This is a genomic window from Erythrobacter sp. S43, from assembly GCF_057364955.1.
Genome location: NZ_CP200285.1, coordinates 790795 through 903605, shown reverse-complemented (window position 1 = coordinate 903605; position 112811 = coordinate 790795). Strand labels below are relative to the sequence as shown.

The window sequence follows — 112811 nt, the reverse complement described above, 5'->3', positions numbered from 1 at the left end:
TGCGCCCTTGGCACCTTCGGCCAGCTGCGGGCGGGTGCCCGGCATTTCGGCGCGGCGGTCACCGGTCTTCAGATAGGTGTCGAACCACTCCATCATGCGCAGGTTGAAGTCATAGCGACCCGCGGCCAAGCGGTTGCCGTGGCCTTCACCCGGATAGAAAACCATGCGCGCGGGCACGTCCGGCTTGCGCACTTTTAGCGAACGATACAGCTCAAGGCTCTGGCCCGGATCAACGCGGGTGTCTTCCTCACCATGCATGATCAGGATCGGCGTGTTGGCTTTGTCGACATGATAGATCGGCGAGACCTTGAGCATCGCGGTCCAATCATCCCACGGCCATTTGCGGCTGTGCACGTTGAACATCTCGTAAGGGATATCGCCGGTGCCGAACTTGCTGACCTGGTTCGAGATACCGACCGACATGACGGCCGCCGCGTATTCGTCTGAATAGAACGTCGCGCCCCATGCCGAAGCGTAGCCGCCGTAAGATCCGCCAGTGATGCCGGTGCGGTCACCATCGGTGATGCCAGCGGCCACCAGAGCCTTCTTCGCGTCGACGATGTCACGGAATTCAGGATCGGTGTAGCGGCCTTGGTGCGCTTTGGAGAAGGCCGTGCCGTAAGCGGTTGAGCCACGATAGTTGGGCAGGAACACGGCATAGCCCTGTCCAGCAGCGACCTGACCGGGCTTCGAATACGCGGTACTCCAGCCATTGCTGTCATGCGCTTCGGGGCCACCATGGACGTTCATGATCGTCGGCGCGCCGCCTTCGGGAACGCCGCCCACCGGCAGGATCAGGACGCCTTCGACTTCCTGACCGTCAGTGGCGGTGAAGCGGAAGGTCTTCTGCTCGCCAAAGTCGATCTCCGCCAGCCACGGATTGTGCGAAGTCCAGCGTTCGAATTTGTCACCTTTCAGCACGAACAGCTCGGTCGGGTGCTTGGGCGAGTTGGCGGCTACCGCAATCGTGTCACCTGATGCGTCGATACGCGTCAGGATCAGATCACCCGGATCAATCTCGCGGCGCACCGTGCCGTCGGCGTTGTAGATACGCAGAAGCGACTGTGCGCCGACATGGATGATTGCGGCAAGGCGGCCATTGGCGAGCCATTCCGCATCGCGCGCGGCTTCTTTTGCACCGGCGTTTAGAGCGCGGAACTCACCGGTCTTGGCGTCGACCAAGTGCAACGTCGTTGCCGCAGGGTCGTTCATATCGACGCCCGCGATCAGCGAGAGCTGTTTGCCATCCGGCGAGATTTCGACATCGCCGATCTTCCCGGGCGTTTTGACTTCGGCGGTGACATTGCCGGTCGTCATGTCGAGGATGTTTACGCGCTTACTGGTGTAGCTGTCATCGACCAGCGGCGTAGGTGCGGTTTCGACAATACCGATTTTGCCTTGTGGGCCGACATCCATTGCGCTGACAAAACCGGGCAGTGCCATTTCGGCAGGCTCTTCGTCTACTTCCGAGCCAGCCTTGGCCGCGAACAGACGCGTCGGCTTGAACTCTTCTTCGTAAACGCGCGCATTGAAGCCCGCTTTGCGTTGTTTGGTGCGCTGCTTGTCCTCATCCGGACCCACGAGCATATAGATCGTGCTGCCATCCGGGCTGAAGCGGTAAGAGCGCACATCCGCGCCATCAACCGCGGCGAGCTTCATGTAGGTACCGCCATCGACCGGAAGGCCCCATACGGCGCGGTCTTCTTTGTCTTTTGACCATGCGAAGGTGATCATCTTGCCATCAGGCGAAAATGCCACGCCGCCAACGCTCATATCGTCGGGCAGATAGGCGCGCGCTTCATTCGGGCCAGTGGCGACTTTCAGTTCCGATTGGAAGCTGCCGTTCTTCTCGCCTTCGGTCACATCGGGCAAGCTGGACGTTGTGAAGGCGATGCTCTCACCATCGGGCGACACAACCATTGTGCCCACGCTTTCCAGCTTGGCCACATCTTCGGGCGTCATCGGACGCGCCTGCGCCGTCGCGGCAAGCGATGCGGTGGCGAGAAGCGTTGCAGCAATGGCGGAGGTTTTCGCAAATGTGCGGGTCATGGAGGTTCGTGTCCCTGTTTGATTCAAATGTTGCGCGCGGACTCATAACGGTCGCGCGGCTTAACGCAAACGTTACCATCCCGGCTTTGCTCTCCAATGAACCTTGCGCGGTGACAGAGGAGGCTGCATCACAGTGACAAAGGAGAGATACGGAATGAAATTGCTTTCGAAACTGGCCGCAGGTGCAGCGGCGATTGCAGCTTTGGTGGCCACACCAGCCATGGCGGAAGTGGTGTATGTAAAAGCGGGCGCCGTCATCACAGATGCGAACGAGGTGCCGTCCGGTCCCACTTTGATTGTGATCGAAGATGGCAAGATCGCCGATCTGCTCCCAGTCGAAAGCGCAGAGGCGCAGGCAATTGTCGCGGGACTTGTCGCTGAGAATGCGATGACGCGCTACACCGATCTCTCCGACAAAACCGTGCTCCCCGGACTGATCGACCTGCACACGCACCTCTCGGGCGACCCATCGGGTGAGTTCTGGCGCGCAGCAACCACACCGCCGGAATATTACACGCTGATCGGAGCCAAGAATGCGCGCATCACCGCGCTCGCCGGCTTCACCACGGTGCGTGACCTTGGCAGCCGCACCGATCAAGTGACGCAGATGCTGCGCCGCGCGACTGCCGAGGGCCTGACGGCCGGACCGCGCATCATCACAAGCGCGCGCACCATCGCGATTGTCGGCGGGCATGGCGATACCAACGGTTTCACCAAACACGTGAACGACGCGATCACTTCGGACTTTGCTTGCACTGGCCCGGTTGAATGTTCGGAGAAGGTGCGGCTAGCCTCCAAATACGGCGCGGACCTGATCAAGATCACTGCGACCGGCGGAGTTCTTTCGCAGCAAGGACGCGGCCTTGAAGAGCACTTCACTGCCGAGGAAATGAAAGCGATTGTCGACACCGCCAAGCTTCTCGGCCTGAAAGTCGCGGCCCATGCTCACGGTGCGCGCGGCATCGAGGCGGCGGCCAAAGCGGGCGTCCACACGATTGAGCATGGCACGTACATTGACGATGCGGCTGCCAAGGCGATGAATGCCAGCGGCACGACGCTCATCCCCACGCTGATGGCGTTTGAAGGGATCAAAAAGAACCTTGGCAAAGGCTTCTATACCCCGGTCGTCGAAGAGAAGATCCGCGCCGTCAGCCTGATCGCCGATACGATTGTTGAGCGCGCGCGTGCCAATGGCGTGAAGATCGCATTTGGAACCGATGCTGGCGTGTTCCCGCACGGCGAGAATGCGGGCGAGTTCGCGCTGATGGTGAAAGGCGGCATGTCGAACCGCGAAGCACTGGCATCAGCGACCACCGTCGCCGCAGAAATTGTCGGCATGGAAAACGAGATCGGCAAGCTGGCACCGGGCTATTCCGCAGATCTGATCGCGGTGGATGGCAATCCGCTGGCGGATGTCACGGTGCTGGAGGACGTGAAGTTCGTCATGGTTCGCGGGCGGATTATCGAGTGAGCTTGCTTGCGTTCGCGGCTGCGGCTGCGTTTTCCACGTCACCAGCGCTGTGCGAGCGAGAGCTAGTTGTGCTTGGCGCAGGGCAGGATGCAGGCGCACCGCAGATCGGGAACACGAAGGATATCGAGCAACCGTTGTGGCCGAGTTCATTGGCTTTGATCGACCGCAAACGCGCGGCGAGATATCTTTTCGACGCGACGCCCGACATCACGTTTCAGCTGTGGGCTCTCAGTCTCTTTGAGCCTGCCAAGGAAGGGCTGGGCATTGACGGCATCTTCCTGACCCACGCGCATATGGGTCATTATCTCGGCCTTGCCTATCTGGGCGTCGAGGCTGCCAACGCCGACAAGGTGCCCGTCTTCGCAATGCCGCGCATGGCGAAGTTTCTGCGCGAGAACGGGCCTTGGAGCCAGCTGGTCGAGAAGCAAAACATCGTCATCACTGAAATGGAGGACGACAATTTCACCGTGCTGTCAGACGATTTTGGCGTTTTGCCGATCCGTGTTCCGCATCGCGATGAATACTCCGAAACGGTCGGCTTCCTGATCATGACGCCGGACAAGCGTGCTATTTATATGCCCGATCTGGATAGCTGGGATGAACTCGCCGAAATGGGGCCGAATTCGCTCGAAAGCCTCGTCGCTGGCGCAGACTTCCTGTTCATCGACGCGACGTTTTGGGACGATAACGAGCTTGGTGGGCGCGACATGTCAAAGATCCCTCACCCGCGCGTGAAGGCGACAATGGAACGCCTGAAAGACCTGCCCGCCAAAGAGCGCGCGAAGGTCCACTTCATCCATTACAATCACACCAACCCGATCCGCGATCCCGAAAGCGATGAAAGCAAAGCGGTCAAAGCGGCTGGCTTTAACGTGGCGCGCGAAGCGGATTCTGTTTGTCTTTCCGACTAGGTGGGGGCGACGCCTTCGACGTCGCCCTTCCTCTGATCAGAACCCGAGCGCGAAGCCTGCTTGGGCGACCACATCGCCGTCGCCGCTGTTTCCGGCGACACCTGCGGTGAAGGCGAGGTTGTCGGTCGCCCGGCCGGTGAATGTGATCGCATAGCCTTGCTCACCGCCATAGGTGGCGACGTTGCCCGCGATCACAAAGTCCTTGTCCGGCATGGCGATGGCGCTGCCCAACGCGGCCGCTGCTGCAATGCCTCCGGTCAGACGTTGATCGACATTGTTGAGATCGAACTCGAGGTTCGACAGGCGGCTGTCCAAGGCCATGACGTTGTTCGACAGCGAGTTGAACTGCGCCTCAGACACTTGCGCCAGCGCGTTCATTGAGACGCGGACATTGGCCACTGAGGCGGCGGTTGCAACGGCGGTCGTGCCAAGTACGCCGTCACCATCAACCGTGACAGCTTCGACCGGACCCGACTGTGCAGCGGTGGAAGCCGCAATGTCACCGATCCGCACAGAGCTGCCTGAACCGCCGATGGTGACCTGGTTTGCAGCCGTTGTGGTTGCACCTGCACCAATGGCTGTCAGAATCCGTTTGTGCGGCAACCGCTCCAAACCCGACCGAGGTTGACTGCGATCCCGTGGCCTGTGCACCATTCCCCACCGAAGTGGCAAAGGCACCCGCTTCAGCCTGTGAGCCCACAGAGGTCCCGCGCGTGCCAGTCGTTAGAGCATTGGCGCCCACCGCTGTACCCGAGTTACCGGTCACGCGTGCGCTGGAGCCGAAGGCCGATCCGTTCTGGTTCAGCACCCTTGCGTTCACGCCTGCGGCAAAGCCGTTATTGGCCTGCACGTTGGCATTACGCCCGATGGCCATGCCGTTTGTGGCAGTAGACGATGCGTTCACCCCAAAGGCCACCGCGTCCTGCTCTTCGGCACTTGAGCCATCGCCAATGGCGACAGCGCGAACGCCAGAAGCATTGGTGTCTGTGCCGAGGGCAACGGCGCTTTGACCGGTCGCTTGGGCTCCGTTAAAATCGCCATCTGATCCATCTCCGCCAATCGCGATAGCGCCCTGCGCTGTAGCATCGGTTTCATTCCCCAAAGCTATACTCTCCCTACCGGTCGCATTGGCGAAAGCTGCCCCCGCGAAGCTGTAGGTACCTGAAGAATTAGCTCTGTTGCCAATCGCAGCACTTCTGATACCAGTGGCCGTTGCGAATTTTCCAATTGCGGTGCCGAGTATGCCCGCTTCGCTGTCCTTTCCTATCGCGGTCCCGTCGTCTCCGGCATTTGCGCGCTCACCAAAGGCGCTGCCGCCCGTTCCACTTTGTGAATTGACGCCAACCGCCGTCGCGGACTGTCCTGTGGCCAGAGCATTGGTCCCAAACGCCAACGCGTCAGTGTCATTGGCAAGTGCGTCTGCGCCGATTGCTATGCTCCCGGTGCCCGTTGCTTGGGCACCGTCAGTGCCAGCATCCGATCCGTCACCACCAATGGCAATGGCATTAGTCTGAGTGGCGTCCGATCCCTGACCTATGGCAACTGACAGGTTGCCACCGGAATTCGCTTCCAGACCAAGTGCCACCGAGGACGCCCCTGCGGCGGATGCGCTGTTGCCGACAGCGGTTGCACCTGCGCCACTTGCCGAGGTTATGACCCCGATTGAAACCGTGTTGTCAGCTGTTGCGGTTGCTCCCACACCAACGGCCGTCGAAAAGTTTCCGTTGGCGATTGTCCCGCTGCCCAAGCCGGTTGAAAAGGTCCCGCCGGCGAGCGAGATCCGTGCCTATTGCAACGTTGCCGTCGGACGTTGCCAGCGCTCCGAGCGTGTTGCCGTCCGACCCATCGCCGCCAATGGCGATGGCTCCAATGGCGACTGCTTGGCTTTCATTACCCAGCGCTATCGCGCTATCGCCCGTTGCCAAGGTCAGCCGCCCTAACGCCAAGGCACCTGTGGCCGTGGCCTGGGCGCTGGTGCCGAGCGCAGTCGAGCTGTCTCCGCTGCCCGATGCGCTGGACCCGATTGCGACAGATCTGGCACCCCCTGCATTAGCCGTTTGCCCCACTGCAACACTTCCGAACGAACCAGTGGCAGTCGCTCCTGCACCGACGACTGTCGCATCGTTTTTCGTGGCCACGGCGTCGGCACCAATTGCAATCGAGCGCCGTCCTTCGGCCTGCGCGCCTGCGCCATCGGCGTCTGCGCCGTCGGCACCGATTGCAATCGCGTCTTCCAGTTCGGCATCTGATCCGGAACCGATTGCAATGGTCCCTTCATCGGCTGCGTCAGCGAAGTATCCCAGCGCGACTGCGCCCTCTCCGGTTGCGTCTGTTTGAGCGCCCACGGCCGTTGCGTTTGTGCCGGTGGCATCCGCCCCGACACCGCAGGCCAGAGCCGTGTCCTGATCGTTGGAATTGGCCCCGCCATCATCATCGGTAGGCCCGGTGTCGACATCGCCATCATCATCTCGGTCGAGCAGACAATCATCCGCCCGCACTTCCTCCACAGGCATCGCCAGCGATGCAACAACACCCAGCGTGAGTGCAGTTGAAATCAGCAGTGCATTCTTCATCGTTTTCCCCTTTTCGAAACAAAAAGGGGGAGCCGGATGCGACCCGACCAAACGGCTAAGCGCCGATCTGTGGTGATGTGTTGACTCCCCCATGCAAACTCGGTCTGAAACCAGATTCTGCGTCTAACACTTTCTGCGTATCACACTCTAATCCCTGCGCGAAACAGTCAACTTAAGGGGATCTATCGAGCTATCTCGCGCAGGTCGCGCGTTGGCGCTCCGATCAGAAGCCGCGCTCTGTCCCACCCGCCATGAAGCCAGGTTTGCCATGCGCCGTTTTCGCTGGGTAAGATTACTGGCATTGCGGTGCAGCCCAGTTCTTTCGGCTTGCCATGGGCCTCGCGGGTAAGGAGCGCAAAAGCAGGCACCTCCTCGTCCTTCCAAACGCCAGCGAGCGCGAAGACACCACCACCCTCTGGTGCGAACCAGTGCTTTAGCCTTCGCCCTTCGTAGTCGGTGCCGCTGCCCCAAAGCATGAAGGCGGTGGCCGGGATCAGGCAGCGATACTCGCTGTTGCGTAAGTTTCCGATCCAGAACGGGCTATCGACATTGCGCACGCTGGTCATGCGGCGCATCGGATCATTGGCTGATGGGGGAGGGGCAACACCCCAGAGGCGCGGTGTGATACGCGGCTCAAGGCTCTTCCCGGCTGGACGCGGCCCCGCAATGTATTCGCGCCCTGCCGTCACCACTGGGGCAAACTTCATTGGCGCAACATAGCCGCCCGCCCACGGATCATCGCCCATGCGCGCGCCGAACTTCTCCGCAATATCAGCGGCGGAGCAATCGAGGCGGTAGAGTTGGGTCAAGAAACGGGTGAAGCCCTCTGCGCGCGGTGTAACCAAGTTGGTCTGCTTCGCGTATAGGAGGCAACATAAACAGATGAACAGGGGTTCAATCGCAATGGAATTCACATTCACCCGCAACGCGAAGATTGTCGCGATCCTACTGCTAATCGCTGCCGCCACTCAGGCGGTTTACACGGGGCTATACGTCGCAAAGATGGATGTGCCGCGCCAATTGCTGTGGGGCGGTGAGGGCATTCTTTTCACGATCATGGCCGCGTTCGCAGGGGCTGCGATGGTTCAATCCAAGACCAATCAGCTCGGCTGGGCAGCCATTGCCGCCGCTTCGATCCTGAATGTTGTGCAGGTCGGCGTGGGACTAACCCTGTTTGGCCCGTTCAGCGAAGTCGCGAAAGCTGTGCCTGACGCGGCTCCATTAGCAGGCGGGATCGTCGCCTATTCCTTCATGGTCTATAACGCGGCGAAGGTTCTTCTGGCGCTCGCAGCGATTGTGTTCGGCTTTGCAAAACTGGGCCAGGGGGCAAAGGCTCTGGGCGGCCTGACCGCAGTGATCGGCGCAATTGCTCTGGTCTCCAACGCGCTGTCTTCGGCTATGGGTCGCGGTTTCTCAGGCGAGCTACCGATCGCAGGCGGCACGGGCGTTTTGGCGACGTTGCTGCTGGCGGTGTGTCTGCTGACGGCGAAGTCGGACGACTGACCCAGCAAATTCGCCACATCGGCCGCGCTAACTTACCGTGCAATCGAACGACAAAGTAGCGCTTTCACCATTGCCGAGCATGCCCAAAACGATGCCGCCACCGGTCAAATCCGCCAATGTGAAGCTGCCAGTTGGCACCCCGTTGCCCGTAATTGTCACAGGGTTCGTGCCTGTGCACGTCAATCCAGCTCCAGGCGCGTCGGAGACGATCGCTCCCGACACGCTGTCAGGTCCGTTGTTGGTTACGATCAGTGTGTAGGTGACGGTCGAGCCCAAGATCACAGTATCATCGGCTTGATCGACTTCGCCATTCACGCCGGGCGTGTTCGTTTTGGTGACGGACAAGTCCACAGTCGGAGTGATCGTGACGGTAACAGTCGCCACGGCGCAGTTGGTGGGGTTGATGACTTCGCAGATCCTGTAGGCGATGGAATAGTCCCCTGCTGGCGTGTTCGCAGGCACCGCAATAACGCCGGTTGCCGTGTCGATACTGGGAACTGGCGCACCGGGAGATACTGGAGTCGCCGGGCTTGTTATCTGCACTGCGACATCTGCGGCAGCTGCAGTGGTTCGGTTCAGTAGATCATTGTCCAGGATGTTTCCGATATCCGGATTGCCTGTCACGCCGGTTAGAGGCGCTGGCGAGATCGTCGTCCGCGCTTATCGCTGCGGCGACAACTTCCACGGTGATCGTTGTAGTGTCGCAGTTTGAAGGGTTGCTCGCTTCGCACAGATCATAGTCGAAGCTGTAATTGCCAGCTGGCGTGCCGGGTGAAACATCAACATCGCCGTTCGACGTGTTGAACACCAGTCGGGTTGGAACGGCAGAACCAGACGAAACTGCCAGAGTGGTGTTGGCCGAGGTTGCGGCCCCTCCGTCCAGAGTGTCTCCGGTAAAGGCATTGAGAACCGCATTCGCACCGCTCGCGCCCACGATACCGAAGGCTTCATCGTTGACCGCATCAATCGGGGTGGCGATCACGGTGACAGTGGCGGTCGCTATGTCGCAGTTGGTCAGATTGGCGGTCTCACAAATCTGGTAATCAAAGGAGTAGACACCCGGCATAGTCCCGGGGTCGACGCCAACCACTCCGGTCGCCGTATCAAAGGTTACGCCGGTGGGAAGCGATGAACCCGACGCGATCGAAAGCGTTGTGTTGCCCGCATTGGCTGGATTGCCCTGCAAGGTGTCTCCATCGAAGACGTTAAGCGCGTTGGCCTGGCCGGTCCCGCTCACAATGTCGGCAGAACTGTCGTCATTGGCGACCAAGGTGAGTGGGAATATGACCAATGACTCGCCAAGGTCGTTGCCGCTGTCGGTCGGATCCGATTGGTCTCCCACCGCCATGGTCGTTGTATTTTCCAGCCGTTGCCCGCCTTGACCTGCGTCAATGGTGCCTTCGATTGTCAGGCTTTCGGTGGCGCCTCTGGCGATCGTACCAAGAGACCATAGGCCGCTTCCCGGACTGTACGTGCCCGTTGTGACATTGCCGTTATTGGCGGTGGGGGTGAGGCCAGATGGGATAAGGTCGGTCAGCGAAACGCCCGTGGCGGGCGCGGGTCCATTATTTGTCACTTCGATCTGGAATGTCACCGTATCGTTCACTTCAGGGTTGGTGTCACCGGAAGCGAGTGTTTTGCGCGTGACCAGATCGATCGGCGGCGCCGGTACATCGATTGTTACCGTCGCGGTGTCAGTCAGTCCCGTAATGTCTGAAATACGATAGACGAAGCTGTCAGTGCCGTAGAATTGCGCATTGGGCGTATATGTCATCGAGCCATTGGCGGAAATCGACACCGTGCCATTCGACGGACCGGAAACAGGCGTTGTCTGCACGGTGACCGCCGTTCCTTCTGGATCGAAATCCGGGCCATTGCCATTGTCGATCAGGATGTTGCGAGTCAGCGGGGTCTCGAATGGCGTCGTAAAGTCATCGTCTTGCGCGACGGGCGGCAAGTTGGGGAAGGGTGCGTTGGGGCAGGAAAAACCGTCATTGCTGTTGCTGGGATCTCCTTGCCCGACCAAAGTCGCACTGGGCGTGGCTGTGAAAAGGTCAAAGAACTCGTAAATCTGACCCGTGGTGTTGTTGAATGCAAAAACTCTGCCGTTCAAATCGGTCCAACTCGCGCCGTAGCTGCCGCCCGGCAGGCCAGAGATCGACCGTCGTACCGACGAATTGGTGTCGAGGTTGATGATGCCGATACGCGTTGCCGAGATCGCAATCAGATAGGGCACGCCGCCCCGCCGGACAAAAACGATGTCCGCTGCGCCGACCGTTTGGCCGCTGATATCGACGGTTGTAACTGAGCCATCGGCGAGATTGACACGGCTATACTGCGATGCAGAACGGCGCAGGTAGAGGCCATTGCTGTCATCGACATCGCCCGCGAAACTGTTGAACCCGACATTGAAAATGGTCTGGATTGTGCCGTCACCAGCGATGCGGATGACACGATTGCCCTGTGAGCCATAGGCGAAATTGTCCAGCGTGTTGAAACCCGTGGCGTTGTAACCGTTATTGGCAGAGCCGACGTCGACATAGGTCGAAGAGATGGGATCGAAGATGCGCAGTTGGCCGGACTGCACCTGATAGATATCGCCCGAACAGGTGAATGCTTGAGCGAAAGCTGGCGTCGCTGACACCAAAGCCCCCAACACGCCTAGCGATGTCAAAGCGCGCTGAGCGGTAGTCCGAATATCGCAACCAAGTTTGCGGCTCATGAAGAATGTCCCTCTTCTGAAATCCGGGCAAATTTAGTTGAGTTATGGTTAATTACCCCCGACCAGGTCCCTACGTAGTATTGTTATCATTGAGCTTTTTGCAGCTCTCACACTTGGACAGGCCGATTGGTCTTTTCGCAAAGACTGGACTCGCAATGGCGCCGCGCCTAGGCCCTTCCCATCCCCGGGGAGCGAGCTTTCGCTGAGAGGGACGGGTAAGCGCCGTCCGACCCGTTGAACCTGAACCTGTTAACACAGGCGGAGGGAGTGGGCGGCTTTGCAGCAATCGACCCGCACTCCGTCTTTAGGAGAGAGCACTCATGGCCGACATCAATTCCCCTGTAGAAATCGGCGTTACCACCGGCCCCATTCGCGGCAGCCGCAAGATCCATGTCGGCGCGCGCACAGGCTCTGGCGTGCGTGTTGCCATGCGAGAGATCGACCTTGAGGGAGGCGAGGCTCCGGTTCGGGTGTACGACACCTCCGGCCCCTACACCGATCCCGAAGCCAGTATCGAAATCAACGCGGGCCTCCCTGGCTTGCGCAGCGACTGGATTGCGGCGCGCGGCGATGTTGAGGAATATGACGCGCGTGAAGTGAAGCCGGAAGACAACGGCCAGCTCGGCCCGGACCGCTCCGGCGGCGTCCCGCAATTCCCCAATGTTGTGAAGCGCCCCCTGCGCGCCAAAGCAGGCCAAAACGTCAGCCAAATGCACTATGCCCGCAAAGGCATCATCACGCCGGAGATGGAATATGTCGCCGAGCGTGAGAATCTCGGCCGCGAGATCGCCAAGGACTTTGTGCGCGACGGGCAGGATTGGGGTGCAAGCATCCCTGATGTCATCACCCCCGAATTCGTCCGCGATGAGGTTGCCCGTGGCCGCGCCATTATCCCGAACAACATCAACCACCCCGAAACCGAGCCGATGGCAATCGGACGCAATTTCCTCGTCAAGATCAACGCCAATATCGGCAACTCCGCCGTTGCATCGGACGTCGCGACCGAAGTCGACAAGATGGTGTGGGCCACCCGCTGGGGCGCGGACACGATCATGGACCTCTCCACCGGTCGCAATATCCACGACACCCGCGAATGGATCATCCGCAACTCCGCCGTGCCGGTGGGCACCGTGCCGATCTACCAAGCGCTCGAGAAAGTCGGCGGCATCGCCGAAGAGCTGACGTGGGATATCTTCCGCGACACGCTGATCGAGCAGGCCGAGCAGGGCGTTGATTACTTCACCATCCACGCCGGCGTGCGCCTGCCTTACGTCCCGCTCGCCGCCAACCGCGTCACCGGCATCGTCAGCCGCGGGGGATCGATCATGGCGAAATGGTGCCTCGCGCACCACAAGGAGAGCTTTCTCTACGAGCACTTCGACGAGATCACCGAGATCATGAAGGCCTATGACATCGCCTATTCGCTGGGCGACGGCCTGCGCCCCGGCTCCATCGCCGACGCTAATGACGAAGCGCAATTCGCCGAGCTTTACACGCTGGGCGAGCTGACCAAGCGCGCGTGGGAGCACGACGTGCAGGTGATGATCGAAGGGCCGGGCCACGTGCCAATGCACAAGATCAAGGAAAACATGGAGAAGCAGCTGGAGGCGTGCGGCGAGGCTCCGTTCTACACGCTCGGCCCGCTCGTCACCGATATCGCGCCGGGATACGACCACATCACCAGCGGCATCGGCGCAGCGCAGATCGGTTGGTACGGCACCGCGATGCTTTGCTACGTGACGCCGAAAGAGCACCTCGGCCTGCCCGACCGCGACGATGTGAAGGTGGGCGTGGTGACGTACAAACTCGCCGCCCACGCCGCTGACCTTGCCAAGGGCCACCCGGCAGCAAAGGTGCGCGACGACGCGCTGTCAAAAGCACGCTTTGAATTCCGCTGGCGCGACCAGTTCAACCTCTCGCTCGATCCTGACACCGCCGAGCAATATCACGACCAGACTTTGCCAGCCGAGGGCGCAAAGACGGCGCACTTCTGCTCCATGTGCGGACCAAAGTTCTGCTCGATGAAGATTTCGCAGGAAGTGCGCGAGTTCGCGGCGAAGCAGAATTCGGACCCCGACAGCTTCCTCGCTGCAACGCAGCCGGTTGAGGACGCGGAGGAAGGCATGGCCCAAATGAGCCGCGTCTTTAAGGAGAAGGGGCAGGAGCTTTATTTGCCGGAGGAGTGACTGAGGGGCTAGATTACTCCTCAGCCTTGCTCCAGCTAGCTATCAAACAAGTCTCCCTGCGCTGGCGGAACATCGGGGAATTTCTTGCCGGTCATCACTTCTGAGACACGTCCCTGATTGATGCCAAAAATTGAGGCAATCTGGTGGTTGTAAAGACCTTCCTTGAGTTTGAGGTAGCGAATCTTTGCCGCCATTTCAGCGGTTACAGGGGGAGGATTTAGCTTTCATCGTTAGACTTTCACTTGCTGATGCAAACCATTTGCACCATCATATGCGCGTGTCGTCTTTGATGCTCCGTGCCTTTGCGGGGTTCGTCAAGAATTGTCTCCTAGCTCTTCATATTCTTCTTTGGCGGGATGTGCGCAGTTGATGCGATCGCGGGAAGAATTGGCAGGTCGAGGTTTCCTTCGGAAGACATTCTGGAAACGAACGCCCGAAAATATGGGTAGGCTGCGAACATGCCAACATTTCGACAGAACCCTTTGGCACCTTCTTCAGAAGCACCGTCAGGCGTCTTGTAAAAAACGATATATTCGGCCGAGCATTTCGCCGCATTCTTGCGTCCATCTTTCGCAATAAAATGGTATCGGAAAACGCCTGCAACGCTCTGACGCTCTTCGTCAAAAGCGCAGGTGATAAGCTTGCGTCCATGCTCGAGCTTCCAATTTCTGCGATTCATCAAGCACTCTGACTTGACGTCGAATTCACTTCTTTGGAGGACTATCCCCTCCAAAACTGCCTTCGTCGCAACATGATTGTACTCTGCACCAGAAAAGCCTCCTGATGGGGCATGTGCAGCGATCTCTTTAGAAATGTCACTCATTATGCGGCCGCTTCAAATCTAGCATTCGTATCTCGCATGAGAGAAAGCCCTTGGAATACGTTGTCGTTTGCATGGTGTGAATCTAAACTCGCGTCCTGCGACTGGAGTTCTTGCCACTGACCGAGTGTGTCGAGCGAGGCGCGCTCGTTCGTTTCAAAGCGCCCTGCAAAAAAGTGATCAAGGCATTCGTCAGCGCCCGAATAAGACACAACGGCCTCTTCGCCGAGCGCAAAAAGAGCACGGGCCCACAGCCTGAGCGTAAAGTTCTTGCACTCGTCCGAAAAAATCTGGGTCACGCGAGCTCGTGTAACACCCATCGCACGCGCCAAGTCTGCGCGAGACATTCCTTTTTCATCAAGAAGTTGTTGTAGCAGGCTCTGAGCATCTACAATCAGAGCTTCTTCGGCGAAGATCAGCCGTTCATTCTGCTTGCTGTTGTGAGCCATATCTATTCCTTTTCCATTCTAATCAAACCATCTATCGCGTCATCAACGCGTTTTCTCGCACGTTCCAAAATCGGCCCTGCTTTCGTTTGCTTTTTGGCCACATCGGCATCCACAATGAAAAAAGTTCGCTTGCCGTATATTTCTCGCACAAAGCCATAAAGCCGCACACGCCGAACTTTGAAGGCTTGGACCATTTCTTTATGTTTCGAAGTCCGGCCCTCATTTGGGTTTATCATCTCCTCTGTGAGCGATTGGCCCTTGCACCATCTTTGAAACACACGCTTTAGACGACCCTTCGACTGGACATCCAATCCACGATACTCCTTCATAGCTCGCTTCGTGATGACAATCCGTGCATGGCCACTCACTTCGACATCCTCGAAGCCTAGTGCAGGAGCAGAATCGATATCATCACGAGCCATACCTGAGTTGTGTTAATAGAAAACTTAACACATGCAAGCGATATCTCCCGTAGTATGCAGTCTGGGAGCGAGTAGGAAAGGCCTTTAGGGGCTCCTTTCCTACTCCCCCGAAATCTGCCTTAGCGTGCCCGATGACCCAGCACTCCGACACGCCGCGCGCCCGCACTGCCACCACCGCGCCCACCCGCAAATCTGGGCAGCGCCACGACGGCTGGACCCTCACCAAACAGGCTGCGTTCCTGCGCCAGCTTTCCGCCACGCACTCCGTCTCCGAGGCGGCCAAGACCGTCGGGATGTCGCGGCAATCGGCTTATCGTTTGCGGTCAAAGCTCAAAGGTAAGCCGTTTGATCTCGCGTGGGAGGTGGCGTTTCATCATTCCTATGATGTGCTGGCCCATGCGGCGCTGGAACGCGCGCTCAACGGGGTGGAGGTGCCGGTCTATTATCAGGGGGAGCAGGTGGGGCATTATCGCCGCTTTGACGAGCGGTTGACCGTCGCGCTGCTGAACAAGATGACGCATGGCGGCAATCCGGTGTTCGGGCGCATCGCCAACAGCGCGGAAAAGCATGCGCGCGATTTCGAGGCTTTGCTGGGTCAGCTGGAACATGGCGAGGATGTGCCGACCGGCGCCCTTGCGGTGAGCGATCCGGGAGAGCTGGAAGGGGTGCGGGGCACGGCAGGCTCTTTCGATGCGGTCTCCGGCACGTTCTCGTGTTCGCACTGTGTCTCTGATGCGGAAATTATGGCCGCTTTACAGGATTTTGAGGCCGGAGAGCAAAAGTGACACGGTGTCACCTTTGTCACCTTTGTCACTTTCGAAGCTGGTTCAGCACCCGGTCCAGCGCCTGCAGGAAACGCGAGCGATCCGCCTTGCTAAACGGCGGTGGGCCTCCACCGATCCCGTCCATTCCCGCACGCAGGTCTTCCATAATCGCGCGGGTGGCAATCGCGCTGCCGATGCTGGCGGAATCAAACGGCTTGCCATTGTGCGCCAGGACCTGTGCGCCCGCTTTCAGGCAACGTTCGGCCAGCAGGATATCGGCAGTGATCACCACGCAATGCGCGTCGGCATTGTCTGCGATCCAGTCATCGGCGGCGTCGAAGCCATCGTTGACCACCACGCGCTTCACACGCTCGCTCACCGGCACGCGGAACGGGCTGTTGCTGACCACGCGAACAAGGGCCTTGTAGCGGCCGGCCACGCGGTAGACCTCGTCTTTGACTGGGCAAGCGTCGGCGTCGACTAGGATGGTGATGGGTGCGCTCATGCAGCGGCCATTAGGCGTTTCGCGCCCCGCGTGCTACACATACAGCGCTGACGTCGGAATTTGCGACGGAACTTGAAATTTGACGACCGCCGCTTGCCTTTTGGCCCCGGCGTAAACCGGACGACGACTTCCCTTCATCTGAACGAATTGACGCACAACCCGTGGGCATATCGCTCGCGGGCAACTCACGTTCTTGAAAGGAACGACTTATGGCCAAGACTGGCTCCGTAAAATTCTTCAACACCGACAAGGGCTATGGCTTTATCGCGCCCGACGACGGCTCGGCCGACAGCTTTGTGCATATCAGCGCTGTTCAGGCTGCTGGGATGCAAACTCTCGATAAGGAACAACGTCTCAATTATGACGTCGAGGTCGGCCGCAATGGCAAGGAAAGCGCCGTAAACCTTTCGGCTGCTGACTGACCGGACAAACGGGGCGCGGCGCCTGTGCGTCGTGCATGTGCGGTGCGCCCCATTTTGTTTCTCGGACCGCAACGCAAAGGAGCCCGATCATGGCCCAGACTTATGAATTCTACAAAGACCGCGCCGACGAAGCAAAGGCGCGTGCCGATGAGGCAACCCTTGATAATGTGCGGGATCGCGAGCTGCGCGCGGAAAAAAGCTGGCGCGGGCTTGCCGATCAGGCACGCCAAGGCGTGATCGCTCGCGAAAAAGCCGATGCGGAACGAATGGCGAAACGCGCAGCTGAGGCTGCAGCACAGGCAGAGGCCGGCGCCATCGGCTAACGGCACAGGGCAAGTTGTGCTTCTCTTCAATCTGTCGTGCGTCTTGGATGTGGGGGACATGTTGGGAAAGGTGTCGCCGTGCTGTGCAAGGCCTTCCTTTCAATGTTGACTTGGGTGCAACGCACGCTACGCCTCGCAACCATCTGAAGGGGGAGCATAATTTGAACTACTCACAAAACATGACGCGCGCGGCTCTGGCTGGCACTTTGGCCATTGCGCTTGCGGGTTGCGATGCCGCGGACAGCGTGATGAGCGCGGTGGGCGGAACCGACATGGGTACGTCGCCAGACGCTTGTTTCAACGCTGCGGTCGAAAAGCTGGGCGCAGATGCCAAGGTCTCTGACATCAGCACAATCTTCAGCGCAGGCCCCGATGTGGACGCCAGCGCGACCGATCCGGCTGGCACGGTGATCAGCTGCTTGATCTACTACCAAAACCCGGAAGACCCGAAGAAGCTGCTGGGCATCACCTATGCCGGTGCCGTGGGCAGTTTCAGCGAACCCGCGCCGGTTGAAGTGACCGTCAGCGGCGATGCGGCCGAGTTCAATCTTGAAGACAACATCGTTGCGCTGTCCGATGTGAACGCCGCTGGCGTGGCCGAGTACCTGAAAGCCAATCAGGAGAAGCTGGACGAGCGTTACAGCAATCACGCTGTGACCATGGTTCAGCTGATGCCTCCGGGCCGGGCGAGCGATGAGTTCTCGATCCGCGTGCAGGTTGATGGCCGCCTGAAGTCGAACGACGTCAAAGATGACGGATTTGCGATCCTGGCGCTGGACGGCACGACGGCGAAGATTGATCAGCTGATCGACTAACGCCTGCAAGATGTGGGCTATCGGCGGGGTGACCTTCTCACCCTCGGCCGGCAAAAAAGGGGAGCGGCTCGGATGATGAGCCGCTCCCCTTTTGCGTTTTCTTATCGTGCTGGCATTGCGCTAGCCAGTGCCCGTCTCACCGCTGCTGCGTTAAGCGCACGAGGCTCCAGTCATAGCCCAGTTCACGCACACGCGCCTCGAGCTTGGCGGTGAGTTCGGGTGAAGGTTTGGCCTCGCGGGTAAGCATCCAGAGGTATCGCCCTGAAGGCTCGCCGACGATGGACCATGGATATTGCCCGTCCGGGCCCGGTTCTCCACGGTCGAGCACCCAGTAATCGCCGAAGAAAGGACCGAAGAAGCTGACCTTCAATTGCGCGCCGCCGGTGCCCTCGACCACTTTGGCGCGGCCCTTGGCTTCGGAGTATTTGCCGTCAAGCGAACCTTTGTAGCAGGCGTTGATCACGCGAATCTTGGACGCGCCGGTGGTATCCCTCAACGAGTATTTCGCGGTGACGCCTTCGCAGTCTTTCTGGAACGGAGCCTCATAGCGGCCATATTCGTACCACGTGCCGAGATAGGCGGTGAGCTCAACCGGTTTAGCTGGCTGCGGGACGGCGGTGTTGCCGATCGGACCGGGCGAGCCGACGCAAGCATTCAGCGATACGACAAGCGCAAATGCCAGCGCCGCGCGTGCGGAAACACGGCGGCGCCGGGAGTAGGTTTGGATGGTCAAGGCCTACTCGGAGATCACGATCTCGACGCGGCGTGCCTCGGCAGCGCTCATCTCGGTCGTGGTCGTATCGTCTGGTTTGACCAATTCGGTGCGGCCTTCGTCCACACCGCCAGCAACCAGAGCAGCCTGAACATTCTCAGCGCGCTCTTTGGAAAGGCGGGCGTTGATCTCGGCATTGCCGCTGGGGTCGTTATAGCCTGAAATCGTAGCTGTGGCGTCCTGATTGTCGGTGAGAAATTTGAGAGCTTCAGCCGATGTGTCTGCGAACTCCGGCGAGACCGCCGAACTGCCGCTGTCGAAATAAACAGTCAGCATCGGTTTGCCGTCACGTTCCGATGCGGTGACGCCGGCGCCATCGGGCACTTCGGGTGTGGCGGCTTCGGTTGGCTCGGGCGCAGGAGCCGGTTCAGCAGGCGCTGCGGAGGCTGTTTCTTCAACCGGATCGGGCGTCAGGGCGGTGTTCTTGACCCAGACCGATGTGATGGCAGCAAACATGATCGCGCCGAACATGACCGCACCGGCAAGTGCAGCGATGCCCCAGATGCCATCGTCGCCATCGTCTTCTTCCTGAATAGCAGAACGGCCACCGCTTCCGGAGCCGCCACCAGACGACATGGCTGTCGCAACGGGTGTCGGGCTGGTTGCAGCAGGCGCCGAGCTAGCAGCGGTTGCGCCTGTGGACGCGGCGGCTGCGGTGGTCGCTGCTGCCGCCGCCTTGGTCGGGGCTGGGGCCGGAGCCGGGGCTTTGGCCTTCTTCGGTGCGGCTTTCTTTGATACAGCCTTCTTTGGTGTAGTCTTCTTCGCACCCTTGGGTGGTTTGTTGAATATCTCGAGCAGGCCGAAATGCTTGGTCAGGAGATAATAGACGCTGACACGGTTGCGCTCTCCGCCACCCATGGCCGAGCCAACCGTCTGGATCGCCGCATCAAGGGTCGCGTCGTCATCTGTCAGGGCGAGCTTCTTCTTGAGAAACTTGTCACGAACGCGGTCGGTCTCTTCTTTGTCTTCAAACGTGACCTTGGATGCATTTTCTGAGCGCAGGGCTATCCCGCAATAGCGGACGATGCCGCCCACGATGTTCTCATCGGCACCCGCGTCATATTTGCGGACATCCGCCAACCAATCTTGATCCATGACGAAATTCCCCTCTCGTCCAGAACAGCGCGATGGATTGTGTGTCCCAAATGCCAAGTCCCGCGCCGATCAAAGGACTCGCACCAATCGCGCCGGAGTGTAGCCAGAATCGCCGCAATGACAAGTTGGCATTACAAGTGAAATGTAACGCGAAATAGACATACCGATTTCACTGGACGGTCAGCTTTGCGTCCCCATATTGATAGTTGGAGAAAAAATAAGGAGACACAGCCATGCAGTTTCAGTTCAATTCGGACAGCTCCGTTATGGGAACCGACAATGTCGCCGAGCGGATTGAGGCGGCTGTGCGATCGAAGCTTGCTCGTTTCGAAGAGCGGCTGACCCGGGTTGAAGTGCATGTGCGCGATGTCAACGGATCGAAGCACGGCGCCGATGACAAGGAATGCATGATCGAGGCGCGCCCCCGCGGCGGCAAACCGATTGGCGTGCATGGAAAGGCCGACAAGGTTGATGATGCTGCGCGCAAAGCGGCCAACACCTTGGTTCAGCGTCTTGAGCGCATTTTCGGCAAGGAAGAAAAGCACAAGCATGATGCCCGGCCTGACAAGGTGATGTGACTTAGGCTTGTTTGCGCCCGAACACTTTGGCCCTCAGCCCCCTGCCTGAAACACTTGGCATTCCGGGATTGCTTGGGCTTGGCGAGATAACCTTTGGCGGCGTTTCTGGCGGAGGCAGTGCTTCTCCGTCTGGACCTTGGGCACGCACTTCAAACGTTCCGCCGATGCCTTCGGCCAGTTTGCGGCTTTCGCGCCACTCATTGGCGAGCTCGGATTTTTCCTCTTGATCGCCGGGCATGTTCACACCCGCAAAGGTGCGATCGTCGATCACGTTTTCGTCCGGCACATGCTCAGGGTCGAGGAAGTTGTAATCCGTGTGTTTGAGCGGTTTGAGCTCGTAAAGCGGAACTCCGCCTTCTTCCGCTGAAAGGTCATCCGGTGTGTCGCCGGGTTCGCGGTAGGTTACACGAGTCGAGGTCTTGCGATCTTCTGGTCCAAACGTGTCGCCATCGGGGATGACGTAGCCGTCCTGCGTTGTCGCGATGCGAAGGAAGGCGAGGATCGTTTCGAAGTTGGCCGCCCAAGGAATTTCGTTGGGCTGGATCAGGATTTCACGGCCCAGCCAGTGGCGTGCGCCGTAGGTTCGGATGCCTGCTTTATCCGGCTCACCCGGCTTGGGGCGCGGGCCAAACAGGAATGGATGGATATGCAGCGGGCTGGGCGCTTCTAAAGCGGCGAAGGCATCAAACTTCTCGCCGTCGATCAATAAGTCGGACTGGGTCCAGTGCACGGCAAGCGGTTCGGCATGATCGGTCATCACTCGGCTCATCAAAGCCAGAATGTCGAGGCGGCGGTGAAACTGCTCCTGTGTCGCGCCATCAGGCTCGCGACCGATATCGTTCAGGAAACCGGCGATTTCCCGGTTTTCCGCAACACCGCCAAGAACACCATGCGAGACCTCGAGCAAAACATGGCTTCCTGTGCGGGCAATCCGTTCGCGGATATCGGGCGTTAGAAGGCCAACTATGGGCGAAGAAAGCGCTCCCCGAAATGCGGCTTCGTTCGCAGGGCCTTCGATATATTCGAAGGTCAGCATCAACTCTTCATCGCCGTTAAACAGGCGGTAAAAGTGGCCGGGATTGGTCTCGGGCACGTTGAAAGTGGCACCCGACTTCATCTCTTCAATCCTGGCAAAATCGCGCACAGCCGCTTCGAGAGCGTCAAACCGCCCTTCGAACAGCATCGCCACTTGCAAGCGATTGGGGAATTTCATGGTCTACGCCTCTTTGATCTCAAGCGCTTGGGGCTATCAAAAGAGGGTAAGGGTTGGGTTAACCAGACCTTGTTCGCTTACGCGAAAGGGTCAGGCGAACGGCAATTCCGATTGCGGCATACCAATGGATAGATCGCGGAGGATGCCGTCGATCTTCTTCTTCACGCCAAAGAAACCAGCGCGCGCATGCGGCCATGTGGCCCGACTGAGATCGTCGAGCAAGACGGTCACCCGGTTGTTATCAATCAATGCGGCGAGCTCTGGCATGAGGCTATCGCGGGTCCAGCCTGTCGGGAGATAGGGCAGGGCGACTTGGTCGATACCGGCATCAGAGAGAATATCGGCCAGACGCTCGCCATCTGCCCAATTGCGCAGCTCGCAGTCATACTCCTCTGCTGCCGCGCTGGCTCCTTTGGTCACTGCATCCCTCGCAAAGTTGCTTGCGAGCGGGTCGACATCACGGGGTGAGCGCGCATTGGCGCGCGCGGCTCCGATAACCAGCGCAGGAGGGTGAGAAAGATCAAACGGAACATGGCTCGCCGCTTCATCATGCAGGATCAGGGCATAACGCCGGTCCAGAGCCTCTGCCGCGACCGGTCCGGGCAATTCCAGCTTCTGCCGCTGGTGCTCGATCGCTTCCTCCAGGGTGGGCGCGTCATCGGCAATTCCTTGCGCAGCAAGCGGTCCATCGGGCTGGTTGGCTGTGTAGCGGGCGATATTGTCCTTGCGCGCCAGATAGGTCTTGCCCTTGGTGTGCAGCCCGCCGACCCACCGCCAACTGAGCGTGTTTGATGCCGCATCGCCATCGATCAGGTGGCGCAAGAAGAAGTCCGCTCCAAGCTGCCAATCCAGTTTCAGGGTGAAAATCCAGATGCTCGCGAACCACATCCGGGCGTGGTTGTGGAGGTAGCCGGTTTCGACCAGTTCGTGTGCCCAGTGGTCGAACGCTTCGATACCCGTTCGCCCCTCGACAGCTTCGGTGTAGGCGGTGCGCAGGCCGGCATTGCTTTCCATCGCGTCAAACGCGGCATCGCGGTTTTCGCAATAGGAGCGCCAAACAGTCGGGCGCTGTTCAAGATACCCTTTGAAATAGACGCGCCAGAATACTTCGGCGATGAACTTCTCTGCGGCGCTCGCGCTGTGGCGCTCCAACACTGCATCAACGACTTCGCTTTCGCTGATCACGCCTACATGGAGCCACGGTGACAATTGCGACACGTTGCGCCGCCCCATGCCATCATCGTGGTTGCGATTGTTGGCATAGGCTCGGCCTGCATCGGGCAGAAATCCGGCGAGGTGAGACAGCGCTGCGTCGCGTGTGGGTATCCATTGCATGAAGGGTGGAACAATGGCGACCGCGAGCGGTTCCGATCCATGCAATCTTCGCAAGTCCCTACATCCGGAATGCGTCTGGTTGCGTAGTTAGGTGCAGCGCAGCTCCCGGCCGCGCTCGATTGAAATCGTAATTGAGAACTAAGGATTCCCCTACTCATGAAAATGTTGAAACTAACCCTCGCATCGGTTGCCGCGCTCTCGCTGGCGGCCTGTGACACGGCCACGGACGAAGCCGCTGAAGCCGAAGCCACTGCAGCTGCCGAAGCAGAAGCTGGAACCGTCGTTGAAGTTGCAAGCGCTGACGAGAACTTCTCGACACTCGTCGCAGCTGTCACTGCTGCCAAGCTTGGTGAAACGCTGTCGAGCGAAGGTCCGTTCACTGTATTTGCGCCAACCAACGCCGCGTTCGAGAAAATCGACGCAGCCGCGCTTGAAGAGCTGACTACCACGGACACAGAGACCCTTGGTGCCATCCTTCAGTATCACGTGGTCTCAGGCACTGTGAATGCAGCTGGACTGACTGGCGCAATCGAGCAGGCCGGTGACGAACCTTACACCATTACCACTGTGGGCGGCGGCACCTTCACCGCGGCTGTGGTTGATGGCGCGGTTGTGCTGACCGACGCTGCTGGCAACACCTCGACCGTGACCGCAACCGACGTCGAAGCATCGAACGGCATCATCCACGTTATCGATACGGTTCTGACGCCGGGTTAATAGGTTCAGACTGAAGTCAAATGCGAAGGCGGGTCCGATTGGGCCCGCCTTTTGCTTTGGTGGATTGGCGCGGAAAGCGTATGCATGGCGCACCGAAATTGGAGAAATTTCATGCGCAAAGCACTGCAAATGGTCACCGCGTTGAGTGCGCCCGTCTTGCTTGCTGCCTGCGGGCAGGATGACGATATCAGCACCAATGCCGAGCCTTATGATGGCATTTCGGAAAGCGAAAAGCTCACCTTGTTGGGCAATGAGCCTTTCTGGAACATCGCGATAGACGATGGAACAGCGACCTATTCATCGCCAGAGAATATCGACGGCACGGAATTCACCGTCACCCGGTTTGCTGGGAACAATGGTTTGGGCTTTTCCGGAGAGCTTGATGGCGCATCCATGCAGATCGCCGTCACGCCGGGCATGTGCAGTGACGGGATGAGTGACCGTGACTATCCCTTCACGGTCACGGTTAGCTGGGGTGATCGCTCGCTTGAGGGCTGCGCCTATACGGACCAGCAGCTGTTCACTGGCGAAGAAGCGCCGTAGCGATGTTGTGACAGGCGGGGCGCCTTAAGCACCCCGCCAGATCAGAGACTAGAACAGTCCCGGAATTTCGAACTGAGCCGCGCTCGGCTTTTCAGGCTGGAGCGGTTCACGACGGTTCACGCTCTGCGTGGTTTGTTGGCCGGGAACACCCGTAATTGGCGCTGCGCAAGAACGCCCAGCCAAAAGTCGAGCGCTGCTGCGGTCGAGGCCTCGTTGGCGTCACCCATCGGCGTGAATATGTCATCATCGGCCCGGCAAGTATTCGGCACCTCGCTGGCGAGGCCGTTGTAGTAGCCACCTTGATCATCCGCGTTGTTCGTCTGGAACGTCACGGCCCGGACACGAAGGTCGCAATCATCGAGGTCGAAACCGAATTGGCCGACCGGCTTGCCAAATGTGTCGGCTCCGATCAGCGCCACGTTGTTGCCTAGATAAGGCAGCATTGAGTTGATCACGAGCTCACTGGCTGAAGCGGTTCCGCCGCGCCCGATAAAGGCGACTTTAGTCGGAGAGAGCGCATTCACCTCGCTCTGGAACAATTCGGTTGAGTTCTCGCTCGACTTGGAATCGCGCAAGACGGTCCGGCTCCACACCTGACCAACACGGCCTTCGCCCATCAGATCGCCAAACGTATCGGCTAGGCTGACGAGGCCGCCGCCATTGTAGCGGAAATCGATAATTAGCTCGGTGACATTGTTCTGGTTGAACAGAGCAAATGCATCACGCAGCTGATCACCGGCACCAGATGGGAAGAAGGTGCGGAAGTTGAGGTAACCGACATTCTTGCCGGCATCGTTGATGATCTGCGCGCCGAAGACGTCGGAAACGGGATCGATTTCGAAATCCGTTTTGGTAACCGTGGCTTCAGTGGCGGCACCGCCGGCCCCTACGGGAACGAAGCGTAACACGCGCGATACGCCCGGATCGGATGGGCCGAGTGCATTGACTACAGCTTGTGGTCCACCCGATGCCATGAGCGAAGATACAGTCTCAATGTTGCTCGAGTTTGTACCGATGCCCGTCAGCTCCGTTCCGCGATCAAGACCGGCGGCGAAACCGTTGGCTGTTTCATAGGCATCGATGATGAAGACGCGGTTGTTCACCGTGTCATAGATCAGACGGATGCCGAAACCCGCGCTGGAACCGGAATTGATAAGAGCGTTTTCTTCGGCGATCGACGTCGCGAATGTGAAACCTCGATCGATCCCTTGCGCACGGGCAGGGGCAACGCGCGCGTCCAGATAATCCTGAACGCTGGAGAAGCCGGTCGTGCTGACCGTATTGTCAAGAAGATCAGGGAACAGATACCATTCATCCAAGACCGCATTCGCAAACGTAATCTGCTCGGAAACGGAGCAACCCGTACTTGTCGGGGGTGTGGGGGTTGGTGAACCGCCTCCTGTTGGCGGAACTGGGCTGTCACCTCCACACGCGACGAGGGCGAAGGCAAGGGTTGCAGATATTGCAGTACGACCAAACTTCATTTTGGGGGCGACTCCGGTATTTTTCGACTTAAGTTTTTTACAAATTGATGCAGATCACAATGCATGCACCAAGCGGCTTCGGCAAGAATTTGAACGTTTCCGCATGTGAAATTGTTGCCGAAAATGCTGAATCTGCCCGATTTTGATGAGTTTTCCGCAGAATCTGGGCTTAACTCGGGGGCGCTCCCTCGTTTCTCTCCCTCGGAGGGACTACCGTCTCCTGGTAATGAAGAAACAGAATCATGACTGATTTGCCCGATTGGCTTGCCACAAAGTTGCCCGCTGGTGCGCGGCATTCAGGGCTTGCGATTGCATCCCTGGGCGATGCTCGCACCTTTGAGCGTGGCGGCTTCAAGCTGTGGAGCCCGGCTTTCGAGGCCGGTGAAGAGCTTGATCCGTGTTTTACTGCGAAGGAAGAGGACGCCGTTGCGCCGCCTCTGGAGTGGACCGCGCCGCCGCCAGGTTCGCAAGAGCTGATTGTGATCGTTGAGGATGCGACCAGTGATGGCGCCAACCCTGCCGCACAATGGCTGGTATGGGGACTGCCCGGACAAAAAGGCAAACTGCTTGAAGGCGAGGTTCCGCCACGCGCAGGCAAGAACGCGCTCGGCAATTCCGAATGGCTTTTGCCTGATCCGCCTGAAGGCGAAACGCGCCACTACGTATTTCAGATATTCGCAACCGAGCTTCCGCTGACGCTGATGCCGGGTGCGAGCCGCGAGGACCTGATCGCTTCGATCAAAGGCTTCGTGACCGCTTGCGCCGTTCTGACCGCTCCGTTCACGGGCACTGCCGATGACGAAGGCGATTGGGACGACGAAGAATTCGAATAAACTGCCATTACACAAGGGAGACTACCAATGGCTAACGCACTGCAAAAACCAGTGAACCTTTCGGGTGACCTCGAAGCGGTTGTCGGCAAAGGCCCGATGACCCGCGCTCAGGTGACTTCGAAAGTCTGGGAATACATCAAGGCGAACAGCCTTCAGGATTCGAAGGACAAGCGTCAGATCAATCCAGATGCCAAGCTCGGCGCTGTGATCGGCAATGACCAGATCTCGATGTTCAAGATGACGGCTGCTGTTTCGAAGCACCTCACCTAATTCTCAATCGCGAGGCGAGCGGCGTGCGATGCGATAAGCTCCACGCCGCTGGCTAAGCGGTTCACCTTTCCAAGACAGTGAGACTAAGCCCTCGCTGTTCAAGGCGTCGACCGCAGTGTGTATGTCCACCATGCGGGTCCGCCAATTCTCCTCCCCTACCACCAAAGCCTTCGCTGCCTCACTTGGGCAAATCGTCTTATCCGGCCCGCGTCCTTCGAGCAGGTCGAGGATCGCTGAGCGTGCGGTTGTCATTCGGTATCGCCGGGTGCCCAACCGGGTGGAGCGAGCTCAAAACCGGCAAAGTCAAACCCCGGCGTGACGATGCAGGACACCAAAGAATAGCCAGCTGCCTCTTCTGCAGGCCGCGCCGCTTGCCACGCATGCGGCAGCACCAACCCCTGAAGCCGTTGGCCACCGGCGGGATTGCCGCCCAGAGTGATGGTCACCGTCGGACCCTGATCGGTCAAAGCGATCCGCAATTCCAGCGGATCACCGCCCTGCCAAATCCACAGCTCATCGGCGTCCACGCGGTGCCAATGTGAAGCTTCGCCCGACTTCAAAAGGAAATTGATCGCGGTCCAGCGGGCTCTGCCATCAGGGCCAGGATCGGCACGGTGCGTTTCGCGATACCAACCACCTTCAGGGTGAGGTTGCAGAGATAATTGTTCGATCAGGTTGTCCGCGCTATCCATGGCGTGCATTCTATCTGGAGGACCGCCCCATGCAACATATCGCGCTTTCGCTGGCCGCACTGGCAACCGCTTTGGCCGCTCCCGTATACGCTCAGGTAGAGGCCGCTGCGGACGAGGCGCCTGTCGTCGAGGAGGTGGATCAGGACCTCGAAACCGCGAAGGCCATTCTGGATATCGCCCCGGTTTTTGACGGGCATAATGATGTCCCGATTCAACTGCGCGCTCGCTTCAGCAATCAGATCAACGCATTCGATTTTGCCGACACGAGCGGGACAGGAGAGACCCATCCGGCAGGCCGCGTGATGCACACCGATCTTGCGCGGTTGAATGCAGGCAAGGTCGGCGCACAATATTGGTCAGTATATGTGCCCGCTAGTCTGGATGAGCCCGAGGCGGTGCAGATGACCATCGAGCAGATCGATGTGATGAAGCGCCTGATCGCGCGTTATCCCGATGCGTTGCGCTATGCTGAAACTGCCGACGATGTTGAGAGCGCGATAGCAGAAGGCAAAGTCGCGTCGCTGCTGGGCATGGAGGGTGGCCACTCAATCGGTTCAAGCCTCGCTGTCCTGCGCCAGATGTACGCGATGGGGGCGCGCTATATGACGATCACGCACTCCCGCAACACGCCATGGGCGGACAGCGCGACCGATGATCCGGAGCACGATGGCCTGACCGATTTCGGCAAGGATGTGATCCGTGAAATGAACCGGATCGGCATGCTGGTGGATCTCAGCCATGTCAGTGAGAAGTCGATGCACGATGCGCTCGATGTCGCGAAGGCTCCGGTGATCTTCAGCCATTCCGGCGTGTCAGCGGTGAACGGCCATGCGCGCAATGTGCCGGACAGTGTGCTGCAGCGTCTGCCTGTAAATGGCGGGATTGTGATGGTGGTGGCGCTTCCTGCGTTTCTCAATGAACAACGCCGCACCTGGTATTCGCAGTGGCAGGCGGAAGAAGCGCGCCTCAAATCGCTCCATCAGGGCAAACCTGACATGGTGAAAGCCGAATTGGATGAGTGGGAAGCGTTGAACCCGGAACCGCAAACGATGATCAGCCACATGGCCGACCATGTCGATCATATCAAACAGCTGGTCGGGGTCGAGTATATCGGAATTGGCGCCGATTTTGATGGCATGCCAACTGGTCCAATCGGGTTCGAGGATGTGGGCGGCTATCCGGAGTTCTTCGCAGAGCTTGTCCGCCGCGGATATTCTCAGACCGAGATCGAGCTAATTTCAAACCGCAATGCATTGCGCGTTCTGCGCGAGGCGGAACGTTATGCGGCGAGCGTGTCGGATCAGGCCCCGATTGAAAGCCTGATCCCGAAGGAAGAGTAATCAGCCCCAGAGAGCTGGGACAATCCAGACCGCGCTCATAAGAACAATGGCGAGCAGCAGGCTGATCCCGAGGACATAGCGAACGATGCCCGGCGTGCTTGCACCGCGTGCGTCATCATCTTCGATGTGGATGGCTTCGTCTTTGTCGGTCATTGTCCCTCCGGAATGGCTACTTCAACAATGCAACGAGATTGTTGGTCACCTGTTCCGAAAAGTCAAAGAGACTGACGGGACTAATCGCGAAGCAGTTCGTTGATGCCGGTCTTTGAACGTGTTTGTGCGTCGACCGTTTTCACGATGACCGCGCAGTAGAGAGACGGGCCGGGCGATCCATCAGGCAAAGGCTTGCCCGGCATGGTTCCCGGAACAACCACAGCAAAAGGCGGCACCTCGCCCATGTGAACTTCGCCCGTCGCGCGGTCGACGATCTTGGTCGATGCGCCGAGATAGACGCCCATAGACAAGACCGCGCCTTCGCCTACGCGCACGCCCTCGGCGACTTCACTGCGTGCGCCGATGAATGCGCCATCGCCGATGATCACCGGCTCGGCCTGAAGCGGCTCGAGAACGCCGCCAATACCTGCGCCTCCAGAGATATGGACGTTCTTACCGATCTGGGCGCAAGAGCCGACTGTGGCCCAAGTGTCGACCATGGTGCCTTCATCGACATAGGCGCCGATATTCACGAAGCTCGGCATAAGCACCACGCCTTTGCCGATAAAGCTGCCGCGGCGTGCCACAGCGCCTGGCACGACCCGGAAACCCGCTTCGCTGAAGCGGTTGTCGCCCCAACCGGCAAACTTGGTCGGCACCTTGTCAAACGCTGCTTCCCCGGCTGAACCATAGTCCATCACCCGGTTATCGTTGAGCCGGAATGACAGCAGCACTGCTTTCTTCAGCCACTGATTGACGTGCCATCCGCCATTGCCATCTGGCTCGGCTACGCGCGCCTCACCCTTATCGAGCATCGCCAGCGCATCGTTAACGGCATGGCGGACCCCGTGACCGGGTTTTACCTCAGCGCGTGCGTCCCATGCCGCTTCGATCTGCTCGATGATGTTCTCAGCCATAAATGCTCCGGTAGAATGTTTGGGATGCAACGCAGTTGTCAGGGCGCTGGTTCCTTTGGGGCAAGCTGCTAGCGCCCGGCATTCGGTGCGGCAAGTGTGCAATGGCGGTTAAGCATTTCTGGTATGGCGCAATTATACAAAAACTTGTCATCCCATCTCCGTTATGCGTAGAACCAGAGGGTCTGGGGGTTACAGTTTGAGGAATATAGCGTGCCGGTGATCCCCGAGGCGAAAAGCCCTGTTTCAATTAAAACTGAATCTATCAAGCCCGACCCCAAAGCGCCTATCGCTTGGAAAGTGGTCGCTGCCGCTGTTGCGTGTGCCGCATTGACGGCATGTGGCGGCGCGGGTGGTGGACCAATTTCGGTTGCACCACCGCCACCTCCGCCACCACCTCCACCGCCGCCGCCCCCTCCTCCACCGCCTCCGCCGCCGACGAACTTCAACACGGCGGAATTCCGGCGCTCTGATGGCCCCGCTTTCCATAACGCTGACACGGCATGGCAAGACGGTTTCACCGGCGCTGGAGAGGTTATTGCGATTGTCGATACTGGGATTGATAGCGACAGCCCCGAATTTGCCGGGCGGGTCCATCCCAACTCGGCCGATGTAGCCGGAAACCGCGGTGTCGATCCTGAGGATGACCACGGCACCAACGTGGCTCTGATCGCTGCTGCGGCACGCAACAATGAAGGCGTTTTAGGCATTGCGTTTGAGGCGCAGGTTCTCGCCGCGCGCGCCGATACGCCGGGCTCGTGTGGGCCGGACACGCCGCAAGATTCCTCGCTGGGCTGCACCTTTGCCGATGGCAATATCGCTCAAGGCATTGATCTCGCGATCGCCAACAACGCTGCGGTGGTCAACCTCAGCTTGGGTGGCGGCCGTGCAGGACAATCCGTTCTCAACGCGATCGCGCGCGCAGCAAATGCAGGGCTCGTAGTTATTGTTGCTGCGGGCAATGGTGGCGATGGATCAGAACCAGGCATTGACCCCGATCAGCCCGATCCGTTTGCCTCTTCAATTTTGCAGGCGGGCAATGGTAACGTCATCATCGTCGGATCGGTCAATGATCAAAGCGAGATTTCCGACTTCAGCAACCGCGCTGGCGATTTCGCAGACTCCTATCTTGTCGCCCGTGGCGAGCGTGTGTGCTGCGTCTATGACAATGGCGAGCTGTTCATCGAAGAGATCGACGGTCAGAACTTTGTGACTGTCTTTTCAGGCACCAGCTTTGCCGCGCCTCAAGTGGCCGGTGCGGTTGCCATTCTGGCGCAGGCGTTTCCGAACCTGAGCGCGCAGGAAATCGTGACGATCCTTCTGGACACGACCCGCGACGTTGGTGATGCGGGCGCAGATGCGATCTTTGGCACCGGCGTTTTGGACATTGCCGCAGCGATTGCACCGCAAGGCACAACCACACTGGCGGGCACCAACACCGCGCTGGCACTGGCAGACGACTTCGCATTGGGCTCTGCCGCCATGGGCGATGCGCTGACTGGCGCTTCGCTGGGCACAGTGATCCTCGACAAATATGATCGTGCTTACAATTACGAGCTTGGCAACAACGCCCGGAACGCTGCGCAGGTGCAGCGCCTTCGCAATGCGGTGCAGTCGGGCGGTATCCATCGCTCGGTCGCCGGCAATGGTATGTCATTGGCATTCACTGTTGGCGAAGGGCAACGGGGCGGTGGCCTTGACTGGTCATCCAACCTGCAACTGACCCCGGATGAAACCGATGCCGCGCGCGTTCTCGCCGCTCGAGTGGCGGCCCGCATTTCGCCGGAGCTGCAGCTGGGCTTCGGCATCGCGCAAGGATCAAAGGGACTGGTTGGCCAGCTTCAAGGTGCTAACCGACCCGCTTTCTCTATCGCGCCGCGCGCTGGATCGGATGCCGGATTCCTCGACACCAGTGAAGTGTCCTTTGCCGCGCGCCGGACCTTCGGCGATTGGGGTGTAACTGTTTCGGCAGAACAAGGGCGGGCCTGGCTTGCAGACAATCGCCGAGCCAGCGACGTGGTCTTTGGTCAGCGGGAGCGCCGACCAACGCAAAGCTTTAGCATCGCGTCCGACAAATCATTTGGCGGTCTCGACACCGTGCTCAGCGCCAGCTGGCTTTCGGAAGAGAACACGCTGCTTGGAGCGCACCTCAATTCTGCGCTCGGCATCAACGGAGCCGATAGTGTTTTCGTCGATGGTGAGCTGTCGCAGTCGATTGGGCGCAGTTGGCGCATTGGTGCTGCCGGGCGATTTGGTGTCACACGGCCGCGCGGAGGATCGTTGATCGGGGACGGTTCGCAGCTGCTCAGCGATGCGTGGTCGCTCGACGTCACGCGCTATGGGACTTTCACCGAAGGCGATAGCATCGGTTTCCGCATCAGCCAGCCCTTGCGGGTCAGCGCAGGTTCGCTCGCCTTTGATCTGCCGGTGGCCTATGACTATGCGACCGAAAGCCCGATCCTCGGGCGGCAGACGCTGACGCTCTCTCCCGAAGGACGTGAGGTCATGGGCGAATTCGCCTGGGGATCACCGTTCCTGTTCGGCTATGCTTCGGCCAGCGCGTTTTACCGCCGTCAACCGGGGCACTTCGCGGATACTCCATCAGACATCGGCGCGCTGATCCACTTCAACGCTTCGTTCTAGCGTCTTCAGGGATGCTCTATTCGGGCATTCCGGCATCACGCGCGAACATGTAAGCCCGGTCTACCAGCGGTGCGACACGCTCGCTCATTGATTTGGCATGAGCCGACGAAGCGGTGCCATCGATCACGCGCTTCTTGATGCCCTGCATGATGCCAGCGAGCCGGAACAGGTTGTAAGCGAAGTACCAGTCCATCGGCGGCACAGGGTATCCGGTGCGCGCAACATAGCGGTCAACGGCTTCTTGCACGGTGGGAATGCCCAGCTCTTCAAGGTTTAGCCCCAACAGTCCTGCGCGCCCATCAGCAGGCTGGAACCAGTTGAGCATCAGATAGCTGAAATCGGCAATTGGATCGCCCAGCGTCGACAGCTCCCAATCGAGCACAGCGATCACGCGGTTCTCGGTCTTATGGAAGATCACGTTGTCGAGCCGGTAGTCGCCGTGAACCACGCTGCTCTCATGCTGCGGGGGGATCGTCTCAGGCAGCCATTCGATCAGCCGCTCCATCTGCGGCATGTGCTCGGTTTCGGAGAGTTTATACTGCTTTGACCAACGCGCGATCTGGCGCGCGCAATAGTCGGTGGGCTTGCCATAGCTGCCAAGGCCGATTTCGTCGGGCTTGTTGAGGTGCAGTTCGGCCATCGTGTCGATCAGCGAGTTGTAGAGCTCGCGGCGCTGGTCCGGCTCAACACCGGGTAGCGCGCCGTTCCAAAGCGAACGACCATCGGCCATCGACATGACGAAGAACTTGGAGCCAAGCACTTCGGGATCTTCACACAGGCCATAGGTCTTGGGCACCGGAAAACCGGTCGGGTGAAGTCCCGTCATCGCCGCATATTCGCGGTCCACCGCGTGCGCGCTGGGAAGCAGCTTTCCAAACGGCTGGCGGCGCAGGACGTAGTTGGTGGAGGGCGTTTCAAGCTTATAGGTCGGGTTCGACTGTCCGCCCTTGAACTTGGTGTAGCTGATCGGGCCTTCGAACCCCTCAACATTGGCTTCACACCAAGCGGTCAGCTTATCGAGGTCAAGCTTGTCGCGCTCCTCGACTTCAACGGTGCCGACCATTTCCTTGTCGAAATCGATCTCGCTCATTCTGCCTCTTCCCGCATGTCTTGCGTGCGCCCGGTGTTACACCAACGCGCGTTTTAGAATGTGTGACTTTCCGGCTGAAGCCCGCAGATTTCTGCGGTATTTGCAGCATCTCGGAATGTCGATCTGTGACTTTCCATATTCCTCGCGTCAACCGATCCTATTGATTGTCCTGACGCTAACCGAATTGCGATGTGTAGGACAGATCAGTCAAACACCACCACGCTGCGCGCGTGGCTTCCAGCGCGCATCTTGTCGAAGCCTGCGTTCACATCTTCCAGCCCAATCCGCTCCGAAATGATCGTGTCGAGATCGAGCAGGCCGCGCATGTAGAAGTCCACGAGGCGCGGAAGGTCTACGGGGAAGTGGTTCATCCCCATGATCGCACCCATCAACTTCTTGCCACCCAGCAGGTCCATCGCGCCGAGCCCGACTTTGCAATCGAGCGGCATCATGCCGAGGATCACGGCTGTGCCGCCACGGCGCAGGGCCGCCACGGCGAGGTCGGCCGAAGCCTGACGGCCAACCGCCTCGATCCCCCAATCGACCCCGCCGTTCGAAATCGCGAGGATCTGTTTGACGGCATCGTCTGCCAACGCATCCACCGTGTGCGTTGCGCCGAGTGTTTCGGCCAATGCGCGCTTTTCGGGCAGTGGATCGGCGGCAATCACCTTGCCAGCGCCGGCGATTTTGGCCGCGTTGATCGTCGCAAGACCAACTCCGCCGCATCCTACCACCAGCACCGTCTCCCCCGGTGTCACGTTGCACGCGTTGAAGATGGTGCCAGCGCCTGTCGTCACCGCGCAGCCGATTACTGCGGCACGATCGAGCGGCATGTCCTTGTCAATCGAGACGCATGCGTTTTCGTGGATCAACATCTGTTCGGACAGGGCCGACAGGTTGAGCATCTGGTTCACAGCTTCGCCGCCATTGCGGGTCATGCGCGGCGCGTCGGTTTTGCCGCGACGGGTTGCCCCGCCAAGGCACAGAGCCATGCGACCAGTTACGCAGAATTCGCAGGTTCCGCAGAATGCGCTGAGACACGAGACAACGTGATCCCCCGGATTCACCGTGCGCACTTCCGAACCAACCGCGCGCACCACACCCGCCGCCTCGTGTCCCGGGACACAGGGCAGGGCGTGCGGATACGATCCGTCGATGAAATGCAGATCGGAGTGACACAGGCCACACGCCTTTGTGTCGATCAGCACTTCGTGCGGAGCGGGATCGGAATACTCGACCTCGCCGATGGTCAACCCTTCGCCGGGTTGCTCAAGAATTGCTGCTTTTGCCATCTATTCTCTCCCAGTCCCCCCTTTTGCGGGAGGGCAATAGATGATTACCGTGCGACACCGATATCGCCCGAGCTCATGCCGCCATCATTGGCAGGCGAGCCGGGGCCATTGCGCAGGGCATTGGCAGTCGGGCCTTCATTGGGCGCGTGCTTGCCGATTTCCATGCGAGCGATCGAACGGGCGTGCACCTCGTCCGGGCCATCGGCCAGACGAAGGGTGCGCTGATGCGCGTAAGCCTGAGCGAGTCCATAGTCTTCGGACACACCGCCGCCGCCATGGGCCTGGATTGCATCGTCAATGATCTGCAGGGCCATGTTCGGCGCCTGAACCTTGATCATCGCAATTTCCTGCTTGGCTGACTTGTTGCCGACCTTGTCCATCATGTCTGCGGCTTTCAGGCACAGCAGGCGGGTCATGTCGATATCGATACGGGCACGCGCGATGCGCTCTTCCCAGACCGAGTGCTTGTAGACCGGCTTACCGAAAGCCTCACGTTCCTGCAGGCGGCGACACATCTTCGCCAGCGCTTCTTCGGCAACGCCGATAGTGCGCATGCAGTGGTGGATACGGCCCGGGCCAAGGCGCCCTTGCGCGATCTCGAAACCACGACCTTCACCCAGCAGCATGTTGCTGGCCGGAATACGAACGTCTTTCAGTTCGATTTCCATGTGGCCGTGCGGCGCGTCGTCATAACCGAAGACCGGCAGGTGACGCAGAATGTTCACACCCGGCGCATCGAGATCCATCAGAACCATGCTCTGCTGCGCGTGACGCTTGGCTTCAAAATCGGTCTTGCCCATCACGATGGCGACCTTGCAGCGCGGATCGCCCGCGCCCGATGACCACCACTTGCGGCCATTGATGACATACTCGTCACCATCGCGCTCGATACGGGTTTCGATGTTGGTTGCGTCAGACGAAGCCGTGAACGGCTCCGTCATCAGAAAGGCACTGCGAATTTCACCGTTCATCAGCGGCTGGAGATATTTCTCCTTCTGCTCGCGAGTGCCATAGCGGTGGAACACTTCCATGTTACCCGTGTCGGGCGCGGAGCAGTTGAACACTTCCGATGCCCAGCCGATGCGGCCCATTTCCTCAGCGCACATGGCGTATTCAAGGTTGGTGAGGCCCGGGCCGTCAAATTCGAACGTGTCATCCACGTGATGGTGGCTGTCATTGCGCGGCGGCATGAACAGGTTCCAGATGCCCGCTTCTTTGGCGAGCTTCTTCTTGTCTTCGATGATCTGGATTACTTTCCAGCGATCGCCCTCGGCATCCTGCGCCTTATAGGTGTCCATGTTCGGACGAACGTGCTGCTCGATGAAATCGCGCACGCGGTCGCGCCAATAGGCCTGGCGTTCGGTGGGTTCAAAATCCATGGGGGTGATCCTCTCTCGTCCTGATCTGTTCGTCGAATCTAATGGCGCAACCGTGGCAGAGCCGCAGCCCCGCGCCAAGGTTTTCTTTTGCTACTATTCGTGCGCGTCACTCAAAAGCGCGGGCGTCCGGAGACGTGGTCTGGGAAGCCTTCATCGCGGCAACGCGCGCTTCGTGCTGTTCGCGAGTGATCGGGAATCGGCCAAGCCAGAAAGCTGCGATCAAGGCGAGCACGATAGACGCGCCACCGTAGAGCAGAATGATTTCGTTGATCACGCCTTGCTGCACCTGCGCCGGGTCCGCGTTGTTGGAAAGCTGCGATGCGGCGATGATCTGACCGGTCAGGAATATGCCGACGCCGGTCGCGCATTTCTGGACCAGCCAGTTGCCGGAATAGAATGCCCCTTCGGCGCGTTTGCCGGTGCGCTCGAGATAGGCTTCGACAATTTCCGCAATCATGGATGAGGCAGAGATCATCACGACCACGCCCAGACAATTGCCGAAGATCAGAAGCACATAGAGCAACAGCGCTGATGCCAGCGAAGGCACCGGAGGCCACCATCCCAGCAGATAAAACGAATAGGGGATCAACGTCACGAGAAGCGCGCCCAATGCGCCGATCACCGCGCTCTTTGGCTTGCCGAACCTTTTGTGCATCGGGCTCACAATAACGAACATCAAGATGACCGAAACGAACAGCACCAGCGGGTACGCGGTGAGGGCTGTGAACCCGCTGCCTTCTCCGAACAGCTCGGTCTGGTCGAGCCTCCACACGAACACGTTGAGGTAGTTCGAAATCGAGAAGGTCATGCCCTGGCTGATGTAAGCCGCTAGCCCGCCGAAGGCGAAGATCAGGAAGGCTCGCTCGCTGAAGGCCTGAACAATCTCGCTAAAGGCGCCCTTGATGCTGAAAGGTTCGGGCTTGGTCTCCGGCAAATGGGCAACAAGACTATGCTGACCAATTGCCGAGCCAAGGACCGAGATCGCCATAAGGATCGCGCCAAAGATGCCAAAGCTGCGATAACCATCGGCGTTGAGCAGCCCGTTCTCGCCGCCCATGAACACAGAATAGCCAAGGAACAGCATCAAGATGCCTCCAACCCAGCCGGAGAGGTATCGATACCGGAACATGGTGGTCCGTTCGTCATAATCATCTGTAATTTCGGGTAGAAGCGATACGGAGGGAACTTCGCATGCGGACAGCAAGACCCGAACCACCACGGCTATTCCCAATAAACCAAGGAACGTGGGCGCTTCTCCGCCTGGCGGAGACCACAACAACACCCATGCAAAGGCCAGCGGCACAGGCGCGGCATAGAGCCACGGCAAGCGTCTGCCCCACCGCGTGTAAGTCCGGTCAGACAAGTTGCCGAGGATCGGATCGACCACCGCATCGAAAAGCAAAGCGATCAGCAGCGCCGCGCTGACTAACCCCGCATCCATTCCCAACGCTTGGTTGTAATAGATCAGCAGGAAGAAGCTAAAGCCGGTGTCCTTCACCCCGAAGGCGACAGCGCCAAATCCGTGGATCAGCTTCAGTCGCAGCGGAAGCTTTCCTTCAACAAAGCTCATTGAGCGTAAGCCTGCGGGCAACCGCCGATTGCGGACGGATTCTGTAATGAACGGCAAAGAAGCTCTCCCAAACTCTTGACCCCAACCGTAGCCTAGCGGGGCAATCCGTCAATCCATGGCGAAATGAAACTTGATTGACGTTACGGCACACAGACAATCGCATTTCTGTGCTTGCAGGGCGGGGGCAAGTGCCCATAACGTAAGCGTCAAGTGAGAGATCAATTCAGAGGAGAGTCGGCAGCTATGTCCGATCTAGACGCCTTCCGCGAAGAAACCCGTGCCTGGCTTGAGGCCAACTGCCCGCCAGAGATGCGCCAGCCTGTGCGCGACGATAGCGATGTGTATTGGGGCGGTCGCAACGCGACATTCAAGAGCGATGCGCAAAAGGCTTGGTTCGAGGCCGCGCGGGACAAAGGCTACACCGTTCCAAGCTGGCCGAAGGAATATGGCGGCGCGGGTCTGAACCCTGCCGAAGCCAAAATCCTGCGTCAGGAAATGAGCCGGATCGGCGCGCGCCCACCTCTTTCAAGCTTCGGCATCTGGATGCTTGGCCCGGCACTTCTGCATTTCGGCACCGAAGGCCAGAAGCAGCGTTTCCTCAATGAAATCGCCCGCGGCGAAATCCGCTGGTGTCAGGGATATTCGGAGCCGGGCAGCGGCTCCGACCTCGTCTCGCTTCAGACATATGGTGACGACACGGGCGATCACTGGGTGGTCAATGGCCAGAAGGTCTGGACCTCCTATGCTGACAAAGCTGACTGGATTTTCTGCCTCGTCCGCACCGACAAGGAAAACAAATATCAGGGTATCAGTTTCATCCTGATCGACATGGCGACCGAGGGTTGTTCAACCAAACCGATCAAGCTGATCAGCGGCAACTCGCCTTTCTGCGAGACCTTCCTCGAAGATGTGAAGGTGCCCAAATCCTATGGCGAAGACATCCCTGCGCAGGTGGGTGAGGTCAATCGCGGATGGGACGTCGCGAAATACCTGCTCGGCCATGAGCGTGAGATGATCTCCGGCATGGGCGGTGGCGAACGCACCGCAGCCATTGGCACGGCGATGAAGCGCCATGCAGGCAAAACCGGTGACGAGCTTGATCCGATCCTGCGCAGCGAACTTGCACTTTTCGATGTCGATGCACTGGCTTTCACCGCGATGGCCGAACGCTTCATGGACGAAATGAAAGCGGGCAAAGGCCACCCGGCGCAACCGAACATGATGAAATATGTCGGCACCGAGCTTAACAAGCGTCGTCACGAATTGATGATGAGCGCAGGCGGTTCGCGCAGCCTTGAATGGGAAAGCGAAGAGACGCGCGGCGGCAAGGCTCCGCGTGACTGGCTCCGTACCAAGGCGAACTCGATCGAGGGCGGCACCAGCGAGGTCATGCTCAACGTGATCTCGAAACGCATTCTCGATCTGCCGGGCGCGTAAGACAAACAATAACGTCATCCCGGCAAGAGCTGGGATCTCGGGCGACAAAGCACTGCGCTTACGGCCCTAGACCCCGGCTTCCGCTGGGGTGACGACGGGAGGAAAAACTAAATGCCCCTATTTCATAATGAAGATCAGGCCATGCTGGCCGACAGTGCCAGCGGCTTCATGGCCGAAGAAGGCAATATCCAGAAACAGCTGCGCCATTGGCGTGACCGCGATTGCCCCGATGGCTTCGGGCACGCGCTATGGAAGCAAATGGCCGAAATGGGCTTCACCGGCATGCTCGTCGCCGAAGATGACGGCGGGCTTGGCATGGGCCATGTCGAGGCCGGCATCGTGCTGGAAGAGATCGGTCGCAATCTGACGCCGTCTCCGTTTCTGACCTCCTCGGTTTTGGCCGCAACCGCGCTGGGCCACGGCAGCAAAGATATCAAAGGCCGCTATCTTCCCGGCCTGATCGAAGGTGAGAGCGTGTTTGCCGTGGCGATTGATGAAACCGCCAAACACCGCCCCGGCCGCATCACCACCCGCGCCGAGAAATCTGGCAACGGCTTCAAGCTAACCGGCTCCAAGAGCTTCGTCATTCAGGGCGCAAGCTCGGACATGATCGTGGTGGCCGCGCGCACCAGCGGCGACGACAATGATGATGAGGGCATCACTCTGTTTGCCGTGCCGAAAGACGCCGCGAATATGACGCAGGATCCGGTTCGACTGGTCGACAGCTCGATGGCCTCGCATATCAAATTTGACGGGGTAGAGCTCGATGGCGATGCCGTGATCGGCGAAGTTGATGGCGGTCGCGAAATTTTGAACGCCATGCTCACCGCTGGGCGCATTGGCGCGGCTGCCGAGGGTGTCGGTGTGGCGCGCGGTGCGATGGACATGACCGTCGATTATCTCAAGCAGCGCAAGCAATTCGGCAAACTGATCGGCGAGTTTCAGGGTCTCCAGCACCGCGCCAGCCACCTCTATTCCGAAGTGGAAGTCGCCCGTTCTGTTGTGATCAAGGCGCAGCAATTGCTGGACGGCGGCAGCGAAACCGCAGAGCTGATGAGTTCGGTCGCAAAGGCCAAGGTTGCCAAAGCGGCCGGGCTTGCAGTGAAGGAAGGCGTGCAGATGCACGGCGGCATCGGCATGACCGACGAGTACGATATCGGCTTCTACATGAAGCGCGATCGCGCGCTGCAGGAGTTTCTGGGCGATGCCTATTTCCACGCGAACCGCGTTGCAGATCTTAGCGGGTATTAAGAGGTTCGGCCCGGCAAGGCCGGGTCGCAAGGCCGACCGGCCGGCGGCCGGTTAGGCCGCCCCTCGGAGGCAAACGCCGCAGGCGTTTTTGCCGTGAGAGAAAAGGAAGAAATAATGGATATTCAATCACTTTTTGGCCTTGATGGTCGTATTGCTCTCGTCACTGGCGGTTCGCGCGGAATCGGCAAAATGTTCGTCGAAGGCTTGCTCGCCGCAGGCTGCGAGCGGGTCTATATTTCGGCGCGCAAGGTCGAGCAGATGGACGAAACCATCGCTGAATTCGGCGAAGACAAGGTGATCGGTATCCCCGCTGATCTTTCGCAAATGGACGGCATCCAAACACTGGCTGACGAGATGGCGAAGCGAGAGGACAAGCTTGATATCCTGATCAACAATGCTGGCGCGGCGTGGGGTCAGGATTACCTCGAATTCAGTGAGGCAGGTTGGCACCGCACCATGGACCTGAACGTGAAGACACCGTTCTTCCTGACACAGAAGTTGCACGACCTGCTGGTCGCAGGCGGCAAAAGCGGTCACATGGCCAAAGTGATCCATGTTTCCTCGATCGATGGCCTGCGCATCAACCCATGGGAAACCTACCCGTATCAGGCATCCAAAGCCGCGGTCATCCAGCTGACCCGCCGGATGGCCGCACGCCTGATCCGCGACAATATCGTGGTGACCTCTATCGCACCGGGCGCTTTTGCATCCGAGATGAACAAAGCGGCGAAGAACGCGCCCGATGCTTCGGCAGCGATGATCCCGTCAAAGCGGATTGGCACGCCCGAAGACATGGCGGCGGCGGCAATCTATCTGTGCGGTCGCGGCGGGGATTACGTCGTCGGCGACACGATTGCAGTCGATGGCGGCATCGTAAACGCCTCTCTGCCGGGCATGTTCAACGATCCGGCGGGCTGAGCTTAACCACACGCGTTTAGGGCGCGAGATCCCGCGCAGAGACAGGCGGGAGCGCCCGAAAACCGCCGAATCGGTTGATTTTTGGCTGCATTGCTGCACTCTCATCTCTCCTCAATGGGGAGAGGAGCAGCCAATGGAAGAACTTCGCAGAGACACCTTGTTCGTCGCGCTTACGCGGCCGCAGATGTTTGCGGGTGTCACGTACACCTTCTTCATTATCAATACGCTGATCGCGGTTGAGCTGTTTTTGATCTTTCGCGCATGGTGGGTTTTGCTGATCGCGGCGGCGATCCACGGCATCGGAGTGCTCGCCTGCCTGCATGAACCGCGCATCTTCGATCTGTGGCTGACGCGGGTGCAGCGCTGCCCCAGAGTGAAGAATTATGGATTGTGGAAATGCAATTCCTACCGCCCCTAAGCCGTGATCCCAAAGCCGCGAGCAAGGAGGCACCCGCCGGGGTGCACTTGCCCTATGCGCGCCATCTGGATGATGTGACAATCGAAACACGCGACGGCTTGCTGATGCAGGTGATCCGCGTCGATGGCTTGCTGTTTGAGACAGCGGATAGCGATGAGCTGAATTATCGGGCGGGGCTGCGCGATGCGATGCTGCGTTCATTGGGCTCTTCGCGTTTCGCGATCTATCATCATGTGGTCCGCAGACGAGCAGAAGCGTCGCTTAGCCGCGTAACAGCGGACGAGTTTTCCGCACGGTTGGATGAGCAGTGGCAGGACCGGCTGGGTTCGAAGCAGCTGTTCGTGAATGACCTATTCATCACCATTGTGCGCCGCCCGCTGCAAGGGCGCGTGGGGATGGTTGACCGTGTGCGCGGCTGGTTTGCACGGCAATCGGGATCGAAGGCCAATCACCTCGCATCTGAGAAACATGCGCTGAATCGCGCGCGTGAGGCTTTGATGGCGTCGCTCAGCTCGTATGCGCCGCAATTGCTCGGCACCTATGAGACGAAGCATGGCGAGCGTTCCGAGCTGCTCGAATTCGTGTCTTGCCTGTTCAACGCGGATATGTCGCCTGTCGCTGTGCCGCATGGCGATCTGGGTCATTACATCCCCAAACGCCGGATCAGCTTTGGTCAGGACTGCATCGAGTTCGGGCCGACCGGTCAGCTGCCGCGTCGCTTTGCCGCGCTGGTTTCGATCAAGGATTATCCCGGCGCGACATTCCCTGGCATGTTTGACGAGCTGTACCGTCTGCCATTCGAACTGCACGTGACACAGAGCTTTGCGATGGTGGAACGCGGGCAAGCGCTGGGTCAAATGAACCTTGCGCTGCGGCGGATGAAATCGGTCGAGGATGAGGCCGTCTCACTGCGCGACGAATTGTCGGTGGCGAAGGACGAAGTTGCCGCAGGCCGCGCCGGTTTTGGCGAGCATCACACCACTATCGCCATTCATGCCGAAGACCTGTCAGAGCTCGAGGATCACGTCGCCGAGGTTATCGCGATTCTTGCCGATATCGGCATCAACGCGGTGCGCGAAGACATTGCGCTGGAAACGACATTCTGGGCGCAGTTCCCGGGCAATTTCCGCTACATCTCGCGAAGCGGACTGGTGTCGACGACCAACTTTGCCGGGCTTGCCAGCCTGCACAATTTCCCCGTTGGCAAGGCGCAGGGCAACCATTGGGGCGACGCGGTCACTCTGTTCGAGACGACGGCGGCAGGCCCGTATTTCTTCAATTTCCATCAGCAGGATCTGGGCAACTTCACTGTAATTGGCCCGTCGGGCTCAGGCAAAACCGTGGTTCTCAACTTCCTTCTGGCACAGGCGCGCCGGTTTGATCCGCGCATCATCTTCTTTGACAAGGACCGCGGGGCAGAGCTGTTTATCCGTGCGATTGGCGGCCAGTATGATCGCCTGCGCCCAGGCAAAGGATCGGGTCTCAACCCGCTCCAGTTGGAAGACACCCCAGAGAACCGCCAGTTCCTCACCGATTGGCTGCAACTCCTAGCAGGCGATGCGCAACCTGGTGATGCCGATTTGATCCACGATGCGATCGAGACCAATTTCCAGCAGCCCAAGTCGAAACGGCGGTTGCGTTTTCTGGTCGAGCTGTTTCGGGGCGGGGCGCGGCCCAGCGCGGATGATCTCTACGCGCGGCTCAAACCATGGTGGGGCGATGGTGACCGCGCGTGGTTGTTCGACAACGCCAAGGATCTGACCGACCTTTCCGCCGAGACGGTTGGCTTCGATATGACAGCTATTCTGGACGATCCCGAAGCGCGCACGCCAGCCATGTTCTATTTCTTCCACCGCGTCGAGCAGCGGCTCGACGGTACGCCGTCGTTGATTGTGATCGACGAGGGATGGAAGGCACTCGACGATGAAGTCTTTGTGCGCCGGATCAAGGATTGGGAAAAGACAATCCGGAAACGCAACGGCGTGGTCGGTTTTGCAACCCAAAGCGCGCAAGATGCGCTGGATAGCCAGATTTCCAGCGCGATTATCGAGCAAGCCGCGACGCAGATCTTTATGATCAATCCCAAGGCGCGGGCAGAAGACTACATCAACGGATTTGGCCTATCGCGCCACGAATTCGAGCTGGTGCGTACGCTCCCTGACACCTCGCATTGCTTCCTGATCAAACATGGCCGGGACAGCGTGGTCGCGCGGCTCGACCTTTCAGGCGAAACCGAGCTGCTCACGATCCTTTCGGGCCGCGAAAGCACCGTGCGCATCTTTGATGAGTTGATCGAGACGATGGGCGATGATCCGGCGGTGTGGCTGCCGGTTCTGTTGGAAAGGGCTGCTTGATGTCTGCCTGCCCCCCGATTGTAACAGGAAACGACTTTCTTGAGCGTGCGCTGACACACATCGATTGTCAGGCGCAGGTAATCGGCTCGTACGGCTACGTGGCACTGGGGCAGCCGGGTTCGGTCGCGTCCATGGTCGTGACGGGGCTGCTGACTTTGTTCGTGGCATTTTTCGGCATTCGCCTGTTGTTCGGCCCGCCTCCGGGCGCGCGCGATGTTGTGTTCGATGTGCTGAAGATCGGCATCGTTTTGGCACTGGCGTTCTCATGGCCTGCGTTCCGCACGGTCATTTACGAGGTCACATTGAAGGGCCCCGCTGAGGTCGCAAGTGTGATCCAGACGAGCAGCGCGAATGGCGCACCTGCCGATTTCACAGAACGTTTGCAGAAGGTCGATGCCGATCTGTTGCAGCTGACCGAGCTGGGTGCCGGTCGCAATGAAGAGCAATTCGTTGGCGGGCAGAACCCTTCGGTCAATCTGGCCGGGACAAGCCTGCAGGATGAAAATGCGTTTGGATCGGCGCGCTTGTTCTACCTCTCCAGCGTGATGGGCAGCCTTGCACTGCTGCGGATTGCCGCAGGCCTGCTGCTGGCGCTCGCGCCAATTGTGGCGGGCCTCTACTTCTTCAACCAGTCGCGCGGGATATTCGCCGGATGGCTGAAAGGTCTGGTCCTGACCATAGCTGGCTCCATAGGGGCCACGATCATTTTGACCGTGCAATTGGCGGTGGTGGAACCTTGGCTCGCCGATGCGATAAGATTGCGCGGGTCTGACTTCGCGCTCCCTTCGGCGCCCACCGAGATTTTCGCCATCATGCTCGCCTTCGCCATCGTGCAGATCGCGATGCTGTGGCTGCTGGCCAAAGTGGTTTTTTATCGTGGCTGGCTGACATTGCCGGATATGCCGCAATTGCGCCCCGCCAGCGCATTCGGGCAGCCCGCCTTGGTAGGCCCTTCCGAACGTTCGAGCGAGACGGTGGTGCGCGCCGAGCGGGTCAGCAATTCCATCGAGAACTCGATCCGGCGCGAGCAGGTCAATGTCAGCAGTCAGATCGACAACAGAACATCAAATATTCACACCAACACGTCTTCGCCCACGGCACAGCAGGCTAGTGAGCCGCCGCGTCTTGGCTCCACATATCGCCGCACCGCGCTGCGCACATCGCGGGTCGCCAGGCTTCGGGATAGAATGTCATGAATTACGAACCCGATCAGGATTTCGAACTGGACGAACGTCCCGTGTCCTCAAGCTGGCACCAAAGTGTGACCAGCGATCTGGAGCAGTCAAACAAACGCGCATGGATGGTGGCTGCGGCCGCCGGTGTGATCGCGGTGTTGCTCGCGATTGCGCTGGTTATCCTGTTGCCGCTGAAAGAGCGCGAGCCCTACACCCTGCTCGTCGACAGGCAGACGGGCAATGTCGAAGCGCTTTCGCCCACCGGCACCAGCGAGGTCACGCCGGATGAATCGCTCGTCCGCTCGTTCCTCGTCCAATACGTGAACGCGCGGGAGAGCTACGCCACGGCGAATGTGCAGGACGATTACCGCAAAGTATCGCTCTTCTCCGCTCCGGACGTTCGCAAGGAATACGCGGCGCAGATGGACGCGGATAATCCGTCAAGTCCGGTCTCCCGACTGCCACGCGGAGCGGTGGTGCGGACCGAGGTGAAGAGCGTCTCGCCGCTGGATGATAACGAGGCTTTGGTGCGTTTCACAACCATGCGCACCAACGGCGGTTTCTTCGGCTCCACGCCGCAGCATTGGGTGGCAGTTATCAGTTACGACTTCACCAATGCCGAGATGAGCGAGGCGGACCGCTTCATCAATCCACTCGGATTTCAAGTGACAAGCTATCGCCGCGATGCAGAGACCCTGCCGGGTGACACCGTGACCGACACGATTGGCGATGCACCACCGATTATGGAGGTGCCACCGGCGATCACCTCTGGCCCGCCGGAGACTACGCCGAGCGAAACCCCGCAGGAGGGGGACGAAGACGGCGATACGACTGAAACTCCGCCAGCTCCGGAGATGCAATGATCCGTCTGGCCGCCTTTGCCTTTGTCCTAGGATGCGCGGTGCCTGCGCTGGCGCAGGTTACGCCTGTGCCCTCACCTGAGACACCGCGGGTCCAGACCGCGCAATGGGTCGATAATCAGCCGATCAAACTGATGGCTTTGCCTGAAACGGCGATCACCGTGATGCTGGAACCGGGCGAAAAGATCACGCGGGCGACCATAACGGGCAGCGCCCTGTGGGATGTCAAAGTCTCTCGCGAGGATGATACGTTCCAGATATCTCCGCGTGCCGGAGCCCAGCCGTCCAACCTCTACGTCGAAACCGACAAGCGCTCATACGATTTTGATCTGGAAGTCGGGGAAGGGCTGATGGCGGCCTATCTCGTGCGGCTGGAATACGGAGCGAATGCGCCAGTCGCAGTAGCACCGCAGCCCAAACCCGAGCAGGAGACCTTCGCCAATCTCGATTGGTCATATCGCTTGAAAGGGGACCGCACGGTTCGCCCTCTTTCGATCCGCGACAATGGCACCAAAACCGTGATCACTTACGCACCCGAACAGCCGTTGCCTGCGGTGTTCGCGATAGGTGCGACGGGCGATGAAGAGGTCGTCGATGGCTACATGCGCGGTGACGCTTTCGTGATTGACCGCGTGCATGCCGAGCTGGTTTTCCGCATCGACAAGGAAAAGGCGACCGCGCGCCGCAACAAACAGCGCGATGTTCCGGCAGGAGGTGCGCGATGAGCGACACATCTGATCCGCTCGATCTCGGCATGGATGAGGTTAAGGACGTGCGCCCTGTTGTGCCGACTGGCGGCAACAGCAACTGGACGCTCTACGCCTTTGTCGGCCTGCTGATCGTGGGCGGGGCGGTGCTGTTTAGCGCACTCAATTCCGCGCGTGAGGCGCAGGAAGGGTCCGGGCTGACCCGGGGCGCAGGCGGAGCTGGGGAGCGTATCGTCTCACCAGAGCCGTTGGACATTCCCGGAGGTGGCTTTGGTGGTTCGCCGTTTATCGCGCCTGAAGCGCGCGGCATCGGACGGGCAAGCACGGTGCCTGCATTCCCATTGCCCACGGTCCAGGATCAGCCGCCAGTGCGCGTGGCCCGGACGCAGACCATACCGTCTGAAATACCAATAACCCTGCCTCCACCGCCAACACCGCAATTCCTTCCACCACCTCCCATGCCTCAACCTCCGGTGCCCGAGCCAACGCGCGAGCCAGCACGCGCGCAAGTTGTGTACGAAAACCGCACAGAAGACACGGGCGCGGACGCGATCCTTGAAGCTCTGGACAAAGGCGAGCGTGCCCCGCGTGTGCAGGCAGGCCGCTTAGAGAACCCTACGCTTACCATTCCACAAGGGACGGTTATTCCGGCGGTTCTGGAAACCGCGCTTGATTCCACACAAGGCGGCGGAGTGAGGGCGCTCGTTCAGCGCAGCATTCGGGGATTTGATGGGAAGCAAATCCTGATCCCGCGCGGAAGCCGCCTTTACGGTGAGTACAAGGCCGATCTGAAACGCGGGCAGAACCGTGCGCTGGTGCAGTGGACTCGGCTGATCCGTCCTGATGGCGTGACGGTCGCACTCAACTCTCCGTCTTCCGACCCGCTCGGCCGTGCAGGGGTGAAGGGCAAAGTTGATAGCAAGTTCTTCCAGCGCTTCGGCAACGCTCTGCTGCAATCTGTGCTGGATGTCGGCGTGGGCCTGGCAGTGAATTCGGCCAGCGATGGCGTGGTTGTCGCGCTCCCTACCGGAACCCAAAGCGTCCAGATCACCGATCAGAACGCGATCCTTCCGACGCTCAAAGTCAAGCACGGCACCAGCGTTTCGGTTTTCGTCGCGCGAGATCTTGATTTCTCGAGCGTCGACGGATGAGCACCGCGCCCGTCGGATACTATCTCGACAGCTTTCTGGCGCCGCTAGCGCCCGTTCTGGCGCGCGAGGATGTGACCGATATCTGGATCAACCGCCCGGGCGAGCTTTGGATTGAGGCGCTGGGTGGCGGGATTGAGCGGGTGGCCGAGCCGAGCCTTGATGAAAAGCTTCTTGAGCGGCTCGCCAAACAGATCGCCGCGCATTCCTCGCAAGGGGTGAGCCGTGAACAGCCACTCTTGGCCGCTACATTGCCTGACGGCTCGCGCGTCCAAGTGGTCGCTCCGCCAGCGACACGCGGTGGCCATGCTTTTGCCATTCGCAAGCACGTATCGGCCAAGCTCTCGCTCGGGGATTGGGAAGATGCGGACGCTTTTGAACATGCCGACACGGAAGCGCATATTCACCACGGAGAGCGCGAATATCGCTCGCTGAAAGGGCGCGAGGCGGCTCAGTATTTGCGGAGCGCCGTGAAGGAGCGCCGAAACATTCTGGTTTCCGGCGGTACATCGACCGGCAAGACGACCTTCCTCAATTCGTTGCTGGCAGAAGTGCCGTTGGATGAACGCCTGATCCTGATCGAGGATACCGCCGAGCTGCAACTTGAGCACGAAAACGCTGTCGGGTTGATCGCCGCGCGGGGCGATTTGAGTGAGGCGTTGCTTACGGCAGAGGATCTGCTTATCGCTGCCCTGCGCATGCGGCCCGACAGGATAATTCTGGGCGAACTGCGCGGCGTCGAGGCCTTCACCTTCTTGCGCGCGGTCAACACCGGCCACCCCGGCTCGATGACCACGATCCACGCTGACACGCCGCAGCGTGCGATCGAGCAATTGGCGCTGCTAGTGCTGCAAGCAGGCTCCAAACTCGCTCGCGACGACGTGCGCCATTATGTGCGCGAGAGCGTGGATGTGTTCGTCCAACTGGAACGCCGTGCCGGCAAACGCCGCGTCGCGCAAGTGCTGGTGGCCGAGTAATGGGCTATCAACGCGACTTGTTCCAACCCTCACCTGCGAAGCCAATAGAGTCCTCCGTTGGCTGGATGGAGAATGTGCTGTTCGGGCAAGTGGCGCTCACTCTTTGCGTGCTCGCTGTGGCCTTTATCGGCGCTTTGATGCTCACAGGCAGATTGCCCGTAAAGCGCGGTTTGATGGTGGTGATCGGGTGCTTCGTCCTGCTAGGCGCGCCCTTGATCGCAGCAGGAGTGATGCGAGCGGCGACGGGGTAGGGATTGCTGATGCGCCTACGAAGAAACTAGGCTGGGATCACATTCCTAATGGAGCCCTTTTTCCCCTGCCGCGAACGCCGTCACCGACAAACATAGGCGGATCATCGGTGCTTCCAGCAAGGTATCCGAGCCATTGGCGGTTCCAGAGTACGCTGCTGACGAAAGGGTCTTCGTCAAGCTGTTCGGGATAATGGTGTGAGATTGAGATTGGATAATAGACCTTGCGGCAATCCATTGCTTCGCGCCGCAATCCATTGGGATCGAGTGGACACCACGCCTCTTCCTCTTCATTCGCCACCCACGTTACGCCGTTGTGGAAGCAGGACAGGGCGCGGTACTGCGCAGGGATCACAACTTCTCCGTTTTCGTTTCGCAGACCCCAAAGGTCGTTTTCACTGAAAAACTCCAGGCCGCCTGAGCAATTGAGGTCATGGCGAAACCAGCTTGGCTGTTCATCGGCCTCCTCGATACCATTCCCAAAGGCGTCAATCACGCGAGCTTCGCGCCCGCTTCCAATCCGGAATTGGTCTTTCCCTGATGAACCAATCCCTTCGCTCTGCAGCTTGAATGTGAACTCGCCTTGGCGATTGATAATGCCCCATTTCCCATCCAGCCGAACCGCAGTGTGATCACCTTCGAATAATAGCGTATTTTCGAAGCCGTCGGGATCGCCGATGACTTTGCCATTGGACATAACGAAGAAGTAACGGCCTTCGCGGCGCGCCGAGAAGACCTCCGGGCATTGATCAGCTTTATAGTAGAGTTTGTCGAAAAGGCCTGAGGATTGCCCGTCGGGTCCGACAAATTCGACCTTGTCGCCCTGGAGCAGGAGCGTCAGTCCTCCCGCGCATCGAGCGATCACTTCGCCTTCTCGCTGGTCAGGGATTAAGCGACCGTCGGCATCGACGCTGAACCACTTTTCGCCATCTTTGACGCGGGGCAGCTGGCCATCGGATGGTCGTTCCACGTCGTCAAAGAAGCGACCGGCGAGCAATTCGCCATTCCCCCTGACCAGTCCTGTCCTCGGGTCCAGTTTTTGGCCGGTCGCGCTGTACGGTTTGGTTTCAAACGCGACACCGTATTCTCCATGCCATGAAGATAGATGGAAGAAGCGGGCTGGCACGACGAGGCGTCCATCCCGATCAACCGCTCCACGCCTCTTTGCGTCAAACCGCTGTTCGGGCGGGATGGTATCATCTGGCAGCGTCTCTACGATTGCCCGTCCATCGGACAGCCTCTGCACATGGCCATAGCGCGGAGTGACCTGCCAAGTGCCGTCTGACCGCAAAAGGCCCCATGTGTCGCGACGCTTCTCATCAGGTTGGCTGGCCCAGACCAAGCCGCGCCTGGGATCATCGAACATGGAAAATCTGAAATTCTGGTCGGTCAGCCAGCCAGCTTCGCGGTGAAATACACCCAAAGAGGCGCCGAACGGGAACGAGAGTGGGCCAAGTGCTTGGAGGTTCACATCGGGGCCAATGATCGATGGACGATCTTGTCCTTGCGGGATCGCGATGAAACTATCGCCAGAGAACAGAAAAATCCGATCAAATTTGGCAGGGATTACTAGGCTACCGGTTCGGTCAATTATGCCCGATGCGCCATTGATCCGCACCTCGGCATAGGCTCCGCTGAAAGGACCGGCATTCTCAAAGGTGGGCGCGATCACGGTCTTTCCGGTTGCATCGATGTAGCCATACAGGCCGTCGATCCGGACAGCGGCGAGACCTTCGCTGAAAGCTCTCGCGACTTCGAAACGACGCTCGATGGCGACTTCTTTGCTCTCGACATCGACGTAGCCGCAAAGGCGGAAGGGGCCAGAACAGGAAGGACGAAGCGTGGGGTCATCCTCACTCGCCAGCGCGAGCGTGTTCCATCCCAAGAGCAGGATAAGGCAAGCAATGATCCGAGAGGCTATGAGCTTTCGCATTTACCCAGTTTGGGCATAGGTCGCCTCAAATTACCAGCGCATGAATTGTGCGGGCTCACCCCATCAATTCCCGCACAAACGGGATCAGGCCGGTCTGCCGCGTGCGTTTCATCCGTTCGGCGTGAAGGATCTCGCGGACTTTTGAAAAGCACTCATCCACGTCGTCATTGACCACGACATAGTCATATTCGGCCCAGTGGCTGATCTCGGCGCGGGCGCGGTCCATGCGATCATCGATAACATCGGCGCTGTCCTGCGCGCGGCTTTCCAAACGGCGACGAAGCTCGGTCAGACTGGGCGGCAGGATGAAGACGCTGACCGCGTCCTGCTGGTCCTTTTGATAAAGCTGCTGCGTCCCCTGCCAATCAATGTCGAACAGGAAATCACGGCCCTCTTTCAAGCCCTGCCGAATATATCCCTTAGGCGTACCATAGAGGTTTCCGAACACCTCGGCCCACTCGTAAAACTGGTCCCGATCGACCATGGCGCGGAACTTCTCTTCGCTGATGAAGTGATAGTCGATCCCGTCGACTTCGCCGGCGCGTGGGGGGCGAGTGGTCGCAGAGACGGACAGCTCGATCTCGTCATCGGCGGTCAACAGACGGCGTGAAATGGTCGTCTTGCCCGCGCCCGAGGGCGAGGAAAGGATGAACAGCATCCCGCGCCGTGCGAGTTTGTCGAGTGAGGTGTCTTGGTCGCCCATATGCCCCGTTGCCGCAAAGCCCGTTAAGAAATCAAGGGGCGGTGTGCCGAATTCTACCCAGCTTCATCCTCAGCTTCGGCCAATTGCCGCGCCTTGCCGCGATCATACAGCGCCTTGAGAACCAAGCCGCCAGCGACCACGGCCAGTCCGGCGGTGGAGCGCGCCGCCAGCTTGCTTGCGCCATAGAGCGCGACGCTGGTCAAAACGGTACGGCCATCCATGGACTCGCGCGCTTTATCGGGATCGTATTTTGATACGACCATCCGTTTGTGCAGCGTATCGTGGAACAGCTGGCCCGCATTGCGCAGAACAATATCGCCCAGTATCCGCTTCGGGTCGGCCTTCGCGTGCGTTTCGTCTTTGGTGTTGCTCATGCAGTCACCCGCTGGGACGGCGCCCGGATTACTTTTTGCGACCGAAATCGACCGTTACGACGTTGGAGCCGTCGCTGGTGTCTTCTGCGACCTCTTCGCCGCCTTCGCTAGCGTCATTTTCGGCATCTTCATGCTCTTCGGGTTGCATTTCATCAGATGACGCCTGGAATTGCAGGCCGAAATCGACCGCGGGATCAACGAATGCCGTGATCGCAGCGAAAGGAATGACCAGCTTTGCCGGAATGCCATTGAACGAAAGCCCGACCGAAAATCCGTCTTCTTCGACCTCAAGGTCCCAGAACTTGTTCTGGAGCACAATGGTCATTTCATCCGGAAAACGCTCGGTCAGATGCGCGGGGATCGAAACGCCCTGCGCACCGGTTTTGAAGGTGATGTAGAAGTGATGATTGCCCGGCAGCTCGCTGCCGCCTTGCTGGATTTCTCCGAGCACCCGGCCGACCACAGCGCGAAGCGCTTCCTGAACGATCTCGTCATACGGGATCAGGCTATCGGGGGTATCTTCACTCATGGCGTTTAAACGGTGACGAGGTGTGCGGCGCGGGTCAAGCCTTTCATGCACTTGGTGCGATTGAAGCTGGGGAGATGCTTGCACCTTCGCTCGGGGCGCTTATAGCGCGAAGCCATGACTGACACTGCCCCCACCACGGCGCGGACCGGCTCGGTCCAGCGCAAAACCGCCGAGACGCAGATTGACATCGCCGTCAATCTCGATGGCACCGGCGCCTATGAGGTTTCTACCGGCATCGGTTTTCTCGATCATATGGTGGAGCAGTTTTCGAAGCATTCGCTGATTGACGTGCAAATGAAGGTCGTGGGCGACCTGCATGTGGACCAGCACCACACGACGGAAGATTCCGCGATTGCGCTGGGTCAGGCTCTGTCTGAAGCGCTGGGTGATAAGGCGGGCATTGGCCGCTATGGCAGCGCGTACTCGCCGATGGACGAGACGCTGAGCCGCGTGGCGCTTGATATATCGGGCCGCCCTTATTGCGTCTGGAAGGCCGCTTTCACTCAGGAGAAGCTGGGTGAGTGGGACACAGAGCTGATCCGCCACTGGTTTGAGTCCGTGGCGCAGTCTGCGGGACTGACGCTGCATATCGAGCTGCTTTACGGCGAGAACAACCACCACATTTGCGAGAGCATTTACAAGGGCTTCGCCCGTGCGATGCGAATTGCGGTGGAGCGTGATCCCCGCAAGGGTAGCGCCATTCCGAGCACGAAAGGGCAGCTCGGTGGGTGAAGTGGTGGCCCTCGTCGATTACGGCGCGGGCAATCTGCATTCGGTTCACAATGCGTTGAAGGCGGTCGGGGCGAATGTCTCGGTGACCGCTGACCCCAATGTCGTGCGCGCGGCGGACAGGATTGTCCTGCCCGGCGTGGGTTCGTTCAAGGCCTGTGCCGAAGGGCTGAACGCGATTCCCGGCATGGTCGAGGCCATGACCGAGCGCGTGCATGTCGGCGGCGCACCCTTCTTGGGCATTTGTGTGGGTATGCAGCTTCTTGCCACGCGCGGTTTGGAGCACGGCGAAACGCCGGGGCTCGATTGGATTGAAGGCGAAGTGCGGCTGATCCAACCAAGCGATCCGGCGATCAAAGTGCCGCATATGGGCTGGAACGATGTCGCCATGATGCCGCATGCGAAAGATCATGCCGTAATTGAGACGGGTGAGGCATACTTCCTCCATTCGTACCACTTCGCAGCGGAGAACCCGGCTGATGTCGCCGCGATGACCGATCATGGAGAAGGTCTTGTTGCGGCGGTTGCGCGGAACAATGTCGTGGGTGTTCAGTATCACCCTGAGAAAAGCCAGGCCTATGGCTTGGCGACCCTTGAACGCTTTCTGGAGTGGGCGCCCTAATGTCTGGATGTGCCAAGCCACCCGCGCCCTCCACCCTTGCACCCGGAGCCTACCGGGAGACCATCCGGGTGGAAGGGTGGAGGGCGCGGGTGGCCGGGCCTATGGAGCAAGACACATGATCGTATTTCCGGCAATTGACCTCAAGAACGGGGAAGTCGTGCGGCTAGCCGAGGGCGATATGGACCGCGCCACCGTCTATGGTGACAACCCGGCCGAACAGGCGATGATCTTCGCCGAGGCTGGCGCACAGCACCTGCATGTCGTCGATCTCGATGGCAGCTTTGCAGGTGAAGGCCGCAACGCCGAAGCGGTCAAAGCGATCATCGAACGTTTCCCCGGCTATGTGCAGCTTGGCGGCGGAATCCGCGACGCGAAGACGGTCGAAAACTGGTTCAACCTGGGCGTGGCGCGCGTGGTGATGGGATCAGCAGCGCTGAAAGACCCTGAATTCGTCAAAGACATGGCCCGCGAATGGGAAGGCGGCATTGTCGTTGCCGTTGATGCGAAGGACGGCATGGTGGCGACCGAGGGCTGGGCCGAAGTGTCCGATGTGCCCGTGGTCGACCTCGCCCGCCGTTTCGAGGATGCCGGTGTCGCGTCGCTGCTGTTCACCGATATTGGCCGCGATGGCTTGCTCAAAGGCGTGAATATCGATGCGACGGTCGAACTTGCTCAGCGTGTCGACATCCCCGTCATCGCCAGCGGCGGCGTGAAGGGCATCGCCGACATCCACATCCTCTCGATCCGCGCGCATGAGGGCATCGAAGGCGTGATCACCGGTCGTGCGCTCTATGAGGGCAAGCTGGACCTGGCCGCTGCCATTGAAATGGCGACGCGGGAATAGCTCGATGGTTCGCCTCATCGGTTTCCTATTCCTTGGCCTCGCATTCTTGGCGGGCATCACCCTTGGCTCGCTTGAAATCGCGCTGGTGAATGTCGTTGTCTTTCTTCTCCTCGCCCTCATGCTCGTAAAAGTGCTGGAGCCGCGCTTTGGCAATGCGGGGCTGGTATACGGCATGGCAGGCGCGTTCTTTGTGAGTGTGACGTGGCCGGTCGTTCTGCTGATCCTGCATGGTGGGCCTGAATGCGAGGGTGCCGACTGTGAAGTCACAGTTACCTTTTTTCGGAGCCGCAAACATGACCGTCCGTATCCGTGTCATCCCCTGTCTGGACGTCGCCGATGGGCGCGTGGTGAAGGGCGTCAACTTCGTCGATCTCAAGGATGCTGGCGATCCGGTTGAGCAGGCGCGGGCCTATGATGCTGCGGGGGCAGATGAGCTTTGCTTCCTCGACATCTCCGCTACGCATGAAGGGCGCGGGACGCTGCTCGATATCGTCAAGCGCACCGCCGAAGTGTGCTTCATGCCGCTGACTGTGGGTGGCGGGGTCGCGAGCGTCGAAGATGCGCGCGCGCTGTTGCTGGCGGGCGCGGACAAGGTCGCGGTCAACAGCGCGGCGGTGAAGCGGCCCGAAGTGGTGCGCGAGATCGCCGAGAAATTTGGCAGCCAGTGCATTGTCGCCAGCGTCGATGCGCGGCGCACCGAGGCCGGGAATTGGGAAATCTTCACCCATGGCGGTCGCAAGCCGACAGGGATCGACGCGCTCGAACACGCGAAGAAGCTCGCCGATCTGGGCGCAGGCGAATTGCTGGTCACCAGCATGGATGGCGACGGGACCAAAGCGGGATACGATCTGGAACTCACCCGTGCGATTGCCGACGCGGTGAATATTCCGGTTGTCGCGAGCGGCGGTGTAGGCACGCTTGATCACCTTGTCGAAGGCGTAACCGAGGGGCACGCGAGCGCGGTTCTGGCCGCATCCATCTTCCACTTCGGCGAGCACACTATTGCGGAGGCGCACAAGGCCCTCCGAGACGCGGGCTTGCCTGCGCGCGGGGTTTGAGCGAAACCGCGCGCATGACCACGCTTGAACGCCTCGAACAGACCATCGCCGCACGCCGCGCGGCCTCTCCAGACACGTCCTATGTCGCGAAATTGAACGCCAAGGGCTTACCCAAGATCGCGCAGAAAGTGGGCGAAGAGGCAACCGAGGCGGTGATCGCGGCGGTTTCGGGAAGCAATGAGGAGTTGGTGGGCGAGAGTGCTGACTTGCTGTTCCACCTGCTCGTCCTGCTCAACGCGAAAGGCGTGAGCCTTGACCATGTGCTCGCCGAGCTGGACCGGCGAGAGGGGCTCTCCGGGCTCGAAGAGAAAGCATCACGAACGGAGTAAACTCATGCCGATCGATCCGACGCTTCCCTATGACGACAACAACATCTTCGCGAAGATCCTGCGCGGGGAAATCCCGTCTAACAAAGTCTACGAGGACGAATGGGCCTACGCCTTTGAAGACATCAATCCGCAGGCCGAGATTCACACGCTGGTGATCCCCAAGGGCAAATATGTCAGCTGGGATGATTTCAGCGCCAAGGCATCGGATGAAGAAATCGGCGGATTTGTGCGGGCGGTGGGTGAAGTCGCGCGGATGAAAGGGCTGGTGGAGCCCGGATACCGCCTGATGGCCAATATCGGCGCGCATGGCGGGCAGGAAGTGCCGCATCTGCACGTCCATATCTTCGGCGGACAACCTCTCGGCCCGATGATTATGCGGCGCTAAACACCATCCACCGCGCACCGGACTCGTTCCACCGCCATTCAGGCTGAAATCGCAAATGCTGCTGGAATGCCTGATTCCGCTGCGCTAATCACACTTCCGATGGTTAAGCCCAACACCCCCGGCGGCGTTTTCGATGGCTCGCGGCACCTCTATGCGGTGCGCGTCTATTACGAGGACACCGACCTTTCCGGCATCACCTACCACGCCAATTACCTGCGCTGGTTTGAGCGGGCGCGCAGCGATCTGTTGCGCATGCTCGACATTGATCAACGCGCCGCCATCGAGAGCGGCGAGGGCGCTTATGCGCTGTCTGAGGTGAACCTGAAGTATCTGCGCCCGGCCAAACTGGACGATGATGTGGTGATCGAAACCACTTGCATCGAGATTGGCGCGGCCTCGTGCCGGATGCATCAGATCGCGCGCCGTGATGAAGAGATATTGTGCGAAGCTAGTCTGCGGGTCGGCTTTATCAGCCTAGACGGCCGTCCGCGTCGCCAACCCCAAGAATGGCGCACCGCTTTCAGAACTTTCATGGACAATGAGAACGCATGACTTTCCCGATTGAATTGATGGCCGCCGCCGCCGCCGCCCCGACACGGCTCGACCCCCTCGAGCTGTTTCTGGATGCCGATATCGTTGTGCAGCTGGTGATGATCGGTCTGGTGCTCGCCAGCATCTGGACCTGGACGATCATTGTGTCCTTCGCGCTGCGCGTGGGCGGTTTGGACAAGAAATCACGCTCTTACGAAAGCGAGTTTTGGCAGACCAAGGACCGCGAGGGGATGCTGACCAAGGAAGTGCGCGGCGGCGTGCCCTCCGCGCGGGTCGCTGGCGCTGGTATCGACGAATGGAAGCGTTCCAAGGCGGGCTCCAAGATTGACAAGGACGCCGCGCGTCAGCGGATCGCGGCAGCGATGGAAAGCCAAGTCGCGTACGAGGCTGATGAGCTAGCCGACCGACTGGGCTTTCTCGCTACGACTGGCTCTGTCGCTCCGTTTGTGGGCCTGTTCGGCACCGTTTGGGGCATCATGAACAGCTTCTTCCAGATCGGTGCGCAGGAAAGCTCTTCGCTTGCTGTGGTCGCTCCGGGTATCTCGGAGGCGCTGTTCGCGACCGCCATCGGTCTGTTTGCGGCTATCCCAGCAGTGATCGCGTACAACCGCTTTTCGGGCCGCGTGAACCGGTACGAGGCCAAGTTGCAGCGCTTCGCCGACAAGGTGCACGCAGGCCTAAGCCGCGAGTTGGACAAGGCCTGATGGGGGCGCAATTGGCCTCTGGTTCCCGTCGAAAGGGCCGTGGATCGCGCCGCGCGCCAATGGCGGAGATCAACGTCACGCCGTTTGTGGACGTGATGCTGGTGTTGTTGATCATCTTCATGGTCACCGCACCGTTGCTCGCCGTGGGTGTGCCAATTGAACTGCCCGAAAGCCGCGCCGAACCGGTCAATCAGGAGCCGGATCAGGTCACAATATCGCTCAACGCAGATGGGGTGATCTTTATCGACAACACGCAGGTGCCCGTGGGCGGTTTTCCTGCCGCATTGGCCGAAATCGACTGCGCAGGCGCTGTTGACCAACCACTGATCACGTTTCGCGGTGACAAGGCGGTGGACTACGGCAGGACGATGGCTGTTCTCGGTGAATTGAACCGCGCAGGCTGCACCTCGATCTCGCTGGTCACCAGCGGTTCAGTTTCCGAGCAATAGCTCCGGTGGTGTAATGGGAGAAGCGACTGCATTTCGTGGTTCTGACCAAGCCGGCCTCGCGGTGGCGATTGTGCTGCACGCGGCCTTGGCGGGGCTGCTGGTGATGCAGATCAACTGGGGCGGAGACCGTCCCGTGGCGGATAGCGGCGCGATGACCGTCAGTCTTGCCAGCGAAGTCAGCCTTGAATCCACTGCGCCTGACCCCGTGGCAGAAGCGCGCGCTGCCACCGCGTCAACACTTGGCGAGGAGCCGCCTGAAGAAACCAGCGAACGAGAGCCGGACACGCGTCAGGACGAACCGGTCACGCCGACGCCGCGCTCTACCCGCGCGCCGAACACGCGCGAGACGCCGACACCGCGCACTCCGCCAAGTTCAGCACCATCACGCACACCGCCGAGCAATCCGGGCGGCCAACGGTTTGATGATGCTTTTCCCGGTCCGGGCAACAGCCCTACGAGCCAGGACACCCGCATCCCAGCAAGCCAGATCGGTGCGAGCGCGCGCGCCTCCATCCAATCTCAGATGATTAGAGAATTGCGGCCACACTGGCGCGGCAAAGCGCCAACTGGCGCCGATGCAGATCAGCTTGTTACAGTCGTGTCGTTCAGGCTGAACCCCGATGGCTCGTTGAATGGCAGCCCAAGGGTGGTGCGCCAGACTGGTGTGACTGCCGCGAATGAATCACAAAAGGGGCGCCATGCGGAGATTGCCCTGCGCGCAGTGCGCCTCGCTGCTCCGTTTGACCTACCTGAAGAGTATTACAACGCTTGGCGCTCGGTTCGCGCGCTCAGTTTTGATAGGAACCTAGGACGATGAGAACGATCCCGTTTGTACTGGCCCTTTTTGCGGTGCCCGCGGCGGCGCAAAACCAGGATCTCGGCGAGGCGCAATCACAAGGCGCTGATGTCGAAACCACCGAAATTGCGGGCGCAAATGACGAAGACGAGGACGGCGGTCTTGTCTTCACCGTTACCGATGACGTTGACTATTCCGATGTTGGCATCGCAATCCCGGCCTTTGCCACTGATGCAAATCGTCCCACGCCGGCCAATGCCAATGGGACCACAGCACTCGGCGGAGAGATCGCACGGGTGATTACTGCGAACCTTCGCAATAATGGCCTCTTCAAACCGGTTGGCCCGGACAGTCTGCCGAAGCCCGCTTTTGCTCAAATTCCTAGTCCTACCTATTCCACATGGAGCGGGCGCGGGGCGGAGATGCTGGTGCAGGGCTATGTCCGCGCCCGGGGAGACGGCAAGCTGGTCGTAGGCTGCTACCTTTATGACGTCGCACTTCAAAGCCAACTCATAAAGGAAGGCTGGGTAGTCCAGGCGAAGGACTGGCGTCGCTCGGCGCACAAATGCTCTGACCTGATCTATGCGCGCCTGACTGGTGAGAACCCGTTCTTCGACAGCCGCATTGCGTATATCGCCGAGACAGGGCCGAAGGATAAGCGGGTCAAACGTCTTGCCATTATGGACAGCGATGGGGCGAACCACCGCTTTATCACATTGGGCAGCGCCACGGCACTTACGCCGCGTTATTCGCCCGATTACAAGGACATCCTGTACCTGTCCTATGTCGATGGGAACCCGCGCATTTACGTCTATAACATCGATAGCGGGCGTCAGACGTTGGTAACCGAAAACCGCAATCCGACCCTCGCGCCGCGCTGGTCACCTGACGGCCGATACATCCTCTATTCGATGTCGGTTGCAGGGAATACGGACATTTACCGCGTGCGCGCGACCGGCGGACAAAGCGAAAAGCTGACTTCGACACCGGGGATCGACATCGCCGGTTCTTACTCGCCTGATGGCTCCAAGATCGTGTTCGAAAGCGACCGGTCGGGTTCGCAGCAATGCTATGTGATGAATGCTGACGGCAGCAACCAGCGCCGCATCAGCTTCTTCGGAGGACGCTGCGCCACGCCGGAATGGAGCCCTCGCGGGGACCAGATCGCCTTCACGCGCATTGCCGGCAACTTCAATATTGCCGTCATGACGCCATCGGGAGGGAACCTGCGCGTGCTGACCGGTGGCTGGCAGGATGAAGCCCCGACTTGGGCCCCAAACGGCCGGATCATCCAATTCTTCCGCACGGCCCGCAATTCGGGCAAATCGAACCTGTGGCAGGTCGATCTGACCGGTCGCAACGAACGCCGCCTGCCTACGCCGGTTGACGCATCAGACCCCGCCTGGGGCCCGATCCGTGACTAACCCTGTCAAACAGACTACGCTTGCCCCCGTATGAAAGGATGAGGATTATGAACAAGTCAGTTGCAACGATCCTGCTGCTCGCTTCAACCGCGACGATCGCCGCCTGCGCGAAGAAGGCTCCGCCAGAGCTTCCGCCCGCACCGACCGGTCCGATCGACACATCCGGAACGCCCACTCCGACACCGGCGCCCACATCAACGGTTCCACAGCCGGGATCGCAGCGCCACTTCGAAGGAGCTGTGGGCAGCGCGACGACGATCTACTTCGACACCGATCGCTTCAATATCGACAGCGCCGATGCCGCCGCGCTTCAGGCACAGGCGACATATTTCGCACGCTATCCGCAGCTGACCTTCACCGTTGAAGGCCACGCCGATGAACGCGGGACGCGTGAATACAACCTTGCACTGGGTGAACGCCGCGCCAACGCTGCGAAAAACTATCTTGTGGGGCTGGGTGTGTCAGCCGAGCGCATTCGCGTGATAAGCTATGGTAAGGAGCGCCCGGTAGAGCTCGCTTCGAACGAGGCGGCATGGTCAAAGAACCGCCGCGCCGCCAGCGTGATGATCAATCCGTAAGGCTTGCTGATAGAGCGTTCAGGCCGGGCAGCGTCTCGGCCTGAGCAGCTACTGCGTCTGATGAAGCGGATAACTCCGCCGCATAGTCGCGCACACTCAGCGTCAGGCACAGACTCACCATCGCAAGCGCTGAAAACAGGCTGGAAATTTGCAGCTGGCGGCTCATCGACTTTGCTTTCTTGCTCTCGTTGGTCACGCGCCACTAGCGCGGATTTCTAAATGATCTGTTGCAATGCAACATTTCACAATGAAACTTGTTCCCACATCGTTGCATTCACTGCCAGCGTGCGTAGATTAGCCGCACAATGCCCTCGACCAACAACATGACACCCGATGCCTAAGGCGCGCCGCTCCGATGATTGGGGCTTTCCGCGTTGGCGGCCCTATGGTTCTTCGCGCGAAACCACCACTGTGCGCATCTGCGACCGGCATGGTTGCGATGAGCCAGGTGATTGCCCCGCGCCCAAATCCCCCAACAGCCCGGACCGCTGGTATTTCTGTCAGGCGCATGCCGCCGAATACAACAAGGGCTGGGATTACTTCGAAGGGCTCGACAAAGAGCAGAAGGAAGAGCGGGCCAAGGCCGAGCGGCAGGAAAGCGCCGGATACGCCGAGGCCTCGCATTATGGCTGGTCCGGATCAGGCGACGGATCGCGCAGCGCCGATGAGATGCGCGCGCTGGAGGTGCTGGAGCTAGAGGCCGATGCGGACTTCACCGCGATCAAGAGAGCTTACCGTGCGAAGGCCAAGGTGGTTCACCCCGACGTGAAACCCGGCGACGAAGAAGCCGCACAGGAGTTCCAGAAGCTGCAATTGGCCTATGATGTGCTGCGGACGGCAGAGGAACAGCGCGAGTGGCGGGGGTAAAGGGCGACCCTTTATTGGGATGAACTTGCGAAGCCAGACACGAAGGCGAAGCTCTTGACGGCGTTCCCGACTTTATCGAGCGCAGGATAAAAACGAGCGTTCTTAATCGCTCTTTCACACGCATACGCCTCGAAGTCGCTGCCTCTATGCTCGTCTAGCAGAACGCAGCTATCGACCTCGCCGTCCTGGTTGACGATCAATCTCATATCAAACGTCCGTAGTTTGCTGCCTGACGATATGCTGGCCAGTCGGCGGAGGATCGGACGCATGAATCCGTATGACTTCGGCTCGGTGATCTTTCGGCTGAGGGAACGTTGAACATCTGGATCGAGGCCCCAAGATTCTATCAGCGCGCTCATACAGTCATTCAGGACAGCCATTGGCTCTTCGAGGTCCAATGGAATTTGGAAATCGGATTTGAATGCATGAGAAACGGTTAGCGGGACTATTCCTTTACCGCCGTTAGAAAGCTTGAAGTAATCGTTCGGTACCGTCGACCGAAATCCTTTCCAATCGCCATTGCTGATGTTGAATGATGAGGTGTGTCGCATCTTTTCACCTCCTGACCCGAATTGAGTTACAGGAGGCGAAGACGTGAACTTCAGTCGATCGGAGATCAGGCTGATTTCGAAATGGTGTTCCGGGGCATTTTGTCGCAGCTCGAAAACCAATGTCCCGTCGGCCACGCTATAGTGTCGCTGAAGTATGCAAGCTTCTTCAGCAAGCGAAGCTCTCCAAGGAGATTGTTGTTCAGCAATAAGCAGCTCTTCGGCGGCGAGCACACCCGACTGCGGAGTAAGGGCCAACGCAACTGACGTGAAAAGAGCTTGCTTCCAACGCTTCATATCACTCTTTTTTATCACGAAACCCCGGTTCTGACGAGCTCGTATTGATCGCAACCGGCGGATTGTCGTTCCACCATGGCGTGTCGGTCCATGGGCGCACATCGACCTCGAAACTCCAGCAGCTGCGCGGTTGGTGGGCGAGGTGCCAGTAAGTCTCGGCAATCGCGGCTGGATCGAGCACGCCGTCTTCGCCCTTTGATGCCTTGTACGCCTCGAACTTGTCACCCAGCAGCTTGCCAAGAGTGTCGGGCGCGTCGACCGGGCCATCGACCACGATATGTGCCACGTGGATACCTTGCGGAGCGAATTCGGCGTTGAGCGTTTGGCAAAGCATGCGCCGCCCACCGATGGCTGCAGCGTGGCTGTGCTGACCTGCATTACCGCGCATGGCGGAAGTGGCTGAAGTCACCAGCAAGGTGCCGTGCCCGCGCTCGACCATCGCCGGAAGCATCGCTTGCGCAAGCCGGAAAAGGGCAAAGCTGGTCATCCGCCAGCCAAGCTCGAACGCCTTGTGCGGAGTGTCAAAAAACTTGCGATTGCCGATCTGCGCGCCGAGGTTGAACAGACAGACTTCAATCGGGCCGACATCACGTTCAACCTGCTCGACCAGTTCCTCGATCGTGCCGTCCTGAACCGCGTCGATCAGCGTTCCGGTGGCGGTGCCGCCTTCAGCCTCGATCTCGGCGATCATGCGAGCGAGGCCCTCTTCATCAGAGCGCCGCGCCAGCACCGTGTGGTAGCCGCCCTTCGCAAAGCGCTTGGCGGTGTTGCCACCGATCCCTGCGCCTGCACCCAGCACGAGGCATACGGGTTTGCGTTCACTCATTGCTTTCTCCCTCGGCACAGGTTTAGCTCGCGCCAAGGGGAAGGCAATGCTTCAAACGTGCTCCAATGCCTGCGCAAAGTCGGCGATCAGGTCGTCCGGGTCTTCGATCCCGATGCTGATGCGCACGAGGTTGTCGGTGATGCCGAGCGCGTCCTTGCGCTCTTGAGGCACAGACAGGTGCGTCATCGCCGCCGGGTGGCTGGCAAGCGTCTCCGTGCCGCCAAGGCTGACCGCGAGCTTCGCGATCTTGAGGTTGTCGAGGAAGCGGAAGCACTCCTCTTCGCCGCCCTTAATGAAGACGCTGAAGGTCGAGCCTGCGCCAAGGCAGTGGCGGTCATAAATATCCTGCTGACGCGCATCATCGATCATGCCGAGATAGCCGAGGCCCTCGACCTTGGGATGGCTCTTGAGGAATTCGCACACTTTGGCCGCGTTCTCGCCCGCGCGCTGCATGCGCAGCTCCACGGTTTCGAGCGAGCGGAGCAGCATCCATGCGGTGTTCGGATCGGCGATGCCGCCCATCGTGTTGCGCAACGCACGAATGGCGTCGATGAAGCGCTTCTTGCCCGCAACGCTCCCCGCGACGAGGTCAGAGTGGCCGCCGACATACTTTGTGAGTGAGTAAACGACGAGGTCTGCGCCGTGCTCCAGCGGACGCTGCCACAGGGGGCCGAGGAAGGTGTTGTCGATAGCGATGGGGCAGCGGTCTGCATTGAAGTGCTTGTCGCGCGCTGCAGCCACAGCTTCCACATCGACCAAAGCGTTGGTCGGGTTGCCGGGGCTTTCGAGATAAATCAGCGGCACTTCGCCGCCTTGCGCTTCGGCCTGCGCCTTCGCTTTGACCATCACCGCGTCGAGCTCTTCGGGCGTCGCGCCGGCAGGGAAATCGATATAGGTCACGCCATACTTCGCCATAGTCTTGGCGACGAAGCCTTCCGAAGCCGCATAAAGCGGGCCGGAGTGGACGATCACGTCACCTGCCTTGCACGCGGCGAGCATCAGGATGGCGATGGCGGTCATGCCGCTCGAGAAGCTCAGTGCTTCTTCAGCGCCGTCCCAGATTGCGAGGCGGTCTTCGAGGATTTCCTGGTTGGGCGCGTTGAAGCGCGAATAGACGAGGCCTTCCGCGCCACCCGGACGCTTGCCGGTGATGCCTTCAAAGTGGCGCTTGCCATCGGCCGCGCTGGGGAAGGCGAAGGTAGAGGTGAGGAAGATCGGTGCCTTGAGTGAGCCCTCGGACAGTTCTGGATCATAGCCATGGCCCATCATCAGCGTGGAGGGCTTCAGCGGGCGACCGTCAATCGTGGTCGTCTTTGGCTTGGGCTTGCGGCGCGGGGTCGGGGTGGTGGTGGCGTCAGCAGGGATGTCCGTCATCGCGGCGGTCCTTCCTTTAAGTACGCTCCCAGGAAGGCAGGAGCCGATTGGAGAGCCGGAACGGGCACCCGCTTCTAACCTCCGCAGAAGCGCATCTCCCCCTCGGTCATGCAATGCCTGTCAATTACCGCTAACTGGTATCAGTTGCAACCGGTTCGGTAGGCCATCCACCATCGCGCGAAGGGCGGGGAAAATCGCTTCACCATTGCGGTGTCGCTGTGCCATAAGTGATGCAAAGCCAGCACAGGACATGCCGTGGACCCCAAAGCCGTTACGAAGATTTATCTCGATGCCAACGAGCTGCTCGAGCTGTCCTTTGCGCTCGCCAACCAAGTGGTCGAATCCGGCTTTGTCCCGACGCACATCGTCGGCATCTGGAGGGGCGGGGCGCCCATCGGGATCGCGGTTCAAGAGCTGCTCGAACGGCGCGGTTATGACTGCGACCATATCGCCATCCGCACATCGTCCTATACCGGCATCAATCAGCAGGCGCGGTTGGTGAAGGTCTATGCACTGGGATATCTGATCGACACACTCAATGCTGAGGACTCGCTGCTGATCGTCGATGATGTGTTCGACACCGGCAAATCGGTTGAGGCGTTTATCAACGAGCTGACCAAACGCTGTCGCCGCAACACGCCAGGCACGATCAAGATCGCCACCGTGTTTTACAAGCCGAGCAAGAACCAGACCGAGCTGACCCCTGATTTCTTCATCCGCCAAACCGAGGATTGGCTGATCTTTCCGCATGAGCTGGACGGGCTTACCGATGATGAAATCCGGGCGAACAAGCCCGCCGCGGACGAAATTCTAAGACTGAGTGGAAAGAACCAATGACTGATACCCGCCATGCCTTGATCGACGCGATCCCCAAGGCCGAACTGCACCTGCATATCGAAGGCTCGCTAGAGCCGGAGATGATGTTCGCGCTCGCCAAGCGCAACGGTGTGACGCTGCCATATGCCAGTGTCGAGGAGGTGGCGGCGGCCTACAATTTCTCCAACCTTCAGGAGTTTCTCGACCTCTATTACCTGGGCATGGGCGCGCTGGTCGAGGAGCAAGACTTCTACGATCTGACGATGGCCTATTTGGAGCGGGTCAACGCAGACAATGTGCGTCACGTCGAGATCTTCTTTGATCCGCAAGGTCACACCGAACGCGGTGTTCCGTTTGAAAAGGCCATTGGCGGTATCCTGCGCGCGCTGGATGACGGGCAGGACAAGTTCGGCATCACGCATAAGCTCATCATGTGCTTCCTGAGGCATCTCTCCGAAGAGGAAGCCTTTGCGACGCTGGAAGAGGCGACACCATGGCTCGACCGGATTGAAGGGGTGGGACTGGATTCCTCCGAAGTCGGCCATCCGCCGGAGAAGTTTGCGCGTGTTTTTGCGAAGGCGCGTGAGCTTGGCTTGAAACTGGTCGCACATGCTGGCGAGGAGGGACCACCCGAATATGTGTGGCAGGCGCTCGACACGCTTCAGATCGACCGCATTGACCACGGTAACCGCGCACTGGAAGACAGCAAACTGGTCGAACGGATTGTGGACGATGGGCAGACGCTGACTGTGTGCCCGCTCTCCAATCTCAAACTGTGCGTGATCGACGATATTGCCGACAGTCCGGTCAAAAGCATGCTGGAGCGCGGGATCAAGGCGACCGTCAACTCCGACGATCCTTCTTATTTCGGCGGCTACATCAACGACAATTATCGCGCGATCACCGATGCACTCGACCTCAGCGCCCAGGATATCACCGCGCTGGCGGTCAACTCCTTCGAGGGATCATTCCTGAGCGACGAAGAGAAGGCCGAGCATATAGCTAAGGTGCGCGCAGTCGCCGCCGGGGCTTGAGAAAAAAGGAAGTAGTCAGTTGAACCGCTTTCCTGTCTGATACGATCATAAGAAAACCGGTCGCATTCTGAGTATTCGGTCTGCCCTGTATGGGCGGACAGGGGAGAGGCTTATGACAAACGACCCGTTCCAGATGCAGCGCGAGCTGCGTTACGGCGCGCCCGTCTGCGATCAAATCCTGACCGGGCGGCATTTCACCATCGGCTATTCATGGTACTTCCGGCAGGCCAAGTGGACGCTGGAAATCATCAATCGTGACCGCGAATTGGTCAATGATTTGGATGGTGTTGAACGCAAGGATGCATTTCGCGCCGACACCCGTATTCCCAAGAGATTCCGTGCCGGTCTGAAAGCCTATGTCGGCAGTGGATTCGATCGTGGTCATCTGGTGGCGAGTGCCAATCAGGATCTGCAGGAAATCCAAAACTCGGAGACCTTCCTGCTGTCAAATATGTCGCCGCAAGCGCCGCGTTTCAATCAGGGGATTTGGCGCGATCTCGAGCATGAAATTCGGGAGCTTGATAAGCGTCCCAGCACAGCGGAAACTTATGTGCTGACTTGTCCGGTTTTCTATTTTGGCGAGAAGGTGGAGCGGATCGGTAAGGAGCAGGAAGACTTCGGGATCAGCGTTCCCGTGCCACATGCCTTTATCAAAAGCGTTCTGGTGGAGAACAAGCGGGGCCGGTTCCGGCTATGGACGTTTGAAATTCCGAACAAGAAGCAGACCGAGCCGCTCGAAAGCTTCCTCGTCAAGACATATGATGCCGAACAGATCGTAGGCGGACGGTTTTGGGACCGAATTTCAGGCGGTGATCTGCACAACTATAAAAAGCGCGCTGGCAAGATGTGGTGAGGGGCCTCAGGCGAAGGTCGCAATCGCGAAGACCACGCCAACGATCAGGAAAATCCCGACAAGATCGAGCACCAGCCCTGCGCCCACCATCCGTTCTATCCGGATGCGGCCCGTCGACCATGCAATGGCATTCGGGCCTGTCCCAGCGGGCAGCATAAATCCCCAGCTGGCCGCAAGCGCGGCTGGCATAGCGAGCAGGATTGGGTCCGCACCCAACGCCACCACAAGAGCGGCTACTACGGGTATGATCCCGCTCGCGGTCGCGACATTGCTGGCGAACTCGGTGATTACGACGATCATCCCCACCACCGCAATCGCGACGGCAATCAATGGCCAGTTTTCGAGCGGCAAGAGCGCCTGACCCAGCCAATCGGCGAGCCCCGACTTCTGCATGCCAGCCGCGAGCGCGAGGCCTCCGCCAAACATCATGATCACGCCCCACGGCGCACGGTCGGCCTCTTTCCAGATCAGCAGCGGTCGCCCCGTGCCGTCCGGCAGTAGGAACAGCGCGAAGCTGGCAATCACCGCGATGGTGCCATTGGTCCATGATCCGGCGGGCATCCAGTCTTTCACCCACGGCACCGTCATCCATGCGAGAAAGGTAAGGAAGACGACCGGGATCAGCCGTTTTTCCGCCAAACTCCAACCCGCATGCGTGTCTATCGCCGCGCGGGCTGCGCTGACATCAAACGGATGGTCCGCGACGTGCTGGAATTTGGCGATGATAAACGCCGCTAATGGCACGCCAAGAATGACGATTGGCAAGCCGTACATCGACCATTGGATAAAGCTGATCTCGACCCCGATGCTTGTGTCGAGCAACCCGACAGCGATGGCATTGGTGGGTGAGCCAACCAGCGTGCCAAGCCCACCGATGCTGGCAGCGAAAGCGATACCCATAGGCAGGGCGCCTGATAGGCCTTCACGATCATCTTCCAGCATGCCGCCGCCTGCCAAAACGGCCAGCGCCATCGGCATCATAATGAGAGAGGTCGACGTGTTGGAAATCAGCATCGAGAGCAGCGCTGCGCTGATCATGAAGGCAAGCAGCAATTGCGTCTGTCCGCCCTTGCTGCCGATCGCTTTCAAGATCGAGAGGCTAAGCCGTTTGTGCAGCCCCGTGCGTTCGATTGCGAGGGCGATAAACGCTCCGCCCAGAAGCAGGAAAAGGATTGGTGAGTAGTAGGTGCTCGCTGTTTCGCGTGCATTCGAAATGCCGCCGAACGGGAGAACTACGAATGGCAGCAATGCCGTCGCGGTCAGCGGCACTGCCTCTGTCATCCACCAACTGGCCATCCAAACGACCAATCCGGCAACCAGCCACGCTTCCGCGCTCATCCCTGCAGGTGGGGCAGTGAATGCGGTGATAGCGAAGATGAGCGGTCCAAAGACCAGTCCGATCCGGCGGGCTGTCAAAGTTGGTGCTCCTGCAAATACCATCGCCAAGTTCGTCTTGTGTCCATCGGTGACGTCGAGCGCTCCGTCAACCGCCCCAGAAAAATTGGCGGACCGGCGGCTCATCCGGTACTGTCGTATCTATGAGCGAAGACCGCACGATATCTCCTGTCGAGGGCCAACCAAACGAACGACAGATCGCGCAAACTTTGGCGCAGGCCTTTCAGGATGATCCCGCGCTTGCTTGGATACTGCCTGATCCTGATGTTCGCTTCAGAGTTCTGCCTCGCTTCTTCAACGTGATGATCGAGCAGTCGCTGCGGCACGGTAATGCCTACACCTCGTCAGCAAGCGAGGCAGCCGCGCTGTGGTATCCGCCCGGTGTGGTTAGGGATCAAATGCGTGTGCGTTTGTGGGATGATCTGCGGCTGGCTGGAGTGTTTAAGACGGCGCTGCCACGCGGCTTGAAAGTTGCCGAGGCCATGTACGCACGGCACCCCGATCCGCAGCCTTACCACTACTTGCGCTATGTAGGTGTTGCGCCGGATTCTCAGGGGAAGGGATGGGGCGGCACCATCGTGCGCGACGGGATAGCCCGCGCCGCAGCAGACGGATGCGGTGTGCTGCTGGAAACCGCGACTGAGAGTAATGTCGCGATTTACACCCGGCTCGGGTTCACCATCACCGATGAATGGTCAGTGCCTGGAGGCGGGCCCAAATTTTGGACCATGGTGCACCCGGCACCCTGACCTTTACTGAACCTCTTTAGGAGGAGCGCTGGGATCGTAGTCACCAACCGTGACCGTGCCAGTGCGTATGCCTTTGCGATAAGCGCGGTTCAGCTTCTGTGCGCGCTCAAACATCAATCGTTGCGCGGCACGGTCCACAACCACCTTCTCGGCAGCGCATAGACCTTCCGGGTTCGCACCATTGGTCGGAATTCCGCCACCAGTGCGCCCTTGCAGGCAGACATTCGTAAGACCAGGATCGCTGCGTCCGTTGATCATGTCCGCAATGTCGCCCTCGTAGCGGTTGAAGGCAACGCGCTCTTTCTTCGAGATCAGTTTCTTCACATCATCTCGCGCAAATTTGCCAAGGTGCGCGCGGATTGATTGGTCATCGGTGAAAAAGAACGGCTGCGCTTCTTGGTAAATCTTGCTGATGCGCAGCTCTTTGCCCCACGCCTCTATACCACGCAGCGAATTGACGAATTCTTCGGCACCCAGCGAAAGCAGGAAATCTACATTTGCGCCGTTGAACGCTGTGCGCTGCAAAGACGGTCCGCCAATTTCACCGCGCCAAAAGCCGTAGATGACGCGCGGGTCCTTCCAGTTCGGGTAAACGATCTTCTCGCGAATATCGCGCGGGCTCAACTCCACTCCGCCCACGGTAACCAACTTGGCATCCTGAAGCGTCGCATTATTCGATCCAAAACGCCGTTCAGCCGGTTCGCGCATCGGGTACTCGCTCGCCAACGCTTCAATCACCGCCACATTGTGCAGGTTGATCCAGAAGGCGAGCTGCTCATTGCGGGGAAGAGTGCTCACTTCGAGCGAACCGCCCACCCGCTCCAGATCCCGACGATACTCGGTTATCGCCTTGCGAATACCCGGTGTCAGGAATGAGAACGCCACGCGATTGCCTTCAAGGCGATAGCGTGAGGTGTGGCCGTACACGAACCGCGTGCCCGTTCCCGGATCAACCCGGCGTGCCCCCTGTCGCAATGAAGGCCCCATCGGGATGACAAACCAATCGAGCGCTTCGTCCCAATGCGCATAGTCAATTCGGTGCTCACGCCTTTCGGCTGCGGGGGCGAACCGTGAATAGGGATTTTCGGAGCCTGTTGAAGGAGCGCTCTGCTGCGCAGATTTCAGCGTAACAGAAGACACCGCCTCCGTGCTTTCTGCTGCAAGTGGTGCGCAAAGGCACGAGGCTGCCAAAACAGCTGCTACGGCACGCACGTGGGGCAAGTGCTTCACGTCAAGTCTCCTTGTGAGTTCGATAGGGTCGCTACTTAACTTCGCTCGAGTTTTTGTCCTGGCCAGGCAAATCGATATCGCTGAATGTCACCGTGCCTGTCGGGATACCGTTGCGGACCATCCACTCGAACTTGCGCGTTCGCTGTTCCAGCAGATTCGCCATTGATGCCGGAATGCGGAAGCTTCGCGGCCTTCCGGTCTGCCCATCGACCAGATTGGTGTAACTCGGCTCGCGCGCTCCGCCAGCTAAATCCGCAATATCATGCTCACGGATCACAGCGCGCGTTTCCTCGGTTTTCGCCATGATCTCGCTTACGTCTTCGCCTGCATAGATAGCGAGGTGCGCGCGCACGTCATTTTCAAAGTCAGGAAAGAAGAATGGCGCCGCTTCAGCGTAGAGCTCTGATACATCAAGCCGCTTGCCGCGTTTTTGGGTGCCGCGCAGCGAGTTGATGAACTCCTGGGCGGTGCTGTCGAGAAGTCCCGAAACATTCCGCGCGTTATACGCCTCACGTCGAAGCGCCGGGCTGCCGATTTCGCCACGCCAAAAGCCGTAAATGACCTTAGGGTCCTTCCAGTGTTTGAAGACAATCTCTTCGCGAATATCACGCAGGCTCAGTTTGACACCCTCGACTGAGATGAATTTGGCATCATCGAGAGGCACACCATCGATCTTGAATTTCCGCGGTTGGCGCATGGGCCAGTTTGCTGAAATCTGCTCAACCATCGCGACGTTGTGCAGGTTGTACCAATAGGCCAACTGTTCGTTGCGAGAGAGTGATTGAATATCGAGGATATCAGCTGTCGCCTCCAAATCACGGCGATACTCGGCAAAGCTGTCGATCACGTCTTTGGTAAAAAAGCTGAAGAGCATCATCGAGCCTTCAAGCCGGTAGCGTGAGTCTGGTCCATAGATCCGGCGTGATCCTGTGGCGGGGACTGGTTTGCCTAGTGACTTGCGGATCGAAGGTCCCATCGAGAAAACGGTGTTGCGCAGAGCATGGTCCCAAAGCGAATAGTCAATCCTGTGGCGGATGGGATTAGCGCTTGGTTTGAAAGTCGAAAAAGGGCTTTCCTCGGCGACGAGAATAGCCTGCTGCGTCTCCGGTTTGGTGTCTTGGACGTAGTCGCTTGAGGGGATCACTTCGGCCTCTGCCAAAGCGGGCATCGCCATCGCTGAGACCAAGGCGCCAAGGAGACCAAACTTACAATACGAAAACCGCTGCATCAGGCGACTCCTGTCTAAGGATGGATAGAGGGTAAGACAAAACTAGGACCTTTGGTGCTTGATGTTACATAGTCTCTCAAAATTATCTTTCTTTTTCAATGACCAATGTGTGCGCCAGTTCCGACTGGCAATTTTCGCTCCCCCGCTTGAAAGGATGATTTATTGGCTCTTTTGGGAAATTCTAATTGAGCACACGAAAAAGGCCGCCAATTGCTTGGCGGCCTTTTGCTTTATGGTTCGTGATGAGGCGGGATTATTGGACTTCGCCGTCATTCTCCTGACCAGGAAGATTGATCGTGCCGACCGTTACAGTGCCGGTGCGCTTGCCATCGCGGATCAGCTCGTCGAGCTTGCGCTGGCGCTGCACTAACAGGCGCGCCATGCTTTGCGGGATGCGGAAGCTGGTCGACACGCCATCCGATGTGATGTTGGTGTATGATGGTTCACGCACGCCGCCGGCAAGATCGGCGATGTCATATTCGGTGATCGAAGCTTCGGTCTTGGTCGTACGGGTCAGGATGTCTTTGACCTCAGGCTCGGCATACTTCTCAATATGAGAGCGCAGGTCGTCCGCGAAATCGTCGAAATAGAATGGCGCCGCTTCCAGATAGACTTCAGAGACCTGAAGCTTCTTTCCAATCTTCTGAGTGCCGCGCAGGGAGTTCACGAACTCGCGGGCGCCGCGATCAAGCAGGATTCCAACATTGTTGGCGCTAAACGCTTCACGCTGCAGCGCAGGGCTTCCGATGTCGCCGCGCCAAAAACCGTACATGACTGCAGGATCTTTCCAGTTGGGAAAGACAATCTTTGTGCGAATATCCTTGGGGCTCAGCTTCACGCCTTCAACGGTGATGAACTTGGCATCATCGAGCGGCACACCATCAATCTTGATTTCGCGCGGCTGGCGCACAGGCCAGGCATTGCCGATCTGCTCCATCATCGCGACATTGTGGAGGTTGATCCAATACGCCAGCTGCTCATTGCGGCTGAGCGACTGGATATCCAGCTTGTCAGCGGTGGCTTCCAAGTCGCGGCGATACTCAGTGAAACTGTTGATGATGTTCCGGTCCAGGAACGAGAACATCACCCGCGTCCCTTCAAGGCGGTAGCGCGACACGTGGCCATATTGGCGGCGCGAACCGAAACCGGGATCAGGCCGGCCCGCGCTTTCACGTGTGGACGGCCCCATCGAGATGACCAGATACTTCATGGCTTCGTCCCAGATCGAATAGTCGATCGTGTGAACGATAGGATTGCCTTTGGGCGCGAAGGTCGCAAATTGCGGTTCGCTGCTTTGCGCGGACGCAGGGGCGGAAAGCGCAAACACGCTCGTGGCGAAAGCAAGGGCGAGAGCCTGAGAACGGGCGGGGAATATCGTCACAGTCTTCAAACCTTTCTCAAAAATGGGCCCGTCTTTTGGGGGATTAAAGACGGGCCATAGGTCACGTGGCGTGTTGCCTGCGACGACCCGGTTGAAACAGGGGGGAGCCGTAGCCGCCGCGTGACTGATTGTATAACTTAAAGAAGCATACGTGTGTTCCCGCCAATCGGTTGCATATTGCAGTTTGTCGATTGCGGTCGCTGTTTGTCGTCTCAAATTGAAGAAGGGCGGGCAATCCGGAGATCACCCGCCCTTGTGATTTCAATCGTTTGCCGGCCTACTTCGGCGCCAGCACCATCAGCATTTGACGGCCTTCGAGGCGCGGGAAGGCTTCGACCTTGGCGATTTCCGCCACATCGTCCTGCACTCGCTTGAGTAGGTCCATGCCTAAATGCTGGTGCGCCATTTCGCGGCCGCGGAAGCGCAAGGTGACCTTCACCTTGTCGCCGTTGCCGATGAACTTGTTCACGTTGCGCATTTTCACATCGTAATCGTGCGTGTCGATGTTGGGGCGCATTTTGACTTCTTTGATATCCTGCGTCTTCTGCGTCTTACGGGCGAGGTTCGCCTTTTTCTGCGCTTCGAAGCGGTACTTGCCGACATCAAGGAATTTGCACACCGGCGGATCGGCGTTGGGCGAAACTTCAACAAGGTTCAAACCCTTGTCCTGCGCCTGCTCGACCGCTTCATTGGTGAACATCACGCCAAGGTTCTCGCCTTCGTCATCGATAACGCGGACCTTGGGAACTTGAATAAACTGATCATAACGAGGGCCGCTTTTCGTAGGCGGGGCCATCTGACGCCGAGGTGGACGGGCTATGTGGTTTCTCCTGATGTAGCCTGAGTCTTGATGAGGGTTATGTAGGGAGAAAGCCGCCGAAATTCCAGCGGAGTCTCACGCCGCTGCACGATAGAGTGGGAATGTGACCAATTTGCCCTTTGCAGGCAGCACCGCGTCGATCTGGCTGGCGGGCTGCAGCGCTTTGATAATCTCGGGCGAGCCCGCGTCCATCCCACCGGTGTAAGCGCCGAAGGCGGGGGCGATCATACGGTCGCCGTACCCTGAGGTACGGCTGATGACGCCGCACGGGCGGGCGATGTGGCGGTCGCGTACCTTCACGCGCATCTTGGGGTGATAGTGACCCGACAGTTCCGGCTTGGTCTCGCCCTGCCTTGCTTCGTGCCGCAGAATGACGCCGCCGATCTCCATTTCTTCGCACAATTCAGCACCGAATGCCCGGTGCATCTGTTCGTCATGGTTGCCGGTGATCCAGACCCAATCGAGCGCGCGGATCAAAGACTCCAACATGCCCGCAGCATATGCGTCGAGGCGGTGCGTGCCCGCATCATCATGGAAATTGTCGCCCAGCGTAATCATCCGCCGCGCGCCCGTGATCTTCACCGCATCTGCCACCCGTTCCAGAGTCTCGCGGCTATCATAGGGTGGCAGCATCTGGCCCGTCTGAGCGTACCAGCTGCCTTTTTCCAGATGCAGGTCCGCCACCAGCAAAGCACGCTCGGAAGGCCAGTACAGAGCGTTGTTCTTGAGCAAAACAAGCTCGTGACCGGCGAACTCCAGCGGTGCGCCTGAATCAGGCGGGAACGAAACAGGAACCATACCTGGCATCTGACGCGCCGAAGCCACTTTGGCAAGTGCGCTGTTCGCAAGACTCCAGTTGACTCGGTCAGTGTCAAAGCGGATGGACACGAGGACTGTCACGGCAATGGCCCTGACGCGCACTGGGATGAGGATACGCATGAGCGATTGGACTGACCACACCGGCAAGGCGAAGGCATGGTTCGAAAGCTTGCGCGACCAGATATGCGCTGCATTCGAGAGTATCGAGCGCGATGCCGGCTCCGACGCGTCATTTCAGTACACACCTTGGGAGCGCGAAGAAGAGGGCAATGACGATCCCGGCGGCGGGGTTCAGGGCCTCATGAAAGGCAAGGTGTTCGAGAAGGTCGGCGTCAATGTCTCGACGGTGCGCGGTACCTTTTCAGAGCAGTTCGCCAATCAAGTGAACGGCGCCAGCGTTGAGCACCCCGAATTCACCGCGACCGGCATCAGTCTGGTCGCGCATATGAGCAACCCGCATGTGCCCGCAGTGCATATGAACACCCGCTTCCTGACCACTCAGGCTGCGTGGTTTGGCGGCGGCGCGGACCTTAACCCGCCAATCCCTTATGAGGATGACACCGAGGAATTCCATGCCAGCATGCGCGCAGCCTGCGCGGCGCATAACCCGACTTATTACGAGCGCTACAAAAAGTGGGCTGAGGAGTATTTCTACATCCCACACCGCGAAGTGCATCGTGGCGTTGGCGGCATCTTCTACGACCACCTAGAGTGCGAAGATGACGCATCCTGGGATCGCAATTTCGCTTTCACACAGGATGTCGGCAAAGCCTTCCTCGACATCTATCCCAAGCTGGTGCGTAAGCGGATGGACAGCGATTTCAACGATGCAGACGTCGCCCAGCAGCTCGAATATCGCGGGCGCTATGCCGAGTTCAATCTGGTCTATGACCGGGGCACGATCTTCGGCCTGAAGACGGGAGGCAACATCGACGCCATCCTGATGAGCCTACCGCCCAGAGCGACTTGGAGCTGAGACCACAACGATAATGCTTGCAGCGCGGCGAACTCCACCGCACATTGGTGTCAATGCTGCGCCAGTATGAACTCGTTGAGAAGGTCAAGGATTACGACCCGAGCGCCGATGAGGGGCTGCTCAACCGCGCCTATGTCTACACGGTGCAGAAACACGGCACGCAGAAACGCGCGAGCGGGGATCCGTATTTCAGCCATCCGGTCGAAGTTGCGGGGTTGATGACCGATCTGCAGCTCGATCAGGAAACGATCATAACCGCGCTGCTGCACGACACAGTAGAAGATACGCTAGCGACTATCGAGGATATCGAGGCCAACTTTGGCTCAGATGTCGCAAGGCTGGTCGACGGGGTGACCAAGCTTTCGAAAATCGAACAAATGCCAGAGAATGAGCGCGCGGCGGAGAACCTGCGCAAGTTCCTGCTGGCGATGTCAGAGGACATCCGCGTTCTGCTGGTGAAGCTCGCCGACCGGCTGCACAATATGCGCACGCTTCACTTCATCAAAAAGCCGGAAAAGCGCCAACGGATCGCGCGTGAGACGATGGATATCTACGCGCCGCTTGCCGAGCGGGTGGGCATGTACGAATATATGCGCGAGATGCAGTTGCTCGCTTTCGAACAGCTGGAACCCGAAGCCTTTCACACCATCACCAAGCGGCTCGAAGAACTTCGCGGACAAGACGGCGGGCAAGTCGACGCGATTGCGCTGAAGATCAAGCAGGCTCTGGCCGAGGCGGGGCTTCAGGTTGAGGTGATGGGGCGCGAGAAGCACCCCTATTCCATCTGGCAAAAGATGTCGGAACGCCATGTCAGCTTTGAGCAAGTCACCGACATCATGGCATTTCGGGTCATCACCGACAATGAAGCGGACTGCTATGCGGCGATGGGCGTTTTGCACACGACGTGGCAGGCGCTGCCTGGGCGGTTCAAAGACTATATCTCGACGCCCAAAACTAATGGCTATCGCTCGCTTCACACCTCACTGATGTATGAGAATTCGATGCGGGTGGAGGTGCAGATCCGCACGCGGGACATGCATCAGCGCAACGAATTCGGGCTGGCGGCGCATTGGGCATACAAACAGGAAGATCGCGCGGATGGCGCGGTAGGATGGTTGCGCGATCTGATCGAGATTGTTGATGCGAGCCACGACGCCGAAGAATTGCTCGAACACACCCGGCTGGCGATCTATCAGGATCGCATTTTCGCTTTCACCCCCAAGGGTGCGCTGTTCCAGCTGCCTAAGGGTTCAACGGCGGTCGACTTTGCTTTTGCTGTGCACACCGATCTCGGGCTTTCCTGTGTCGGAGCCAAGATCAACGGGCGTCACATGCCGCTGCGCACACAGCTGAACAATGGCGATGTGGTGGAGATTATCAAAGGCAAAGCGGCCGAACCGCAATTGGCTTGGCTCAGCTTCGTAGTGACAGGAAAAGCGCGGGCAGCCGTGCGGCGCGCTGTGCGGTTGAAAGAGCGCGAAGAGATCGCCTCTATCGGGGCGAAGCTGTTTGACGAGATCGCGGCGCGTGTCCCCGCGCGCATCGGTAAGAAGGCGATCCGCTTGGCCGTCGATCGGCTAGAGCTCGATGATACCGAAGACCTGATGTTCGCTATCGGCTCAGCCAAGCTGACTGATCGCGAAGTTATGGAAGCGCTTGTGCCCGGCTGCACAGCTGAGTTTAAAGACGAACAAGACTGGGCCAACCACGAACGCAAGATTTCGATCCGTGGCCTGACGCCGGGCGTCGCGTTCCAGCTTGCGGAATGCTGCCATCCTGTTCCCGGAGACCGCATCGTTGGCCTGCGCCGCAAGGGTGAGACGGTTCTTGTGCACTCGATTGATTGCCTTGAGCTTGCCAGCGGCGTCGATACGGACTGGCTGGACCTTAGCTGGGGTAAGCGCTCGCACGGAGCGATCGGGCGGCTGAGCGTAACGCTCTATGACCGTCCGGGCACGCTGGCTGAGATGGCGGGTATCTTCGCGCAAAACAAAATTAATGTGACCAGCCTTGAGCAGACCCAGCTGGATCATCCGTTCACCACCTACGAGATCGATGCAGAGGTGCAGGACCTTGCTCACTTGTCTCGCATTCTCAGCGCATTGCGTGCCAGCGATGCAGTGGCACAAGCTGAACGCATTTAAGCTTGGCGATTGTCGGGCTCTATCACATCCAGATTGCCATCCCTGCTGCTAGTCGATGAATTGACCGCTTAACTTGCGGCCCAATTGGCGACCGCGTGGAAGAAATGAAGCGACGGTGAAGATGGTTAAGCGCTAGTTTACGTCTCTTTAATTTCCCGATTTTACATTTCGAATATCGAAGGCGGGCAACCTAACTCCAAGTTGTCCAAAATCCGGGGGCCGATGTGACGTCGCAAACACATGATTTTCAGTTCGAGGACGACATAGACGAAACGGCTAGCGCATCGTGGATCGATCGCATGTCGCTAACGAAGAAGCTCAATCTGGCCGTGTTCGGGAACACCTTTGTGCTCGGCCTTGTCGCTGTTCTCATGCTGGGAGGTACCTACCTGCTGGGTCAGGGTGGTCACGCTCAAACCATCCTTGCATCGGTCGAAGTGAGTGCCAACAATGCCGCCATCGCTTTGGTCGATGCTGAAGCGGGTCTTGAACGCGCGGAACAAGGCGAAGATGACGCGGGCCTCGAGCAGGCAAAGACGGCCCTTCAGACTGCCAAAGAAAGACTGGATGATCCCATTCAGTTTGCAGGCGAAAACATGCCTGACGAGCTTGGCGCAAGGCTTGTCGGGTTTCGGAACCGCGTGTCAGACATTGCTGAACGCTTAGGCGAATCCGGCGTGACAAGCGATCAAGCGTCCAGCCTGCGCGGTGAAACGGCAAAACTGTACAGCGAGACCAGCAAATTTGCAGTTGAATTTCATGACGTCGCCGCATCAAGCGCGGACGAGTTGTTCGCCAGCATCACGCGTTTCTTGATGTGGTTTGTCGCCATCTTGGCAGCTGGCATCGCTCTATCTTTGTTCGGGGCGCGCAAGATCGTTCGCAATGTTGCGAGCGGCATTAGCGATATCACGCGGGCCATGGAAGATGTCGCCGAAGGTCAGGTCCAGACACAAATTCCCGGCCGTGATCGCGAAGACGAAATTGGCGCCATGGCCCGCGCACTGACTGTCTTCCGCGCGTCATCTCTCGAACTGCGCGATCTCAACGCCGAGCGTGCGATCGAAGCAGAACTGCAATTAAAGCAGGAGCTGGAGCAATCCCAAAGCGAGCGCGAACTTCGTGACGAAAAGGGAGTTATGCTCGCAGACCTTTCACAGGATTTCGAAGTGTCGGTTGGGAACGTCATCACCGCCGTCTCTGCCGCGTCAGATCAACTTGAAACCACGTCAAAAGGGATGGTGGGTCTTGCGGAGGAATCTGCGGAGCAATCATTGGAGGCGAGTAACGCCATGGCGCTGGCTTCCGACAATGTGACCGCTGCTGCGGCTGCAACCGACGAATTCGCACTCTCCATCGCCGAAATCAGCAAGCAAGCAACGGCCTCTGCAACCCTCGCACGCGAAACCAGCACAGTTGTCGATACAGCCAACACCCGCATGGAAGCGCTTGCGTCGGCGGCGGACGAGATTGGCGAGATTGCCGATCTGATCGCCACGATTGCCCAGCGCACCAATCTGCTCGCGCTCAACGCCTCGATTGAGGCGGCGCGCGGCGGTGAGGCTGGACGAGGATTTGCCGTGGTTGCAAGCGAGGTGAAAGAGCTTGCTACGCAGACCAGCCATGCAACCAACAGCGTCGCAGAGAAGATCGCGGCGATGCAGAGCACCACGTCTTCCAGTGTCTCGGATCTCAACTCGATCGTATCTCAGATCGACAAGCTCGAACAGACTTCGATCATGATTGCCAGTGCGGTTGATCAGCAAAGCATGTCGGGCGAGGAGCTCGCCCGGAACATCGACACTGCGGCTAAAAGCGCAACTGAAGTGCGAGCCAAGCTGGACAAGCTGCGCGAAGCCTCTCTCGCGACCGGATCGGCCGCGTCACAAGTTCTCGCAAGTGCCAGCGAGCTGGGACTTCAGGCCGATGATCTGCACGGAAAGTCAACACGCTTCATCGCCGATGTGCGTGGCTCTTCGAGTGACTTCTCCGCCGACGACAACGCCGAAACCGTGATTGCTGGAGCTTAGAGAAGCTCCAGCTGCACTTTGATCAGATCGTCAGCGGCGATACTTTCGGCGCGCATCACCTTCTTGCTCACCAACAGCACCCATTCGGATTGCTTTGATTGCGGGAAGACCGAGCTTTTCCATGTGGTGTCGCCGATGGTCGCGATCACCTTGACCGAACCGAAGCCTCGCCCCTTGCCGAATTCGAGCCGGTGCAGCCTCGCATGCATGGCGATGGCTTCGGCCTCACCGCCTTCAAAAATGACCAAATGATAGGTTCCGCGATCTCCCTGCCAACGGCGAAGGGGCAGGGTGGCGGTGACTTCCTCAGTCACTCCGCCGCAACCGCTCGGATCGGCACAGGGATATTGCAGATATCTGCGCCGCCTGCGGGCTGAATAAAGAACGGGTCACGGCGGTTTGCGCGGGCCTCGGCGTATTTGGCGAACGTCTCGCTTTCGGTGCTGAGATACTCGTAACGCGGTTGCTCGGCTTCGGGCAGGTCAGCTGCCACACGCACCGAGAGAATTGGCGTGCGCTTGTCCGCCTCTTCCTCGGTGTAAAACCCCAGCGCACCCGACCCGCGCGGCAGTGAGGAGAGGTGCTTCATCCCGCTGATAATCCGACCGACCAGCGCGATATTGCGATCGAGATGGCGCGGCGCATGACCGATCACGGTGTAGAGCTCAGCGCCGGATCCGGTATCGGGCGAGTAGTTCCGGCCCACCCCGACCATGCCGTAGCAGTGGACGGGCCAAAATTCGAATTCTTCCTCGCCCTGCGCGCCGGCAAGTGGCCAACCTTCGTAGAACTCCGCCCAACCCGAATAGGGATCACGCTCTCTCCATCCGTCGGGAAATTTTTCTGAACGCGTGCCAATAATATCGAAGGGCACGTCGCCGTCGGAACCTAAGGTGATTGCGCTTGCGGCAGCATCAGCCGCCATTGCTGCAGCTTCTGCTGCGGAGTTTTCTAGTTGCGAACCGAAGCATCGATCATCGATGAAATCCGCAGTATAGCATTCCTCCTCTATTACCTTCAGACCCTCAGGCAGCGGCTTGGCTTTCTCCGCGTCTTCGCTGTTCGCATCGCCCCATTGCACGACGTAATTGTCCTGCACCCGGTTTACGGTGATGCCGTCATACCACTGGGCGCGGGCGAGAGTTTTGATGTTGCTGATCCACCCCTGGCTGAATGGTGGCGGCATCAGCTGGATGATGACTTTGCGTGGCTCGCCATCCGCTTCGGGCGCAAGCGTCATCATCAGCAGGTCTTCCGCTGCAATGGCCACCCATTCCGACTGAGGCGCAGCGTTGACGATCTCGCCGGGCGAGGGCGCGGGTCGCGCCGTGTCTTGAGCCGAAACGGGAAGGGTGAACGCCAGCGTGGCGGCGGCCAGAAGAGTGTTTCTCATGCTAAGAGGGTGGCACTATTCCTCTCAAACAAAAACCCCCTTCCGCGCGTTTTCGAGGGCGGAAAGGGGCTCCTGAGACAGCGTTCGCAGCGAATGCCGATTGCGCGCAGCGCTGTCCAATGGCGGTGCAATACCACGTGACCGCGAGTCGTCCCAAACACGCCGTCATCCTGCGTCTTGCGAAGCGATCATTTCATGGCTAGAGGCCAGCCCCTGCCGACATGGCAAGCGGAGACGTGGCCGAGTGGTCGAAGGCGCACGCCTGGAAAGTGTGTATACGGTAACCCCGTATCGTGGGTTCGAATCCCACCGTCTCCGCCACCCAGCCCCAGACCTCCTAGGGTTTTGGCGCCAAAGTCCAGAAGATGTCCTAAAAGGCGTCCTAACCGAAGCGCGGTAGGGCGCTCAATCGCCCTTCACGCCAAGTGTTATCATTGTGAGCTCGGAACTGAGCCTACGCGCAATCATCGGACGGCTGATCTCCTCAGCGTCGCGGAGTTAGCGGACAGTCGGCAATCGACCCAATTGCAGCCATTCGCAACTGCCAGATATTTGATGACTTCGGTTAGATATATTTAAGCGCTAGCTGGCATATCATAAACTCATGTCGGGCCAATTGAGGCGCATGATCGCTTCTAAAGAAAGTGTTGTGAGAATAGTTTGTGACAAAGACCAGCTCACTTTCACCACTAGTCTTAGTATGTATCGGCGTGGGGTTTGCTGCGGCGCTCCAGTTCTGGCCAATCGAGCCAGGTGGCACTGGAGCGGCTAGAGGCCTTCTCGAACTTCTGAACCTATTCGTTACTACGTTCGGCCATTTCGGGGCTGGACTTACGGTCTTTGCACTCTTCCTCATCCTAGCGACCAACGCATGGTCGAAAAGTTCAACCAATAAGCTTCATCGTAGCTCCGAAGATTTGAACTCGGTCAAGGTACTAGACGGTGTGGAAGCTGATGATCTCGCTTTAGATAATCAGGTGCAACGAAACGGAGAAGCAGAATCTGTGGTTGCGTCACCAAACGAGGTGGTGCGTATGGAGTCTCTACCTGTCAGTTCGTTTGGACGAAAGAACGCTTTTTTGGGCAATGACAGAAAAGGGACAAAAGAGCGAATTACCATGAACAAACTAGAGACTGACGAACCGGTCGTTGATCGTGAAGTTGCCTCGGTTCTTGATCGCTTTGGCGAAGGAAGTCCCGAGACAAACGCTATCGCAATAAGGGCCGCGATCAGAGCATATGACGGCATCACCGGCATAGCATATCACTCAATCAACGGCATCGAAGAGGTCCAAGACCAAACAATTCTGCAAAGCGCTCGCCTGTTGCTGAGCGCATGGGCGAACCAAGCCTTCTCTTTCGAGTTAACCGATCAGGTAGTGCTAAAGCTTAAGCACTTTGATAGCTTTTTGTCGCGCTTCGATGAACGTTACCCGGAGTGGATCGGGTCGGCGAACCAAGGTTATAATGATTACCATGTCGCCCACATTGGCCGAATGATGGAATCTGGAAGGAAGGTTGCGGAACTCGTCCGGTGGGCGGCTGGTGGAGTTCCAATCGACATAACACCAAGACGCCGTGTCTATGGCTTTTTCGACAACCTACCTTCGATGGATGAGCATCAATGGCCTGACTTTCAGCGCGATGCAGTTGTTCGCGATGTGGGCAAATTATCATCCGGTCGCCATTCAGGTCTGAATGCGGCTCAATTGCTCTGGGCGCCTCTCTGGCATTCTCAAGATGCACAGGGATACGATGCACACAGACTGGCAAGCAGATTTGCCGTCGTCGCAGGGATCGGTCAGAAAACCTACCTTCCTTACAGTTTCTGCGATTGGCTGAGTGAGAGGCGTGTAGGGACAACGATTAGAGGCGGACCTTACCACAAAGAGAAGGAAAGATATCGCCGTATTGTCGATCTGGATCATAATTGGGGTGATGGGATGGAGGTCGATGCGGTACACCGTTCCATCGGCTATCTACTTACCACAAGCTTGGACTCCAAGTTCTGGAAGCATGCACATCCAAAGCTAAGAGATGAAGCATCTGAGAAGTCGATGAACGCACGGGATGGAGGTCATACAGCCAATTAGGTGCAGAGATGCACTCATAGAGTGCTAGGCTAGGTGACAAATCTAAACGTCTGCTTTCACCCCCACTAACGGCCTTACTGACCCTTTAGAGGCGATCGTGAGAGCCGACCGGTGGCATTGGCGGTAGCCTGACCGAATGCGGCTGGTCTGCTTTCGACCCACTTGCTGACGTTCGGGCTATTGCCAAGTAGTGGCCGATTTCGACAAAATTTCGGGGGGACCAGACCCCCATAATAGTTCGGTCACGTGGTTGTAAGTGGCATCCGTCATAGCCATCTACTTATCAGCTATCTGTCGCAATCGACGGTCACCGCTTCCACAATCGGAAGCCTTTCCTTCAGTTCCGCCTCTTAGTCGCAGCCGGGTCAATTCTGGCGCGCTGCATTCTCGATTGAAGGAAGTATCAGTGACACATTTCGGCAAGATCAAAAGCTACGACAGCAGCGCGGGCACCGGCTCAATCTATCCTGAAAGCGGTGGAGACGCACTCCGGTTCAGGAAAGCGGACCTCCAGCAGGAAGGCGAGGTGCCCAAGGTCGACCAGCGCTACAGTTACGACACCAGCGAGGTTGATGGCGGCAAGAAGAGCGCGATCAACCTGCAGCACCAACAGAGCAACGAACAGAGCCAGGAAGAACAGGCTCGCAATCAACAGGGCTGACAATGCCCACGCGCCCGGTTCATAATCCTTGTGGACCGGGCCTACATCCCTCCGCGCATGAGAGGAATGGGATCGTGAACCTGGACCGGCTGATCTTTAATCACCAGCTCGCATCGAGGAATGCGAAAGCATCCCGCTCGCTTGTCGATCGCCGCACCTATTTTGATTTGGTTGATTATTACGCCAAGCGAATAGCTAGGTCGAAACGCGACAATGGTGTTTCAGAGACGGCTTGGCTCCGAGACGAACGTACAATTGATCGTCTGAGCGGAGGTGCTTTCAAGGATGGAAAGCCGCCAGCACACTAAGATATGATGAGATGCGGGAAAGGCCTGCAATAGTGCGACCCGAGGGATCTGGGGGCAAGTTGCCTTTTGATCTCCAACTTTTAGCCCCCGCCGCTAGTCGGCGGGGGTTTCTTTTTGTGGTTGATTGTTGCGTGCTTGTGCAAGCGCATCACTGAGATTGGTATATCGATAGGCACCCACCGCATAGCTTCCCACCAGCGTAAGAATAATACCCATCTCACGAAGCTCGGTCATGTCCTGGGCCAATGCCTCACATTGAGAGATATCGACACTGCCGTTTTCGCCCAGAAAGTGGGGATGGCAGCGCGGAAGAAATTTGTCTGGGGTCATGATGTGTCATCCCTCTTGTAGGTTGCGTTTGAAGTCTCCCGGCTGGAATGCATGTGCCTGCTATTGACGCCCAAGCCGGATGCAGTGACGCTCGCGGCGGTCCAGTCACTCATGCCGAGCTTCCGCCAGCGGGACTGGTTGCTTCCGACTGTCGTTTGTCGATAGTCGCGTTCTCGAGGTCCATCTCGATCAAATAGGGCGCTACGAAGCCCGCGTAATCGTCCTTGCGTTGCTGAGGCAGATCCCTCCAGCCCGTGATCGAACCGCGACATTTCTCGTACCCACATGCACATGAACCAGCGAAATGTTCGATCTGGTAATTCCGCATAGCATAGTCGTACGTGGCTTCGTCTCCAGCTGCGATGTCGCGCATCGCGACGATGTTATGGCCGCCAGAATCGTTGAGAATGATGCCGCAGTTCGGATTGCACGAGTGGTTGAATTTGGAACTCAAGCCTGTGTGGAATCCGAACTTGGTTTTGCTGATTTGCGAGGCGTGCGAATGGTTGCTGATCGATCGGTCATCAAGCACCCCCACATAGAGCACGTCGTCTTTGCTGAATGATCCCAAGGCGAAAACGCCTTGGCCGCGGCCATGCGTAGTGCGCTCTTCGATAATTGCTGTCATGTCAGACCCCTCAGACAGCGATGGCATCAGAAGACTGCGCGCTATCGATCATTAGATTTGGGATAGGGTACTGGGCGACACCAAGTTGCTGTCTGGCTTTTCGCAGCAAGCTCGCATGATGATTGATGCAGTCGAGTTGCGCAGCCGCGTCTCCTGCCATTGCGGCATTCATCAGAGCGATCTGGTGATCATAAAGAAGTCTATTGAAGTTCAATTCGCTTGCTCCCTAATGCGGGAGCGCGATTGTCTCTCAGTCGAAGAGGCGCATTATTGTGTGCTCTCGATGCAACCGAGATGGTGATGGCAGCCACGTTTTACAAGATGGTGGCGGACTGAAACTAGCCGATCCGATAGCCGCAAGGCCTAACGTCCGCTTTCACCCCCAGAAACTGACTAAGAAGTACAATGCTCGGTCGCCCAAAAGCAGACTGTCAGCTTAGTCTTGATTGCCACGATGATTGAACAGGCTTACGTGGTTAACAGTGAGTAAAGCAGTTCACCGCTACCCGCTGAAAATGCTCCCGGCAGTCCGGCTCTTCGCCAAAGCGCGGCGCGAGGCACTCGAAGCCGGAATGACAGACAATGCGATGGCGATTCATTCGGTTGAGCGCGGAGTTGATCTGCTAGGAATGGCGATCTGCTATCCACACCTCTCCCATGTGGCTAACTATGTTAAAGATCCAAGTGCCGAAATGAGCGTTGCGGCAAAGCTTGCGCTCGCTGACGGTGAACAAGTCGAGGTAGAACACGTGGCTCCTAAGCGTGCTCTTGCTCGTGCGGTGTGTGATCTGATTGAAGGCGGGGCGTCTGATGACGAGGTGACAGCCTATGTTGCAGAGACGTACCGCCTAGTGTTGCTCACACCTGCCGAACGCAGAGCCCTAGATCAGCGTAACCGTTCGCGACTTTGCGGGGAACGGCTTGCCGGAATTGATATGATTTGAGAATCTCTCGAAACGAGAGCTCGCCGTTTCAGCGATCGCACCCTCCGGCAAGATTGCACTGCGCGGGGCGCAGATCCCGCTCGAAGCTCGCAACGTCCGCTTCCAGCTTCACGATTACGCTATCGACTGTTGTCGCCATGTTTTCCGCCTTCGAGTGAGGCGGGAATTCCGCCAGCCGTTTCTCGGTTCTGGCTGGGGCGGATAGGCCCTAGGTTCTACAGACTAGCGGGGCTCTTGGAAAGAACACAGACGATAGCCGCTCCTGAATCATCCAGCGAGTAAAGCTCAATAAAAGCTCTTTCAGAATCCCAAATCCAGTCTGCATAGGACTCGCCTCTAAGGAGGTCGGGCTTCCTTCCCTCGCCCAGTGAGGGGCTAAACAAGTCAATCAACCCCTCTTTGCCTTCCTTGGTATCGAATGCCACTTCGCTTATATCTCCTCGCCGCATTAGGCGATCGCAAAGGATCGTGTCTTGACCGTTGTCGATTGTGATTTCTTGCGCATCATCAGGCAGTGTGATGCCGATGTCAGCGATCCTTTTAGCAACCTCTGCCTGCTCTGCGGCAAGTCGGTTTTGACGCTCTTCTTGTGTTTCTATTTGGGCAATCAAAAGTCCGAGCAAGACCAGTCCTGAGACAATGCATATGCTTAGAACCTTTGGCTTTTTTTTAGCCCAATCCACGTCAAGCCTTTCTTGCTCAAGCAATCGCTCCCGCTCGAGTTGCTCCCTTTCTTCTCTCCGGCGCAATTCTCGCTCACGGGAAGCAGCCATTCGCTTTTCTTCCGTTGAATGCGCAAATTCCAAAGCGTCGTTCAACGAGGCAAAAGTCTGGTCGCCAGAAACGAAGCAATCGAGAACATCGTTTCGCTCAATCTTATAGGCCTTTGCCAGCCAAAGACGGTATTTATCAGATCCAAGGTCGCGCTCGCCGTCAAAGTCACCGTTGACGTCTTCATCCGAGTTACCGACCCGTTCGCGCTTGCCCTTTGGCAGTGCATCATCGGGGGCGAATAGCGCAACAAGCACACCGACTAAAGTTATGAGGCAGGCAACTATAATGTGGTTCTGTCGCCTTTGCATGAGATCGATGTTTGCGACCTCAGCGCCCCCAATACTTCCATATCCTGGAATATAACTTTCCGGTGTGGTTACCCTAACATCCATATTGAATGCGATCAGAACGTAAATCACCCCAATTGTTATTAGAAGAATGCCAAGCCCCTTCAAAACGCCCCCCGCTTTATCTTCCTTGGTTACAGTATTCGACGACGAAGGTTAGACGTTAGTTTATGCTGGCCGCGGAAGGAACCGATAATTGCAGTTTTCAAAGCTTTTCAGATACCTCCCTACCCCTTCCGTTTCGGCCCCAGCCGTCGCTTGAGCTCTTCCTCGACCTCGGCATCTGTCATGTTGGCAGGGTCAATAATGGTTCGCTCGATCGCCGTTACCGCGATCGGGGGTGCGCCCTCATCGTCGCCAACAAGGGCCTGCTTGGGCTTGCCATAGGCGCGATCAAGGATGGCATTGGCAGCGCTTACCCTCGCGGCGGCTGGCTGGTTCTTATCCTGCATAACGGCTGCGAGCGTCTCAAGGGCCTCGGGGGTGTATTCCCTTGCCGCTTCCTTGATGGGTGATTGCACCTTGTTCGGTGTGCCCTTCTTTCGTCCGCCTGTTTTTCTACCCAGCGCCATCTAACCATCCTCTACTTCTAGACGGCTGGCCAATGCCTTTTGCGCCGTGCCGCGCTCTACGGACTTTGCCGCGATCGAGGCTTGAGCCAGCATTATAGTGCGGCTGCATCGTCGTCCTCGTCATTCTGCTTTGCCGGATGGGCCTCGCTCAGTGCGCCTGAGTGTCCAAGGCCGGAGAAGTGAATCCACCAGACATATTCGTGAACAGAGGCGTCAAAGTAGCGCTCCACTCCCTTGATGCCGTGCTCGATGTAGACCTGTTCAAAGCCGACCGGAGGCGGTGGGAGACCGAGCCGCTTCCAATTGGTGCGCCGTCTCTTGATTGGCCTGTCGAGCACAAACCAAGGGGGGTAAGGACTATCGTTCGGCTGGCCTGACATTCCAGCCGTGTGCGCCATGCTGGCGGCGCAGTCTGCTTACACCTCGCCCCTAAATACAATATTCGGGCGGGGGGCTCTAAGGCCCCGCCCGAAGGGTATATTATATATAGAGAGTGTGTGGGGGTATGTTCGGGCGAGTAGTTCGGGGGGATCGGGAAGAGTGTTCGGGGCCTAGTTCGGGAAGCAGTTCGGGGGTCACAGCTTGACCTCCCGAATAACGGTCACATCGCGCGACTTGCTCTTGTTGCGATACGTCTCTGAGACGATCTGCCCCGTTTCAAAGAGACGTTCCATCGCTCGGCGCAGCTTTTTCCTGCTGTATCCCTTGGCCTCCGGCATGTGCTCGAACTGTGTGGGCGCGTAGTTTGGTCCTGGGGATGGCCCGACAAGCCGTCCTTCACCCTGACTCTCCCGTTTCCGCAAGCAGCTCAGAAACGCCTCGTTCTCAGCATTGGCCATAACCGTGTTTCTTAGCTCGGCGGCGCGATCGGCTGGCAAGTCGCTCTCAAGGATGAACATGCTTTCCTGCCAGACAAGGCGGCGCTGTTGACCAATCTCCGCATAGTTAGCTTTGGGATTGGTGAGCGTGCGCACACCGGTCTCCTTGTCGCGATCGAGCACGAATTGAGACCGCACCGCGTTGAGCCATGCCGTCGAGCCGGAATAGGAGTGCTCGCCCTTGCTCGGATGGCCCACGAGTATGACTGCCGCGCCTGTCTCGCCCGCCAGCCGATTTAGAAGATTGGCGAACCGTGTAACCTCGCCCCTGTCATTCTCGTTGCCTGCAAAAAGGTGCGCCACGTTATCGAGCCAAACATGGCGCGCGCCCGTCTCCCTGATGGTTCTCTCGATGCGTTGGAAGAGAGTCGAAGTTGTGAGGCCGTCCTCGGATTTCTCGACGCAAAGCTCATTGCTTAGCTCACCCCTGCGGCTGATCAGATAGAGCTTGCCCGCTAGGCTCGCCATATCGACACCTAGGCCCTCGCAAATGCGCTCCTGTCTATAGTGCATTTGTTCGGGGCCATCTTCGCACGTGATGTAAATTGCGGACGCCGGAGCGATCTTGAGATTGAGGCAATCAATCCCAGCCGCCGCCGCCGTCGCCAATTGTTGGCAAAGCAAGCTCTTGCCGGAACCGCCTACGCCCGTGAAAAGTGTAACCTCTGCGGCTGGCACAAACTCCGAGATTGCGAATTCCTGCGGCTCCGCCTTCTCCTTTGCGAGCTCGGCAAGATCCAATTCGGAAAGGCGCTCAACCGCGCGCCCTTTGATCTCTTCGGCCCCAAATTGCGCGGCGTCGAATGTGTCTTTGTCCAGCGCCGTCATTGCGCACCGCCTTGCATGTGTTCTGCCTTCAAAATGCGATCGAGGACAAGCTCTGGCGCGATGTCCGCAAAATCGGCCTGTGAGCGCGTTTCAAGCGAAAGTGGCTGCGGTGTAGCCAAACGCCCGCCAACGGCCTCAGCGGCTGTTCTCGCGGCGCTCAGGCCCAAATTCTCATCGAGGTGGCAGTCATCATCTGCCGCAATGATCAATTGGCGGTCTGGATAGAGCGCGCGCATGGCCTTGGCGGTGGGCTCAAGGTTCTTTGCACTCATGGCCGCCGCAACCGCGCTCAAGTGGCTGTGTTGCAAGATGTAGGCCGCCGTTCCATAACCTTCCGCGATCACGATAGGCCCAGCCGTAGCGGTGCCGTCTTTGTGGATGATCCCGTGCATCCAGAACAAGCCAGCCGTTCGCCCACCTTTGGCAAACCGCTTGAAGCCATCGGGCCGAATGCGTTGAACATTCCCGATGCGCCAACGGCTGTCGAACATCGGAATAAGCAACTCCTGGCCATGCTGGCGGATGCCGAAACGCGAGATACCTTTGGCCTTGAGATAGGGGTGCTCGGGATTGGCCATCCATGCGCCATCCCAAAGCGCTCGGGCATTCTGAGCGGCCCTGCGCTGATCTGCCTCAATCCGAAGTGCGGCGTTGCGCTTGGCCTTGCGCAACTCGGCATCGAGCGCGCGTCGCTGAGATGGTGACAACGGCTTTGCCTCGCCATCCTCGCGCCAGTTGTCGCTGATACCAAGACGCCAATGCCCAAAGGTTCCGGCTGGTATGTGGTCGAGGAACATGCGCGCCCAGCCATTGCGGCGGTTTTTGTTATCACCCTCGCAGCGAAAGCGGACTAGCGTTCCTGTGGCTAGCGGGCCTGCAATGGGCTCGATCGGCCTCATTCCAGCCGCCTCCATTGCGCCGATGAACTTGTCGATGGCGGCGCTCATTCGTCGCCACCCTCAGCATAAAACGCTTCCCTGTCATCGGCTGTTACTGGCCACTTGGGTTTGCCGTCACCGATGACTTCGACAAAGAACCTCGCGCCGAACTCCGCAGCCTGTCGCGCGCTGCAAAGTAGTAGGAACGGGTCGATAACTTCACCAACCTTTGGCCAATCAGATTGGTGTGCAGCAGACCTGACAACGAGCAGGCCATTCGAGTGCGGGCGAACGCCGATAGTTATGGATTTCATCGCACACCCCCATTCAATCCGCAGGGGCTCGGTGCTTGAATTCCAATGCGTCGGGTGTTATGTCTTTTGACGAAAGAGGCGTGCGAGCTATTGCTTTTTTCAGCCCCGGATTGGTTGCAGCCAGTGCCGGGGCTTCGCATATCTGGAAGAGGGCTCATGCTGCCTCCCCTTCGACGAGGCGCATAAGGTCCTTGGCTGGTATCAAGCTCCTGCGACCGACCTTCACGAGCCGGATTTGCCCTTCGTGAGCGAGATCATACAGCTTTGACTTACCTAAACCTGTGACAGTGCAGGCGTCTGGAATGGTGTAACTAATCGCAGCCGATAGCTGGGGCGGGGGAGTTGATTTGGCTCTCATGCCGCTGCCCCTTCGCTTGTCGACTTAACCAAGCGGCTTTCGAGCCAAGCATCTAAGTCTTGCTGTCGATAGCGCACCGCGCCGCCGAGCTTGGCGTATTTGGGGCCACCACCCATCACTCTCATCCGGCACAGAGTCGACGTTCCGAGTCCGACATAAGTTGCGGCTTGCGCAGTGTCTTTGACTGCTGGGTTGGTCCCTATGATGTTTGCAGCGTTCAATTTGCGTCTCCTTTGATAAGGTGACGCCTCCTTAAGCAGGTTTTTGCCAGTTCTTTCCGTTACAAAAATGCGGAAATTCGGTTTTGAAGGTACGTGACCCTGAAACCCTTAATCGTTTGCCATAACCAACGGAACGGCGCGATGGACTTGGCCATTATTTCTCGCTCCCAGAAGGAGCTTATTAGCCGTGGCTACGATTCCGATTGGATCCGCGTTTTGCGGCCAGAAGATGAATGATCTACAAATGTTCTCCCACCGAGAATTCGGTATATGTTCGTCGTCAGGGGGTGCGATATTGTTGAGACGCAAGTGAAGGTTGATTGCCGCCGCTACATGGATAGTTGGTAACCACTTACCTCGCGTAGCCTTGCGAAGCGCTTCTCTATCGGGCGGATCTTTGAGGCTTTCCTCTCTGCTATGTAGGAAGTCTTTGTAATCGATCACATCAAAGGTAATCGGCGATGTGGGCTTACGATCAATAAATGCAGGGATGCTAACAGTGCCCGTCTCGCCATCCAAGCGATTCAGGTCCCTCAGCCAAATGCCTCCGACCTCAACAGCAGTGCGAAAATCTTGAAACACGTGCTTTAATGAGACGTACAAATCGGCCTCAGATCTCTTTGTGTCTCTTGGACCTCCAGGCTCTGTGCCATCGATCTGGAATTGCCTACGACGAGAATATGCCTCAAGCGCTTTAATCGCCGTTCTGTAACGCTTTGGGCTTCTGCCAGATGGCGGGCGGGCCGCAAGGCACATTAAAATGGCCATCCCGACTTCCCCTTGGGGGACCGCCACGCCCTCAAAGTCAGGCATTCTTTTGATCTTCATTCCCGCGCCCTATCCTCAGAAAGCTCTTGTAGCTCTATATGCCTGCCGCCGAAGTCACCTGCATTTGATTCTCGGGATCTGAAATGGCGCATCCAGGACCAAAGTCACGCAATCCCAAGCCCATGTTTGGACCTGTCGTTATCGCATCCTCAGTGCACTCGCCTTCAAAGTCCTCGTCAAGTTCTATATCACTGTCGCCATCCGCGTGATCCATCAATTCAATTGCAATGGCAACGAAGGCACTCAGCTCTTCACGCGAATGATGGGCTAAGAGATCAACTGCTTTCGACAGGTTTGAGCTCGTGACGCTGCGCGTTTCTTGAGTTATCGATGCTGTAGTCATTGGTTGGCCTCCATTGCCAGTTGGTGATTAGGCCAGCCGAGGGGGTCCATCCCTTTGCTGGCCGCTTTGAAATTCATGCGCCCGCTCTGATCGGTGTGACGTTATCGCTATCGCCAGCCGTGGCGGTTTGCCCATCGCAATAATCCGCCCATGCCTGCATGAGCTTTTGGCGCTTTGGAAGTAGTGCGCCGCGCCGATAGGCTGCCTCGGCTTTGTTGCCGATGGTGTGCGCAAGGGCCATTTCGCAAACCTCATGCGAAAAGCCTGTGCTCTCGGCTGCCCAATCCCTAAAGCTGGAGCGGAAGCCGTGAACAGTAAGGCTCGGCTTGCCCTCACTGGCGGGCATAAGCCGCCGCAATTGCATGAGCATCGCCATATTCGATAGCGCGCCGCCGTGGTGCGAGGGAAAGAGCGGGCGGTTATCAATCTCGCCCTTTGCTTCGGCCAGGGGCAATACCAGCCGCAGCACTTCAACCGCGCGATCTGAGAGCGGAACGGTGTGCTCCTGCTCGGCCTTCATTCGCTCGGCAGGGATAGCCCATAGCGCCTTTTCAAGATCGACCTCGCGCCATCTCGCGCCAATCGTTTCACCTGTGCGCGCTGCGGTCAGGATTGTGAACTCAAGGGCCATTGCTCCGATGCCGTCTAGCTTGCGCAATCGGCCAGTGAATGCGGGGATCTCTGCATAGGGCATCGCGGCGTGATGGGCCTCCTTGCCCAGCCGCTCATTAAGGCGCTTCTTGGCCTTCGTGGGCGCGGTTAGGCTGTGCTCCAAGTGACCACGCCAACGCGCGGGGTTCTCGCCCTCTCGCAAGCCCTTCACCTTTGCGGCGTCCAGAACTCGCTCAATCCGGCCACGCAAGCGGCTGGCCGTCTCGGGCTTGTCTCGCCAGATGGGCTCGAGCGCTGCCAGAACGTGCTTTGTCTCAATCTCACTTACAGGCAGGCCCCCAAAGTGGGGGTATGCGTATGCCTCAAGCGTCGATCGCCATTGCTTGCGGTGCTTTTCGTTCTTCCAGCCATCCTCATTCATGGCGAGAAAGCTCTCGGCGGCATCTTTGAATGTGGTGCCGGAGAATTGCGCGGCCAATGCTTCGCGCTGCAAACGCTTGCGATCGGATTCAGGCACAAGGCCAGCCGCCGCTTGCTTTGACATATCGCGTGCAAGCTCGCGTGCTTCGGCAAGGGTTATGGCATCGGGCCCGCCTGCACTGCCGAGGCCGACCAGCCGAACCTTGCGCGCCTTGCCTTTGGTTACAGTGCCCTTCCAGACCCAACTTCGAGCGCCGCTCGGCTTCACTTGCAGATAGAGCCCACCGCCATCCGCATAGCGTTTCACGTATTCCACACCATCCTTGCCCACGCCCGCCTTGGCATTGCGAACGGTAACGGCGGTTAAGGCGTTGTGCAGTTTGCGGGGCATTCTCGGCTCAGATGTATTAAAAGGCGTACTTTCAATAGCACGGTTAGATACATCTGCAAGCGAATACTGTCGGAGGGTGACGGAAAGTTAGGTTATCAAGTTAATGAAAAATATAGATGAAACAGTCAATCGGGAGCTATGATGGACATTTGTTAGACGGACACCGTCTCCGCCACCTAGTCTTGGGCTTTCCCGAAAACTGAGAACCATCCCGCCAGAACCCCGGAGTTCTGCGCGCTTTCGGCTGTCACTCGGTACTGCGGAGAGGGGCAAAGGTAGAATGACTAGGCCTTTCCGCCGCTGTTTTCTCTATGGGACGTGTCGCTAGTACCGACGACGGGCCATAGTCTCTTTGTGGGTCGTAAGCGGAATCGCCGCTTACTGATCCTTCGAAATCTAATGCTGAAGGTCTTCAATCAGCGCAGCCCAAGCTGCTTGCCGTTGATTGAAATTGGTGAGACTTCATCTCCCAGTTGCCTCGTTGTAACTTGAATCAAATCATTACCAGGGACTGCTCTAATGAAGAGCTGAGCAACGAGCTTCCAATGCGTCTAGAAATGCGCGCATTCGTTTGTTTATGCGCCGATTGGCTGCATGGATTGCAAAGATGCCATATTCTTCGAAGCTTGCGGAAGGGAGAACTGCGGCAAGCTTCTTCGCTTCGAGTGCTTCGTTGACGATGAATTCAGGGAGCCGAACAACACCCAATCCATTGATTGCTGCATCCAGCAAGAAGGCACCTGAGTTAGAGTTCAAGTAAGGCCGAAACTCGACTTTGGCATTCTCGCCGCCAAATCCAAATGACCACACGGTTCGGCGATCAGCGCCAAAATGCAAAAGCTGGTGCGCCATGAGTTCACTAGGCGAAGTGATCTTGCCAGCCAGATCCAGATAATGAGGACTTGCACACATCAAGTGCGAAGTTCTCCCTAGTCTAGTCTGGCTTAATCCTTCCAACGCGCCGGAGGTTATTCGCACAGCGAGGTCATAGTTTTCCCCATTGAGATCAACATTTCGATCGTCAAAGTCCACATTGAGTTGAATTCCAGGGTTTGCCCGAATGAATGCGTAGAGGGTTGGCTGAAGGAAGCTAATGCCAAATTCGCGGGGAAGGCTTACGCGCAATGGGCCAGTTAATCCGCTGGTAGCTTGCCCAAAGTCTACATCCAGATCTTCTGCATCCCCGACCAACGAGACAGCGCGTTGATACAATTCCTGCCCTGCCTTGGTGATCTTCCACTGGCCTGGCTTGCGATCAACAAGTCGGACTGCGTATCGCCCTTCTAACTGCAGAAGGCGTCTGCTGACCGCGGACTTAACGATGCCAAGAACCTCTGCGGCACGCGCAATACTGCCTTGATCCACGACTGCGAGAAAGAGTCTTAGATCTTCGATCTGGCCCATTTGTTGTTCTCAAAAAGTGAATGCGAAAGCCACTTTTTTCGACTTCTTTCACCAAAATTCAACCGCTAACTTGAGGCAACAGCATGCGAAGGTGAATCACAATCCGTACGCGTGCGACGAAACCAACCTGCTCGTTGCTGGCAGCAAGGCAAAACTAGTCTAAGTCTCTGACATGGAAAATTACTCAGAGGTATCCAGGCGCTTGAATACGGGACTCACTCAATGACAAAGACGTCAGTATCATCATCAATCATTGCGGCGAAAGCGCCTGCCAAGGTTAGCCTCGATGAAGGCAAGCAATACTTCTGGTGCAAGTGCGGGCGGTCCAAGACCCAGCCTTTCTGCGATGGTTCCCATGCTGGGACCGGCATTGAACCACTGAAATTCACCGCTAAGGATTCTGGAGACGCGGCCCTTTGCCAATGCAAGGCCACTGCCAATGCTCCATTTTGTGATGGTTCCCATACGAAGTTGGGTAACGCCGATGTAGGAGATCAAGCACCGGAGCCATCTCCTGAGGTTCCGCAAGCGACCCCAACGCCCGAGGAACCAACGGTCGCTCGCATACATGCTCTTGCGCGCGACGGGTTGAGCGAGGTCGGCCACCACGGCGAAATGGGATCCATGGGCGTGCCACGCAAAGACTTGCCGCATTGGGACGATATTCAAGTCTTGCCGGCGCAATTGGCGCGTAAGCCGCTGCTGGACAATATTGATGTCGCAACAGCTACGATTATCGGTCCGCGTGCAAAGAGGCCGCTCGAACTTTCCATTCCGCTTTTTGTTTCCGATATGAGCTACGGTGCTCTTTCCGAAGAAGCAAAAACCGCCTTGGCGCGAGGTGCTGAGCTAGCCGGAACTGGAATTTGCTCGGGTGAAGGTGGCATGTTGCCTGAGGAACAAACTGAGAATTCTCGATATTTTTACGAGTTGGCTTCGGCGCAGTTCGGCTGGGATCCTGCTCTAATGGAACGCGTCCAGGCCTTTCACTTCAAAGGTGGTCAAGGCGCCAAGACGGGAACGGGTGGGCACCTTCCCGGAGACAAAGTGCTGGGTAAAATCGCCGAAGTACGCGGTTTGAATCCCGGGCAAGCGGCTATCTCTCCAGCCACTTTTCCGGATCTTGTTACACCAGCCGATTTCAAACGATTGGCAGATGAAGTGCGAGAGCGATCCGGCGGCATTCCGATTGGCTTCAAGTTATCTGCCAACCATATTGAGGAGGATATCGATTTCGCACTGAAAGCGAGCGCCGATTACATCATCCTGGATGGTCGCGGCGGCGGAACAGGTGCGGCTCCTCTCATTTTCCGCGACCACATATCGGTGCCTACTATCCCTGCGCTTGCGCGAGCGAGGAAGCACCTCGATCAGAAATCTGGTCGGGAGGTCACGCTGGTCATTACGGGCGGCTTAAGGGTTGCAGAGGACTTCACGAAAGCTCTGGCTTTGGGCGCAGATGCTATCGCAGTCAGCAACTCAGCGATGCAGGCAGTTGGTTGCATCGCCGCGAGAATGTGCAATTCAAACAACTGCCCTGTTGGTGTGGCAACGCAAAAGCCCGAACTGCGCAAACGACTGGATGTACAAGTTGGCGCTGAAAGACTGGCTCGCTATTTCGGAGCTTCGGTTGAACTGATGCAAGTCCTAGCAAGGGCGTGCGGTCACGACAGGCTAGCAAGCTTTACCGCCAAAGACATCACCACGTGGAAACGTGAGATGGCTGATCTTAGTGGCATAAGGTTTGGGGGTGTGACCTGAGCAACCTAGCTTCGAATTGACCGGAGACGGGTCGTGAGCGGAATGACCGTTCTCCGGTCCTTTGAAACCTAATGCTGACGTTCGCCGATCGGCCCAAGGGCTGCAATTTCACCAACTCTTTCTCTAGAAGAAGGTCATTCGGGCGGGGTTGAAGGACCAACGGTAAGTCTTGAAAAACTTGCCTGTGCGTAGTTTCCGTCCTCTTTGTCTTTGATCCAGTCGCCAGTTCCGGGACATCCGGCGTACCACATCGATGACCCTGTCCGACTGCTGCATTGGTTGTAGACTCCAGCTTTGAAATAGAGCGAGTCACCACCGTAGGCGTACGGATTGTCCTTGGTGTCAGCACCACGAACAAGACTGCGAGTTTGCCGCACAGTACCAAGCCGTTCGCTGAAGAATGTTAGGTACATCGTGTTGCGATGCACGTTGATAGTGTAGCTGAAGTCTTCACCTAGAGAGATGCCCTTTTCACCGGGGTCCTCTTCACTGTCCCATGTGAAACCAAAAACTGGTACGGCCAAGTCCGTTCGGTCTGGATTATCCCGCTCTAGATTGCGCTCATATGTCCAGAAGACTGATCCAGTCTTATGGCCCGGGTATTTCTTGTAGTAGATTTTGATCGGCTCATTTCCGTAACCAAAGCCGCTCTTGGTGTTTTTGTACTTCACTGCATGGATCTGTCCGATCACCACCGAATAGGCTGGGCGTTTGGACGGATCACCAGCGTTCAAAGATACATGATCGACTCGTAAGGTCGCTTCTAGCTTGCCACCGACTGACGCAAATTTGTCGGAGCCTTTGCGAGCTTCTACCGCGAAGTTGTTCCCCGGATCATGCGTGCCGATGCGTGTATTGGTGCCGCGAAGCATCTGTCGCAATTCGCTGCGCGTATTGCTCGAATTTGCGGTTGTTGGCGCTTTGTTCGGCGCGGAGAAAACCATCCGCCCCTCACCATCCACGTAGAAGAAGTCGGGATGCGAAAAGCGCTGGAGTTTCTTCACAGTGATTTCGTCAGGCTTCCCGTCCTTGTTTTCATCGGTGGGCAGGGTGATTTTCCACTGGCTCAAGTCAAACACGGCCCCAGGTGCCTTGAGGGCATCGCTTTGCGCAATTGCACTGCTGGCGGACCAAAAAGCGATTGAGCTTACGAGCAGTCTGGGGCTCTGGGTGATGATTGATCTTAGTGGACTCATGTTAGTTCCAATCTTTGCGCTGCTTCGCTTCAACAAACCCTGAACGAAAAAGACGCCCCGCCGAAGCGGAGCGTCTTCTTGGACCACAATCTGCATCTCCGGGGAGGAGAATTAGAATCGCAACGTGGTGCCAAAAGTAATGCGACGATCCGGCAGCCCCTGGAAGCACAGGAGTGCCCCGTCGTTCACACAGAACTGTTCGATCTTCGATTTCGTCAGATTTACCCCTTCGACGCCGAAGCTGAGGAAGTCGTTCACATCGTAAACGATACTGCCGTTAAGCTGGCCTCGCGCTGCAGTTGTGACAGGGAAGCCGAGCGTCGAGTTGAGCGAGGCGCCAGCAGCTGTGTCAAGGGTGCGGAAGGCATCACGCCAAGTATAGCGAGCACGGGCCGAAAGACCGTACTTTTCGTAGTAAAGCGTGACGTTGTATGCGTTTTGCGAGAAGTCCAGCAGACCCTGCACAGCTTGGACTGGAGTTGCGATGCCTGGATTGATCGCTTGGAAGATATCTTCGCCGCGACCCGAGTTCGTGTTGGTTGCTTCGCCACCGCCAAAATCTTGATAGGTATAGTTGGCAATGATGCCGAAGCCCGAAGCAAATCCAAGGGTGTCCTCGAACTGACCCAGATCGTATTGGAACGCGATCTCGATGCCGGTCTGAGTCGTCACCGCATTGTCGTTGATGATCGTTTGCAGCGGAACACAGAGACCGTTGCCCGGTACGTTCGAAAGGACGTTGCGATCCGGAACCGGGTTGAAGATGCCGCCGCCCTCACATGGGTCGGTGATATCACGGAAGCCGTTGGCATCCTCAACTGCATCTTCAACCTGCGTCACGAAAAGGTTCGTCCGATCCTTATGGAAGAAGCCGATGCTGATCAGCGAAGACGGTGCAAAGTACCATGCAAGCGAAGCATCATATGACTGCACCGTTTCCGGAGCGAGGTTCGCATTACCCAAAGCCACCGCGTTGTTCGGACCTGTTGGGAACGTCACTGAAAGCGAAAGATCGTTGAAGTCCGGTCGGTTGATGTCTTCGGTGTAACTTGCTCGGAAGATCAGATCGTCGGCCAGGTCAGCGATAAAGTTCACTCGGGGCATGAACTCCGAGTAGTTGCCGCTTGATGTGATCGGTGATGCAACTCCGTTGGCGATCGCGTTGCCGAATGAGTCGATACTTGTGTCAACCCAACGGAAACCAATATTGCCGCGAACTGGACCTGTTTCGAAATTCAACTGTCCATAAACAGCGTGAGTTTGCTCTTCCACACGGAAGGATGCGCCGAGATTGCCAGTTGCAGTTGGGTCAAGATCGGCGAGTAGACGGCCACCATTAGCGATTGCCGCCTGGCCGCCTGGAGTTGCGTCTAGAGCCGCCTGCAGCTGAGCGAACACAGCGTCGCGGTTCGAGAATGCTTGATTGGGATCGATTACCACGAAGTTGCGGAAGGCAAGCTCGCGGCCATCGAATGCACCAAAGTTGTCAGGGCCAGGTACAATCAAACCGCTGAGAGCTGAACCGCTCGGGCTATTGGCAATCGCCCCGGTTCCGAAGGTAGAACGCAGCTGATTAAACTCGGTCGAGCTGTCGTTGTAGCGATATCCCAGATCAAGCGACGTCAAGAAGCTGGTCAGTCCATCCAGATCAAGCGAGGTGTCGATCCGGAATGCATCTTCTTTGTTTTCCGTGGTGTTGTTGCTGTTTGTGACTGCATCCAGCACCGTGTTTGCCGGGTTCAGCAGGTCCGCAACAGTCGGCGCAAAAGGTGACGCGAAGTCGATGCCAAACGTTAGGGCGCCGCCTGAAAGGTCATAGATGAACGGCACGCTGTTATCATTGCTTGAGCCATCAAGCGGCGTCAGCGGGTTCGGGTTGATAAAGTTCAGTGTCGTGCTGAGGTTCGGGTTCGACGTATCCGAAACCGAACGGGCAAGTTCCACGCGAGTGGTTAGGCGACCGGTCTCAAACTCAGTTCCAAGACGGTAAAGCTCACTCGTGGTTAGGCGCGCGCCCGTATCGCTGGAAAAACGCAAGTTGGGATCGTCATCATCGCGTGCCAGGTTCGGCTGGATTGTACCGGTGAGAGCCGCCTGAATGCTGCCCAAGGCAAGGCCGTCCAATGAACCGAAGTTAATCGTCTCGAACGTGTCAGGCACATTGACGGTGTCCACTGCACTGACACCAGAACCCTGAATACGCGAGCTATCCTGGCGACGTTCTTGATCGTTGTAGATCATGTCAAAGAAGAACATCAGATTATCGCTGGGTGCCCACTCGAGTGATCCGGCGAGGTTGATCGTGTCGTATTCGAAGTTCTCGCGTTCCTGGTTCAAGAACTGGATGTTCAAGAATGGAAAATCCGGGCCAGCTGCACCGGTCGCGGTAACCGCTTGACCAGCGAGGATCGGGTTGTCGCGGTCAACACGGGGGCGGAACGATGTGGCTTCCTGCTCTGTGTAGCTCGCGCTGATGACCAGACCGATTTCACCCGCGCCTGTTTCCCAGACATCGCCAAAGCTGCCGGAGATACGAGGCGTCACGCTTTCTGACAGCTCGCTATATTCACCCTGGGCACGGAACGACAGAATGCGATCGGTGATGTCCAGAGGACGGATTGTCCGCAGGTTCACGGTACCGCCGACCGATCCTTCGATGGTCGATGCGGTCGGCGCTTTGATAACCTCTACCGAGCCGATGATTGCTGGGTTGATGTCTTCAAAGCTGATGCCACCACGTCCTGTGCCCGCAGAGACGGTCTTCACACCATTGATGAGTACCTGGTTGTCATTGGTACCGCGGATTTGGACGCCCGTACCAACGCCAGCCGTACGTGTAATCTGCACGCCCGTAACGTTCTCAAGAACTTCTGCGAGGTTCTGGTCAGGCAGTTTACCGATGTCTTCCGCCTGAATAACCTCAATTAGACTATCGGCATTACGTTGCTCTTGCAGCGCGCTTTGCAATGAAGAGCGGATGCCAGTGACGATGATCTGGTTGCCTTCGCCTTCGGAGACTGCCTCTTCATTATCGGCATCTTGCGCAAAGGCGGCGCTGGGCACCATAGCCAAAGCGGAGCCTGTCAGTAGCGCGGCGTAAAGACGTGAATGTTTTGCGGACGAGCTTCCGCCCCCGGACCGATAACCCATTTCTCTCTCCCATCACCAATTGTTTGGTTGATGGCGCAAAAGGTATTTGGCTTAGAGAAAGAGTCAACCAAATTTGCAGCCAAGAAGCGCCATAAATGCATACCAATAGATAAACCGAATATATTACAACACTATAGAAGTGAATCTCGATGTGGATAGGCGCTCTCTTTGCTTCGTCTGTGGTTCCGACCTGTGGCAAATCCGCACCGAATCTGTGGGCGATCCATTGGTGAATGGCATGTGCTTTTGGGCAGCGCTCTTCTTGAATCCTCCTCTAGAAGCGGGGTTGCTCCTCGTGATTTTCGGCCATTCCGCCCAGGGTGGCGATTGCTGATTTCAAATTGGTATGATCGAAAAATTGGTATTGGCATGCAAAGAAGGTTGACAACTGGGTTGGCGCTATTCACGTTCAGCCAATACAGATTCTTGGGAGGGAACTATGACTTCAGGGGGCGTGCGCGCCGGCGCACTTTCACGCATTTCGTTTTCGGCATCGCTTCTGGCCGGTGCCGCGCTTATCTCAGCGCCACTTGCCGCACAGGATGCGGCTGACGAAAGCAATGAAGGTGCACAGGTTGCTGAAGGCGAAGGTGACGAGATCATCGTCACTGGTTTCCGTGGAACCATCCAGAATTCGATCGACGAGAAGCGAAACTCGGTCGAGGTATTCGATGCGTTGTCAGCGGAAGAGCTGGGGGACATTCCCGCTCTGTCGATTGGTGAAGCGCTTGAAACATTGACTGGTGCTGCGTCTCACCGTGAGCAAGGTGGTGCCACCGAGATTTCGATCCGCGGGCTTGGTCCTTTCCTTAGTTCGACCGTGATCAATGGCCGGGTTGCAACAAACGGCAGTGGCGACCGGTCGGTCAATTTCAGCCAGTTCCCTTCCGAGCTATTCCAAAAGGTTGGTATCTACAAAACGCAGGCTGCCAGCTATATTGAAGGTGGTGTGGCTGGGCAGATCGTGCTCGAGACTGTTCGCCCTGTCGATTATGGCAAGCGCCGTGTTCAAGGCGAGCTGAAGGCTGCCATCAATCCCGATAACCTTGATCTCGACGAGGCGCAGCGTTTTCAGGATATCGGCTATCGCGGCACCATTAGCTATGTCGATCAGTTTGATGTTGGTGATGGCCAGTTTGGTATCTCAATCGGTTATCAGCGCAACAACACGACCAACCCAGAGCAAGAGGCAAATGTCTCAAATACAATCCGCGCGTGCGTGCTTGATCCAAGCACAACCAGCGATGGTGTGTTTGACGATGGTAACTGCGACACAAGCAGCAGCACTATTGCCGGACTCCGCGATGGCAGCGTCAATCTACCCTTTGTGATTGCGCGTAATAGCTACTCGTTCCGCCAGAACATCACCGAAGATACACGTGATGCGGTGTTTGCTGCGATCCAGTACAAGCCAACGCCGGATGTCGATATCAATGCAGACTTCCAATATTCTAAGCGTCTGTTTGCGGAACAACGCAGTGATTTGAACTTCGCAGAAGGTCGCCGGATTGATGGCCCTGGTGATGCCAACGCGATCCCCGGATTCCCGCTTCTCTTCACGGAGACTGGGGCTCTGCGTCAATTCACCGGTGAGCAGCGTATCGAGGCTGTCAGTGAATATCTTGAGCGTGACGAGGAGTATTACGGTGGCGGCCTTTCGCTTGATGCGCAAGTCACCGATCGCCTGAGAATCTCTCTTGATGCTTCATATTCGCAGACCCAGCGTATTGAGGAAGCGGTGCAAATTCGGTTCCGTACCGAAGATAATGAAGACATCACAGGCGCGGCCGTGTGGCCCAATGCATTTGAAAGCGATGGCAGCTCGACCAATGACCGCGTTGAAACGGCTGTTTTGATCCAGCAGAACGGGTCAGAGGCGCTCAACTTTGTCACACAGAACTTTGATGTGACCAACCACGATTTGTTTGCCAACGATCCCCGTCTTCGAGCCGATCTAGAGCAAGATCGTTTTAACAGCGTATGGGCCGTTCGTGGTGATGTGGACTACGAACTTGGTGGCTTCTTTACCAACGTGCTTGCCGGTGCGCGGTATCAAGAGCTGATTTATCGCGATGTTCCTGGTGCACAGCGCGGCCTGAGCCGGTTTGAGAACACTTATAACGATACAGATGGTTCGGGCGCCCTACAGGCGGCCAACCGTGAATGTCGTACAAACTTTGCTGAATCCGGTTTCCTTTCTTCGGTATCTGGTGGCAACCCGCTGATCACGAACGTGGATTCGAATGGCAACGTTCTGGGTACGTCGAATTCATACGCGACCTTTGACGCGCTTTGCATTGCGCGGGTTCTGGAGCGAGAGGATCCCTCAGGTCTGTCGTTTGACGAAGACGGCCGTCCGATATTCCCGATCGGCGACTTCGACTCGATCGACAACACGGACGTTCAGGAAGACACTTGGGCTGCCTATGTCCAGGCGAATTTTGATGCTGATCTTGGAAGCACGCCTGTTCGCGGCAACATCGGCGTTCGCGTTGTTGGCACCAACATCAGATCGACAGGTTTCCGTTCAGCCCTTGACGTTGTTTTCACTGCAGCGGACCCCAATGATCCGAACTCTGCCGACGAGTTCGTTCTGGTGCAGGACACTTCCACTCTAGTTAGCAACGTGACCAAGGGCTCATATACCGAGTTTCTGCCGAGCCTGAATGTGGTCGCTGAGTTCAATCCGGAGCTTCTGGGGCGTTTTGCAGTGTATCGTTCTCTGTCACGCCCAGATCCGTCTGACCTCGGCAATGGCCGCACCTTCAACACAAACAATGATGAATTCACTTCGGCTGAACTCGCACTCGCGGGCGGCGTTGATAGCGTGAATGCGACCGGGAACCCGGCCACAAATCCGCTGCTTTCGTGGAACATCGATGCGGGTCTGGAATGGTATCCGAATGAGGACACCATCCTTGCCTTTAACGCCTACTACAAGAGCTTTAATGGCGGTTTTGAAACGGCCGCAATTACGGAAACATTCGACATTGGTGGCGGCCCGATCGACTTGCCGGTTCTAACCGTCCAAACCACGGACGAAACCAGCACAATCTACGGCGTCGAAATCACCGCGGCGCACCGGTTTAGCTATCTTCCAGCGCCTCTGGATGGGCTGGGCTTCAAGCTGAGCTACAACTATGCGGACTCGGACTTCGAGTTTGAGGATGACTCGCTCGGGGCTATTACAACGGTCGCAGCTGATGGAACGCGCACAACCAGTAGTGGCCTGATCGTACCTTCGAACTTGTTCGGCTTCTCTGAGCATGTGCTGTCTGCGCAGGCCTACTACGAAATTGGACCGTTCGATTTCCAAGGTGTCTACAAGTATCGTAGCAACTACTTCCAGCAGTTCGTTTCGACCCCGGGCCGTGTTCGCTATGTAGACGATGTAGGTGTTTTCGAAGCGCGTATCTCGTTCACGTTGAATGACAATGTCCGCATAACGGCGGAGGGGATCAACCTCTTCAACGAGCCACGTCTGAACTACCGCGGCGCACCTGACGACTTCGGTGCAATCCAAGTTTACGGGCCGCGTTACTTTGTTGGCGCACGGGTCAAGTTCTGACCCAGGCGATGCTGTCGCCGCACGTGGGGGCTTGCGGCGGCAGCACATCATTTTGACTGGTGGAGGCAGCGCTCTTAAGGAGTAACTAAGACGAAGTGGTAGGCCACAACTGGCAAAAGGCATGACATGACCGGTAAGCGACTTTTCCAATCAGTAGCGGAGCAGATTGCGGACTTGATCGATGAGGGCGCATTCCCTCCTGGCACGCGGTTGCCTGGAGAGAGGGAGCTTGCCGAACGATTGGGGGTCAGCCGGGTGACGATCCGGGAGGCAGAGATTGCGCTACAGGCTGTTGGCAGGCTTGAGATCAAGACTGGATCGGGAGTTTATGTCAGTGAAATCCAGCCAGACAATCAGGGCAGTTTGCCAACTGCCAGTGCGTTCGAGGTGACGGAAGCGCGTTTGCTGGTTGAATCTGAAACCGCTGCTCTGGCTGCTCATCACATCACTGACGAGAATATTGCTCGGCTTGAGCAGCTTATTGAGCAAATGCGGACCGGAGATGAAGAGGCCGCCAACGAGGCGGACGAACAGTTCCATCGTACTATCGCTGAGGCATCTCACAATGCAGCGATGGAGCATACGATGAAAACGCTCTGGCGTATGCGTGAGGACTTGCCCGAGGTGAAGGCAACTTACGAGGCGGTTTGCATTCACGATGCAGAATCCCGAACGGCAGAGCATGAAGCGATATTCGTCGCATTGCGGGATCGTGACCCGGCCGCAGCGCGCAATGCGATGCGCGAACACTTCCAGCGATTGATCGAAGCTATGCTGGACGCCACCGAGCGAATGGCGCTCGAAGAAGTGCAAGAGAAGGTCTCACAAAGCCGCAAGCGTTTCACTGCGGCCGCCAAAATTGGATAGATACTTGTTTCATACCAAACCATACCAATTAATATGCCAGATTGATTGACAATCAATCGCGCCCTCGTATAGTCCGACTCGAGAGAATGGGACGAGGGGATTATTGGAATGCTCACAAGGCTTAGCCTTGTTGTTGGGATGTGCTCGCTGGGCGCGGTTCCGGCGCTGGCGGAGGATTATCTTGTCCGCACCCAGGGCGAGTATTCCGCGGCTCTGAAGACTGTCGAAGCGGGTGACACCATAATCCTTGCTAATGGTGAATGGCGCGACTTTGAGTTGGTCGTGACGGGTAGCGGCACACCAGACAACCTCATCACTGTTAGATCGGAAGAGGCGGGCAAGGTATTCCTGACCGGACAATCCAGCCTCAGGATTGGTGGTGAGCACATCTTGGTTTCGGGGCTCGTTTTCAAAGACGGCTATAGCCCACGGGGCGAAGTGATTGCGTTTCGCCGTACCAAGCAGGATTTGGCCAAGAATGTGCGTGTCACCGAGATGGTGATCGATAATTTCAGCAAGCCCGATCGCTACGAAAGTGATTACTGGGTCGGCATATACGGCAAGAACAACCGGTTTGATCACAACCATATGGTCGGCAAGACCAACAAAGGCGTGACATTGGCCGTGCGCCTGGACAGCGAAGAAAGCCGTCAAAACGCGCACCGCATAGATCACAACTATTTCGGGCCGCGTCCGGTTCTTGGGTCGAACGGAGGCGAGACACTTCGGATCGGTACTAGCCGCTACTCTATGCACCGCTCCGAAACGATTGTTGAGAACAATGTCTTTGACCGTGCTGATGGTGAAGTCGAGATTATTTCATCCAAGTCCGGCGGCAATGTATTTCGCGGGAACGTCTTCCTGAAATCCCGTGGAACGCTGACATTGCGCCACGGTGACGACAATGTCGTTGAGCGCAATGTCTTCCTGGGTGATGGCAAGGACTACACGGGCGGTATCCGAGTGATCAATCGCGGTCAGATCGTGCGTGAGAACTACATGGAAGGATTGCGCGGAATAGCATTTTCGAGCGCCCTTGCTGTAATGAATGGTGTGCCGAATTCGCCGGTCAATCGCTATGTTGAGGTTGAAGGCGCCAGAATTGAAAACAACACCATCGTCGACAGTCGCCGTGTTGCCTTTAACGTCGGAGCTGATGAGGAGCGGTCAGCCGCTCCAAGCGACACATCCTTCGCTCGAAATCTGCTGGGTGGCCTAGAGGGCGAGTCTTTCCTTGAGGCCTATGACGATATCTCCGGCATCCAGTTCTCGTCGAATATAGTGGGCCAGGGTGAGGTGCAGCCCGTACTGACTGACAAGCTCGAACGGCGCGGCCTTCAGCTCGCACGTGCGGAAAACGGACTCCTCTATCCCGTTGAAGGCTCACACCAATCAGTGGGCGCCCCCCGAGATCTCGAACCCGTTTCTTTGGAACAGGTTGGTGTCACCTGGTATGCCAAACCTGGTGACGGGCAGCTGTTCGGTTCTTCAGGCAAAGTGATCACAGTTTCGCCGGGCGAAGACACGCTCGTTGAAGCAGCGTTAGCGGCAGGGCGAGGCGATGTGCTGCTGCTTTCGTCTGGCGAATACATCGTCAATCGCGCAATTCCACTTGATAAAGCGCTCACCATTCGTGGTGCATTTGAGCAGGGACAAACTCAGCCCAGCATTCTGTTTACTCGGCCAACTCTGATCGAGCTGCGCGACGGCGGTAATCTGCAGTTGGCAAATGTTACGATTGATGGTGCGCTTGCACCGGACTCAGTTGGCAACTCAGCAATCCGGACCACGACGTTTCCAATCAAGTCAAACATGCAGATCGAAATGGACAGCGTCACTGTAAGGGGGCTCGTCGTCAACAAGTCGTTCAATGTGCTGACCCTTGGCAAAAGCACGCTCGCAGACCGCGTATCTATCCGGAATAGTCGGTTCGAAGACATAACCGGGTCAGTGATCTCTGCGGCGGCTGAATCCGAAGACTTTGGCCAGTACAATGTGGAGTACCTCGACATTGTCGATAGCACCTTCACCAATATCGGCGGGCCAATCGCGGACATTTACCGCGGGGGACGCGATGAAAGCACATTTGGGCCAAACGTTCGCATTAGCGGCAATGCGCTTTCCAAGGTGGGTCTCGCTGCGACCAATGGCTCTGGCGCATCGATAAACTTGCATGGCGTGCAGATCGCCAATGTTGCTCGCAATAGGGTCTCCGGCTCTGCGCCCGTGCGCGTAGTCCACACAGTTGGAACACCCGCAACCGAGATTTTGGACAACCAGTTTGAGGATACCCCCGCGCTAAGACTCGAAGAGTTGAACTTCAATGGCGACCACCGAGCCATTCGCTCCGGCAACACCTTTGGCGAAGACCCTTGCCAATGATCCGGATTGCTTTCCTCGCAGCCGCATTAGCGGGCAGTGCTTGCTCTCCAGGTGCTCTCGTGGCTGCACCCCAGACGGTCGGGGCGGCTTCGAACGCAGCTGCCCCGACCGATTTGCCGGCCCTCTATGCTGATGAGCTTGGCCGGGCCACTGTGTTCGTCGATAGGATGATGGCCGAAGGACTGGTCGTGCCCCAGCCAAAGGATCCGGGCGGCGGATACACGCACGAACAGCACAAACGGAATTACAAAGCGATCTATCTCGGCGGGCAGTTGTACCGCGTCACCGGTGACGAGAAGTACCGCAATTACGTGCGCGACATGTTGCTTGAATATGCGGATATGTATCCGCGGTTGGGCGATCATCCGGCCAAAGCAAACCAGAATGTCGGCCGGTTGTTCTGGCAGGTCTTGAACGATGCGATGTGGCTGGTGCACACGGTGCAGGGCTATGGCGATATCCGCGACACTTTGAGCGCAGAGCAGCGCCAGCGAATTGACGACAACGTCTTTCGCCCGGCAGCAGACTTCCTTTCAGTCTATTCCAAGCGGACCTTCAATCGAATTCACAACCACGCCACTTGGGCGACGGCTGGTGTAGGGATGACCGGGTATTTGCTGGGCGATCAGGACATGGTCGATCGGGCTCTGCTGGGCTCGGACAAGGACGGCAAGACCGGCTTCATCCGCCAGACCGAGCTGCTGTTTTCGCCAGACGGATACTACACCGAAGGTCCGTATTATCAGCGTTTTGCGCTTCTGCCGTTTATGGTTTTTGCCGACGCAATCGAGCGCAACGATCCGGCTCGCAAAATCTTCGAGCACCGCGACGGCATCCTGCTCAAAGCGCTGCGGACCACGGTTCAGCTGAGCTATCGCGGGTATTTCTTCCCGTTCAACGATGCGATCCGGGATAAAAGCCTGCGCACTGCAGAGCTCTATGACGGGATCGCTATCGCCTATGCCCAGACCCGTGACCCCTCACTGCTGTCAGTAGCGCAGTTTCAGGGCCGGACTGTGCTGAGCGAAAACGGGATGATGCTCGCGCGCGATCTGGCCGACGGAAAAGCTAAAGGCTTTCCGTTCCGTTCCCTTCTGTTGAGTGATGGCCCGGAGGGCGATGAAGGCGCCGTTGCAGTTCTTCGCCAAGGTCCGGAAAATCCGCACGGTGAGCCCAGCACAGCGCTGATTGCGAAGAACTCCTCACAGGGGATGGGGCATGGCCATTTCGATAAGCTTGCTTGGCAACTCTACGACAATGACAACGAGATTGTGCGCGATTATGGTGCGGCACGCTTCCTCAATATCGAGGCGAAAGAGGGCGGTCGCTATCTTCCCGAGAACGAGACCTGGGCGAAGTCCTCAATCGCGCACAATACCCTAGTTGTTGATGAGAAGAGCCACTTTGACGGCGCTGTTAAAGTGGCCAGCTCAAATTGGCCTGAGCAGCTTTACTTTTCCGACGCCAAAGGCCTGCAAGTGACGAGTGCCCGGATTGATAGTGCCTATCCAGGCGTGATCATCACCCGCACTTTGATCATGCCCTCCATTGAGGGATTAGAGGCCCCGTTGGTCCTTGATCTGGTCCACGCTCAAAGTGAGGCGAAGCATCAATATGATCTGCCATTGCATTACAGCGGACATATCATGGAGCATGACCTTGCAGCCGAGGTAAACACTGCGGCTCGCCCGGTCTTGGGATCCGACAATGGCTACCAACATATCTGGGTTGATGCGGTTGCCACCGAATCTGACGGAAAGGGCGCACTTACGACTATTCTAGATGGTCGCTTTTACACCTATCGGTTTGCTGGAAACGGTCCCCTAGATGTGATCCTTGGCGAAAGTGGTGCCTCGGATCCAAGCTTTAACCTGCGCCGCCAACCATTGATTATTCTACGGGCCGCCAAAGACGGCGACGCTCATTTCGCCAGCTTGCTAGAAGCACATGGCAAATATGATGGCGCTGCGGAGCAAACGGTCGCTAGCCGCAGCCGGGTTGCGGACCTCAGTCACAAGCGCATCGGTCGGTATGATTTGGTCCACCTTGCCCTGAAATCAGGCGAGCGCTTCGCGATTGCGGTTTCACATGATCCCGACGCCGAGAAGCAGCACGAAATCAATGATGGCAATGTCACCTTTGCGTGGAACGGATTTGCAGCGGTGGTCGAACTCGCCGCACGGGAGAGAGAGTAATGGCAACGCTAGCAAAAGCAGAAAGCCCGCCCTTTGTGGTCGCAAAGGAAACACCCAAAGAAAACTTGGGTGACGGCATTACACGTCAGATCCTAGGGTATGGCCCGGAAATTATGATCGTGCGTGTTTGGTTCGAAAAAGGCGCTGTGGGGCAAGTGCATGCTCACCGCCACAGCCAGTCAACCTATGTCGAAAGCGGGTCATTTGAAGTCTTTATCGACGGTCAGAAGCAAGTCCTGAACACCGGCGACAGCTTCTACATCGCGCCGCATCTCGATCATGGAGCGGTGTGTCTTGAGGCAGGTGTGCTGATCGACACATTCAGCCCTCTGCGCGAAGACTTTCTTGGTGAGGAGGCTTGACCATGACCAGAGGTAATCTTCGCTTCTGGGTCGTCGGCCTCGTCGCTCTCGCAACGATCATCAACTATATTGATCGCGGCGCTCTTGGTGTCCTTTGGCCTGACATCAAGGAAGAGTTTGGCTTCACCAACCAAGACTACGCCAACATCGGCACAGTCTTTGTTCTGGCCTACGCCTTCGGCCAAGGCCTCTTCGGGAAGATCTTTGACTGGATCGGTACTCGCGTCGGCTTTGTCCTCTCGATAAGCGTGTGGTCGATTGCAACCGCGCTGCATGCATTCGCAGCGGGCGTCGGTTCCTTCGCTCTTTTCAGAGGTATTTTGGGTGTTGCCGAGGCCGGAAACTGGCCAGGGGCTGCCAAGGCAAATGCCGAGTGGTTTCCGATCAACGAACGCGCTTTGGCTCAGGGCATTTTCAACTCCGGCGCGGCTATCGGTGGCATTGTGTCACCGCCACTGCTGGCGCTGCTTGCGGTATTTATGGGATGGAAAGCGATCTTCATCGTCATCGGCATAGTCGGGCTGCTGTGGCTGATCCCTTGGCTGATAGTCTATAAATCCAAGCCTGAAACGCACCCATGGATTTCGGAGGAAGAGCGCAACTTCATCCTTTCCGGTCAGCGAAGCGCCGGGTCTGAAGAGGAAGAGAACGACTACAATCCTTCGACCGGAGAAATGCTCGGGCGCAAGGAAACATGGGGTGCGATCCTGCCCGCGATGTTCATCGACCCCATCTGGTGGCTGTTTGTATTCTGGATCCCCATCTACTTGATCGACACATTTGGTTTCGATGTGGCCGATATCGGTCTCTACGGCTGGGTTCCGTACGTCGGCGCAATGTTGGGGGCTTGGTTCGGAGGGCTACTGGCGCAGAACCGGCTGAACTCTGGATGGTCAGTGAACAAGACCCGAAAAATGGTCATTACGCTCGGTGCGCTGATCATGCTCCCTGCACTTTTCTCCATGTCGGTCGCATCGACCCCGACGTTGGCGGTGCTCGTAATGGCCGTGATCTTGTTCGGCTTTCAGACATCGATCGGCAACGTCCAAACACTGCCGAGCGACCTCT

114 protein-coding genes, 1 tRNA gene, 1 pseudogene and 1 riboswitch (2 of these 117 only partly in view) are annotated in these 112811 nt (G+C 57.9%); of the genes and pseudogenes, 58 read left to right on the top strand and 58 right to left on the bottom strand.

Features of this window, described 5'->3' with window-relative positions; genetic code table 11:
* Positions 1 to 2049, bottom strand: the 5' portion of a protein-coding gene (locus AC0V6K_RS04435; RefSeq protein ID WP_472625188.1) for a S9 family peptidase. Its footprint begins 33 nt before the window's first position; the window shows 2049 of its 2082 coding nt (coding positions 1-2049); the start codon lies at positions 2047 to 2049; its stop codon lies beyond the left edge, outside the window.
* Positions 2050 to 2203: 154 nt separating this feature from the next.
* Between AC0V6K_RS04435 and AC0V6K_RS04430 the strand changes: the two genes are divergently transcribed.
* Together AC0V6K_RS04430 and AC0V6K_RS04425 are read left to right on the top strand one after the other, a co-directional pair.
* Entirely contained in the window at positions 2204 to 3520 is a 1317-nt protein-coding gene (locus AC0V6K_RS04430; protein WP_472625186.1) for a metal-dependent hydrolase family protein, read from the top strand.
* A complete protein-coding gene (locus AC0V6K_RS04425; protein ID WP_472625184.1) occupies positions 3517 to 4431 on the top strand; it encodes an MBL fold metallo-hydrolase in 915 nt (304 codons plus the stop codon). Before AC0V6K_RS04430 ends, AC0V6K_RS04425 begins: the two co-directional genes overlap by 4 nt.
* A gap of 36 nt (positions 4432 to 4467) precedes the next feature.
* Here AC0V6K_RS04425 and AC0V6K_RS04420 read toward each other — a convergent pair whose 3' ends face one another.
* The 4 genes from AC0V6K_RS04420 to AC0V6K_RS04405 form a co-directional block, all read right to left on the bottom strand.
* Positions 4468 to 4944, bottom strand: a complete 477-nt coding sequence (locus tag AC0V6K_RS04420) for a hypothetical protein (RefSeq protein WP_472625182.1) — start codon at positions 4942 to 4944, stop codon at positions 4468 to 4470.
* On the bottom strand, positions 4931 to 6178 hold the full coding sequence (locus AC0V6K_RS04415) for a hypothetical protein (protein ID WP_472625180.1): 1248 nt from the start codon (positions 6176 to 6178) through the stop codon (positions 4931 to 4933). The genes AC0V6K_RS04420 and AC0V6K_RS04415 overlap by 14 nt, the downstream gene beginning before the upstream one ends.
* The gene (locus AC0V6K_RS04410) at positions 6108 to 7004 is read right to left on the bottom strand and encodes a hypothetical protein (protein WP_472625178.1); all 897 of its coding nucleotides are present in this window, start codon (positions 7002 to 7004) and stop codon (positions 6108 to 6110) included. The genes AC0V6K_RS04415 and AC0V6K_RS04410 overlap by 71 nt, the downstream gene beginning before the upstream one ends.
* 182 nt (positions 7005 to 7186) lie before the next feature.
* A complete protein-coding gene (locus AC0V6K_RS04405; protein ID WP_472625176.1) occupies positions 7187 to 7849 on the bottom strand; it encodes an SOS response-associated peptidase family protein in 663 nt (220 codons plus the stop codon).
* Between the two features lie 58 nt (positions 7850 to 7907).
* Between AC0V6K_RS04405 and AC0V6K_RS04400 the strand changes: the two genes are divergently transcribed.
* Complete coding sequence (locus AC0V6K_RS04400; protein ID WP_472625174.1) at positions 7908 to 8507, top strand: thiamine biosynthesis protein ThiC; 600 nt, start codon at positions 7908 to 7910, stop codon at positions 8505 to 8507.
* A 27-nt stretch (positions 8508 to 8534) separates the two neighbouring features.
* Here AC0V6K_RS04400 and AC0V6K_RS04395 read toward each other — a convergent pair whose 3' ends face one another.
* Positions 8535 to 9131: a hypothetical protein gene (locus tag AC0V6K_RS04395; protein WP_472625172.1), complete on the bottom strand. Its 597-nt coding sequence runs from the start codon at positions 9129 to 9131 to the stop codon at positions 8535 to 8537.
* The gene (locus tag AC0V6K_RS04390; RefSeq protein WP_472625170.1) at positions 9091 to 11229 is read right to left on the bottom strand and encodes a DUF6923 family protein; all 2139 of its coding nucleotides are present in this window, start codon (positions 11227 to 11229) and stop codon (positions 9091 to 9093) included. The genes AC0V6K_RS04395 and AC0V6K_RS04390 overlap by 41 nt, the downstream gene beginning before the upstream one ends.
* A 175-nt stretch (positions 11230 to 11404) precedes the next feature.
* Positions 11405 to 11513, top strand: a riboswitch (TPP riboswitch).
* A 36-nt stretch (positions 11514 to 11549) separates the two neighbouring features.
* On the opposite strand from AC0V6K_RS04390, the gene thiC reads away from it, so the two are divergent.
* Positions 11550 to 13415 carry a phosphomethylpyrimidine synthase ThiC gene (gene thiC / locus AC0V6K_RS04385; RefSeq protein ID WP_472625168.1) on the top strand — a complete coding sequence of 622 codons (1866 nt, stop codon included), beginning with the start codon at positions 11550 to 11552 and terminating at the stop codon, positions 13413 to 13415.
* A 35-nt stretch (positions 13416 to 13450) separates the two neighbouring features.
* On the opposite strand, the gene AC0V6K_RS04380 is transcribed toward thiC, so the two are convergent.
* From AC0V6K_RS04380 to AC0V6K_RS04365, 4 genes are all read right to left on the bottom strand, one after another.
* Positions 13451 to 13609 carry a hypothetical protein gene (locus AC0V6K_RS04380; protein ID WP_472625166.1) on the bottom strand — a complete coding sequence of 53 codons (159 nt, stop codon included), beginning with the start codon at positions 13607 to 13609 and terminating at the stop codon, positions 13451 to 13453.
* Positions 13610 to 13743: 134 nt separating this feature from the next.
* Positions 13744 to 14238: a hypothetical protein gene (locus AC0V6K_RS04375; protein ID WP_472625164.1), complete on the bottom strand. Its 495-nt coding sequence runs from the start codon at positions 14236 to 14238 to the stop codon at positions 13744 to 13746.
* Positions 14238 to 14684: a helix-turn-helix domain-containing protein gene (locus tag AC0V6K_RS04370; protein WP_472625162.1), complete on the bottom strand. Its 447-nt coding sequence runs from the start codon at positions 14682 to 14684 to the stop codon at positions 14238 to 14240. Before AC0V6K_RS04370 ends, AC0V6K_RS04375 begins: the two co-directional genes overlap by 1 nt.
* Before the next feature lie 2 nt (positions 14685 to 14686).
* Positions 14687 to 15106 (bottom strand): hypothetical protein, encoded by a 420-nt coding sequence (locus tag AC0V6K_RS04365; protein ID WP_472625160.1) that lies wholly within the window; start codon positions 15104 to 15106, stop codon positions 14687 to 14689.
* A gap of 131 nt (positions 15107 to 15237) precedes the next feature.
* Between AC0V6K_RS04365 and AC0V6K_RS04360 the strand changes: the two genes are divergently transcribed.
* Positions 15238 to 15891, top strand: coding sequence for a hypothetical protein (locus AC0V6K_RS04360; RefSeq protein WP_472625158.1), 654 nt, complete (start codon positions 15238 to 15240; stop codon positions 15889 to 15891).
* A gap of 25 nt (positions 15892 to 15916) precedes the next feature.
* On the opposite strand, the gene AC0V6K_RS04355 is transcribed toward AC0V6K_RS04360, so the two are convergent.
* Positions 15917 to 16375: a YaiI/YqxD family protein gene (locus AC0V6K_RS04355; protein ID WP_472625156.1), complete on the bottom strand. Its 459-nt coding sequence runs from the start codon at positions 16373 to 16375 to the stop codon at positions 15917 to 15919.
* A gap of 209 nt (positions 16376 to 16584) precedes the next feature.
* Here AC0V6K_RS04355 and AC0V6K_RS04350 point away from each other — a divergent pair, with 209 nt between their 5' ends.
* From AC0V6K_RS04350 to AC0V6K_RS04340, 3 genes are all read left to right on the top strand, one after another.
* Positions 16585 to 16797 carry a cold-shock protein gene (locus AC0V6K_RS04350; RefSeq protein ID WP_472625154.1) on the top strand — a complete coding sequence of 71 codons (213 nt, stop codon included), beginning with the start codon at positions 16585 to 16587 and terminating at the stop codon, positions 16795 to 16797.
* An 89-nt stretch (positions 16798 to 16886) separates the two neighbouring features.
* On the top strand, positions 16887 to 17120 hold the full coding sequence (locus AC0V6K_RS04345) for a hypothetical protein (RefSeq protein WP_472625152.1): 234 nt from the start codon (positions 16887 to 16889) through the stop codon (positions 17118 to 17120).
* A gap of 161 nt (positions 17121 to 17281) precedes the next feature.
* Positions 17282 to 17935: a hypothetical protein gene (locus AC0V6K_RS04340; protein ID WP_472625150.1), complete on the top strand. Its 654-nt coding sequence runs from the start codon at positions 17282 to 17284 to the stop codon at positions 17933 to 17935.
* 136 nt (positions 17936 to 18071) lie between these two features.
* Here AC0V6K_RS04340 and AC0V6K_RS04335 read toward each other — a convergent pair whose 3' ends face one another.
* A complete protein-coding gene (locus AC0V6K_RS04335; protein ID WP_472625148.1) occupies positions 18072 to 18668 on the bottom strand; it encodes a lipocalin family protein in 597 nt (198 codons plus the stop codon).
* A gap of 3 nt (positions 18669 to 18671) precedes the next feature.
* Positions 18672 to 19802 carry a DUF2853 family protein gene (locus AC0V6K_RS04330; protein ID WP_472625146.1) on the bottom strand — a complete coding sequence of 377 codons (1131 nt, stop codon included), beginning with the start codon at positions 19800 to 19802 and terminating at the stop codon, positions 18672 to 18674.
* A gap of 233 nt (positions 19803 to 20035) precedes the next feature.
* Between AC0V6K_RS04330 and AC0V6K_RS04325 the strand changes: the two genes are divergently transcribed.
* Positions 20036 to 20380, top strand: coding sequence for an HPF/RaiA family ribosome-associated protein (locus tag AC0V6K_RS04325; RefSeq protein WP_472625144.1), 345 nt, complete (start codon positions 20036 to 20038; stop codon positions 20378 to 20380).
* A gap of 1 nt (position 20381) precedes the next feature.
* Here AC0V6K_RS04325 and AC0V6K_RS04320 read toward each other — a convergent pair whose 3' ends face one another.
* A complete protein-coding gene (locus AC0V6K_RS04320) occupies positions 20382 to 21593 on the bottom strand; it encodes a hypothetical protein (RefSeq protein WP_472625142.1) in 1212 nt (403 codons plus the stop codon).
* A 90-nt stretch (positions 21594 to 21683) separates the two neighbouring features.
* Positions 21684 to 22928, bottom strand: coding sequence for an FAD-binding domain-containing protein (locus AC0V6K_RS04315; RefSeq protein ID WP_472625140.1), 1245 nt, complete (start codon positions 22926 to 22928; stop codon positions 21684 to 21686).
* Between the two features lie 156 nt (positions 22929 to 23084).
* Here AC0V6K_RS04315 and AC0V6K_RS04310 point away from each other — a divergent pair, with 156 nt between their 5' ends.
* Together AC0V6K_RS04310 and AC0V6K_RS04305 are read left to right on the top strand one after the other, a co-directional pair.
* Complete coding sequence (locus AC0V6K_RS04310; protein ID WP_486172562.1) at positions 23085 to 23645, top strand: fasciclin domain-containing protein; 561 nt, start codon at positions 23085 to 23087, stop codon at positions 23643 to 23645.
* A gap of 111 nt (positions 23646 to 23756) precedes the next feature.
* On the top strand, positions 23757 to 24188 hold the full coding sequence (locus tag AC0V6K_RS04305) for a COG3650 family protein (protein ID WP_472625136.1): 432 nt from the start codon (positions 23757 to 23759) through the stop codon (positions 24186 to 24188).
* A 116-nt stretch (positions 24189 to 24304) separates the two neighbouring features.
* Here the strand turns inward: AC0V6K_RS04305 and AC0V6K_RS04300 are convergent, their stop codons facing one another.
* Entirely contained in the window at positions 24305 to 25507 is a 1203-nt protein-coding gene (locus AC0V6K_RS04300; RefSeq protein WP_472625134.1) for a S41 family peptidase, read from the bottom strand.
* 407 nt (positions 25508 to 25914) lie between these two features.
* Between AC0V6K_RS04300 and AC0V6K_RS04295 the strand changes: the two genes are divergently transcribed.
* Positions 25915 to 26505 carry a YbhB/YbcL family Raf kinase inhibitor-like protein gene (locus AC0V6K_RS04295; RefSeq protein ID WP_472625132.1) on the top strand — a complete coding sequence of 197 codons (591 nt, stop codon included), beginning with the start codon at positions 25915 to 25917 and terminating at the stop codon, positions 26503 to 26505.
* A gap of 27 nt (positions 26506 to 26532) precedes the next feature.
* Positions 26533 to 26775 carry an SWIB/MDM2 domain-containing protein gene (locus AC0V6K_RS04290; protein WP_472625130.1) on the top strand — a complete coding sequence of 81 codons (243 nt, stop codon included), beginning with the start codon at positions 26533 to 26535 and terminating at the stop codon, positions 26773 to 26775.
* A gap of 3 nt (positions 26776 to 26778) precedes the next feature.
* Here AC0V6K_RS04290 and AC0V6K_RS04285 read toward each other — a convergent pair whose 3' ends face one another.
* Together AC0V6K_RS04285 and AC0V6K_RS04280 are read right to left on the bottom strand one after the other, a co-directional pair.
* The gene (locus AC0V6K_RS04285) at positions 26779 to 27027 is read right to left on the bottom strand and encodes a DUF3253 domain-containing protein (RefSeq protein ID WP_472625128.1); all 249 of its coding nucleotides are present in this window, start codon (positions 27025 to 27027) and stop codon (positions 26779 to 26781) included.
* On the bottom strand, positions 27024 to 27467 hold the full coding sequence (locus AC0V6K_RS04280; RefSeq protein WP_472625126.1) for a cupin domain-containing protein: 444 nt from the start codon (positions 27465 to 27467) through the stop codon (positions 27024 to 27026). The genes AC0V6K_RS04285 and AC0V6K_RS04280 overlap by 4 nt, the downstream gene beginning before the upstream one ends.
* Before the next feature lie 29 nt (positions 27468 to 27496).
* On the opposite strand from AC0V6K_RS04280, the gene AC0V6K_RS04275 reads away from it, so the two are divergent.
* Positions 27497 to 28807, top strand: coding sequence for a dipeptidase (locus AC0V6K_RS04275; RefSeq protein WP_472625124.1), 1311 nt, complete (start codon positions 27497 to 27499; stop codon positions 28805 to 28807).
* On the opposite strand, the gene AC0V6K_RS04270 is transcribed toward AC0V6K_RS04275, so the two are convergent.
* Both AC0V6K_RS04270 and dapD read right to left on the bottom strand, forming a co-directional pair.
* Positions 28808 to 28960, bottom strand: coding sequence for a hypothetical protein (locus AC0V6K_RS04270; RefSeq protein ID WP_472625122.1), 153 nt, complete (start codon positions 28958 to 28960; stop codon positions 28808 to 28810).
* Positions 28961 to 29040: 80 nt separating this feature from the next.
* Entirely contained in the window at positions 29041 to 29877 is an 837-nt protein-coding gene (gene dapD, locus AC0V6K_RS04265) for a 2,3,4,5-tetrahydropyridine-2,6-dicarboxylate N-succinyltransferase (protein WP_472625120.1), read from the bottom strand.
* A 210-nt stretch (positions 29878 to 30087) separates the two neighbouring features.
* Between dapD and AC0V6K_RS04260 the strand changes: the two genes are divergently transcribed.
* Complete coding sequence (locus tag AC0V6K_RS04260) at positions 30088 to 32517, top strand: S8 family peptidase (RefSeq protein ID WP_486172561.1); 2430 nt, start codon at positions 30088 to 30090, stop codon at positions 32515 to 32517.
* Positions 32518 to 32533: 16 nt separating this feature from the next.
* On the opposite strand, the gene AC0V6K_RS04255 is transcribed toward AC0V6K_RS04260, so the two are convergent.
* From AC0V6K_RS04255 to AC0V6K_RS04240, 4 genes are all read right to left on the bottom strand, one after another.
* On the bottom strand, positions 32534 to 33607 hold the full coding sequence (locus tag AC0V6K_RS04255; RefSeq protein WP_472625116.1) for a phosphotransferase family protein: 1074 nt from the start codon (positions 33605 to 33607) through the stop codon (positions 32534 to 32536).
* A gap of 203 nt (positions 33608 to 33810) precedes the next feature.
* On the bottom strand, positions 33811 to 34899 hold the full coding sequence (locus tag AC0V6K_RS04250; protein WP_472625114.1) for a Zn-dependent alcohol dehydrogenase: 1089 nt from the start codon (positions 34897 to 34899) through the stop codon (positions 33811 to 33813).
* A 44-nt stretch (positions 34900 to 34943) separates the two neighbouring features.
* Entirely contained in the window at positions 34944 to 36278 is a 1335-nt protein-coding gene (locus AC0V6K_RS04245) for an acyl-CoA dehydrogenase family protein (RefSeq protein ID WP_472625112.1), read from the bottom strand.
* Between the two features lie 106 nt (positions 36279 to 36384).
* On the bottom strand, positions 36385 to 37848 hold the full coding sequence (locus tag AC0V6K_RS04240) for an MFS transporter (protein WP_472625110.1): 1464 nt from the start codon (positions 37846 to 37848) through the stop codon (positions 36385 to 36387).
* A gap of 243 nt (positions 37849 to 38091) precedes the next feature.
* Here AC0V6K_RS04240 and AC0V6K_RS04235 point away from each other — a divergent pair, with 243 nt between their 5' ends.
* The 11 genes from AC0V6K_RS04235 (at position 38092) to AC0V6K_RS04185 (ending at position 49344) form a co-directional block, all read left to right on the top strand.
* The gene (locus tag AC0V6K_RS04235) at positions 38092 to 39285 is read left to right on the top strand and encodes an acyl-CoA dehydrogenase family protein (protein WP_472625108.1); all 1194 of its coding nucleotides are present in this window, start codon (positions 38092 to 38094) and stop codon (positions 39283 to 39285) included.
* Between the two features lie 111 nt (positions 39286 to 39396).
* Positions 39397 to 40536: an acyl-CoA dehydrogenase family protein gene (locus AC0V6K_RS04230; protein WP_472625106.1), complete on the top strand. Its 1140-nt coding sequence runs from the start codon at positions 39397 to 39399 to the stop codon at positions 40534 to 40536.
* Between the two features lie 114 nt (positions 40537 to 40650).
* Complete coding sequence (locus tag AC0V6K_RS04225) at positions 40651 to 41454, top strand: SDR family oxidoreductase (protein ID WP_472625104.1); 804 nt, start codon at positions 40651 to 40653, stop codon at positions 41452 to 41454.
* A 133-nt stretch (positions 41455 to 41587) separates the two neighbouring features.
* Entirely contained in the window at positions 41588 to 41872 is a 285-nt protein-coding gene (locus AC0V6K_RS04220; protein WP_472625102.1) for a VirB3 family type IV secretion system protein, read from the top strand.
* Positions 41851 to 44226, top strand: coding sequence for a VirB4 family type IV secretion/conjugal transfer ATPase (locus AC0V6K_RS04215; RefSeq protein WP_472625100.1), 2376 nt, complete (start codon positions 41851 to 41853; stop codon positions 44224 to 44226). The genes AC0V6K_RS04220 and AC0V6K_RS04215 overlap by 22 nt, the downstream gene beginning before the upstream one ends.
* Positions 44226 to 45422 (top strand): type IV secretion system protein, encoded by a 1197-nt coding sequence (locus AC0V6K_RS04210; protein WP_472625098.1) that lies wholly within the window; start codon positions 44226 to 44228, stop codon positions 45420 to 45422. The genes AC0V6K_RS04215 and AC0V6K_RS04210 overlap by 1 nt, the downstream gene beginning before the upstream one ends.
* Positions 45419 to 46264: a VirB8 family type IV secretion system protein gene (locus tag AC0V6K_RS04205; protein ID WP_472625096.1), complete on the top strand. Its 846-nt coding sequence runs from the start codon at positions 45419 to 45421 to the stop codon at positions 46262 to 46264. Before AC0V6K_RS04210 ends, AC0V6K_RS04205 begins: the two co-directional genes overlap by 4 nt.
* Positions 46261 to 46986: a TrbG/VirB9 family P-type conjugative transfer protein gene (locus AC0V6K_RS04200; protein ID WP_472625094.1), complete on the top strand. Its 726-nt coding sequence runs from the start codon at positions 46261 to 46263 to the stop codon at positions 46984 to 46986. Before AC0V6K_RS04205 ends, AC0V6K_RS04200 begins: the two co-directional genes overlap by 4 nt.
* On the top strand, positions 46983 to 48119 hold the full coding sequence (locus AC0V6K_RS04195) for a TraB/TrbI/VirB10 family type IV secretion system protein (RefSeq protein WP_472625092.1): 1137 nt from the start codon (positions 46983 to 46985) through the stop codon (positions 48117 to 48119). Before AC0V6K_RS04200 ends, AC0V6K_RS04195 begins: the two co-directional genes overlap by 4 nt.
* On the top strand, positions 48116 to 49093 hold the full coding sequence (gene virB11, locus AC0V6K_RS04190) for a P-type DNA transfer ATPase VirB11 (protein ID WP_472625090.1): 978 nt from the start codon (positions 48116 to 48118) through the stop codon (positions 49091 to 49093). The genes AC0V6K_RS04195 and virB11 overlap by 4 nt, the downstream gene beginning before the upstream one ends.
* Entirely contained in the window at positions 49093 to 49344 is a 252-nt protein-coding gene (locus AC0V6K_RS04185; RefSeq protein WP_472625088.1) for a TrbC/VirB2 family protein, read from the top strand. Before virB11 ends, AC0V6K_RS04185 begins: the two co-directional genes overlap by 1 nt.
* Before the next feature lie 37 nt (positions 49345 to 49381).
* Here the strand turns inward: AC0V6K_RS04185 and AC0V6K_RS04180 are convergent, their stop codons facing one another.
* Genes AC0V6K_RS04180 through AC0V6K_RS04165 form a run of 4 tightly spaced genes read right to left on the bottom strand, consistent with a single transcriptional unit; the run spans position 49382 to position 52880 of the window.
* Complete coding sequence (locus AC0V6K_RS04180) at positions 49382 to 51274, bottom strand: WG repeat-containing protein (protein WP_472625086.1); 1893 nt, start codon at positions 51272 to 51274, stop codon at positions 49382 to 49384.
* 55 nt (positions 51275 to 51329) lie between these two features.
* A complete protein-coding gene (gmk, locus tag AC0V6K_RS04175) occupies positions 51330 to 51977 on the bottom strand; it encodes a guanylate kinase (RefSeq protein WP_472625084.1) in 648 nt (215 codons plus the stop codon).
* A gap of 53 nt (positions 51978 to 52030) precedes the next feature.
* Positions 52031 to 52351 carry a hypothetical protein gene (locus AC0V6K_RS04170; RefSeq protein WP_472625082.1) on the bottom strand — a complete coding sequence of 107 codons (321 nt, stop codon included), beginning with the start codon at positions 52349 to 52351 and terminating at the stop codon, positions 52031 to 52033.
* Positions 52352 to 52379: 28 nt separating this feature from the next.
* Positions 52380 to 52880, bottom strand: coding sequence for an SspB family protein (locus AC0V6K_RS04165; protein WP_472625080.1), 501 nt, complete (start codon positions 52878 to 52880; stop codon positions 52380 to 52382).
* 114 nt (positions 52881 to 52994) lie between these two features.
* Between AC0V6K_RS04165 and hisB the strand changes: the two genes are divergently transcribed.
* The 3 genes from hisB (at position 52995) to hisA (ending at position 55075) form a co-directional block, all read left to right on the top strand.
* Complete coding sequence (gene hisB, locus AC0V6K_RS04160; protein ID WP_472625079.1) at positions 52995 to 53612, top strand: imidazoleglycerol-phosphate dehydratase HisB; 618 nt, start codon at positions 52995 to 52997, stop codon at positions 53610 to 53612.
* The gene (gene hisH, locus AC0V6K_RS04155) at positions 53605 to 54231 is read left to right on the top strand and encodes an imidazole glycerol phosphate synthase subunit HisH (RefSeq protein WP_472625077.1); all 627 of its coding nucleotides are present in this window, start codon (positions 53605 to 53607) and stop codon (positions 54229 to 54231) included. Before hisB ends, hisH begins: the two co-directional genes overlap by 8 nt.
* Before the next feature lie 115 nt (positions 54232 to 54346).
* Entirely contained in the window at positions 54347 to 55075 is a 729-nt protein-coding gene (hisA, locus tag AC0V6K_RS04150) for a 1-(5-phosphoribosyl)-5-[(5-phosphoribosylamino)methylideneamino]imidazole-4-carboxamide isomerase (protein WP_472625075.1), read from the top strand.
* Between the two features lie 25 nt (positions 55076 to 55100).
* Here hisA and AC0V6K_RS04145 read toward each other — a convergent pair whose 3' ends face one another.
* Positions 55101 to 55391, bottom strand: coding sequence for a hypothetical protein (locus AC0V6K_RS04145; RefSeq protein ID WP_486172560.1), 291 nt, complete (start codon positions 55389 to 55391; stop codon positions 55101 to 55103).
* Between AC0V6K_RS04145 and hisF the strand changes: the two genes are divergently transcribed.
* From hisF to pal, 9 genes are all read left to right on the top strand, one after another.
* On the top strand, positions 55369 to 56133 hold the full coding sequence (gene hisF / locus AC0V6K_RS04140) for an imidazole glycerol phosphate synthase subunit HisF (protein WP_472625071.1): 765 nt from the start codon (positions 55369 to 55371) through the stop codon (positions 56131 to 56133). The two genes, AC0V6K_RS04145 and hisF, sit on opposite strands and share 23 nt — an antisense overlap.
* Before the next feature lie 14 nt (positions 56134 to 56147).
* Positions 56148 to 56462, top strand: coding sequence for a phosphoribosyl-ATP diphosphatase (locus tag AC0V6K_RS04135; protein ID WP_472625069.1), 315 nt, complete (start codon positions 56148 to 56150; stop codon positions 56460 to 56462).
* 4 nt (positions 56463 to 56466) lie between these two features.
* On the top strand, positions 56467 to 56847 hold the full coding sequence (locus AC0V6K_RS04130; RefSeq protein ID WP_472625067.1) for a histidine triad nucleotide-binding protein: 381 nt from the start codon (positions 56467 to 56469) through the stop codon (positions 56845 to 56847).
* A gap of 99 nt (positions 56848 to 56946) precedes the next feature.
* Positions 56947 to 57399: a YbgC/FadM family acyl-CoA thioesterase gene (locus tag AC0V6K_RS04125; protein ID WP_472626018.1), complete on the top strand. Its 453-nt coding sequence runs from the start codon at positions 56947 to 56949 to the stop codon at positions 57397 to 57399.
* Positions 57396 to 58103, top strand: coding sequence for a protein TolQ (gene tolQ / locus AC0V6K_RS04120; protein WP_472625065.1), 708 nt, complete (start codon positions 57396 to 57398; stop codon positions 58101 to 58103). The genes AC0V6K_RS04125 and tolQ overlap by 4 nt, the downstream gene beginning before the upstream one ends.
* A gap of 59 nt (positions 58104 to 58162) precedes the next feature.
* A complete protein-coding gene (locus AC0V6K_RS04115) occupies positions 58163 to 58552 on the top strand; it encodes an ExbD/TolR family protein (protein ID WP_472625063.1) in 390 nt (129 codons plus the stop codon).
* Between the two features lie 13 nt (positions 58553 to 58565).
* Positions 58566 to 59369: an energy transducer TonB gene (locus AC0V6K_RS04110; RefSeq protein WP_472625061.1), complete on the top strand. Its 804-nt coding sequence runs from the start codon at positions 58566 to 58568 to the stop codon at positions 59367 to 59369.
* The gene (gene tolB, locus AC0V6K_RS04105) at positions 59366 to 60772 is read left to right on the top strand and encodes a Tol-Pal system beta propeller repeat protein TolB (RefSeq protein ID WP_472625059.1); all 1407 of its coding nucleotides are present in this window, start codon (positions 59366 to 59368) and stop codon (positions 60770 to 60772) included. Before AC0V6K_RS04110 ends, tolB begins: the two co-directional genes overlap by 4 nt.
* Before the next feature lie 47 nt (positions 60773 to 60819).
* Complete coding sequence (pal, locus tag AC0V6K_RS04100) at positions 60820 to 61350, top strand: peptidoglycan-associated lipoprotein Pal (protein WP_472625057.1); 531 nt, start codon at positions 60820 to 60822, stop codon at positions 61348 to 61350.
* Here pal and AC0V6K_RS04095 read toward each other — a convergent pair.
* On the bottom strand, positions 61340 to 61546 hold the full coding sequence (locus AC0V6K_RS04095) for a hypothetical protein (protein ID WP_486172559.1): 207 nt from the start codon (positions 61544 to 61546) through the stop codon (positions 61340 to 61342). The two genes, pal and AC0V6K_RS04095, sit on opposite strands and share 11 nt — an antisense overlap.
* A 137-nt stretch (positions 61547 to 61683) precedes the next feature.
* On the opposite strand from AC0V6K_RS04095, the gene AC0V6K_RS04090 reads away from it, so the two are divergent.
* Positions 61684 to 62217 carry a J domain-containing protein gene (locus AC0V6K_RS04090; protein WP_472625053.1) on the top strand — a complete coding sequence of 178 codons (534 nt, stop codon included), beginning with the start codon at positions 61684 to 61686 and terminating at the stop codon, positions 62215 to 62217.
* Between the two features lie 11 nt (positions 62218 to 62228).
* Here the strand turns inward: AC0V6K_RS04090 and AC0V6K_RS04085 are convergent, their stop codons facing one another.
* Genes AC0V6K_RS04085 through AC0V6K_RS04075 form a run of 3 tightly spaced genes read right to left on the bottom strand, consistent with a single transcriptional unit; the run spans position 62229 to position 65262 of the window.
* Complete coding sequence (locus AC0V6K_RS04085) at positions 62229 to 63062, bottom strand: energy transducer TonB (protein ID WP_472625051.1); 834 nt, start codon at positions 63060 to 63062, stop codon at positions 62229 to 62231.
* Position 63063: 1 nt separating this feature from the next.
* Complete coding sequence (locus AC0V6K_RS04080; RefSeq protein ID WP_472625049.1) at positions 63064 to 63888, bottom strand: SDR family NAD(P)-dependent oxidoreductase; 825 nt, start codon at positions 63886 to 63888, stop codon at positions 63064 to 63066.
* A 51-nt stretch (positions 63889 to 63939) separates the two neighbouring features.
* The gene (locus AC0V6K_RS04075; RefSeq protein WP_472625047.1) at positions 63940 to 65262 is read right to left on the bottom strand and encodes a cystathionine gamma-synthase family protein; all 1323 of its coding nucleotides are present in this window, start codon (positions 65260 to 65262) and stop codon (positions 63940 to 63942) included.
* Between the two features lie 255 nt (positions 65263 to 65517).
* Between AC0V6K_RS04075 and AC0V6K_RS04070 the strand changes: the two genes are divergently transcribed.
* The 3 genes from AC0V6K_RS04070 (at position 65518) to AC0V6K_RS04060 (ending at position 67965) form a co-directional block, all read left to right on the top strand.
* Positions 65518 to 66099 (top strand): phosphoribosyltransferase, encoded by a 582-nt coding sequence (locus AC0V6K_RS04070; protein WP_472625045.1) that lies wholly within the window; start codon positions 65518 to 65520, stop codon positions 66097 to 66099.
* Positions 66096 to 67112, top strand: coding sequence for an adenosine deaminase (locus tag AC0V6K_RS04065; RefSeq protein ID WP_472625043.1), 1017 nt, complete (start codon positions 66096 to 66098; stop codon positions 67110 to 67112). Before AC0V6K_RS04070 ends, AC0V6K_RS04065 begins: the two co-directional genes overlap by 4 nt.
* Positions 67113 to 67224: 112 nt before the next feature.
* Positions 67225 to 67965 carry a DNA/RNA non-specific endonuclease gene (locus AC0V6K_RS04060; RefSeq protein ID WP_472625041.1) on the top strand — a complete coding sequence of 247 codons (741 nt, stop codon included), beginning with the start codon at positions 67225 to 67227 and terminating at the stop codon, positions 67963 to 67965.
* 6 nt (positions 67966 to 67971) lie between these two features.
* On the opposite strand, the gene AC0V6K_RS04055 is transcribed toward AC0V6K_RS04060, so the two are convergent.
* Entirely contained in the window at positions 67972 to 69405 is a 1434-nt protein-coding gene (locus AC0V6K_RS04055) for an SLC13 family permease (protein ID WP_472626016.1), read from the bottom strand.
* Positions 69406 to 69503: 98 nt separating this feature from the next.
* On the opposite strand from AC0V6K_RS04055, the gene AC0V6K_RS04050 reads away from it, so the two are divergent.
* Positions 69504 to 70109, top strand: a complete 606-nt coding sequence (locus tag AC0V6K_RS04050) for a GNAT family N-acetyltransferase (protein WP_472625039.1) — start codon at positions 69504 to 69506, stop codon at positions 70107 to 70109.
* A 3-nt stretch (positions 70110 to 70112) separates the two neighbouring features.
* On the opposite strand, the gene AC0V6K_RS04045 is transcribed toward AC0V6K_RS04050, so the two are convergent.
* From AC0V6K_RS04045 to pdeM, 5 genes are all read right to left on the bottom strand, one after another.
* Positions 70113 to 71339, bottom strand: a complete 1227-nt coding sequence (locus AC0V6K_RS04045; RefSeq protein ID WP_472625037.1) for a DUF547 domain-containing protein — start codon at positions 71337 to 71339, stop codon at positions 70113 to 70115.
* A gap of 31 nt (positions 71340 to 71370) precedes the next feature.
* Positions 71371 to 72567, bottom strand: a complete 1197-nt coding sequence (locus AC0V6K_RS04040; RefSeq protein ID WP_472625035.1) for a DUF547 domain-containing protein — start codon at positions 72565 to 72567, stop codon at positions 71371 to 71373.
* A 253-nt stretch (positions 72568 to 72820) separates the two neighbouring features.
* Positions 72821 to 73948: a DUF547 domain-containing protein gene (locus AC0V6K_RS04035; protein ID WP_472625033.1), complete on the bottom strand. Its 1128-nt coding sequence runs from the start codon at positions 73946 to 73948 to the stop codon at positions 72821 to 72823.
* 277 nt (positions 73949 to 74225) lie between these two features.
* On the bottom strand, positions 74226 to 74744 hold the full coding sequence (gene infC / locus AC0V6K_RS04030; protein ID WP_472625031.1) for a translation initiation factor IF-3: 519 nt from the start codon (positions 74742 to 74744) through the stop codon (positions 74226 to 74228).
* A 99-nt stretch (positions 74745 to 74843) separates the two neighbouring features.
* Positions 74844 to 75566, bottom strand: coding sequence for a ligase-associated DNA damage response endonuclease PdeM (pdeM, locus tag AC0V6K_RS04025; RefSeq protein ID WP_472626014.1), 723 nt, complete (start codon positions 75564 to 75566; stop codon positions 74844 to 74846).
* Between the two features lie 139 nt (positions 75567 to 75705).
* Between pdeM and hemF the strand changes: the two genes are divergently transcribed.
* The 3 genes from hemF (at position 75706) to AC0V6K_RS04010 (ending at position 80737) form a co-directional block, all read left to right on the top strand.
* A complete protein-coding gene (hemF, locus tag AC0V6K_RS04020) occupies positions 75706 to 76563 on the top strand; it encodes an oxygen-dependent coproporphyrinogen oxidase (RefSeq protein WP_472625029.1) in 858 nt (285 codons plus the stop codon).
* Positions 76564 to 76616: 53 nt separating this feature from the next.
* Positions 76617 to 78707: a RelA/SpoT family protein gene (locus tag AC0V6K_RS04015; protein ID WP_472626013.1), complete on the top strand. Its 2091-nt coding sequence runs from the start codon at positions 76617 to 76619 to the stop codon at positions 78705 to 78707.
* Between the two features lie 224 nt (positions 78708 to 78931).
* Entirely contained in the window at positions 78932 to 80737 is a 1806-nt protein-coding gene (locus AC0V6K_RS04010; RefSeq protein WP_472625027.1) for a methyl-accepting chemotaxis protein, read from the top strand.
* On the opposite strand, the gene AC0V6K_RS04005 is transcribed toward AC0V6K_RS04010, so the two are convergent.
* Together AC0V6K_RS04005 and AC0V6K_RS04000 are read right to left on the bottom strand one after the other, a co-directional pair.
* Complete coding sequence (locus tag AC0V6K_RS04005) at positions 80734 to 81051, bottom strand: DUF1905 domain-containing protein (protein ID WP_472625025.1); 318 nt, start codon at positions 81049 to 81051, stop codon at positions 80734 to 80736. The two genes, AC0V6K_RS04010 and AC0V6K_RS04005, sit on opposite strands and share 4 nt — an antisense overlap.
* The gene (locus AC0V6K_RS04000; protein WP_472625023.1) at positions 81048 to 82130 is read right to left on the bottom strand and encodes a peptidylprolyl isomerase; all 1083 of its coding nucleotides are present in this window, start codon (positions 82128 to 82130) and stop codon (positions 81048 to 81050) included. Before AC0V6K_RS04000 ends, AC0V6K_RS04005 begins: the two co-directional genes overlap by 4 nt.
* Positions 82131 to 82360: 230 nt before the next feature.
* Here AC0V6K_RS04000 and AC0V6K_RS03995 point away from each other — a divergent pair.
* The 3 genes from AC0V6K_RS03995 (at position 82361) to AC0V6K_RS03985 (ending at position 84884) form a co-directional block, all read left to right on the top strand.
* A tRNA-Ser gene (locus AC0V6K_RS03995) sits at positions 82361 to 82451 on the top strand.
* Between the two features lie 389 nt (positions 82452 to 82840).
* Positions 82841 to 84223, top strand: a complete 1383-nt coding sequence (locus tag AC0V6K_RS03990; RefSeq protein WP_486172558.1) for a hypothetical protein — start codon at positions 82841 to 82843, stop codon at positions 84221 to 84223.
* Positions 84224 to 84629: 406 nt separating this feature from the next.
* Entirely contained in the window at positions 84630 to 84884 is a 255-nt protein-coding gene (locus AC0V6K_RS03985) for a cold-shock protein (RefSeq protein WP_472625019.1), read from the top strand.
* Between the two features lie 401 nt (positions 84885 to 85285).
* Here AC0V6K_RS03985 and AC0V6K_RS03980 read toward each other — a convergent pair whose 3' ends face one another.
* Entirely contained in the window at positions 85286 to 85522 is a 237-nt protein-coding gene (locus AC0V6K_RS03980; protein ID WP_472625017.1) for an amino acid kinase family protein, read from the bottom strand.
* A 109-nt stretch (positions 85523 to 85631) separates the two neighbouring features.
* Positions 85632 to 86150 (bottom strand): SET domain-containing protein-lysine N-methyltransferase, encoded by a 519-nt coding sequence (locus tag AC0V6K_RS03975; RefSeq protein ID WP_472625015.1) that lies wholly within the window; start codon positions 86148 to 86150, stop codon positions 85632 to 85634.
* Positions 86151 to 86632: 482 nt separating this feature from the next.
* Here AC0V6K_RS03975 and AC0V6K_RS03970 point away from each other — a divergent pair, with 482 nt between their 5' ends.
* Positions 86633 to 87094, top strand: a complete 462-nt coding sequence (locus AC0V6K_RS03970) for a hypothetical protein (RefSeq protein ID WP_472625011.1) — start codon at positions 86633 to 86635, stop codon at positions 87092 to 87094.
* 215 nt (positions 87095 to 87309) lie between these two features.
* Here the strand turns inward: AC0V6K_RS03970 and AC0V6K_RS03965 are convergent, their stop codons facing one another.
* The 12 genes from AC0V6K_RS03965 to AC0V6K_RS03910 form a co-directional block, all read right to left on the bottom strand.
* Positions 87310 to 88287 (bottom strand): hypothetical protein, encoded by a 978-nt coding sequence (locus tag AC0V6K_RS03965; protein WP_472625009.1) that lies wholly within the window; start codon positions 88285 to 88287, stop codon positions 87310 to 87312.
* A 155-nt stretch (positions 88288 to 88442) separates the two neighbouring features.
* Positions 88443 to 88787, bottom strand: a complete 345-nt coding sequence (locus tag AC0V6K_RS03960; RefSeq protein ID WP_472625007.1) for a hypothetical protein — start codon at positions 88785 to 88787, stop codon at positions 88443 to 88445.
* Positions 88788 to 88879: 92 nt separating this feature from the next.
* A complete protein-coding gene (locus tag AC0V6K_RS03955) occupies positions 88880 to 89185 on the bottom strand; it encodes a hypothetical protein (protein WP_472625005.1) in 306 nt (101 codons plus the stop codon).
* A gap of 177 nt (positions 89186 to 89362) precedes the next feature.
* Positions 89363 to 90493, bottom strand: coding sequence for an AAA family ATPase (locus AC0V6K_RS03950; protein WP_472625003.1), 1131 nt, complete (start codon positions 90491 to 90493; stop codon positions 89363 to 89365).
* Positions 90490 to 91440, bottom strand: a complete 951-nt coding sequence (locus tag AC0V6K_RS03945) for a toprim domain-containing protein (RefSeq protein WP_472625001.1) — start codon at positions 91438 to 91440, stop codon at positions 90490 to 90492. Before AC0V6K_RS03945 ends, AC0V6K_RS03950 begins: the two co-directional genes overlap by 4 nt.
* On the bottom strand, positions 91437 to 91685 hold the full coding sequence (locus AC0V6K_RS03940; protein ID WP_472624999.1) for a hypothetical protein: 249 nt from the start codon (positions 91683 to 91685) through the stop codon (positions 91437 to 91439). The genes AC0V6K_RS03945 and AC0V6K_RS03940 overlap by 4 nt, the downstream gene beginning before the upstream one ends.
* 154 nt (positions 91686 to 91839) lie before the next feature.
* Positions 91840 to 92043: a helix-turn-helix domain-containing protein gene (locus AC0V6K_RS03935; protein WP_472624997.1), complete on the bottom strand. Its 204-nt coding sequence runs from the start codon at positions 92041 to 92043 to the stop codon at positions 91840 to 91842.
* A complete protein-coding gene (locus AC0V6K_RS03930; RefSeq protein WP_472624995.1) occupies positions 92040 to 92264 on the bottom strand; it encodes a helix-turn-helix transcriptional regulator in 225 nt (74 codons plus the stop codon). Before AC0V6K_RS03930 ends, AC0V6K_RS03935 begins: the two co-directional genes overlap by 4 nt.
* A gap of 108 nt (positions 92265 to 92372) precedes the next feature.
* A complete protein-coding gene (locus tag AC0V6K_RS03925; protein WP_472624993.1) occupies positions 92373 to 93092 on the bottom strand; it encodes a hypothetical protein in 720 nt (239 codons plus the stop codon).
* 34 nt (positions 93093 to 93126) lie between these two features.
* On the bottom strand, positions 93127 to 93435 hold the full coding sequence (locus AC0V6K_RS03920; RefSeq protein WP_472624991.1) for a hypothetical protein: 309 nt from the start codon (positions 93433 to 93435) through the stop codon (positions 93127 to 93129).
* A gap of 73 nt (positions 93436 to 93508) precedes the next feature.
* Entirely contained in the window at positions 93509 to 94858 is a 1350-nt protein-coding gene (locus AC0V6K_RS03915; RefSeq protein ID WP_472624989.1) for a tyrosine-type recombinase/integrase, read from the bottom strand.
* A gap of 516 nt (positions 94859 to 95374) precedes the next feature.
* Complete coding sequence (locus AC0V6K_RS03910; RefSeq protein ID WP_472624987.1) at positions 95375 to 96262, bottom strand: LysR family transcriptional regulator; 888 nt, start codon at positions 96260 to 96262, stop codon at positions 95375 to 95377.
* A gap of 222 nt (positions 96263 to 96484) precedes the next feature.
* Here AC0V6K_RS03910 and AC0V6K_RS03905 point away from each other — a divergent pair.
* Together AC0V6K_RS03905 and AC0V6K_RS03900 are read left to right on the top strand one after the other, a co-directional pair.
* Positions 96485 to 96700 (top strand): annotated as a pseudogene (locus tag AC0V6K_RS03905) (CDGSH iron-sulfur domain-containing protein); the annotation flags it as partial.
* 150 nt (positions 96701 to 96850) lie between these two features.
* Entirely contained in the window at positions 96851 to 98023 is a 1173-nt protein-coding gene (locus AC0V6K_RS03900) for an FMN-binding glutamate synthase family protein (protein ID WP_472626011.1), read from the top strand.
* Between the two features lie 134 nt (positions 98024 to 98157).
* Here AC0V6K_RS03900 and AC0V6K_RS03895 read toward each other — a convergent pair whose 3' ends face one another.
* Positions 98158 to 99102, bottom strand: coding sequence for a polysaccharide lyase family 7 protein (locus AC0V6K_RS03895; RefSeq protein ID WP_486172557.1), 945 nt, complete (start codon positions 99100 to 99102; stop codon positions 98158 to 98160).
* A gap of 228 nt (positions 99103 to 99330) precedes the next feature.
* The gene (locus tag AC0V6K_RS03890) at positions 99331 to 102369 is read right to left on the bottom strand and encodes a TonB-dependent receptor (protein ID WP_472624983.1); all 3039 of its coding nucleotides are present in this window, start codon (positions 102367 to 102369) and stop codon (positions 99331 to 99333) included.
* A gap of 439 nt (positions 102370 to 102808) precedes the next feature.
* On the opposite strand from AC0V6K_RS03890, the gene AC0V6K_RS03885 reads away from it, so the two are divergent.
* From AC0V6K_RS03885 to AC0V6K_RS03860, 6 genes are all read left to right on the top strand, one after another.
* The gene (locus tag AC0V6K_RS03885; RefSeq protein WP_472624981.1) at positions 102809 to 105937 is read left to right on the top strand and encodes a TonB-dependent receptor; all 3129 of its coding nucleotides are present in this window, start codon (positions 102809 to 102811) and stop codon (positions 105935 to 105937) included.
* A 126-nt stretch (positions 105938 to 106063) separates the two neighbouring features.
* On the top strand, positions 106064 to 106804 hold the full coding sequence (locus AC0V6K_RS03880; RefSeq protein ID WP_472624979.1) for a FadR/GntR family transcriptional regulator: 741 nt from the start codon (positions 106064 to 106066) through the stop codon (positions 106802 to 106804).
* 108 nt (positions 106805 to 106912) lie between these two features.
* Positions 106913 to 109186, top strand: a complete 2274-nt coding sequence (locus AC0V6K_RS03875; protein ID WP_472624977.1) for a polysaccharide lyase 6 family protein — start codon at positions 106913 to 106915, stop codon at positions 109184 to 109186.
* Complete coding sequence (locus AC0V6K_RS03870) at positions 109183 to 111381, top strand: alginate lyase family protein (RefSeq protein WP_472624975.1); 2199 nt, start codon at positions 109183 to 109185, stop codon at positions 111379 to 111381. The genes AC0V6K_RS03875 and AC0V6K_RS03870 overlap by 4 nt, the downstream gene beginning before the upstream one ends.
* On the top strand, positions 111381 to 111743 hold the full coding sequence (locus tag AC0V6K_RS03865) for a cupin domain-containing protein (RefSeq protein ID WP_472624973.1): 363 nt from the start codon (positions 111381 to 111383) through the stop codon (positions 111741 to 111743). The genes AC0V6K_RS03870 and AC0V6K_RS03865 overlap by 1 nt, the downstream gene beginning before the upstream one ends.
* Before the next feature lie 2 nt (positions 111744 to 111745).
* A protein-coding gene (locus tag AC0V6K_RS03860) for an MFS transporter (RefSeq protein WP_472624971.1) crosses the window boundary here: on the top strand, positions 111746 to 112811 show its 5' portion. Its footprint extends 290 nt past the window's final position; the window shows 1066 of its 1356 coding nt (coding positions 1-1066); the start codon lies at positions 111746 to 111748; the stop codon falls past the right edge of the window.

Bases quoted from the DNA above. Each gene is read 5' to 3' on its own strand.
- AC0V6K_RS04430 (WP_472625186.1), top strand. From the start codon at position 2,204: ATGAAATTGCTTTCGAAACTGGCCGCAGGTGCAGCGGCGATTGCAGCT.
- AC0V6K_RS04410 (WP_472625178.1), bottom strand. From the start codon at position 7,004: ATGAAGAATGCACTGCTGATTTCAACTGCACTCACGCTGGGTGTTGTT.
- AC0V6K_RS04400 (WP_472625174.1), top strand. From the start codon at position 7,908: ATGGAATTCACATTCACCCGCAACGCGAAGATTGTCGCGATCCTACTG.
- AC0V6K_RS04390 (WP_472625170.1), bottom strand. From the start codon at position 11,229: ATGAGCCGCAAACTTGGTTGCGATATTCGGACTACCGCTCAGCGCGCT.
- thiC (WP_472625168.1), top strand. From the start codon at position 11,550: ATGGCCGACATCAATTCCCCTGTAGAAATCGGCGTTACCACCGGCCCC.
- AC0V6K_RS04380 (WP_472625166.1), bottom strand. From the start codon at position 13,609: ATGGCGGCAAAGATTCGCTACCTCAAACTCAAGGAAGGTCTTTACAAC.
- AC0V6K_RS04375 (WP_472625164.1), bottom strand. From the start codon at position 14,238: ATGAGTGACATTTCTAAAGAGATCGCTGCACATGCCCCATCAGGAGGC.
- AC0V6K_RS04370 (WP_472625162.1), bottom strand. From the start codon at position 14,684: ATGGCTCACAACAGCAAGCAGAATGAACGGCTGATCTTCGCCGAAGAA.
- AC0V6K_RS04365 (WP_472625160.1), bottom strand. From the start codon at position 15,106: ATGGCTCGTGATGATATCGATTCTGCTCCTGCACTAGGCTTCGAGGAT.
- AC0V6K_RS04360 (WP_472625158.1), top strand. From the start codon at position 15,238: ATGACCCAGCACTCCGACACGCCGCGCGCCCGCACTGCCACCACCGCG.
- AC0V6K_RS04355 (WP_472625156.1), bottom strand. From the start codon at position 16,375: ATGAGCGCACCCATCACCATCCTAGTCGACGCCGACGCTTGCCCAGTC.
- AC0V6K_RS04350 (WP_472625154.1), top strand. From the start codon at position 16,585: ATGGCCAAGACTGGCTCCGTAAAATTCTTCAACACCGACAAGGGCTAT.
- AC0V6K_RS04345 (WP_472625152.1), top strand. From the start codon at position 16,887: ATGGCCCAGACTTATGAATTCTACAAAGACCGCGCCGACGAAGCAAAG.
- AC0V6K_RS04330 (WP_472625146.1), bottom strand. From the start codon at position 19,802: ATGGATCAAGATTGGTTGGCGGATGTCCGCAAATATGACGCGGGTGCC.
- AC0V6K_RS04325 (WP_472625144.1), top strand. From the start codon at position 20,036: ATGCAGTTTCAGTTCAATTCGGACAGCTCCGTTATGGGAACCGACAAT.
- AC0V6K_RS04320 (WP_472625142.1), bottom strand. From the start codon at position 21,593: ATGAAATTCCCCAATCGCTTGCAAGTGGCGATGCTGTTCGAAGGGCGG.
- AC0V6K_RS04315 (WP_472625140.1), bottom strand. From the start codon at position 22,928: ATGCAATGGATACCCACACGCGACGCAGCGCTGTCTCACCTCGCCGGA.
- AC0V6K_RS04310 (WP_486172562.1), top strand. From the start codon at position 23,085: ATGAAAATGTTGAAACTAACCCTCGCATCGGTTGCCGCGCTCTCGCTG.
- AC0V6K_RS04305 (WP_472625136.1), top strand. From the start codon at position 23,757: ATGCGCAAAGCACTGCAAATGGTCACCGCGTTGAGTGCGCCCGTCTTG.
- AC0V6K_RS04295 (WP_472625132.1), top strand. From the start codon at position 25,915: ATGACTGATTTGCCCGATTGGCTTGCCACAAAGTTGCCCGCTGGTGCG.
- AC0V6K_RS04290 (WP_472625130.1), top strand. From the start codon at position 26,533: ATGGCTAACGCACTGCAAAAACCAGTGAACCTTTCGGGTGACCTCGAA.
- AC0V6K_RS04285 (WP_472625128.1), bottom strand. From the start codon at position 27,027: ATGACAACCGCACGCTCAGCGATCCTCGACCTGCTCGAAGGACGCGGG.
- AC0V6K_RS04280 (WP_472625126.1), bottom strand. From the start codon at position 27,467: ATGGATAGCGCGGACAACCTGATCGAACAATTATCTCTGCAACCTCAC.
- AC0V6K_RS04275 (WP_472625124.1), top strand. From the start codon at position 27,497: ATGCAACATATCGCGCTTTCGCTGGCCGCACTGGCAACCGCTTTGGCC.
- AC0V6K_RS04270 (WP_472625122.1), bottom strand. From the start codon at position 28,960: ATGACCGACAAAGACGAAGCCATCCACATCGAAGATGATGACGCACGC.
- dapD (WP_472625120.1), bottom strand. From the start codon at position 29,877: ATGGCTGAGAACATCATCGAGCAGATCGAAGCGGCATGGGACGCACGC.
- AC0V6K_RS04255 (WP_472625116.1), bottom strand. From the start codon at position 33,607: ATGAGCGAGATCGATTTCGACAAGGAAATGGTCGGCACCGTTGAAGTC.
- AC0V6K_RS04250 (WP_472625114.1), bottom strand. From the start codon at position 34,899: ATGGCAAAAGCAGCAATTCTTGAGCAACCCGGCGAAGGGTTGACCATC.
- AC0V6K_RS04245 (WP_472625112.1), bottom strand. From the start codon at position 36,278: ATGGATTTTGAACCCACCGAACGCCAGGCCTATTGGCGCGACCGCGTG.
- AC0V6K_RS04240 (WP_472625110.1), bottom strand. From the start codon at position 37,848: ATGAGCTTTGTTGAAGGAAAGCTTCCGCTGCGACTGAAGCTGATCCAC.
- AC0V6K_RS04235 (WP_472625108.1), top strand. From the start codon at position 38,092: ATGTCCGATCTAGACGCCTTCCGCGAAGAAACCCGTGCCTGGCTTGAG.
- AC0V6K_RS04230 (WP_472625106.1), top strand. From the start codon at position 39,397: ATGCCCCTATTTCATAATGAAGATCAGGCCATGCTGGCCGACAGTGCC.
- AC0V6K_RS04225 (WP_472625104.1), top strand. From the start codon at position 40,651: ATGGATATTCAATCACTTTTTGGCCTTGATGGTCGTATTGCTCTCGTC.
- AC0V6K_RS04220 (WP_472625102.1), top strand. From the start codon at position 41,588: ATGGAAGAACTTCGCAGAGACACCTTGTTCGTCGCGCTTACGCGGCCG.
- AC0V6K_RS04215 (WP_472625100.1), top strand. From the start codon at position 41,851: ATGCAATTCCTACCGCCCCTAAGCCGTGATCCCAAAGCCGCGAGCAAG.
- AC0V6K_RS04210 (WP_472625098.1), top strand. From the start codon at position 44,226: ATGTCTGCCTGCCCCCCGATTGTAACAGGAAACGACTTTCTTGAGCGT.
- AC0V6K_RS04205 (WP_472625096.1), top strand. From the start codon at position 45,419: ATGAATTACGAACCCGATCAGGATTTCGAACTGGACGAACGTCCCGTG.
- AC0V6K_RS04200 (WP_472625094.1), top strand. From the start codon at position 46,261: ATGATCCGTCTGGCCGCCTTTGCCTTTGTCCTAGGATGCGCGGTGCCT.
- AC0V6K_RS04195 (WP_472625092.1), top strand. From the start codon at position 46,983: ATGAGCGACACATCTGATCCGCTCGATCTCGGCATGGATGAGGTTAAG.
- virB11 (WP_472625090.1), top strand. From the start codon at position 48,116: ATGAGCACCGCGCCCGTCGGATACTATCTCGACAGCTTTCTGGCGCCG.
- AC0V6K_RS04185 (WP_472625088.1), top strand. From the start codon at position 49,093: ATGGGCTATCAACGCGACTTGTTCCAACCCTCACCTGCGAAGCCAATA.
- AC0V6K_RS04180 (WP_472625086.1), bottom strand. From the start codon at position 51,274: ATGCGAAAGCTCATAGCCTCTCGGATCATTGCTTGCCTTATCCTGCTC.
- gmk (WP_472625084.1), bottom strand. From the start codon at position 51,977: ATGGGCGACCAAGACACCTCACTCGACAAACTCGCACGGCGCGGGATG.
- AC0V6K_RS04170 (WP_472625082.1), bottom strand. From the start codon at position 52,351: ATGAGCAACACCAAAGACGAAACGCACGCGAAGGCCGACCCGAAGCGG.
- AC0V6K_RS04165 (WP_472625080.1), bottom strand. From the start codon at position 52,880: ATGAGTGAAGATACCCCCGATAGCCTGATCCCGTATGACGAGATCGTT.
- hisB (WP_472625079.1), top strand. From the start codon at position 52,995: ATGACTGACACTGCCCCCACCACGGCGCGGACCGGCTCGGTCCAGCGC.
- hisA (WP_472625075.1), top strand. From the start codon at position 54,347: ATGATCGTATTTCCGGCAATTGACCTCAAGAACGGGGAAGTCGTGCGG.
- hisF (WP_472625071.1), top strand. From the start codon at position 55,369: ATGACCGTCCGTATCCGTGTCATCCCCTGTCTGGACGTCGCCGATGGG.
- AC0V6K_RS04145 (WP_486172560.1), bottom strand. From the start codon at position 55,391: ATGACACGGATACGGACGGTCATGTTTGCGGCTCCGAAAAAAGGTAAC.
- AC0V6K_RS04135 (WP_472625069.1), top strand. From the start codon at position 56,148: ATGACCACGCTTGAACGCCTCGAACAGACCATCGCCGCACGCCGCGCG.
- AC0V6K_RS04130 (WP_472625067.1), top strand. From the start codon at position 56,467: ATGCCGATCGATCCGACGCTTCCCTATGACGACAACAACATCTTCGCG.
- AC0V6K_RS04125 (WP_472626018.1), top strand. From the start codon at position 56,947: ATGGTTAAGCCCAACACCCCCGGCGGCGTTTTCGATGGCTCGCGGCAC.
- tolQ (WP_472625065.1), top strand. From the start codon at position 57,396: ATGACTTTCCCGATTGAATTGATGGCCGCCGCCGCCGCCGCCCCGACA.
- AC0V6K_RS04115 (WP_472625063.1), top strand. From the start codon at position 58,163: ATGGCGGAGATCAACGTCACGCCGTTTGTGGACGTGATGCTGGTGTTG.
- AC0V6K_RS04110 (WP_472625061.1), top strand. From the start codon at position 58,566: ATGGGAGAAGCGACTGCATTTCGTGGTTCTGACCAAGCCGGCCTCGCG.
- tolB (WP_472625059.1), top strand. From the start codon at position 59,366: ATGAGAACGATCCCGTTTGTACTGGCCCTTTTTGCGGTGCCCGCGGCG.
- pal (WP_472625057.1), top strand. From the start codon at position 60,820: ATGAACAAGTCAGTTGCAACGATCCTGCTGCTCGCTTCAACCGCGACG.
- AC0V6K_RS04090 (WP_472625053.1), top strand. From the start codon at position 61,684: ATGCCTAAGGCGCGCCGCTCCGATGATTGGGGCTTTCCGCGTTGGCGG.
- AC0V6K_RS04085 (WP_472625051.1), bottom strand. From the start codon at position 63,062: ATGAAGCGTTGGAAGCAAGCTCTTTTCACGTCAGTTGCGTTGGCCCTT.
- AC0V6K_RS04080 (WP_472625049.1), bottom strand. From the start codon at position 63,888: ATGAGTGAACGCAAACCCGTATGCCTCGTGCTGGGTGCAGGCGCAGGG.
- AC0V6K_RS04075 (WP_472625047.1), bottom strand. From the start codon at position 65,262: ATGACGGACATCCCTGCTGACGCCACCACCACCCCGACCCCGCGCCGC.
- AC0V6K_RS04065 (WP_472625043.1), top strand. From the start codon at position 66,096: ATGACTGATACCCGCCATGCCTTGATCGACGCGATCCCCAAGGCCGAA.
- AC0V6K_RS04060 (WP_472625041.1), top strand. From the start codon at position 67,225: ATGACAAACGACCCGTTCCAGATGCAGCGCGAGCTGCGTTACGGCGCG.
- AC0V6K_RS04055 (WP_472626016.1), bottom strand. From the start codon at position 69,405: ATGGTATTTGCAGGAGCACCAACTTTGACAGCCCGCCGGATCGGACTG.
- AC0V6K_RS04050 (WP_472625039.1), top strand. From the start codon at position 69,504: ATGAGCGAAGACCGCACGATATCTCCTGTCGAGGGCCAACCAAACGAA.
- AC0V6K_RS04040 (WP_472625035.1), bottom strand. From the start codon at position 72,567: ATGCAGCGGTTTTCGTATTGTAAGTTTGGTCTCCTTGGCGCCTTGGTC.
- infC (WP_472625031.1), bottom strand. From the start codon at position 74,744: ATGGCCCCGCCTACGAAAAGCGGCCCTCGTTATGATCAGTTTATTCAA.
- pdeM (WP_472626014.1), bottom strand. From the start codon at position 75,566: ATGGTTCCTGTTTCGTTCCCGCCTGATTCAGGCGCACCGCTGGAGTTC.
- hemF (WP_472625029.1), top strand. From the start codon at position 75,706: ATGAGCGATTGGACTGACCACACCGGCAAGGCGAAGGCATGGTTCGAA.
- AC0V6K_RS04015 (WP_472626013.1), top strand. From the start codon at position 76,617: ATGCTGCGCCAGTATGAACTCGTTGAGAAGGTCAAGGATTACGACCCG.
- AC0V6K_RS04000 (WP_472625023.1), bottom strand. From the start codon at position 82,130: ATGAGAAACACTCTTCTGGCCGCCGCCACGCTGGCGTTCACCCTTCCC.
- AC0V6K_RS03980 (WP_472625017.1), bottom strand. From the start codon at position 85,522: ATGACCCCAGACAAATTTCTTCCGCGCTGCCATCCCCACTTTCTGGGC.
- AC0V6K_RS03975 (WP_472625015.1), bottom strand. From the start codon at position 86,150: ATGACAGCAATTATCGAAGAGCGCACTACGCATGGCCGCGGCCAAGGC.
- AC0V6K_RS03960 (WP_472625007.1), bottom strand. From the start codon at position 88,787: ATGGCGCTGGGTAGAAAAACAGGCGGACGAAAGAAGGGCACACCGAAC.
- AC0V6K_RS03955 (WP_472625005.1), bottom strand. From the start codon at position 89,185: ATGGCGCACACGGCTGGAATGTCAGGCCAGCCGAACGATAGTCCTTAC.
- AC0V6K_RS03950 (WP_472625003.1), bottom strand. From the start codon at position 90,493: ATGACGGCGCTGGACAAAGACACATTCGACGCCGCGCAATTTGGGGCC.
- AC0V6K_RS03945 (WP_472625001.1), bottom strand. From the start codon at position 91,440: ATGAGCGCCGCCATCGACAAGTTCATCGGCGCAATGGAGGCGGCTGGA.
- AC0V6K_RS03940 (WP_472624999.1), bottom strand. From the start codon at position 91,685: ATGAAATCCATAACTATCGGCGTTCGCCCGCACTCGAATGGCCTGCTC.
- AC0V6K_RS03935 (WP_472624997.1), bottom strand. From the start codon at position 92,043: ATGAGAGCCAAATCAACTCCCCCGCCCCAGCTATCGGCTGCGATTAGT.
- AC0V6K_RS03925 (WP_472624993.1), bottom strand. From the start codon at position 93,092: ATGAAGATCAAAAGAATGCCTGACTTTGAGGGCGTGGCGGTCCCCCAA.
- AC0V6K_RS03920 (WP_472624991.1), bottom strand. From the start codon at position 93,435: ATGACTACAGCATCGATAACTCAAGAAACGCGCAGCGTCACGAGCTCA.
- AC0V6K_RS03915 (WP_472624989.1), bottom strand. From the start codon at position 94,858: ATGCCCCGCAAACTGCACAACGCCTTAACCGCCGTTACCGTTCGCAAT.
- AC0V6K_RS03910 (WP_472624987.1), bottom strand. From the start codon at position 96,262: ATGGGCCAGATCGAAGATCTAAGACTCTTTCTCGCAGTCGTGGATCAA.
- AC0V6K_RS03890 (WP_472624983.1), bottom strand. From the start codon at position 102,369: ATGGGTTATCGGTCCGGGGGCGGAAGCTCGTCCGCAAAACATTCACGT.
- AC0V6K_RS03885 (WP_472624981.1), top strand. From the start codon at position 102,809: ATGACTTCAGGGGGCGTGCGCGCCGGCGCACTTTCACGCATTTCGTTT.
- AC0V6K_RS03880 (WP_472624979.1), top strand. From the start codon at position 106,064: ATGACCGGTAAGCGACTTTTCCAATCAGTAGCGGAGCAGATTGCGGAC.
- AC0V6K_RS03875 (WP_472624977.1), top strand. From the start codon at position 106,913: ATGCTCACAAGGCTTAGCCTTGTTGTTGGGATGTGCTCGCTGGGCGCG.
- AC0V6K_RS03870 (WP_472624975.1), top strand. From the start codon at position 109,183: ATGATCCGGATTGCTTTCCTCGCAGCCGCATTAGCGGGCAGTGCTTGC.
- AC0V6K_RS03865 (WP_472624973.1), top strand. From the start codon at position 111,381: ATGGCAACGCTAGCAAAAGCAGAAAGCCCGCCCTTTGTGGTCGCAAAG.